The 113,174-nt window shown below is 57.5% G+C and carries 108 protein-coding genes, 1 tRNA gene, 1 pseudogene and 2 riboswitches (2 of these 112 running past the window's edge); of the genes and pseudogenes, 49 read left to right on the top strand and 61 right to left on the bottom strand.

Annotation, left to right across the window (positions count from 1 at the left end; all coding sequences use genetic code 11):
* The 3 genes in view from lysA to argH are tightly spaced (at most 21 nt apart) and all read right to left on the bottom strand, a layout consistent with a single transcriptional unit that may run on beyond the window.
* On the bottom strand, window positions 1–166 hold the start of the coding sequence (gene lysA, locus AAC599_RS00590; RefSeq protein ID WP_340148461.1) for a diaminopimelate decarboxylase. Its footprint begins 1,100 nt before the window's first position; 166 of the gene's 1,266 nt are visible here — the first part of the coding sequence; the start codon lies at window positions 164–166; its stop codon lies off the left edge, out of view.
* A gap of 21 nt (window positions 167–187) precedes the next feature.
* Window positions 188–313, bottom strand: a complete 126-nt coding sequence (locus AAC599_RS00595) for a lipoprotein (protein ID WP_340148462.1) — start codon at window positions 311–313, stop codon at window positions 188–190.
* Window positions 310–1,710, bottom strand: a complete 1,401-nt coding sequence (argH, locus tag AAC599_RS00600; protein ID WP_340148463.1) for an argininosuccinate lyase — start codon at window positions 1,708–1,710, stop codon at window positions 310–312. Before argH ends, AAC599_RS00595 begins: the two co-directional genes overlap by 4 nt.
* A 40-nt stretch (window positions 1,711–1,750) precedes the next feature.
* On the opposite strand from argH, the gene AAC599_RS00605 reads away from it, so the two are divergent.
* Window positions 1,751–2,323 carry a TlpA disulfide reductase family protein gene (locus AAC599_RS00605; RefSeq protein ID WP_340148464.1) on the top strand — a complete coding sequence of 191 codons (573 nt, stop codon included), beginning with the start codon at window positions 1,751–1,753 and terminating at the stop codon, window positions 2,321–2,323.
* Here AAC599_RS00605 and AAC599_RS00610 read toward each other — a convergent pair.
* The 4 genes from AAC599_RS00610 to AAC599_RS00625 are packed head-to-tail and all read right to left on the bottom strand — an operon-like array spanning window position 2,318 to window position 4,852.
* Window positions 2,318–2,632, bottom strand: a complete 315-nt coding sequence (locus tag AAC599_RS00610) for a hypothetical protein (RefSeq protein WP_340148465.1) — start codon at window positions 2,630–2,632, stop codon at window positions 2,318–2,320. The two genes, AAC599_RS00605 and AAC599_RS00610, sit on opposite strands and share 6 nt — an antisense overlap.
* Complete coding sequence (locus AAC599_RS00615; RefSeq protein WP_340148466.1) at window positions 2,629–3,213, bottom strand: TetR/AcrR family transcriptional regulator; 585 nt, start codon at window positions 3,211–3,213, stop codon at window positions 2,629–2,631. Before AAC599_RS00615 ends, AAC599_RS00610 begins: the two co-directional genes overlap by 4 nt.
* 45 nt (window positions 3,214–3,258) lie before the next feature.
* On the bottom strand, window positions 3,259–4,125 hold the full coding sequence (locus AAC599_RS00620; RefSeq protein WP_340148467.1) for an SDR family oxidoreductase: 867 nt from the start codon (window positions 4,123–4,125) through the stop codon (window positions 3,259–3,261).
* A gap of 1 nt (window position 4,126) precedes the next feature.
* Window positions 4,127–4,852 carry an SIMPL domain-containing protein gene (locus AAC599_RS00625; RefSeq protein WP_340148468.1) on the bottom strand — a complete coding sequence of 242 codons (726 nt, stop codon included), beginning with the start codon at window positions 4,850–4,852 and terminating at the stop codon, window positions 4,127–4,129.
* Window positions 4,853–5,002: 150 nt separating this feature from the next.
* On the opposite strand from AAC599_RS00625, the gene AAC599_RS00630 reads away from it, so the two are divergent.
* A complete protein-coding gene (locus tag AAC599_RS00630) occupies window positions 5,003–5,707 on the top strand; it encodes a hypothetical protein (RefSeq protein WP_340148469.1) in 705 nt (234 codons plus the stop codon).
* 6 nt (window positions 5,708–5,713) lie between these two features.
* On the opposite strand, the gene AAC599_RS00635 is transcribed toward AAC599_RS00630, so the two are convergent.
* The 4 genes from AAC599_RS00635 to AAC599_RS00650 all read right to left on the bottom strand — a co-directional run bounded on the left by AAC599_RS00635 (window position 5,714) and on the right by AAC599_RS00650 (window position 9,410).
* Entirely contained in the window at window positions 5,714–7,237 is a 1,524-nt protein-coding gene (locus AAC599_RS00635) for a YifB family Mg chelatase-like AAA ATPase (protein WP_340148470.1), read from the bottom strand.
* 88 nt (window positions 7,238–7,325) lie between these two features.
* A complete protein-coding gene (gshB, locus tag AAC599_RS00640; protein ID WP_340148471.1) occupies window positions 7,326–8,282 on the bottom strand; it encodes a glutathione synthase in 957 nt (318 codons plus the stop codon).
* Between the two features lie 75 nt (window positions 8,283–8,357).
* Window positions 8,358–8,951 (bottom strand): BON domain-containing protein, encoded by a 594-nt coding sequence (locus AAC599_RS00645; RefSeq protein ID WP_340148472.1) that lies wholly within the window; start codon window positions 8,949–8,951, stop codon window positions 8,358–8,360.
* 69 nt (window positions 8,952–9,020) lie between these two features.
* The gene (locus AAC599_RS00650; protein ID WP_340148473.1) at window positions 9,021–9,410 is read right to left on the bottom strand and encodes a YraN family protein; all 390 of its coding nucleotides are present in this window, start codon (window positions 9,408–9,410) and stop codon (window positions 9,021–9,023) included.
* 138 nt (window positions 9,411–9,548) lie between these two features.
* On the opposite strand from AAC599_RS00650, the gene AAC599_RS00655 reads away from it, so the two are divergent.
* Window positions 9,549–10,982: a penicillin-binding protein activator gene (locus AAC599_RS00655; protein ID WP_340148474.1), complete on the top strand. Its 1,434-nt coding sequence runs from the start codon at window positions 9,549–9,551 to the stop codon at window positions 10,980–10,982.
* Here AAC599_RS00655 and hemW read toward each other — a convergent pair.
* The 3 genes and pseudogenes from hemW to rph all read right to left on the bottom strand — a co-directional run bounded on the left by hemW (window position 10,974) and on the right by rph (window position 13,469).
* A complete protein-coding gene (gene hemW / locus AAC599_RS00660; protein WP_340148475.1) occupies window positions 10,974–12,155 on the bottom strand; it encodes a radical SAM family heme chaperone HemW in 1,182 nt (393 codons plus the stop codon). The genes AAC599_RS00655 and hemW overlap by 9 nt on opposite strands.
* Window positions 12,133–12,675 (bottom strand): annotated as a pseudogene (locus AAC599_RS00665) (non-canonical purine NTP pyrophosphatase); the annotation flags it as partial. The pseudogene AAC599_RS00665 and the gene hemW, both read right to left, overlap by 23 nt.
* A 77-nt stretch (window positions 12,676–12,752) precedes the next feature.
* The gene (rph, locus tag AAC599_RS00670; RefSeq protein ID WP_340148476.1) at window positions 12,753–13,469 is read right to left on the bottom strand and encodes a ribonuclease PH; all 717 of its coding nucleotides are present in this window, start codon (window positions 13,467–13,469) and stop codon (window positions 12,753–12,755) included.
* A 127-nt stretch (window positions 13,470–13,596) separates the two neighbouring features.
* Between rph and hrcA the strand changes: the two genes are divergently transcribed.
* Both hrcA and grpE read left to right on the top strand, forming a co-directional pair.
* The gene (gene hrcA, locus AAC599_RS00675) at window positions 13,597–14,628 is read left to right on the top strand and encodes a heat-inducible transcriptional repressor HrcA (RefSeq protein ID WP_340148477.1); all 1,032 of its coding nucleotides are present in this window, start codon (window positions 13,597–13,599) and stop codon (window positions 14,626–14,628) included.
* 12 nt (window positions 14,629–14,640) lie between these two features.
* Window positions 14,641–15,285, top strand: coding sequence for a nucleotide exchange factor GrpE (grpE, locus tag AAC599_RS00680; protein WP_340148478.1), 645 nt, complete (start codon window positions 14,641–14,643; stop codon window positions 15,283–15,285).
* Between the two features lie 15 nt (window positions 15,286–15,300).
* Here grpE and rarD read toward each other — a convergent pair whose 3' ends face one another.
* Window positions 15,301–16,260, bottom strand: a complete 960-nt coding sequence (gene rarD, locus AAC599_RS00685; RefSeq protein WP_340148479.1) for an EamA family transporter RarD — start codon at window positions 16,258–16,260, stop codon at window positions 15,301–15,303.
* Between the two features lie 278 nt (window positions 16,261–16,538).
* Here rarD and dnaK point away from each other — a divergent pair, with 278 nt between their 5' ends.
* From dnaK to dapB, 3 genes are all read left to right on the top strand, one after another.
* On the top strand, window positions 16,539–18,458 hold the full coding sequence (gene dnaK, locus AAC599_RS00690) for a molecular chaperone DnaK (protein WP_340148480.1): 1,920 nt from the start codon (window positions 16,539–16,541) through the stop codon (window positions 18,456–18,458).
* Window positions 18,459–18,561: 103 nt separating this feature from the next.
* Entirely contained in the window at window positions 18,562–19,692 is a 1,131-nt protein-coding gene (gene dnaJ / locus AAC599_RS00695) for a molecular chaperone DnaJ (protein ID WP_340148481.1), read from the top strand.
* Window positions 19,693–19,771: 79 nt separating this feature from the next.
* Window positions 19,772–20,584 (top strand): 4-hydroxy-tetrahydrodipicolinate reductase, encoded by an 813-nt coding sequence (gene dapB, locus AAC599_RS00700; RefSeq protein ID WP_340148482.1) that lies wholly within the window; start codon window positions 19,772–19,774, stop codon window positions 20,582–20,584.
* On the opposite strand, the gene AAC599_RS00705 is transcribed toward dapB, so the two are convergent.
* On the bottom strand, window positions 20,548–21,111 hold the full coding sequence (locus AAC599_RS00705; RefSeq protein WP_340148483.1) for a DUF2244 domain-containing protein: 564 nt from the start codon (window positions 21,109–21,111) through the stop codon (window positions 20,548–20,550). The genes dapB and AAC599_RS00705 overlap by 37 nt on opposite strands.
* 27 nt (window positions 21,112–21,138) lie before the next feature.
* Here AAC599_RS00705 and nth point away from each other — a divergent pair, with 27 nt between their 5' ends.
* Window positions 21,139–21,774, top strand: a complete 636-nt coding sequence (nth, locus tag AAC599_RS00710) for an endonuclease III (RefSeq protein WP_340148484.1) — start codon at window positions 21,139–21,141, stop codon at window positions 21,772–21,774.
* A 15-nt stretch (window positions 21,775–21,789) separates the two neighbouring features.
* Here the strand turns inward: nth and AAC599_RS00715 are convergent, their stop codons facing one another.
* From AAC599_RS00715 to AAC599_RS00725, 3 genes are all read right to left on the bottom strand, one after another.
* Window positions 21,790–22,284, bottom strand: a complete 495-nt coding sequence (locus AAC599_RS00715; protein ID WP_340148485.1) for a hypothetical protein — start codon at window positions 22,282–22,284, stop codon at window positions 21,790–21,792.
* The gene (locus tag AAC599_RS00720) at window positions 22,284–22,970 is read right to left on the bottom strand and encodes an EI24 domain-containing protein (protein WP_340148486.1); all 687 of its coding nucleotides are present in this window, start codon (window positions 22,968–22,970) and stop codon (window positions 22,284–22,286) included. Before AAC599_RS00720 ends, AAC599_RS00715 begins: the two co-directional genes overlap by 1 nt.
* A 78-nt stretch (window positions 22,971–23,048) precedes the next feature.
* A complete protein-coding gene (locus AAC599_RS00725; RefSeq protein ID WP_340148487.1) occupies window positions 23,049–24,470 on the bottom strand; it encodes an amidase family protein in 1,422 nt (473 codons plus the stop codon).
* A gap of 100 nt (window positions 24,471–24,570) precedes the next feature.
* On the opposite strand from AAC599_RS00725, the gene AAC599_RS00730 reads away from it, so the two are divergent.
* Window positions 24,571–25,569 carry an adenosine kinase gene (locus AAC599_RS00730; RefSeq protein ID WP_340148488.1) on the top strand — a complete coding sequence of 333 codons (999 nt, stop codon included), beginning with the start codon at window positions 24,571–24,573 and terminating at the stop codon, window positions 25,567–25,569.
* A gap of 25 nt (window positions 25,570–25,594) precedes the next feature.
* Window positions 25,595–27,307: an adenylate/guanylate cyclase domain-containing protein gene (locus AAC599_RS00735; RefSeq protein WP_340148489.1), complete on the top strand. Its 1,713-nt coding sequence runs from the start codon at window positions 25,595–25,597 to the stop codon at window positions 27,305–27,307.
* 15 nt (window positions 27,308–27,322) lie between these two features.
* Here AAC599_RS00735 and AAC599_RS00740 read toward each other — a convergent pair whose 3' ends face one another.
* The 8 genes from AAC599_RS00740 to AAC599_RS00775 form a co-directional block, all read right to left on the bottom strand.
* Window positions 27,323–27,691, bottom strand: coding sequence for a histidine triad nucleotide-binding protein (locus tag AAC599_RS00740; RefSeq protein ID WP_340148490.1), 369 nt, complete (start codon window positions 27,689–27,691; stop codon window positions 27,323–27,325).
* Window positions 27,691–28,035, bottom strand: coding sequence for a phosphoribosyl-ATP diphosphatase (locus tag AAC599_RS00745; RefSeq protein WP_340148491.1), 345 nt, complete (start codon window positions 28,033–28,035; stop codon window positions 27,691–27,693). The genes AAC599_RS00740 and AAC599_RS00745 overlap by 1 nt, the downstream gene beginning before the upstream one ends.
* The gene (gene hisF / locus AAC599_RS00750; RefSeq protein ID WP_340148492.1) at window positions 28,032–28,805 is read right to left on the bottom strand and encodes an imidazole glycerol phosphate synthase subunit HisF; all 774 of its coding nucleotides are present in this window, start codon (window positions 28,803–28,805) and stop codon (window positions 28,032–28,034) included. The genes AAC599_RS00745 and hisF overlap by 4 nt, the downstream gene beginning before the upstream one ends.
* Entirely contained in the window at window positions 28,798–29,532 is a 735-nt protein-coding gene (gene hisA / locus AAC599_RS00755) for a 1-(5-phosphoribosyl)-5-[(5-phosphoribosylamino)methylideneamino]imidazole-4-carboxamide isomerase (protein WP_340148493.1), read from the bottom strand. The genes hisF and hisA overlap by 8 nt, the downstream gene beginning before the upstream one ends.
* Window positions 29,532–30,083, bottom strand: coding sequence for a GNAT family N-acetyltransferase (locus AAC599_RS00760; RefSeq protein ID WP_340148494.1), 552 nt, complete (start codon window positions 30,081–30,083; stop codon window positions 29,532–29,534). The genes hisA and AAC599_RS00760 overlap by 1 nt, the downstream gene beginning before the upstream one ends.
* On the bottom strand, window positions 30,084–30,725 hold the full coding sequence (gene hisH, locus AAC599_RS00765) for an imidazole glycerol phosphate synthase subunit HisH (RefSeq protein ID WP_340148495.1): 642 nt from the start codon (window positions 30,723–30,725) through the stop codon (window positions 30,084–30,086).
* 42 nt (window positions 30,726–30,767) lie between these two features.
* Window positions 30,768–31,367 (bottom strand): imidazoleglycerol-phosphate dehydratase HisB, encoded by a 600-nt coding sequence (gene hisB / locus AAC599_RS00770; RefSeq protein ID WP_340148496.1) that lies wholly within the window; start codon window positions 31,365–31,367, stop codon window positions 30,768–30,770.
* Window positions 31,368–31,476: 109 nt separating this feature from the next.
* Complete coding sequence (locus AAC599_RS00775) at window positions 31,477–31,743, bottom strand: hypothetical protein (protein WP_340148497.1); 267 nt, start codon at window positions 31,741–31,743, stop codon at window positions 31,477–31,479.
* Between the two features lie 172 nt (window positions 31,744–31,915).
* On the opposite strand from AAC599_RS00775, the gene hslV reads away from it, so the two are divergent.
* The gene (hslV, locus tag AAC599_RS00780; RefSeq protein ID WP_340148498.1) at window positions 31,916–32,476 is read left to right on the top strand and encodes an ATP-dependent protease subunit HslV; all 561 of its coding nucleotides are present in this window, start codon (window positions 31,916–31,918) and stop codon (window positions 32,474–32,476) included.
* A complete protein-coding gene (gene hslU / locus AAC599_RS00785) occupies window positions 32,469–33,779 on the top strand; it encodes an ATP-dependent protease ATPase subunit HslU (RefSeq protein ID WP_340148499.1) in 1,311 nt (436 codons plus the stop codon). Before hslV ends, hslU begins: the two co-directional genes overlap by 8 nt.
* Before the next feature lie 9 nt (window positions 33,780–33,788).
* Here hslU and AAC599_RS00790 read toward each other — a convergent pair whose 3' ends face one another.
* On the bottom strand, window positions 33,789–34,544 hold the full coding sequence (locus tag AAC599_RS00790; protein ID WP_340148500.1) for an enoyl-CoA hydratase/isomerase family protein: 756 nt from the start codon (window positions 34,542–34,544) through the stop codon (window positions 33,789–33,791).
* Window positions 34,545–34,650: 106 nt separating this feature from the next.
* On the opposite strand from AAC599_RS00790, the gene AAC599_RS00795 reads away from it, so the two are divergent.
* Complete coding sequence (locus tag AAC599_RS00795) at window positions 34,651–35,502, top strand: class I SAM-dependent methyltransferase (protein WP_340148501.1); 852 nt, start codon at window positions 34,651–34,653, stop codon at window positions 35,500–35,502.
* 37 nt (window positions 35,503–35,539) lie between these two features.
* The gene (locus tag AAC599_RS00800) at window positions 35,540–36,898 is read left to right on the top strand and encodes an adenylate/guanylate cyclase domain-containing protein (protein ID WP_340148502.1); all 1,359 of its coding nucleotides are present in this window, start codon (window positions 35,540–35,542) and stop codon (window positions 36,896–36,898) included.
* A gap of 8 nt (window positions 36,899–36,906) precedes the next feature.
* On the opposite strand, the gene AAC599_RS00805 is transcribed toward AAC599_RS00800, so the two are convergent.
* The 10 genes from AAC599_RS00805 to AAC599_RS00850 all read right to left on the bottom strand — a co-directional run bounded on the left by AAC599_RS00805 (window position 36,907) and on the right by AAC599_RS00850 (window position 48,519).
* Window positions 36,907–38,091 (bottom strand): ABC transporter permease, encoded by a 1,185-nt coding sequence (locus AAC599_RS00805; protein WP_340148503.1) that lies wholly within the window; start codon window positions 38,089–38,091, stop codon window positions 36,907–36,909.
* Window positions 38,088–39,116, bottom strand: coding sequence for an ABC transporter permease (locus AAC599_RS00810; RefSeq protein WP_340148504.1), 1,029 nt, complete (start codon window positions 39,114–39,116; stop codon window positions 38,088–38,090). Before AAC599_RS00810 ends, AAC599_RS00805 begins: the two co-directional genes overlap by 4 nt.
* Before the next feature lie 158 nt (window positions 39,117–39,274).
* Complete coding sequence (locus tag AAC599_RS00815) at window positions 39,275–41,173, bottom strand: ABC transporter substrate-binding protein (RefSeq protein ID WP_340148505.1); 1,899 nt, start codon at window positions 41,171–41,173, stop codon at window positions 39,275–39,277.
* Window positions 41,170–43,062, bottom strand: coding sequence for an ABC transporter ATP-binding protein (locus tag AAC599_RS00820; protein ID WP_340148506.1), 1,893 nt, complete (start codon window positions 43,060–43,062; stop codon window positions 41,170–41,172). The genes AAC599_RS00815 and AAC599_RS00820 overlap by 4 nt, the downstream gene beginning before the upstream one ends.
* Window positions 43,059–43,580 (bottom strand): hypothetical protein, encoded by a 522-nt coding sequence (locus tag AAC599_RS00825; protein ID WP_340148507.1) that lies wholly within the window; start codon window positions 43,578–43,580, stop codon window positions 43,059–43,061. Before AAC599_RS00825 ends, AAC599_RS00820 begins: the two co-directional genes overlap by 4 nt.
* Window positions 43,577–44,383 carry a polysaccharide deacetylase family protein gene (locus tag AAC599_RS00830; RefSeq protein ID WP_340148508.1) on the bottom strand — a complete coding sequence of 269 codons (807 nt, stop codon included), beginning with the start codon at window positions 44,381–44,383 and terminating at the stop codon, window positions 43,577–43,579. The genes AAC599_RS00825 and AAC599_RS00830 overlap by 4 nt, the downstream gene beginning before the upstream one ends.
* Window positions 44,380–45,543, bottom strand: coding sequence for a glycosyltransferase (locus AAC599_RS00835; protein ID WP_340148509.1), 1,164 nt, complete (start codon window positions 45,541–45,543; stop codon window positions 44,380–44,382). The genes AAC599_RS00830 and AAC599_RS00835 overlap by 4 nt, the downstream gene beginning before the upstream one ends.
* Window positions 45,540–46,121, bottom strand: a complete 582-nt coding sequence (locus tag AAC599_RS00840; RefSeq protein ID WP_340148510.1) for a histidine phosphatase family protein — start codon at window positions 46,119–46,121, stop codon at window positions 45,540–45,542. The genes AAC599_RS00835 and AAC599_RS00840 overlap by 4 nt, the downstream gene beginning before the upstream one ends.
* Window positions 46,121–47,248 carry a glycosyltransferase family 4 protein gene (locus tag AAC599_RS00845; protein WP_340148511.1) on the bottom strand — a complete coding sequence of 376 codons (1,128 nt, stop codon included), beginning with the start codon at window positions 47,246–47,248 and terminating at the stop codon, window positions 46,121–46,123. The genes AAC599_RS00840 and AAC599_RS00845 overlap by 1 nt, the downstream gene beginning before the upstream one ends.
* Window positions 47,245–48,519: a glycosyltransferase family 4 protein gene (locus AAC599_RS00850; RefSeq protein ID WP_340148512.1), complete on the bottom strand. Its 1,275-nt coding sequence runs from the start codon at window positions 48,517–48,519 to the stop codon at window positions 47,245–47,247. Before AAC599_RS00850 ends, AAC599_RS00845 begins: the two co-directional genes overlap by 4 nt.
* Before the next feature lie 203 nt (window positions 48,520–48,722).
* Between AAC599_RS00850 and AAC599_RS00855 the strand changes: the two genes are divergently transcribed.
* The 4 genes from AAC599_RS00855 to AAC599_RS00870 all read left to right on the top strand — a co-directional run bounded on the left by AAC599_RS00855 (window position 48,723) and on the right by AAC599_RS00870 (window position 54,769).
* A complete protein-coding gene (locus AAC599_RS00855; protein WP_340148513.1) occupies window positions 48,723–51,377 on the top strand; it encodes an ABC transporter transmembrane domain-containing protein in 2,655 nt (884 codons plus the stop codon).
* Window positions 51,378–51,396: 19 nt separating this feature from the next.
* Window positions 51,397–51,858, top strand: a complete 462-nt coding sequence (locus AAC599_RS00860) for a cyclic nucleotide-binding domain-containing protein (RefSeq protein ID WP_340148514.1) — start codon at window positions 51,397–51,399, stop codon at window positions 51,856–51,858.
* 66 nt (window positions 51,859–51,924) lie between these two features.
* The gene (locus AAC599_RS00865; RefSeq protein WP_340148515.1) at window positions 51,925–53,238 is read left to right on the top strand and encodes an AmpG family muropeptide MFS transporter; all 1,314 of its coding nucleotides are present in this window, start codon (window positions 51,925–51,927) and stop codon (window positions 53,236–53,238) included.
* Window positions 53,239–53,242: 4 nt separating this feature from the next.
* The gene (locus AAC599_RS00870; protein ID WP_340148516.1) at window positions 53,243–54,769 is read left to right on the top strand and encodes a long-chain fatty acid--CoA ligase; all 1,527 of its coding nucleotides are present in this window, start codon (window positions 53,243–53,245) and stop codon (window positions 54,767–54,769) included.
* 3 nt (window positions 54,770–54,772) lie between these two features.
* On the opposite strand, the gene AAC599_RS00875 is transcribed toward AAC599_RS00870, so the two are convergent.
* Window positions 54,773–55,393 carry a hypothetical protein gene (locus AAC599_RS00875; RefSeq protein WP_340148517.1) on the bottom strand — a complete coding sequence of 207 codons (621 nt, stop codon included), beginning with the start codon at window positions 55,391–55,393 and terminating at the stop codon, window positions 54,773–54,775.
* Between the two features lie 70 nt (window positions 55,394–55,463).
* On the opposite strand from AAC599_RS00875, the gene AAC599_RS00880 reads away from it, so the two are divergent.
* Both AAC599_RS00880 and hmgA read left to right on the top strand, forming a co-directional pair.
* On the top strand, window positions 55,464–56,276 hold the full coding sequence (locus tag AAC599_RS00880; RefSeq protein ID WP_340148518.1) for a phytanoyl-CoA dioxygenase family protein: 813 nt from the start codon (window positions 55,464–55,466) through the stop codon (window positions 56,274–56,276).
* A gap of 106 nt (window positions 56,277–56,382) precedes the next feature.
* The gene (hmgA, locus tag AAC599_RS00885; protein ID WP_340148519.1) at window positions 56,383–57,690 is read left to right on the top strand and encodes a homogentisate 1,2-dioxygenase; all 1,308 of its coding nucleotides are present in this window, start codon (window positions 56,383–56,385) and stop codon (window positions 57,688–57,690) included.
* 7 nt (window positions 57,691–57,697) lie between these two features.
* Here the strand turns inward: hmgA and AAC599_RS00890 are convergent, their stop codons facing one another.
* Window positions 57,698–60,127, bottom strand: coding sequence for a CHASE2 domain-containing protein (locus AAC599_RS00890; protein ID WP_340148520.1), 2,430 nt, complete (start codon window positions 60,125–60,127; stop codon window positions 57,698–57,700).
* Window positions 60,128–60,374: 247 nt separating this feature from the next.
* On the opposite strand from AAC599_RS00890, the gene AAC599_RS00895 reads away from it, so the two are divergent.
* The 3 genes from AAC599_RS00895 (at window position 60,375) to AAC599_RS00905 (ending at window position 62,188) form a co-directional block, all read left to right on the top strand.
* A complete protein-coding gene (locus AAC599_RS00895; RefSeq protein ID WP_340148521.1) occupies window positions 60,375–61,157 on the top strand; it encodes a VOC family protein in 783 nt (260 codons plus the stop codon).
* Window positions 61,158–61,218: 61 nt separating this feature from the next.
* Window positions 61,219–61,701, top strand: coding sequence for a MaoC family dehydratase (locus AAC599_RS00900; RefSeq protein WP_340148522.1), 483 nt, complete (start codon window positions 61,219–61,221; stop codon window positions 61,699–61,701).
* Window positions 61,702–61,726: 25 nt separating this feature from the next.
* Window positions 61,727–62,188: a MaoC family dehydratase gene (locus AAC599_RS00905; RefSeq protein WP_340148523.1), complete on the top strand. Its 462-nt coding sequence runs from the start codon at window positions 61,727–61,729 to the stop codon at window positions 62,186–62,188.
* Between the two features lie 50 nt (window positions 62,189–62,238).
* Here AAC599_RS00905 and AAC599_RS00910 read toward each other — a convergent pair whose 3' ends face one another.
* The 3 genes from AAC599_RS00910 to AAC599_RS00920 all read right to left on the bottom strand — a co-directional run bounded on the left by AAC599_RS00910 (window position 62,239) and on the right by AAC599_RS00920 (window position 65,106).
* Window positions 62,239–62,781 carry an ankyrin repeat domain-containing protein gene (locus AAC599_RS00910; RefSeq protein WP_340148524.1) on the bottom strand — a complete coding sequence of 181 codons (543 nt, stop codon included), beginning with the start codon at window positions 62,779–62,781 and terminating at the stop codon, window positions 62,239–62,241.
* Between the two features lie 65 nt (window positions 62,782–62,846).
* A complete protein-coding gene (locus AAC599_RS00915) occupies window positions 62,847–63,803 on the bottom strand; it encodes a hypothetical protein (RefSeq protein ID WP_340148525.1) in 957 nt (318 codons plus the stop codon).
* 88 nt (window positions 63,804–63,891) lie between these two features.
* Window positions 63,892–65,106: an MFS transporter gene (locus AAC599_RS00920; RefSeq protein WP_340148526.1), complete on the bottom strand. Its 1,215-nt coding sequence runs from the start codon at window positions 65,104–65,106 to the stop codon at window positions 63,892–63,894.
* A 172-nt stretch (window positions 65,107–65,278) separates the two neighbouring features.
* A riboswitch (TPP riboswitch) is annotated at window positions 65,279–65,383 on the top strand.
* A gap of 47 nt (window positions 65,384–65,430) precedes the next feature.
* Between AAC599_RS00920 and AAC599_RS00925 the strand changes: the two genes are divergently transcribed.
* From AAC599_RS00925 to AAC599_RS00935, 3 genes are all read left to right on the top strand, one after another.
* Window positions 65,431–66,168 carry a hydroxyethylthiazole kinase gene (locus AAC599_RS00925; RefSeq protein ID WP_340148527.1) on the top strand — a complete coding sequence of 246 codons (738 nt, stop codon included), beginning with the start codon at window positions 65,431–65,433 and terminating at the stop codon, window positions 66,166–66,168.
* The gene (locus AAC599_RS00930) at window positions 66,165–67,253 is read left to right on the top strand and encodes a TRAP transporter substrate-binding protein (protein WP_340148528.1); all 1,089 of its coding nucleotides are present in this window, start codon (window positions 66,165–66,167) and stop codon (window positions 67,251–67,253) included. The genes AAC599_RS00925 and AAC599_RS00930 overlap by 4 nt, the downstream gene beginning before the upstream one ends.
* Before the next feature lie 184 nt (window positions 67,254–67,437).
* Complete coding sequence (locus AAC599_RS00935) at window positions 67,438–68,280, top strand: hypothetical protein (RefSeq protein ID WP_340148529.1); 843 nt, start codon at window positions 67,438–67,440, stop codon at window positions 68,278–68,280.
* Here the strand turns inward: AAC599_RS00935 and AAC599_RS00940 are convergent.
* The 7 genes from AAC599_RS00940 to AAC599_RS00970 form a co-directional block, all read right to left on the bottom strand.
* Window positions 68,270–74,455, bottom strand: coding sequence for an SDR family NAD(P)-dependent oxidoreductase (locus tag AAC599_RS00940; RefSeq protein ID WP_340148530.1), 6,186 nt, complete (start codon window positions 74,453–74,455; stop codon window positions 68,270–68,272). The genes AAC599_RS00935 and AAC599_RS00940 overlap by 11 nt on opposite strands.
* A 72-nt stretch (window positions 74,456–74,527) precedes the next feature.
* Window positions 74,528–79,036: a MupA/Atu3671 family FMN-dependent luciferase-like monooxygenase gene (locus AAC599_RS00945; protein ID WP_340148531.1), complete on the bottom strand. Its 4,509-nt coding sequence runs from the start codon at window positions 79,034–79,036 to the stop codon at window positions 74,528–74,530.
* A gap of 124 nt (window positions 79,037–79,160) precedes the next feature.
* A complete protein-coding gene (locus AAC599_RS00950) occupies window positions 79,161–79,796 on the bottom strand; it encodes a glutathione S-transferase N-terminal domain-containing protein (protein ID WP_340148532.1) in 636 nt (211 codons plus the stop codon).
* A gap of 24 nt (window positions 79,797–79,820) precedes the next feature.
* Complete coding sequence (locus AAC599_RS00955) at window positions 79,821–81,509, bottom strand: thiamine pyrophosphate-binding protein (RefSeq protein WP_340148533.1); 1,689 nt, start codon at window positions 81,507–81,509, stop codon at window positions 79,821–79,823.
* Between the two features lie 104 nt (window positions 81,510–81,613).
* A complete protein-coding gene (locus AAC599_RS00960) occupies window positions 81,614–82,411 on the bottom strand; it encodes an iron chelate uptake ABC transporter family permease subunit (protein WP_340148534.1) in 798 nt (265 codons plus the stop codon).
* Window positions 82,408–83,247 carry an ATP-binding cassette domain-containing protein gene (locus AAC599_RS00965; protein WP_340148535.1) on the bottom strand — a complete coding sequence of 280 codons (840 nt, stop codon included), beginning with the start codon at window positions 83,245–83,247 and terminating at the stop codon, window positions 82,408–82,410. Before AAC599_RS00965 ends, AAC599_RS00960 begins: the two co-directional genes overlap by 4 nt.
* The gene (locus AAC599_RS00970; RefSeq protein ID WP_293960341.1) at window positions 83,225–83,689 is read right to left on the bottom strand and encodes a Fur family transcriptional regulator; all 465 of its coding nucleotides are present in this window, start codon (window positions 83,687–83,689) and stop codon (window positions 83,225–83,227) included. The genes AAC599_RS00965 and AAC599_RS00970 overlap by 23 nt, the downstream gene beginning before the upstream one ends.
* A gap of 88 nt (window positions 83,690–83,777) precedes the next feature.
* On the opposite strand from AAC599_RS00970, the gene AAC599_RS00975 reads away from it, so the two are divergent.
* Window positions 83,778–84,719, top strand: a complete 942-nt coding sequence (locus tag AAC599_RS00975) for a zinc ABC transporter substrate-binding protein (RefSeq protein WP_340148536.1) — start codon at window positions 83,778–83,780, stop codon at window positions 84,717–84,719.
* A gap of 3 nt (window positions 84,720–84,722) precedes the next feature.
* Here the strand turns inward: AAC599_RS00975 and AAC599_RS00980 are convergent, their stop codons facing one another.
* Complete coding sequence (locus AAC599_RS00980; protein ID WP_340149057.1) at window positions 84,723–85,037, bottom strand: TraR/DksA C4-type zinc finger protein; 315 nt, start codon at window positions 85,035–85,037, stop codon at window positions 84,723–84,725.
* 198 nt (window positions 85,038–85,235) lie between these two features.
* On the opposite strand from AAC599_RS00980, the gene AAC599_RS00985 reads away from it, so the two are divergent.
* Window positions 85,236–86,147 carry a DMT family transporter gene (locus tag AAC599_RS00985; RefSeq protein WP_340148537.1) on the top strand — a complete coding sequence of 304 codons (912 nt, stop codon included), beginning with the start codon at window positions 85,236–85,238 and terminating at the stop codon, window positions 86,145–86,147.
* On the opposite strand, the gene AAC599_RS00990 is transcribed toward AAC599_RS00985, so the two are convergent.
* Entirely contained in the window at window positions 86,144–87,676 is a 1,533-nt protein-coding gene (locus tag AAC599_RS00990) for a carboxyl transferase domain-containing protein (protein WP_340148538.1), read from the bottom strand. The genes AAC599_RS00985 and AAC599_RS00990 overlap by 4 nt on opposite strands.
* A 183-nt stretch (window positions 87,677–87,859) precedes the next feature.
* On the opposite strand from AAC599_RS00990, the gene AAC599_RS00995 reads away from it, so the two are divergent.
* On the top strand, window positions 87,860–88,189 hold the full coding sequence (locus AAC599_RS00995) for a hypothetical protein (RefSeq protein WP_340148539.1): 330 nt from the start codon (window positions 87,860–87,862) through the stop codon (window positions 88,187–88,189).
* An 81-nt stretch (window positions 88,190–88,270) separates the two neighbouring features.
* Here the strand turns inward: AAC599_RS00995 and AAC599_RS01000 are convergent, their stop codons facing one another.
* Window positions 88,271–88,825 carry a TMEM165/GDT1 family protein gene (locus AAC599_RS01000; RefSeq protein ID WP_340148540.1) on the bottom strand — a complete coding sequence of 185 codons (555 nt, stop codon included), beginning with the start codon at window positions 88,823–88,825 and terminating at the stop codon, window positions 88,271–88,273.
* Between the two features lie 4 nt (window positions 88,826–88,829).
* Window positions 88,830–89,015: riboswitch (yybP-ykoY riboswitch) on the bottom strand.
* Window positions 89,016–89,078: 63 nt separating this feature from the next.
* Window positions 89,079–89,948: a TauD/TfdA family dioxygenase gene (locus AAC599_RS01005; protein ID WP_340148541.1), complete on the bottom strand. Its 870-nt coding sequence runs from the start codon at window positions 89,946–89,948 to the stop codon at window positions 89,079–89,081.
* Window positions 89,949–90,074: 126 nt separating this feature from the next.
* Between AAC599_RS01005 and AAC599_RS01010 the strand changes: the two genes are divergently transcribed.
* From AAC599_RS01010 to AAC599_RS01020, 3 genes are all read left to right on the top strand, one after another.
* Window positions 90,075–90,797, top strand: coding sequence for a helix-turn-helix domain-containing protein (locus AAC599_RS01010; RefSeq protein ID WP_340148542.1), 723 nt, complete (start codon window positions 90,075–90,077; stop codon window positions 90,795–90,797).
* 121 nt (window positions 90,798–90,918) lie between these two features.
* Entirely contained in the window at window positions 90,919–91,998 is a 1,080-nt protein-coding gene (locus AAC599_RS01015; RefSeq protein ID WP_340148543.1) for a nitronate monooxygenase, read from the top strand.
* 251 nt (window positions 91,999–92,249) lie between these two features.
* A complete protein-coding gene (locus AAC599_RS01020) occupies window positions 92,250–93,593 on the top strand; it encodes a DEAD/DEAH box helicase (RefSeq protein ID WP_340148544.1) in 1,344 nt (447 codons plus the stop codon).
* 64 nt (window positions 93,594–93,657) lie between these two features.
* Here AAC599_RS01020 and AAC599_RS01025 read toward each other — a convergent pair.
* Window positions 93,658–93,733 (bottom strand) — tRNA-Ala (locus AAC599_RS01025).
* 84 nt (window positions 93,734–93,817) lie between these two features.
* Window positions 93,818–94,168: a TIGR02300 family protein gene (locus tag AAC599_RS01030; protein ID WP_340148545.1), complete on the bottom strand. Its 351-nt coding sequence runs from the start codon at window positions 94,166–94,168 to the stop codon at window positions 93,818–93,820.
* A 211-nt stretch (window positions 94,169–94,379) separates the two neighbouring features.
* Here AAC599_RS01030 and aroA point away from each other — a divergent pair, with 211 nt between their 5' ends.
* From aroA to AAC599_RS01095, 13 genes are all read left to right on the top strand, one after another.
* Window positions 94,380–95,732 carry a 3-phosphoshikimate 1-carboxyvinyltransferase gene (gene aroA, locus AAC599_RS01035; RefSeq protein ID WP_340148546.1) on the top strand — a complete coding sequence of 451 codons (1,353 nt, stop codon included), beginning with the start codon at window positions 94,380–94,382 and terminating at the stop codon, window positions 95,730–95,732.
* Window positions 95,729–96,346 (top strand): (d)CMP kinase, encoded by a 618-nt coding sequence (gene cmk, locus AAC599_RS01040; RefSeq protein WP_340148547.1) that lies wholly within the window; start codon window positions 95,729–95,731, stop codon window positions 96,344–96,346. Before aroA ends, cmk begins: the two co-directional genes overlap by 4 nt.
* 147 nt (window positions 96,347–96,493) lie before the next feature.
* Complete coding sequence (gene rpsA, locus AAC599_RS01045; protein WP_340148548.1) at window positions 96,494–98,230, top strand: 30S ribosomal protein S1; 1,737 nt, start codon at window positions 96,494–96,496, stop codon at window positions 98,228–98,230.
* 56 nt (window positions 98,231–98,286) lie between these two features.
* A complete protein-coding gene (gene sppA, locus AAC599_RS01050; RefSeq protein WP_340148549.1) occupies window positions 98,287–99,195 on the top strand; it encodes a signal peptide peptidase SppA in 909 nt (302 codons plus the stop codon).
* A gap of 50 nt (window positions 99,196–99,245) precedes the next feature.
* On the top strand, window positions 99,246–99,530 hold the full coding sequence (gene ihfB, locus AAC599_RS01055) for an integration host factor subunit beta (protein ID WP_293960421.1): 285 nt from the start codon (window positions 99,246–99,248) through the stop codon (window positions 99,528–99,530).
* A gap of 69 nt (window positions 99,531–99,599) precedes the next feature.
* Entirely contained in the window at window positions 99,600–99,980 is a 381-nt protein-coding gene (locus AAC599_RS01060; protein ID WP_340148550.1) for a lipopolysaccharide assembly protein LapA domain-containing protein, read from the top strand.
* Between the two features lie 19 nt (window positions 99,981–99,999).
* Window positions 100,000–100,944, top strand: coding sequence for an ornithine cyclodeaminase family protein (locus AAC599_RS01065; RefSeq protein ID WP_340148551.1), 945 nt, complete (start codon window positions 100,000–100,002; stop codon window positions 100,942–100,944).
* Window positions 100,945–101,049: 105 nt separating this feature from the next.
* On the top strand, window positions 101,050–101,760 hold the full coding sequence (gene pyrF, locus AAC599_RS01070) for an orotidine-5'-phosphate decarboxylase (protein ID WP_340148552.1): 711 nt from the start codon (window positions 101,050–101,052) through the stop codon (window positions 101,758–101,760).
* On the top strand, window positions 101,761–102,432 hold the full coding sequence (locus tag AAC599_RS01075) for a phosphoribosylanthranilate isomerase (protein WP_340148553.1): 672 nt from the start codon (window positions 101,761–101,763) through the stop codon (window positions 102,430–102,432).
* Window positions 102,433–102,438: 6 nt separating this feature from the next.
* Window positions 102,439–103,650 carry a tryptophan synthase subunit beta gene (gene trpB / locus AAC599_RS01080; RefSeq protein ID WP_340148554.1) on the top strand — a complete coding sequence of 404 codons (1,212 nt, stop codon included), beginning with the start codon at window positions 102,439–102,441 and terminating at the stop codon, window positions 103,648–103,650.
* Window positions 103,647–104,465, top strand: a complete 819-nt coding sequence (gene trpA / locus AAC599_RS01085; RefSeq protein ID WP_340148555.1) for a tryptophan synthase subunit alpha — start codon at window positions 103,647–103,649, stop codon at window positions 104,463–104,465. The genes trpB and trpA overlap by 4 nt, the downstream gene beginning before the upstream one ends.
* Before the next feature lie 12 nt (window positions 104,466–104,477).
* Window positions 104,478–105,413: an acetyl-CoA carboxylase, carboxyltransferase subunit beta gene (gene accD, locus AAC599_RS01090; RefSeq protein ID WP_340148556.1), complete on the top strand. Its 936-nt coding sequence runs from the start codon at window positions 104,478–104,480 to the stop codon at window positions 105,411–105,413.
* Between the two features lie 12 nt (window positions 105,414–105,425).
* The gene (locus AAC599_RS01095) at window positions 105,426–106,727 is read left to right on the top strand and encodes a folylpolyglutamate synthase/dihydrofolate synthase family protein (RefSeq protein WP_340148557.1); all 1,302 of its coding nucleotides are present in this window, start codon (window positions 105,426–105,428) and stop codon (window positions 106,725–106,727) included.
* Window positions 106,728–106,733: 6 nt separating this feature from the next.
* Here the strand turns inward: AAC599_RS01095 and AAC599_RS01100 are convergent, their stop codons facing one another.
* A complete protein-coding gene (locus AAC599_RS01100) occupies window positions 106,734–107,423 on the bottom strand; it encodes a response regulator transcription factor (protein ID WP_293960440.1) in 690 nt (229 codons plus the stop codon).
* A 292-nt stretch (window positions 107,424–107,715) separates the two neighbouring features.
* Between AAC599_RS01100 and ribA the strand changes: the two genes are divergently transcribed.
* From ribA to AAC599_RS01115, 3 genes are all read left to right on the top strand, one after another.
* Window positions 107,716–108,837: a GTP cyclohydrolase II gene (gene ribA / locus AAC599_RS01105; RefSeq protein WP_340148558.1), complete on the top strand. Its 1,122-nt coding sequence runs from the start codon at window positions 107,716–107,718 to the stop codon at window positions 108,835–108,837.
* Between the two features lie 123 nt (window positions 108,838–108,960).
* Window positions 108,961–109,779 carry a hypothetical protein gene (locus AAC599_RS01110; RefSeq protein WP_340148559.1) on the top strand — a complete coding sequence of 273 codons (819 nt, stop codon included), beginning with the start codon at window positions 108,961–108,963 and terminating at the stop codon, window positions 109,777–109,779.
* A gap of 51 nt (window positions 109,780–109,830) precedes the next feature.
* The gene (locus AAC599_RS01115; RefSeq protein WP_340148560.1) at window positions 109,831–110,343 is read left to right on the top strand and encodes a L,D-transpeptidase family protein; all 513 of its coding nucleotides are present in this window, start codon (window positions 109,831–109,833) and stop codon (window positions 110,341–110,343) included.
* A 2-nt stretch (window positions 110,344–110,345) separates the two neighbouring features.
* On the opposite strand, the gene AAC599_RS01120 is transcribed toward AAC599_RS01115, so the two are convergent.
* From AAC599_RS01120 to AAC599_RS01135, 4 genes are all read right to left on the bottom strand, one after another.
* Entirely contained in the window at window positions 110,346–111,041 is a 696-nt protein-coding gene (locus tag AAC599_RS01120) for a YggS family pyridoxal phosphate-dependent enzyme (RefSeq protein ID WP_340148561.1), read from the bottom strand.
* 101 nt (window positions 111,042–111,142) lie between these two features.
* A complete protein-coding gene (locus tag AAC599_RS01125; protein WP_340148562.1) occupies window positions 111,143–111,982 on the bottom strand; it encodes a sulfotransferase domain-containing protein in 840 nt (279 codons plus the stop codon).
* 30 nt (window positions 111,983–112,012) lie between these two features.
* Window positions 112,013–112,849 (bottom strand): sulfotransferase domain-containing protein, encoded by an 837-nt coding sequence (locus AAC599_RS01130; protein WP_339865762.1) that lies wholly within the window; start codon window positions 112,847–112,849, stop codon window positions 112,013–112,015.
* 106 nt (window positions 112,850–112,955) lie between these two features.
* Window positions 112,956–113,174, bottom strand: the end of a protein-coding gene (locus AAC599_RS01135) for a porin (RefSeq protein WP_340148563.1). 870 nt of this gene lie beyond the right edge of the window; the window shows 219 of its 1,089 coding nt (coding positions 871–1,089); the start codon falls outside the window, past its right edge — the gene reads right to left on this strand; the stop codon is at window positions 112,956–112,958.

Genomic DNA, 113,174 nt, shown 5'->3' on the forward strand with positions numbered 1-113,174 from the left:
AGACGAGCGCATTCGCTCCGTCAAACGCGCCGGAGAATACTTTATAGTGCCGCTCCAATGTCGCGGTGGAATAGCAATAGAAGGGCGTGCCGACGGTCTCGGCAATGACGCGCAGAGGAACATCCTCAGCATGCAGTTCGCCATTCTTATAGGTAAAATGATCCATCTTCAGACAATCTGTAAAAAATCAGCTTTTCTTGAGCTCGGATTTCGGGGCATCCGGTGAATATTTGGGCGGACTCTTCACACCGCAGGCCGCAACGGAAAAAGCCGCCAGCAGGATGACAAGCATCGCCATAAATGAATGTTTCATTTCACATTCCTTTCCTCAGACCGGATTTTCCGCCAGCGGGCAGTCTGCTCCCGCACATTCGACGGTGCCGTGCCGCCATAACTTACCCGGCTGGCGACGGAATTCTGAACGCCAAGCACCATATATATATCATCCGTGATGCCGCTTTCCACCGATTGCATCTGCTCGATCGACAGGTCTTCAAGCCCGCATTTGTTATCTTCCGCCAGCTTTACAAGAGTGCCGGTAACATGATGCGCCTGCCGGAAGGGCATGTTCAGTTTCTGCACCAGCCAGTCCGCAAGGTCGGTTGCCGTGGTGAAACCGGCGCCGGAGGCCGCCGTCATGATCTCACCATTTACCTTGATGTCGCGGATCATCCCGCTCATCGCGGCAAGGCAGAGTTGCAGGTTATCGGCCGCATCGAAGACCGGCTCCTTATCTTCCTGCATATCCTTGCCATAGGTCATGGGCAACCCCTTCATCATCATGAGGAGCGACGTGAAGGCGCCCGCGCTCCGGCCCGCCTTGCCCCGGATCAACTCCGCCGCGTCCGGGTTTTTCTTCTGCGGCATGATGGAGGAGCCGGTCGAGAAGCTGTCGGAACATTCAACGAAGCGGAACTGCGCGCTCGACCAGATAACAATCTCCTCGGCGAGCCGGGAAAGATGCATGGAGCAGATAGAGGCAAAACTCAGGAACTCCAGCGCGAAATCCCGATCCGAGACACCGTCAAGGGAATTGGCTGTCGGCCGGTCGAACCCCAGCGCTTTTGCCGTCTGCTCCCGGTCAATGGGAAAAGAAGTGCCGGCGAGCGCCGCCGAACCCAGAGGGCTCTCGTTCAGGCGCGCCCGGGCATCTGCAAGCCGTCCGCGATCACGTACAAACATCTCGACATAGGCCAGCATGTGATGACCGAACGTCACCGGCTGCGCCGCTTGCAGATGGGTGAAGCCCGGCATGACCGTATCAGCTTGTGCTTCCGCCTGATCGAGAAGCGCATCCAGAAGGTCCGCAAGTTCTCCGTCCAGATGGTCCATTGTATCGCGCACCCAGAGCCGGAAATCGGTGGCCACCTGATCATTCCGGGATCGTGCGGTGTGAAGCCGCCCGGCGGCATCACCGATCAGTTCGCGAAGGCGCGCCTCGACATGCATATGGATGTCTTCAAGCGCCGGATCGGTCTTGAAATTGCCCGCCTCGATCTCACGAAGAATTGTCTGCAACCCTTCCTGAATTTTCTGGCCATCTTCCCTGGAAATGATATTGCAGTCCATCAACATACTGGAATGCGCCATCGAACCCATTATATCTTGGGCATAGAGCCGACGGTCAAAGTCAATGGAGGCATTGATCCGTTCCATAATTTCGGCGGGGCCTTTGGCAAATCTGCCGCCCCAAAGCTCGTTTGCGCTCATTTTCGGGCTCGCTTCGTAACAACTGGATGTATAAAAAATAATGATGACACGACCCATGAGTTTCACAGGCCTGCTGTTCTTGCTTACATTTACAGGGCTTGTGGCGGGAACATCAACAGCTTTCTCTGAAAATATAGACGCATTGCTCACCGGAGAGATGCAGAATTTCGCCCCTAACGATACATCCCAGCCGTTCAAGGATTTTACTTTTCTGAATGCCAATGGCGAACAGAAGAGTGTTTCCGACTATCAGGGCAAGGTCATATTGCTGAATTTCTGGGCGACATGGTGCGCCCCCTGCCGTAAGGAAATGCCAAGCCTCGATCGTTTGCAAGGCACACTTGGCGGCGATGATTTTGAAGTTCTTGCGATCGGACAAGACCTTCAGGGCATGGAGAAAGTAACGGATTTCTTCACCAAGCTTGGCATCCAGAATCTGGCCGCCCTGAATGACGAGACCGTCAAGTCGGGGCGAAGTTCCGGTGTTTTCGGCTTACCCGCCAGTATCCTTCTGAACAGGAACGGTGAAGAAGTCGGTCGGCTCGTCGGTCCGGCGGAATGGGATACACCGGAGGCGGTGGCTTTAATCAGGCATATTATTGCCGGATCATGAAGACGATGGCGGGCCATCTTTCCGGCGTTTGAAGAGAAAAAGCCGGAACACCCGCTCCACACCCCAGCTGATTGCCAGATAAAGCGCCGCATTTGCCAGCGTTACAATCATCAGATCGCCGCCCAGCCCGTAATCCTGCTTCTTAACGCCGATATAAAACTGAAAGGCCAATATGAGGAGGAGGCCAGCACCGGCAATCGATCCGACCAGCAGGCGTAATTTCCCGTCCGTCCAGGGCACGGCCATCAGGCACAGGAAAGTCGCCGCCTGAAACACCGCCGCCCAAAGATCAACACCGAGGTCCATCATTCGCTGTCAAGAACCGTCAATGCCACATCGACCATCGGACGAAGCAACGCTTCATTCGGATTAACCTTGCCGATAACGCGAATTCCCTGCATGACGCCCACGAAAAAGGCGGCAAGCGAGGCGGCATCCCGTTTTGACTTGAACTCGCCTTCGCTCTGTCCGCGCTCTATCAATTCCCTCAGGGCCGCTTCCATATCCTCGAAGAAAATACGAACCCTGTCGGCGCATTCATCATCCCGGGAACAAAGCTCAACCGCCGCATTCGTCATGAAACAGCCCCGGCGCTTGGGGTCCATGACCTGTTTTTGCGTGAAGACATACATAAACTGGGAGAGAATGCCGCGAGGGTTCCCCTCCTGCCGGAGAACATCCGTGCGAAGCAGCGCGCCGGTGCCATATTGATCCAGCGCCGCGAGATAGAGGCTGTGCTTATCACCAAAGGTATCATACAGGCTGCCGCGATTAATGCCCATGCAATCAACGAGGTCCTGAATAGATGTCGCCTCGTAGCCTTTCGCCCAGAAAGCCTGCATCGCCTTATTCAGCGCTTCTTCGCGATTAAAGCATTTCGTTCGTGCCATATACCGATCCGTCCGGCGGTCTGATGATTACAGTCTGAAGAATAATTATATACAGGTTTCCCCCGGAAGCAAAGCCGCCAACCCTTCCCTATATGTAGGAAATTTGAGGGAAACCCCAAGCTCCGACTTGATTTTGCTGTTTGAGACACGTTTGCTGTCCGAATAGAAGCTCCGTGCCATCGGGCTTAAATCGGCAGCGTCGAAATCAATCAGTGGCGGTGGCGCGACCCCCAGCAACTCTGCGGCATGGCTAACAACGTCCTGCGGCGGCGCGGGTTCATCATCCGCCACATTATAAATCGCCCCCGGATTGGGCTTTTTCATCGAGGCAACGAGAATTGCCGCGAGATCGGCCACATGAATACGCGAGAAGACCTGATCAGGCTTCACAATCCGCCGGGCTTTTCCGGCTTTCAGCGATACAATCTGGTTCCGGCCCGGCCCATAAATGCCCGGAAGCCGGAAAATATGCAACGGCAAGCCTCTGGTTTCATAGAGGCCGCGCCAGGCCTTTTCCGCCTGCATCCGCCGCTCCCCGCGCGTGCCAGTGGGGTTATAGGGGCTTTCCTCATCAACCCAGTCACCAGCAAGATCGCCATAAACTCCTGTCGTGGAGAGATAACCAACCCATTTCAGATTCGAAAGGCCCGCAATCTGCTCCCTCATTTCGTCATACACCGGATCGCCCAGGTCATCCGGCGGGATCGACAGAAGAACATGGCTGACGTCCTTTGCCAGGTTGGGGAAGTCAGCTATCGGCGATCCACGGCGGAACGGAAAAATCGGGAATTCACCCGTTTCTCCGTCCAAGGGAGGCGTTCGGCTTGTGCCCAGCACCTCCCATTCCGGATAGTCTGCCGCGATCTGCCGCGCCGTGAAGCCGAGGCCGAAACAAAAAAGCTGCTGTGTCATTTTAATCCTGCGTAGCGGACTGATCCGACCGGCCGAGCATAACACGTGCCGAGACCGATTGCTTGACGGAAACCAGAAGTTCCGCCCCGCCCTGCGGTGCCGGAGCAGATTCGGCCGCGGCAGATTTCATCATCATCGGACGAGCAACCGCATCCATGGTCTGCATCGGATAAATCTGCACAAAATCGACGTTTCGGACATGATAGTCTGATCCGGGCATCACCTTGTTCAGGCGCGCAACCTCATCAAGGGCCTGCTGATATATCTGCGACCTGAGATCAGCCCGCAGCGCCTCAAACTCCTCAAGGGACGGCGTGAAATCGACATCCGAAATCGTTACCTTGTAGCCGGGGCTGCTTGTCTCTTTCGCACGGTCCTGCAACCCGGCGAGTTTCGCCTCAGGGATGCGCGCCTCGGCGCTGACATACCAGCGGTTCAGGCCTGTCTGATCAAGCTGCTGACGCGATGACGTAATGCGCCAGTCCACATCTGACGCCAGTGTATTGAGCGATAAATCAATGCGGGACTTGAGCGCTGCCGCATTTTCTTCCTGCTGCACCAGCTCGATATAAACGGAAACCCGGGCCGTATCGGTTTTCACCCATCCTTCGGTCGTCAGGTTAAGCACGACCTTATCCTGTTGATTGTGATAATTGTGGGGCATTTCTGCCGCCGCGAGGGGAACAAAGCTTAAAAAAGCGATAGTAGCGATAACCAGTCTGTTCATGCTAGAACTCCCAATATAATCAATTTTATTTTTGGCACTTAGGGTCGAATCAAGACCAATTTAAGGCATTTAATGTTCAAACGCTTTTTATCCATAAATCTAGTTTTAGCGTGCTCCGCCGTACTTGTCCTGCTTGTTGGGCAGAATGCAGTGGCATCTGACGGCGTCCGCACCCAGGAAAGCGAGTATGAAACATGCCTTACCTTAACCCGACGGGAGCCCCAGAAAGCCTTTGAATCGGCCCTTGCCTGGCGCGATTCCGGCGGCGGCTTTCCTGCCCGTCACTGCGTCGCACTGGCACTTGTCGCCATGAAAAAATACGATCATGCCGCCATGACGCTGGAAAAGCTGGCCGAAGACATGCAGTCATCGGGTTCCGAACTGCTTGTCCCCGTCCTGACGCAGGCGGCCAATGTATGGCTGCTGGGTGAAAACTACGGGCGGGCGGAGGCGATGGCAACGGCCGGACTGACAATCGATCCGGAGAATATTGACCTGCTGATCGACCGGAGCCGTATTTATGCGAAAGTCGGTGAATATCAGAAAGCCTTCGATGACCTTGATGTCGCACTCAAGCTTGACCCGGCGCGCAGCGATGCATTGACGTTCCGCGCGGCGGCATGGCGCCATCTTGGCGATAATGCGAGGGCGTTGGAGGATGTGGAGCTTGCGCTGTCGCTGAACCCCGACCTGCCCGATGCCCTGATTGAACGCGGCATCCTCTATCAGGCCGCCGGCAAACCCGATCTTGCCCGCGACGACTGGCTTCGGGTGCTGGAACTGGCGACCAACACCGCCGCCGGGGATGAAGCCCGCCGCCACCTCGAAGCGCTGGATGTCAATAAGGATAAATAGAGACCGCTACCCGCCCATCGCCAACCGGCGCCGGTATTCCAGCGCTTCCGCGATATGCGAACGGAGAACGGGGTCGCTGGCCTCAAGATCAGCGAGAGTCCGCGCGACTTTCAGGACACGGTGGTAGCCACGGGCGGAAAGCTTCAGCTTGCCGATCGCATCCTGCAGCAGCGATTTCGCGGGAGCATCCAGCACGACGAACCGTTCCAACAGCTCCCCTTCCGCATCGGCATTTGTACGAACCGGCGTCGGATGGTTGATATCCTGATAGCGCTGGCGCTGTATCTCCCGCGCCTTGGCAACCCGGGCGGCAACCATTTCCGATGTTTCCGTGGGCGGCGGCAATGTCAAATCCGCCGCAGAAACCGCAGGAACATCAACATGGATATCAATGCGATCAAGCATCGGCCCGGAGATACGGGAGCGATATTCCATGGCGCATTTCGGCACACGCGCACAGGCCTGAGCCGGATCATCCAGATGACCGCAGCGGCACGGGTTCATCGCGGCGATAAGCTGCATCCGCGCCGGGTATGTCACATGCAGATTGGCGCGGGCAACCACGGCCTTGCCAACCTCGACCGGCTGACGAAGCGATTCCAGAACTTGACGGTTAAATTCCGGCAACTCGTCAAGGAAGAGAACACCGAGATGGGCAAGCGAGACTTCCCCCGGTTTCGCCCCCCGGCCGCCACCGACCATGGCCGCAACCGAGGCGGAATGATGCGGATCGCGAAAGGGACGGCGGCGCGAGAGCCGACCCTCTTTCATCTCTCCGGCAATGCTGGAAATCATGTTCACCTCCAGCGCCTCGGCGGCATCCAGCGGCGGCAGAAGCCCGGGCATTCGCGCCGCCAGCATCGACTTGCCGGAACCGGGCGGCCCCGTCATCAACAGGTTATGACCACCTGCTGCTGCAACCTCCAACGCCCGTTTTGCCGTCTCCTGACCCTTGATATCCTCCAGTTTCAAAAAAAGCTCTTCGTCGATAATCTCTCCATGTTCCGGTGGTGTCAGAACCTGGTTTCCCTTGAAGTGATTGATCAGGGTAAGCAGGCTTGACGGCGCCAGCACCTCCAGATCCCCTGCCCAAGCCGCCTCGGCGCCCGATGCCGCCGGGCAGATAATGTTTTTGTCTTCACCCACCGCAGCAACAGCAGCAGGCAGGACCCCGCTTACCGGATTGCAGCTGCCATCCAGCGACAATTCCCCCAGCACATAATATTCCGCAAGCTCATCCGCCGGCAGGATGTCCATGGCTGTCAGTATGCCAAGCGCAATCGGAAGGTCATAATGCGCGCCTTCCTTCGGCAGATCCGCAGGCGCGAGATTGATCGTAATGCGTTTGGGCGGCAAGCCGATGCCAAGGGAGGTGAGCGCCGCACGCACCCGCTCCTTACTCTCCGCGACGGATTTATCCGCAAGGCCGACGATGGTGAACGCCGGGAGCCCTGACGCCATCATCACCTGGACATCCACCTCCCGCACCTCAAGGCCCTGAAAGGCCACGGTTTTTATCTTTGCCTGCATGTCAGTTTTCGCACGTTAAAATTTCATGCGATAAAGGTTATCACGCGTTTAAAGAATATTCATGGTTAAAATTCAGGCAGAAAAACGATCAGCGACGGGCGCTGTTACTCACCTTTTCCTCAAGGCAGTCCCAGATCGCCGCCTCGAGTTTGACGTCGTCGAAACGGTTTATCTCCTGAAGACCGGTCGGGGATGTAACATTGATTTCGGTGAGATAATTCCCGATCACGTCAATCCCCACAAAAATGAGTCCCTGCTCCTTCAGGGCAGGTCCGATGGCGCGGCAGATTTCCTCTTCCCGCGTGGTGAGAGCGGATTTCACGGCCTGGCCGCCGACATGCATGTTGGAGCGAACCTCTCCCTTCTGCGGGACACGATTAATGGCGCCGACCGGTTCCCCGTCCACAAGGATGATCCGCTTGTCGCCTTCGCGCACCTCGGGAAGGTATTTCTGCACGATCATCGGCTCACGGTAAAACTCGGTAAACATCTCGCAGAGGGCCGTCAGGTTTTCATCCTCCGGCTTGATATGAAAGACGCCCGCGCCGCCATTGCCATAGAGGGGTTTGACAATTATGTCTTTGAATTCGGCCCGGAATTCCTTGATTTCTTGCAAGCTGGAAGAAATCAGCGTTGGCGGCATGATGCCGTCAAAATGCGTAACAAACAGCTTTTCCGGCGCATTGCGGACACTGACCGGATCATTGACGACCAGTGTTTGCGGATGAATATGCTCCAACAAGTGGGTGGCCGTAATATAGGACATGTCGAACGGCGGATCCTGCCGCATCAACACCACATCCATGGTCGCGAGATCAACCCGCTCAACAGAGCCCGCTGTAAAATGATTTCCCGGCTCACGGCGCAGGGTGATCGGGCGGACATTGGCCACGATCCGCCCTTGCGAGAAAGACATGTCCTGCGGTCCATAATGAAACAGGCCATGGCCGCGCGCCTGTGCCTCAAGCCCGAGAACGAAACTGCTGTCCCCTTTTATATCAATGCTTTCAATGGGGTCCATCTGTATGGCTACGGCAAGACTCATTTTCCCGACCTTCTTGTTAAATTAATGCGCCGCTTTTTAGTGATAGCAGGAAGGTATCCCGCCCGCGCCCATTCATCAAGCCGAGTTGAGTTCCGATTTCATTTTTACGTAGCTGACTATGTGACGAACGCCGGAGATTTCCTTGGCATGATTTTTGACACGCTGCAGCTCCGCCTCGTTCTGGGCAATTCCCATCAGATAGACCGTCCCGTTCACGGTTTCGACGGAATAGTTAATGTTGAGGATTTCCGCGTCACGCAAAAGCAGCAGCTTCAATTTGGTCGTAATCAAGCTGTCAGAAGCGAAATTCGAGAGTGACTCGCTGCCGGCAACCGTTACATCATTATGAACTTCCTTTACGCCTTTCACGCCCCACGCAAGTTTTGTGAGCATCAGCCGGTCTTCCGGCGTCGGCACCTCTCCGGTTATCAACACCGTCCCGTCAATGACGGTTGTCGAGGTCGAGGTAAAAATCGGTTCGCTTTTCTGGAAGATGGCATTGGAAATCTGTACCTTGATGGTGGCGTCATCAACCACGGTGCCGACGGAACGTTCCTCCGCGACCGCGACACCGCCAATGGCCGCCCCGCCCAGAATGACGGTCGGTGTACAGCCGCTCAGGAGAACGAGGGCAGAGAGAGTGAGAAGAGCAGAAGCAACAAATTTCATTCGGGTACGCCTTTAACTATGATTACACGACTACTATAAAACCAAATGCGTTTGGTTGAAAGGCCCAGTTCAGGCCAATTCCCATGCCCCCTCTATGTGACGGGGCCAGCGCCAGAAGGAAGTGACAAGCAACACATCGAAGCGGACAGAATAATCACGGAACTTGGGCTTTTCCATGACGAACGCTTCAAGGGCGCGGGCAATGCGCCGCTTCTGTCGGCTGCTGAGCGCTTCAGCGGCATCATTGATTCGCGGCCGTGATTTTACCTCGATTGCGACTAACAGCGTCCCGCGCCGCGCGATAATGTCAATTTCACCGACAGGTTTGCGATAGCCTGTCGCGACAATGTGATAGCCCTTGAGACGCAGCACGTTTGCCGCCAGGATTTCCGCTGCCCGCCCGCGGAAATAGGCATGTTGCCGTTTGCGTTGTAGTGCTGCCTTTGAGCTATGTGCCAAAATGTCGCCCCATGAACGGATTATGATGTCGCACTTAACAATTTACTTGCCCGCCTGCCAGGCGTTACCTAGTCTTTTAGCTCAGAAACTCCAGAATAGAACCAACGGAGCGGAAATTTGTTTTCCCGAAACACCACGATGGCGTCATCTCTCAAACTGAATTGGAAATCCCTGGCGCATGTCATTCTTGTAGGCCTGCTTGCCCTCATCGTAACCGCCTGCCAACCCGCAAGGACACTGGATACCGGGCAGGAGGATAGCACAAAGACCCCTCCGGCCCAAGAAGTAGAAGACCTGCTGCCGCCTGAACAGACACCCTCAACGGAGGATTTGGCGGGCACGCCAACAGTTGATCCGCTAACGCAGCTGATTGAACCGGCACCGCCGGTAACCGGCCTTCGGGCGCCGGAGCTGACGGGCACGGAGCCAATCAAGATTGCCATCTTGCTCCCCCTTTCCGGATCGACGGCCGCGATCGGCAATGATCTGTTACGCGCCGCCAATATTGCGCTCTTTGATCTCGCCAATACGGAATTGCAACTGCTGCCGTTCGATACCAAGGGAACGCCGCGCGGCGCGGAAAGTGCCGCGGCCGAAGCGCTGGTCGCAGGCGCGCAATTGATTCTGGGTCCGTTGTTCTCCTCTTCCGTTGGTCCTGTCCGCGCCCTTGCAGAGCAGCGCGGCGTCAATGTTATTACCTTTTCAACGGATACCACTGTTGCCGGGAACGGCGTTTATGTGATGGGCCTGACGGTCGGGCAGCAGATAAAACGGGCCATGGAGTTTGCCTATCGTCAGGGGCTTTTCAACTTCGCTGTGCTTGCGCCGGATTCCGCCTATGGGGATGCCGTCGTCAGGAATGTGGATGAAACCACTGCTGACCTTGGCCTCTCCCTCGACCGGACGGTCCGCTACCCGGTCAATGTCACCTCCGGCTCACAGGAACTGCATGAAATCGCAAAAATACTGGGCGACTACGAACTCCGGCAACGGCAGCTTGCAAAAGAGATCGCCCTATATCAGAACCGGGAAGACGAGGAGTCGAAAGCGCTTGTCAAACGATTGGAGAAACTGGATACATTCGGCGAAGTGTCCTTTGACGCCCTTATCATCCCGGAGGGTGGTGCACGGCTGAAAGAGCTGGCCTCTCTGGTATCCTACTACGATATCGACCCCGAGGTGGTGCAGTTCATCGGCACCGGCCTTTGGGAGGATCCATCCCTGTCCGCGGAACCCGCGCTTGTAGGCGGCTGGTTTTCTGCCCCCTCTCCTGCCAGTGCCGCCGCATTCCGGGAGAGATTCAGCAGCCTCTATGGCTATCAGCCGTCCCGGATAGCCAGCCTGGCATATGACGGAATGGCGCTGGCAGGCATCATGGCGACAGATCCGGAAGATATCCGTTTCACGCGGGAGGCAATCGAGAACCCGAGCGGCTACACAGGATATGACGGAATCTTCCGCTTTCCTGAGAATGGCGTCGCGGAAAGAGGCCTTGCCGTTCTCGAGGTCGGGCCGAAAGGTCAGCGCGTTCTGGAGCCCGCCCCGACCAGTTTTACTCCGGTCTTAAACTAGGATTTCCGGAAGCAGGCTGTTGAGAACGAGGCGACCCTTCGTCGTCGCCCGAAGCCGCTGTGCATCCTCCGTCATCAGCCCGGCTTCGATGAGCTGATCCAACCGGTCACGCCTGATGAAACGGGTCATCGGCGCTCCGATGACGGCTTCGAAATTCTCATGCCAAACCCCTTCTTCAAGACGCAGGCCCATCAAGAGCATCTCCTCCGCCCGCTCCTCTTGGGAGGGGAGTGGTGCAACGATATCTGTGCCGTGACTGTCCGTTTCAACCGCTGCAAGCCAGCTTTCCGGCCGTTTCTTCTGTTGATAGGCCGTGCGCACGCCCGCCTCGACAATGCGGCCATGGGCGCCCGGACCAATCCCCAGATATTCCCCATAGCGCCAATAGGTCAGGTTATGGCGGCATTCAAACCCCGGACGGGCGTGATTGGAAATTTCATAGGCGGGCCAGCCCGCTTCCACACAGACGGACTGGGTTATTTCGAAGAGGGTCTCCGCCTCATCTTCCGGTGGAACCTGAAATTCCCCGCGGCGCACCGCCCCGGCAAAGCCCGTGTTCGGCTCTATTGTCAGTTGGTACAGGGAGAAGTGATCCCCCGCCAGGGACAGCGCCTCAGCAAGGTCCGACCGCCAAGCTGCCGGTGTCTGCCCCGGCAGGGCATAGATAAGATCGAACGAAATATTCGAGAAATGAGTACGGGCAAGCTCAATGGCGTTCAAAGCCTCGCTCACTGAATGCTCCCGCCCGAGGAATTTAAGCGCCTCATCGCGCATCGACTGCACCCCGAGGGATAATCGCGTCACCCCCGCCTGCCGATAGGCCGCGAAGGAGGCCGCCTCTACCGAGGTGGGATTCGCTTCCAATGTTATCTCGATATCATCCGCAAACTCAAAATATCGCTTGGCACCGTCTATAAGCGCCGCCACGGTTTCCGGCTCCATCAGGGACGGCGTGCCGCCGCCGAAGAAAATGCTCGTCAGTCTTTTTGGCGAAACCCGCGCTGAAAACCAGCCGAGCTCTGTCAGTAATGCCGCCGTCCAGCGGCTCTGGTCCACGGCTTCGCGTACATGGCTGTTGAAATCGCAATAGGGGCATTTTTTGCGGCAGAACGGCCAGTGATAATAGAGACCAAAGCCGGGATCAGGCGCCCTATTCTTGTCGGAAACAGGCATCGATCAATTGCCGGAATGCATCCGCGCGATGGCTCATGGCATGTTTTGCCCCGGGTTCCATCTCCGCGAATGTGGTGTCATAGCCATCCGGAAGGAACATCGGATCATAGCCGAACCCTTTATCGCCGCGCGGCGGCCAAATCGCCGTCCCGGTCACCCGGCCTTCGAAGCTTTCCACATGCCCGTCCGGCCAGGCAAGGGTGAGAGCGCAGATGAACTCGGCCGCTCGCGCCTTTGGCGTTACGGCGTCCGCCTTTTGAAGCTCGTCCTCGACTTTGCGCATCGCAAGGGAAAAATCCTTCTCCGGCCCCGCCCAGCGCGCGGAATAAATACCAGGCGCACCACCTAACGCCTCCAGTGCAAAACCGGAGTCATCGCTCAACGCCACCATATTGGCGCCTCGCGCCGAGGCAAGCGCCTTTATCTCGGCATTAGCGATGAAACTGTCGCCATCTTCCACGGGTTCGGGAAGACCGAGACTGCCCGCCGAAACCGGTTCAACATCAAAAGGGGCAAGTAAATCGCCAATTTCCCGCAATTTACCAGGGTTATGGCTGGCAACAACGAGCTTGCCGCCCGCGAATTTCCGATGTTCGCTCAAAGGCCAAGTGCCTCACGCTGGAACGTGCAAAGCTCCTTCACCCCTTTCTTCGCCAAAGCGAAAAGGGCCGCAAACTCGGCTTCGCTGAAAGGGTTTTCCTCTGCTGTGCCCTGTATCTCGATAATCTGGCCCTCGGATGTGAGAACAAAATTCGCATCGGCCTGCGCATTGCTGTCTTCAGGGTAATCCAGATCAAGCACCGGAGCGCCCTTGTAAATACCGCAGGAAACCGCAGCCACCTGCCCTTTCATCGGCACTTCAAGGATCTTGCCCTGCTCAACCAATGTTTCGAATGCCTGATGAAGCGCGACATAGGCCCCGGTAATGGAGGCCGTGCGGGTGCCGCCGTCCGCCTGGATCACGTCGCAATCGACCGTAATCTGGCGCTCTCCAAACCCTTCCATATTCACCAGTGCCCGGAGCGACCGCCCGATAAGCCGCTGGATTTCAACGGTCCGTCCCTGCTGCTTGCCGCGCGCCGCTTCACGCCCCATCCGCGATCCGGTGGAGCGCGGCAGCATGCCATATTCCGCCGTCACCCAGCCTTTACCGCTATTGCGGAGGAACGGCGGCACTCTCTCCTCAATACTGGCGGTGCATAACACATGGGTATCCCCGCATTTAATGAAGCAGGACCCTTCTGCATTCTTCGCATAACCGGGTTCCATGATGATATTGCGGAGTTGGTCGTTGGCTCGGCCGGAGGGGCGCATAAATCTTCCTTTATGTGGGATACAAGTTTGGCGCCTGTTGTACCTGCTGCACCAGATTGACGCAAGCCTCCCGCGTCACTACATTCATGCAGGAAACTCGGATAATCTGGTTCGTGATGAAAGTAAAATGACAATTCAGGAACTTAACGAGCGAAGCCGTACCGTCTTCCGGCATATAGTGGAAACCTATATGCAGACCGGGGAGCCTGTCGGCTCGCGCACTCTGTCTCGAATACCGGATCTGGATCTCTCCGCCGCGTCCATCCGCAATGTAATGGCGGACCTTGTGGATGGCGGGCTTTTATACTCTCCCCATACGTCCGCCGGCAGGCTCCCGACGCAGCAAGGGCTGCGGCTTTTTGTCGACGGTATCCTTGAACTTGGTAATCTGACGGAAAGTGAACGCGCGGATATCAAGGCCAGATGCGCCGTGGACGGTCGTAATTTCGAGGAGGTGCTCACAGAAGCCTCTTCCATGCTCTCTGGTCTGTCGAATTGTGCATCGCTTGTGATTGCGCCTAAAAGCGACAGCTCCGTCAAACAGATCGAATTTGTCCGCCTCGGCGTGGATCGCGCATTGGTCATCATTGTCACGGCGGACGGAATGGTGGAAAACCGCGCAATCGAACTACCGCCGGGCCTGACCGACTCGGCCCTTCGAGAGGCGGCGAACTACCTGACCACGCGGTTGACCGGACGCACGCTACAGGCCACAAAAAGCGAAATCCAGAAAGAACTGGACAGTCATCAGGCGCAACTCGACGAATTGACCCAGGATTTGATCGCCCATGACATCGCGAGCTGGGGCGGGCGGGAAACATTGATTGTCCGGGGCCATGCCAACCTGCTTCAGAATGTGCAAGCCCTTGAAGATCTTGAGAAAATAAAGAACCTGTTCGATACACTTGAAGTCAAGAAAGAGCGCATCAAGTTGCTGGAACTGGCCGAAAGCGGGCGCGGCGTGAAAATATTTATTGGCTCCGAGAACAATCTTTTCTCGCTTTCAGGGACATCAATGATTATTTCTCCCTATCAGAACAGTCAGGATCAGGTGGTCGGCGCCATTGGTGTGATCGGTCCGACGAGATTAAACTACGCCCGTATTGTCCCGATGGTGGACTATACGGCAAAAGTGATTGGTAAATTGCTGGATTATTAGGATACAGACGGAATGAACGAGTCAAAGCAGCAGCCCCAGAATGAACAGGAGGGCGGCAACAAGATGTCAAATGAGGCGGAAACTGAAGTAAAGGCAACGGAAACCGGGCAACAGGCGGCGCCCGAAGCCGAAACTTCCGAGGAATCGGGACAGGACGATGTCGTTGCCGCGAAGGATGCCGAAATCGCGGAGCTCAAGGACAAGCTTCTCAGAGCAATGGCAGACGTTGAAAATATGCGCCGTCGGGCTGAACGGGAAAAACAGGATGCACACAGCTATGCGGTGACAAAATTTGCCCGTGACATTCTCGGCGTGGCCGACAATATGCGGCGCGCAATAGAGAGCATTCCGGAGACGTCGCGCGAAAATCAGGATGTCAAAAATATCCTGCCCGGCATTGAAATGACGGAATCCGAGCTGTTGAATACCTTGGAGAAGCACCAGATCCGCAAGATCGACCCGAAGGGCGAAAAATTCGACCCGAACCTTCACCAGGCAATGTTCGAAATCGAAGATCCGTCAGTGGAGCCCGGAACCATTCTGCAGGTAACACAGGCTGGCTTTGTCATCGCCGACCGGCTCTTGCGCCCGGCGATGGTGGGCGTTGCAAAAGGCGGACAAAAGCGCAGCGAAGCCCGAGTCGACGAGAAGGTCTAAACAATAGACCGAAGGCTAGAGTGCCGCGGGGCGCCGCCGCCCCCGATAGCCATCAATACTGAAGATAATCAGGCCCAGCCAGATCAATCCAAATGCGATGAGCCGCGGCTGATCAAACGGTTCATTATAAATATAGACGGCCATTAAGGCATGCAGTGTCGGCGAAATATATTGCATAACACCGATTGTTGTGAAGGTGAGATAGCGGGCAGCGATTGCGAAAAGGATCAGTGGTGTGGCCGTCACGATCCCGGTTCCGATGAGCAAAAGGAAACTTAAAAAATCATAATAGAAGCCGGTGCTTACGGGCGCCGCCGTTCCAGCCTCCGCCGTGAAGGTCAGATACAGCAGGAAAGCCAGGGCAACGGGAAACAGCAACGTAGTCTCAACGACAAGACCAACGGAGCTATCTACCGCGACTTTCTTCCGTAACAGGGCGTAAAAGCCAAAGGAGAAGGCGAGAACAAGGGAAACCCAGGGTAAATATCCCAACTGCAATGTCATGATCGCGACACCGGCAATCGCCAGCAGGATCGAGACGGTTTGCCATCTGTTCAGTCTCTCGCCCAGAAAAATCATGCCGAGCAGGATGTTGACCAGCGGATTGATATAGTATCCGAGACTTCCCTCCAGTATCCGGTCGTTGCTGATGGCCCAAATGAACGTCAACCAGTTGCATCCGATCAGCAGTGTCGTCGCCAGGAAAACGGCAAGTATCCGGCGGTTCCGGTATATCTCGAGCAGCAGACCGAATTTACGAGTCGCTACCACCAGCGCGAGAACAAAAAATGTCGACCAAATAATGCGATGAGAGATGATCTCAAGAGGAGAAACGTGAGAGAGCCACTTGAAATACATGGGGGACCAGCCCCAGATGACGAATGCTCCGAACGCGCTTAAGAGTCCGCGGGTTTCTTCCGGTGAAAACAGAGCGGGCGCGGGAATCTTGCCGCGAGTTGGGGGCACAGCAGTCACTCGGTTTTCCTGTATTCAATTATTATGTTTATTGCTTATTGTCGTATCAGAGGGGCTCTTTAAGGTAAAGTAGGTAAAATTCATGGCTGTTATATCAACAACACACAGTTATGCCTTGAACGAATATAGCTTTATGACAAAGAGCAACCATTCCAACCCTTGCACTGAATTTATTTCGAACATATATAAACGGCAACAAACGACACAGTTTTAAATCCTGGGGATCACTGTGGTGCATGACGTGGCTGCAATGATCTGCCAATATTAAAGAGGATATGATGGCTAAAGTAATTGGAATTGACTTAGGAACGACCAACTCCTGCATCGCCGTAATGGACGGCAAAAACGCAAAGGTTATTGAAAACTCGGAAGGTGCGCGGACGACGCCGTCGATGGTTGCCTTTACGGAAGACGGCGAAAAGCTTGTCGGCCAGTCAGCGAAACGTCAGGGCGTGACCAATCCGCAGAACACCTTTTTTGCAATCAAGCGTCTCATCGGACGTCGGTTCGACGATAAAACCACCCAAAAAGACCGGGAAATGGTTCCTTACGAGATCGTCAAAGCGGACAATGGGGATGCCTGGGTTGAATCACGTGGCGAAAAATATTCTCCGAGCCAAATCTCGGCTTTCATCCTTCAGAAAATGAAGGAAACCGCAGAGAGCTACCTCGGCGAAACCGTCACCCAGGCCGTGATCACGGTCCCCGCCTACTTTAACGACGCCCAGCGTCAGGCAACGAAGGACGCCGGTAAAATCGCGGGGCTTGAAGTCCTGCGTATCATCAACGAGCCGACGGCGGCCGCCCTTGCCTACGGCATGGACAAGGCGAACCAGACCGTTGCCGTTTATGACCTGGGTGGTGGTACTTTCGACGTCTCCATCCTTGAGATTGGCGATGGCGTCTTTGAAGTGCGCTCAACAAACGGCGATACCTTCCTCGGTGGTGAAGACTTCGACCTGAAGCTGGTCGATTACCTCGCCGATGAGTTCAAGAAGGAACAGGGCATTGACCTGCGCACTGACAAGATGGCGCTGCAACGCCTGAAAGAAGCTGCGGAAAAAGCGAAGATCGAGCTTTCTTCTTCCCAGTCCACGGAAATCAACCTGCCCTTTATTACCGCAGACGCCTCCGGGCCGAAGCACATGCAGTTGAAGCTGACAAGATCACAATTCGAGCATCTGGTGGAAGACCTGATCAAGCGCACTCTCGCACCCTGTGAGAAGGCTCTGAAGGATGCAGGTCTGCAAAAGGGTGAAATTGACGAAGTCATTCTCGTCGGTGGTATGAGCCGGATGCCCAAGGTTATCGACGCGGTTAAAACCTTCTTTGGGCGTGAGCCTCATAAAGGTGTGAACCCGGACGAGGTTGTCGCTATCGGCGCCGCCATTCAGGCCGGTGTGCTGCAAGGTGACGTGAAAGACGTTCTGCTGCTCGACGTGACCCCGTTGTCGCTCGGTATTGAAACTCTGGGCGGTGTCTTTACCCGTTTGATCGACCGTAACACGACGATCCCGACGAAGAAGAGCCAGACCTTCTCAACCGCCGAAGACAATCAGCAGGCCGTGACCATCCGGGTGTTCCAGGGTGAACGCGAAATGGCCGCAGACAACAAGCTGCTCGGTAACTTTGACCTGACCGAAATCCCGGGCGCGCCGCGCGGTGTCCCGCAGATTGAAGTTACGTTCGATATCGACGCAAACGGCATTGTGAATGTCTCCGCAAAAGACAAGGGCACAGGCCGGGAACAGAAAATCCAGATTCAGGCCTCCAGCGGCCTCAGCGAGGCTGATATCGACAAGATGGTCAAGGACGCGGAAGAGCATGCCGCCGAAGACAAGGCCCGTAAGGAGAAGGTTGAAGTTGTCAACCAGGCCGATAGCCTCGTCCACGCAACCGAGAAAACGCTTGAAGAAGCGGGCGATAAAGTTGGTGACGACGTAAAAGCTCCGATCGAAAGCGCCCTTACGGAGCTGAAGGAAGCCAAGGATGGCGACGATGTAGACGCGATCAAGGCAAAAATGGAAGCTCTTCAGGCCGCCTCCATGAAACTCGGTGAAGCATTATACGCTCAATCGCAAGGCGAGGCCGAGGGTGGATCGGAAGAGGGCTCAGGCCAGCAGGAGAGCCGCTCCTCGGATGAGGATGTCGTTGACGCCGATTTCGAGGAAGTTGACGACGACAAGAAAGATAAATAAGGGTTTTGTTAGGGGAAACCCGCTAGAATCCTATCTTCTAACATACCGCTCCGATCCTGGGGAAACCCCGGTCGGGGCGGCATTCGTTGAGTGATAGAACTAAATGGCCAAGATTGATTACTACGAAATTCTTGAGGTGGAGCGTGACATTGATGCCGCGGCCCTCAAGTCTGCCTACCGCAAGAAAGCAATGCAGTATCACCCGGATCGTAATCCCGGTGATGCGGATGCGGAAGCCGCCTTCAAACAAGTCAACGAAGCCTATGAGATACTGAAGGATCCGCAAAAGCGCAGCGCCTATGACCAGTATGGCCATGCTGCCTTTGAAAACGGTGGCGGCCCCGGCGCCCGCGGCTTCGGTGGCATGGGCGGCGGATTCAGCGATATTTTCGAAGACCTTTTCGGGGATTTTATGGGCGGGCAGCAAGGTGGCCGCGCACGCGCACCGCGCGGCAGCGACCTTCGCTATAATCTCGAAATATCTCTTGAAGATGCCTACCACGGCAAAAAAATGGAACTCAAGATACCAACGACCATCCCTTGCGAGAGCTGCGACGGGAGCGGCGCGGAAGCCGGATCAGACCCGGCCACCTGCGACAGCTGTCAGGGAATGGGAAAGATTCGCGCACAGCAAGGCTTTTTCACCATCGAGCGCACCTGCCCGACATGTCAGGGGCAAGGCCGCGTCATCAAGAATCCCTGTAAGGTTTGCCGCGGCGAAGGCCGTGTCGGTCAGGAAAAAACCCTGTCCGTCAATATTCCCGCCGGTGTCGATGATGGAAACCGTATCCGTCTTTCCGGTGAAGGGGAAGCCGGCATGCGGGGCGGCGCTCCGGGAGATCTCTATATTTTCCTGACCGTTCAGAGCCATCGGATATTTCAGCGCGACGGCCAGAACATCCATTGCCGTGTCCCGATCCCGCTGACGACCGCGGCGCTTGGTGGAGATATCGAAGTGCCCACCCTCGACGGAGCCCGGGCAAAGGTCAACATCACCGCCGGAACCCAGTCGGGCAGAAAATTCCGCCTGCGCGGCAAGGGAATGCCGGTCATGAACTCCCACAGCCATGGCGATATGTATATTCACACGATCGTCGAGACGCCTGTCAATCTCAGCAAGCGGCAAAAAGAACTGCTGAAAGAGTTCGAGGCGGAGGGCAAAGGAGCCCACAGTCCGGAATCAGAAGGCTTCTTCGCACGCGTGAAGGATTTTCTTGCCGATCTGAAAGACTGAACGCCCGGTCCTATTACCATCTCGCAACATTCCTCTGACTATGCTACATCCCATGGCGGAATAGATAGGATGTTATCCCATGAGCGCTTTGAAAATTGGAATTGTCGGTGCTGCCGGCCGGATGGGCCGGATGCTGGTAAAGCAGGTCAGCGAAACGGCCGGATGCATGATTTACGGCGGGACTGAACCGGAAGGCTCCGATAATATTGGCAAAGACATAAATGCCTTGGCCGGGCTTGAACCATCCGGCATTCTGATTGGCGACGATACGACAAAACTGTTTGACGAGGCTGATGCGGTTATCGACTTCACAGCACCCGCCGCCTCCGTTGCTCATGCAAAGCTCGCCGCCAAGGCTGGCAAAATACTCGTGATAGGGACAACAGGCCTCACCAATGAGCAGCAGGCCGACATCACTGCCTGCGGGGACAAGGCCGTCATCGTCCAGGGCGCGAACATGAGCCTAGGTGTCAATCTTCTGGCCCAGCTCACCCGCAAGGTTGCCGCCATCCTTGATGACGAATTCGATATCGAAATCCTGGAAATGCATCATCACCACAAGGTGGATGCCCCCTCAGGCACCGCCCTGTTGCTCGGCAAATCTGCGGCAGCCGGTCGCGATGTCGATCATGACAGCGTCGCCGATCGCGGTCGCGACGGCATTACTGGCGCCCGAAAGCGCGGCGACATCGGCTATGCCGTCCTGCGCGGTGGCAATGTCGTCGGCGATCATACGGTTATTTTTGCGGCCGAGAACGAGCGGATTGAGCTGACCCACAAGGCGGGAGACCGCTCAATCTTTGCCCGCGGGGCCGTCCGGGCTGCGCTCTGGGCAAAAGACAAACCTGCCGGAAATTATGATATGATGGATGTGCTCGGCCTCGGGGAGTGAAGAACGCCGCCCTCGCGGTAGGTATCGAGTGCCGCAGCAATCATTTCCCGCACTTCCAGCTTTTCATCCTCGCCGAGGAAATTTCCAACCTCATAGGCACGTCCGCGATTTGTGATCAAGAGCTGCCCGCCGGTGATCATGGCCCGGGCCCAATAGGCTTCGAACTCATCAACGGCCGAGCGGCCATCCGGTGCCGTCCGTGTGATGGTCAGATAATCCTCCGCGATACGGATTGTCTCATAACGCCGCGCGGCCCGGAAATTCATCCGGAAGGCGATATATATCAGCAGTACATCCAGACCGAAAAAGCCGAACACGGGCCAAGCGCCAAGGCTCCAGAAAAAGATTCCAGACAAGAAGCTAACGGCGGCAATCAGGCTCATCATAATAACAAAGCCGCTCCTTGATAAACTCTGGTTCGGATGCAACGTGAGCTGAAACGATCCTCTGTTATACTGCTCTGCGTCTTTTTCTCCCGGCAATCTCCACCCTTTCGATAGTGATAACTCAATATGACCGTTGCACAAAAACCCCGGCTATGGCTATAAGATAGGATGAAAAAAGCCGATATTAGCGAATTTTTTCGCCGTCTTGAAGAAAACAACCCGGAACCGGAAGGAGAGTTGAACTATGTCAACCCCTTCACCCTTCTGGTTGCTGTTGTCCTCTCTGCACAGGCGACGGATGTCGGCGTTAACAAGGCGACAGGACCGCTGTTCGCGATTGCCGACACGCCGGAGAAAATCCTCGATCTCGGAGAAGAGGAACTGCGCGACTATATCAAGACGATCGGGCTTTATAAAACCAAGGCGAAAAACGTCATCAAGCTTTGCGAAGCCCTGATACGCGACCATGACGGCGAAGTGCCGCAAACCCGTGAGGAGCTGGAAAAACTTGCAGGGGTGGGCCGGAAAACCGCCAATGTGGTTCTGAATATTGCCTTCGGACAACCGACAATCGCTGTGGATACCCATCTGTTCCGTGTCGGCAACCGGACCGGCCTGGCGCCCGGCAAAACGCCGCTGGAAGTGGAGAAAAAGCTCGAGAAGAGGATCCCGAAGGAGTTTCTGCGCCACGCCCATCACTGGCTGATCCTGCATGGGCGCTATATCTGCAAGGCCCGCAAGCCGGAATGCTACCGTTGTATCGTCGCCGACCTCTGCGCTTTCAAGGAGAAAACGCTTATCTAGGGGCCAAGATACCAGCTACGACTTACCCGACGCGGCAAAGGCATTTTCGGCTTTGACCGACTGCAGATAATCGTTAAAGCATTGCTTTCGGTCAAGGTCGGAGAAATTATCACTGCTCCGGCCATTAATGGCAATATGGCGGACAACCAGCGCGTCCCCGGAAGCGCCCGGATAGAAGAAAAGATGCAGCGCACAGGCGGGCGTCAGATATTGCCAGACTTCCGCCGGGCTGTCCTGCCGTCGGAGATTGGGATCACCGAACGCGGTTTTGATCTCGGTATCCGTCCTGCCAACCACAACCGTTGGCTCCAGCGCGACCGGAGGCTTTGCGGCTACAGCGGGCGGTGTCGGTATTTTTGGAGAGGGCACCGAAGCCGGAACCGATCCGGATGTCGCAGTCACCGGCGCCGGTTTTTGCGCGTCTTTTGGAAGGGTGGTGATTTCCGGGCCCTTTGCACAACTCGCCAAAGTGACCAACAAACCGGCAAAAACAGCGACGGACTTCAGCATTATGTTGTCGGGCTCCTGCCTTTCGCGGTGCTGCCAACCCGCTTCTTGTAGAGATGAACCATCGCCGCCGTTGCAATAATCGGGGCAACAAGGTTGAGGATCGGGATTGTCAGGGCGAAGGCAATCACGACACCCATAAGATACAGCTCAGAGGCGTTGGTTTTACGAAGACGGGTAACTTCGTCCATATCATGATGGCGTATCGCCACCATCTGGAAATATTCCCGCGAGATCAGATAGCCGTTCAGCAGATAATAGACGAACAGATTGATCACCGGAATGAAATAGAGCGGCAGCACGATGATGTTACAGGCAATGACAAGCGCCAGAAACTTGACCGCATCCCATATACTGGAGAGGAGCGGGACATCATGGCCCGGCTTGTCATCGGGATAATGCTCTTTTTCCACAGCGTCGGAAATATCGTCCAGAAACAGCCCGATAAGGGCACTGATCACCAAAGGGAACAGGAAAAATCCGCCGAGAAGAAAACCGAGACCCGCGAGGAAGCTGATAACCGTATTCACCCAGCCATATTCAAACTCGGGCACGAGGGAAAATGCCTCCGCCGCGCCAAAACCGACCAGAATGAAGATGCCAGCAGTCAACGCGAGAGCTTTTATCAGAACCGAACGAAATGCCGGGTCGCCAAGCTGCCCGACGGCCTTGCTGATTGCAGAAAACAAGATACGCCCTCAGTTTATTCGATCAAATACCCGTTTCATGTAGGTCTTTCCGCGCGCCGGTGCAAGAAGTTTACAGGGTTATGCCGGTGTTATCGGATCGATGGGCACCTTTGAGGCAAAATCATGATCACGTTCAAACGCATAGGCGGCCTGCAACACGCGATCTTCGCGGGCGTTCGGCCCCATAATCTGTAAGCCCACAGGCAGCCCGCTTTTTGTAAAGCCGCATGGTACTGAAATAACCGGGCAATTTGTCACCGTCAGCATGGCCGGTAGCGCCAGCCAGGACATATAGTTATCGAAACTGACGCCGTTCACCTCCTCAACGTACCGGAACTTATGGGGATAAGCCGGGACAATCGCCGCCGGAGCCAGCAAGAAGTCATACTCGGAGAAGAAGGCGACAATCCGCTGATAAAGCGCACCTTGCGCGCGCTGTGCGGCGCCAATGTCATCGGCCGTCAGCTTTGCACCTTTCTCGATATTCCAGATCACCTCGGGCTTGAGCTTGTCACGATGCCGGGCCAGCAGCGGAGCATGGTTGGCGATGAAAAGCTGGGCTCTCAGCGTCTGGAAAATATCTTCCGCATCATGCAGGTCCGGACAGGTTTCATCGACGCCCGCGCAGTAACGCGCAAAATCCTCCGCCGCCTTGGCACAGATGTCGGCCACCTCGGGATCAACCGGGCAGTGGCCGAGATCCGGGCTATAGGCGACGCGGCCGAATTTCGGGATGTTTTTCAGGCTATCCACATAGCTCGTTTCCGGCGCCGGTAGGCTGCTGGGATCGAGAATATGCGCGCCCGACATCATATCGAGGAACAGGGCCGTGTCCGGCACATTCCGGGCCATGGGTCCTTCCACCGGATAGGTCGAGAAAGGCAAGCCAAGCGGCCCGTGCGCGACCCGTTTCGGAGACGGGCGAAGACCGACAATGCCGGTGAAGCTGGCCGGGGTGCGCAGGCTGCCGCCAAGATCGCTCCCTTGCGCGAGCCAGACCTGACCGGCCGCGAGGGCAGAGGCGGCACCGCCGGAAGACCCCGCCGGTGTGAGGTCGGTGTTCCATGGGTTCGTCGTCGTCCCGAGGACTTCATTAAAGGTCTGCCCCCCGGCACCGAACTCCGGCGTGTTCGATTTGCCGACGACAATCCCGCCCCGCTCTTCCAGCCGTTCAACCATGACGTCCGAAAACTCGGCGATCCGGTCCGCGAAAATCGGCGAGCCCGAGGTGAAACGGACGCCCTTGACCGGCGTCAGATCCTTGATGGCAATGGGAAGACCGTGAAGATGCATTTCGGGGCGGTCGGCGGGCTTTTCTTTCTCCAGCCGGGCCGCATGGGCGCGGGCGCGATCAAAACACAGCGTCGGGATCGCATTCACCGCCTCATTTGTCTCCGCAATCCGCTTTTCCGAGGCATCGAGAAGCTCACTTGGTGTCACTTCGCCGGACTTCAGCAACCCGACAACTTCCGTTGCCGTCATTCTTATCAAATCGGTCATTTATGTCTCCCCAAAATAACCTGCGCCTTATGAAAGCGTTCTTGCCCCGCTGGCCGCAGCGACTATACTCGCGCAAGCCAAAGTTACGAGTAGGAATATTATGACAGAGCGGATGTTTGACACAACCTGTATCGGCAATGCCATTGTCGATGTCATCAGCAAGGCGGATGACGCCTTTCTGAAAGCGGAAAACCTGACGAAAAGCGCCATGACGCTGATCGATATGGAGCGCGCCGAGGATCTATATGCAAAGATGGCGGCAGGGATCGAGATGTCAGGAGGCTCGGCCGGGAACACGGCTGCAGGCGTCGCCTCGCTCGGTGGAAAAAGCGCCTATATCGGCAAGGTCCGCGACGATCAGCTTGGCGGTATTTTCAGCCATGACATTCGGGCCAGCGGCGTAACGTTCGAGACCGAAAAATCTACAAACGGCGCGGCGACGGCGCGGTGCCTTATTCTGGTCACACCAGATGCCCACCGGACCATGAACACTTATCTTGGCGCCTGCATAGAGCTTGGGCCGGACGATATCGATCCGGAAATGATCGCGACATCCAAAGTCACCTATATGGAAGGATATCTGTGGGATCCGGAAAACGGCAAACAGGCCTTTCGCAAGGCCGCCGAAATTTCCCATGACGCGGGACAGCGTGTCTCCCTGACGCTGTCCGACAGCTTTTGTGTCGACCGGTACCGCGCGGAGTTCAGAGAGTTTATCTCCGGCGGAGTGGATATCCTGTTCGCCAACGAGGACGAGATTAAATCGCTCTTTGAAACCGATGATTTCGATGCCGCCCTTGATGCCATTCGCGGTCAGGTCGAAATTGCCTGCCTGACCCGCAGTGAAAAGGGGTCGATCATTGTCACCCAATCGGAAACGCACCCGATACCGGCTGATACGAATGTTGAACTGGTTGATACGACCGGCGCCGGCGACCTGTATGCCGCGGGATTCCTCTACGGTTTTACCAATGGCCATGACCTCGCGACAAGCGGGCGTATTGGCGCCATGGCCGCCGCGGAAGTCATCAGCCATTACGGGGCCCGGCCTGCGGTAAATCTGAAGGAACTCTTGGCGCAAAAACTCGCTGTCGCATGACATGTAATCAGGAGCCTGAATACATTTGGCAAAAGGCATAGAACAGAAACAGCATTGGCTCCGGTCTTCGCTCCGGTCGGACCGGATACGGCTGGCGAGCGGCGTCGTGCTGATGGTGTTTCTGGCCGGGCATCTTATCAATCACGCCCTTGGCCTGATCTCGCTCAATGCGATGGAGGCGGGTCGCGACATTTTCCTCGCCATCTGGCGGAGTATGCCGGGCACAACCCTGCTTCTCGGCGCGATCATCCTTCATATCCTGCTGGTGTTCCACAAGCTGCTGCGCCACCGTGCTTATCGGCGTCTCGCCGGGCGGGACATTCTTCAGATTATATTGGGCCTCGCCATCCCGCCGTTTATTGTCCTGCATATTATCGGCACCCGGGTTGCGCATGAAATATACGGCATTGAGGACAGCTATGCATATGTGCTGTTCAGCCTTTGGGTCGCGACTCCGATCCAGGCATTGCTGCAAAGCCTGGCGCTGGTCATTGCCTGGATTCACGGCTGCTTGGGGCTGCATTTCTGGCTCCGGCTGAAACCCTGGTATGAAAAGGCATTTCCGCTTCTTTACAGCCTCGCCCTGGTCCTGCCGGTTGTCTCGCTCAGCGGTTTTATAAACGGCGCCAATGAGGTCGAGGTCTTGTTTGCCAATGCCGACTGGCGGGATGCGTTTTTCGCCCGCCTTAACCTGCCGCCTGATCTGGTGAGTTGGGCCTACGCGACGCGGGATGCAGGCTATATAGTGATGTACGCAGCTCTCGGCCTGCTCATTCTCAGCCGGATTTACTGGACAATCGTCTACCGTCGTCGCCATGTGAATGTCATTTCCTATCCGGATGAGAAAACCGTGCTGGCCACGCCCGGTCTGACGATCCTGGAGGCAAGCCAGCATGGCAATATTCCGCATGCCGCCGTTTGTGGCGGCCGGGGGCGTTGTTCCACCTGCCGGGTGCGCATTGTCGAAGGATCGGACCGCCTGAACCCGCCAAGCGATAAAGAAGTTGCTGTCCTCCGGCGGGTCGGGGCGCCGGTCGGCACCCGCCTCGCCTGTCAGAGCATTCCAACGGGGGATGTTTCGGTTATCCCGCTTCTTCCGGCGACGGCAACCGTGCGGCAGGCCTTTAATCAGCCCGGATATCTACAGGGACAGGAACGGGAGGTCGCCATTCTGTTTGCCGACCTGCGGGCCTTCACCAAATTCTCCGAGCAAAAGCTGCCCTATGACGTCGTGTTCGTGATCAACCAGTATTTCCGGCATATGGGCGAGGCGATCGAGGCCAACGGCGGACATCTGGACAAGTTCATCGGGGATGGCGTCATGGCGCTCTTCGGTCTGGAGGAGGATAGCAAGGACGCCAGCCGCAAGGCGCTGAATGCGGCCCGGGCGATGGCGGAAGAGCTTGAAATCATGAACAGAAATCTTGCCTCGGACTTGCCAAGTCCGCTCAAGATCGGCATCGGCATTCATCTCGGGCAGGTGATCGTCGGCCAGATGGGATATGGCAGCGCCACCTCCGTCACCGCAATCGGCGATCCGGTCAATACCGCAAGCCGGCTGGAAGCGATGACAAAAGACTATTCAAGCCAGCTTATCTTCTCACAAAGGGTGGCGGAGCGCGCCGACGGAGATTTTACCACCCTCCGACAGGAGAGCATCGAGATCAGAGGCCGGGTTGAGCCCCTTGGCATCTATATCGTCGAGGATGCCAGAACCCTGACCCAACTGGAAACCTGACCGGCCTTCTTCCGGTTACATGGCGGCGGTCATGCCGTCTTCGGAGAGGGGGCGTCCGCCCATGATATGGATATGGAAATGCGGTACGAGCTGACCGGAGTTCTTGCCGTTATTGGCAACCAGCCGATAGCCATCCTCCTGCAAGCCGACGAGGCGCGCAATCTCACCCACCTTGGCAAAGAAATTGCCAATCTCTTCCGTCGATCCGTTCGCTGCAAAATCATCCATGTCGATATAGGGGCGCTTCGGAATGACCAGCACATGAACAGGTGTCCGCGGGGAGATGTCATTGAACGCGAGCACGCTTTCATCCTCATAAACGGTCGTGTTGGGAAGCTCGCCTCTCAGTATCTTCGCAAATACATTGTCATTATCATACGACATTATTCTACCTCTCCGTTCGCATTGCGGGCTGCTTTCTCTTCCAGGCCCGACTGTCCTTCGCGCTTCGATAACCTGTCATAAACATCGGCAGGGTCAATACCCGCATTCGCCCAAAGCACCGACAGATGATACAGAAGGTCGGCGCTCTCTGAAATAACTTCCTCACGATCCTCAAGGGCGGCGGCAATGGCAAGCTCAACGGCTTCCTCCCCGACTTTCTGGGCTATTTTCGCGCTGCCCTTGCTGTAAAGGGACGCCGTGTAGGAACTTTTCGGGTCCGCGCCCTTGCGGGCCGCAACCGTCGCATAGAGTTTGTCCAGCCCGTTCAGTTTTGCATCCGTCATGCTGCCTCCGTTTCCCGGCGAACCGCTATACCGGCTTCAAACATTGCCTCTTTTGCCTCTTTGATCGTGAATTCCCCGAAATGGAAAATGGACGCCGCAAGGACCGCCGTGGCGTGCCCGTCGCGGATTCCCTCCGCCAGATGATCAAGCGTACCAACGCCGCCCGAGGCGATCACCGGCACAGGAATGGCATCCGCGATGGACCGCGTAAGGGGGATGTTGAAGCCGGACCGCGTTCCGTCCCGGTCCATGGAGGTCAGCAGGATTTCCCCGGCGCCATATTCCGTCATCCGTTTCGCCCATTCGACGGCATCAATGCCCGTTGGTTCACGGCCACCATGGGTAAAAATCTCGAAGTTATCTGGCCCCGTCTGCTTGGCATCTATGGCAACCACGATACATTGGCTGCCAAACTGCTCCGCTGCCTCACGAACGAATTCCGGTCGCTTGACCGCCGCGCTATTGATCGAAACCTTGTCCGCACCCGCAAGCAGCAGTTTTCGCACATCCTCAACCTGCCGCACGCCGCCGCCGACAGTCAGCGGCATAAAGCATTGCTCCGCCGTGCGGCGCACCACATCATATATTGTCTCGCGGTTGTCCGATGTTGCCGTGATATCGAGAAAGCACAGCTCGTCCGCGCCCTGCTCATCATAAATGCGCGCCTGCTCTACGGGATCGCCAGCATCGATCAGATCGACGAAATTGACGCCCTTGACGACGCGGCCGTCCTTCACATCGAGACAGGGAATAATACGGGCTTTAAGCATTTTCCCTCCGAACAAGGTCAATCGCCTCAGCCGGATCAATACGTCCGTCATAGAGGGCCCGGCCAATAATGACGCCTTCGATCCCGCTCGATTGCACGGCCAGCAGCTTCTCGATATCCAGGATGGAGGCAACCCCGCCCGAGGCGATGACAGGAATGCTGATGGCGGCCGCAAGATCGCGCGTAGCCTCGACATTGACACCCTGAAGCGCGCCGTCCCGGTCAATATCCGTATAGATAATCGCTTCGACACCGGCATCTTCGAACTTGCGGGCAAGATCAAGGGCGGAGGTTTCGCTCGTTTCCGCCCAGCCTTCCACGGCGACCATCCCATCGCGGGCATCGATGCCGACTGCAATATGGCCCGGGAACATCCTGCAGGCTTCCTTTACCAGCGATGGATCACGAAGTGCAATGGTCCCGAGGATGACGCGGCTCAGGCCTTTTTCCAGCCACATGTCAATGGTCGCGAGATCGCGGATACCGCCGCCAAGCTGAACCGGCACATCCGTCGCGCCAAGAATGCCCTCGACTGCGGCCGCATTGACCGGCTTCCCGGCAAACGCGCCGTTGAGGTCAACAAGATGCAGGCGGTTAAACCCGGCGTTCCTGAAGCTGCGCGCCTGATCGGCGGGATCGTTGTTGAAGACCGTCGCCGCATCCATCTCGCCGCGCAGCAGGCGAACACAGTTCCCGTCCTTCAAATCAATCGCAGGATAGAGATTCATCACTTCCCGAGCTCCGCAAGTTCTTTTTTATAATAGTAGCCATCCACATACCGCTCGCCATTCCAGGCGTAATTCTTTTTTACCGCCCATTTTTCATAGCCGCTGGTCTCAAGCAGGGAGATGGCCGCAAGCTGAGTTTCGCGCACGTCGACTTCAAGGATTTTGAAGCCCTGCTCCTTTGCGCTGTTCTCAAGCACTGCCAGCAGGCCGATCGCCAGCCCGTACCCGCGGGCATAGGGGGCAATAAAAAAGGTGGCGACCTGCGCGATATGACCACCGGCCTCATTGTTCGAAAACGGCTTTACAAGCTGTCCTGAGCCGACAATCCGTCCTTCGAAACGGGCGCAGTAAAGCTCCCGCACCGGCACCATCAGAACGCCTTTCCAGAAGTTCTCCTGCACGGATCGGGGCGGAGGTGACAACCAACCAAAGCCGTTGCCATCAAGAATTGCCTCTTCCGCAGCCTCGCAGAGATCTTCGAGGTCCGCCGCATCAAACTCGGTAACCGCCTCAATCACCGGTTGCTGAATATGTCTGCCATTGTCCGCCATTCAGGGCTTCCATTTCAAAAAATTTTCAATCAGCCGGAGGCCTGTCACCTGACTTTTCTCCGGGTGAAACTGAGTACCGACCATATTGTCGCGGCCGATAACCGCGGTTATGGGACCGCCATAGTCAACTGTCGCCAGAACATGCGCCGGGTCCGCCGCCGCCAATTGATAGCTATGGACGAAATAGGCATGCTGCCCCGTCGTAATGCCGTCAAAAAGCGGGTGGGGTTGCTTCACGTCCAGATCATTCCATCCCATATGCGGGATTTTCAGTTCCGGATCATCCGGCGTCAGTTTTACAACATCACCGGCAATCCAGCCAAGCCCTTCAGCCGTGCCATGCTCCAGGCCTCGGCTCGCCATCAGCTGCATGCCAACGCATATGCCGAGAAAGGGGCGGCCTTTTTCAATAACCGCTTCCGTCAGCGCATCCACCATGCCATCAACGGCCATCAATCCGTTCTTGCAGGCCCGAAACGCCCCAACACCAGGAAGGACAACATGATCCGCCGTAGCGACCTCATCAGGGCGATTGGTGACATTGATCGACATCGCAAGTCCGGCTTCCCGGCAGCACCGCTCAAATGCTTTCGCGGCCGACCGAAGGTTGCCCGAGCCATAATCAATGATAACAGTTTCCATAATTGCAATAATTACTCCGCCTGCGGAAAAGGCACGCCGAACTTACAGACTTCCACCCAGCACTCCCTTGGTGGATGGCACCGCATCGGCACGGCGTGGGTCAATTTCGATTGCGTCCCGCAATGACCGCGCCAGAGCCTTGAAGCAGCTTTCCACGATATGATGGTTGTTCGTTCCATAGATATTTTCTACATGAAGCGTGATGCCTGCCGCCTGGGCGAAGGCCTGAAACCACTCCTTGAACAGCTCGGTGTCCATCTCACCGAGCTTGTCACGGCTGAATTCCACTTTCCAGATGAGATAGGGACGATTGGAAATATCCAGCGCGACCCGGGTCAAGGTTTCATCCATCGGGATATGGGCAGACGCATATCGCCGGATACCCTTGAGATCGCCAAGCGCCTTGGCAAAGGCCTCGCCTATGGCAATGCCGGTGTCTTCGGTGGTGTGGTGAAAATCGATATGCAGATCGCCCTTGGCACGCACTTTCAGGTCCATCAGGCTATGACGGGACAGCTGCTCCATCATGTGATCCAGAAAACCGATACCTGTCTCGACATCATATGTGCCGGAACCGTCGAGATTGATCTCAACCTCGATATCGGTCTCTTTCGTCTTCCGTTTAACCGCTCCTACACGCATGAAATATCCTTCCGGCCTGGCACTTTACCGCTTTTGATCCAGGCGAGGATATAGCAGGAACAACGCAGAAAACCAAGCCTTAGAGCATGGAGGGCAACAAAATATGCTGTCACTGGGCTCCATCTGCCGCCGGGCCGGGGACGACCGGGGCTGGCGCCGTCTGTTCCTCAGGCTGTCCCGGTTTTGAGGCAGCAGGGCTATCGTTGCTTTTGATCATCCTTTCGGCCAGGTTAAGCGCAAAATCAATGCGGTCCGCCAATTCGGTATAGTTGTCCCGCTGTGCGTCCACATGGATATAGCTCAATATCTCGAATATGGCCCGAAGATTTGAGGCCTTTTCATCACCTGTTGTCTGAGTTTCACCCGCATCCGACATTTATCGCTCCTGTCTTGACAATCTCTTTGCGCTAATGACGGGTCGCTTGATAAATTGTGAACGGATAGAGCCGCAAAAATACAAGGATCATCAGGGATAAGGCCCATTGCACCTTGACCCGTGCGCCAAAATGGTTACATCGTCAGGGCAAGTCCAACAACAAAGAGCCAAAATGTCCGAAAAAATCGAAAGCTGGCACGGTACAACCATCCTGTCCGTGCGCAAAAACGGTGTCGTCGTCGTTGCGGGTGACGGTCAGGTGTCCCTCGGCCAGACGGTTATCAAGTCCAATGCCCGCAAGGTCCGCCGTATCGGCACAGACAATGACGTGATTGTCGGTTTTGCCGGCGCAACCGCAGACGCCTTTACCCTGTTTGAACGGCTGGAAGGAAAGCTTGAAAAGCATCCGGGCAATCTCACCCGCGCCTGTGTGGAACTAGCAAAAGACTGGCGCACGGACAAATATCTTCGCCGGCTGGAGGCGATGATGGCCGTCGCCAATGAGGAAGTTTCCCTTATCCTCACGGGTACCGGCGACGTGCTGGAGCCGGAAGACGGCATTATCGCAATCGGCTCCGGCGGGAACTATGCCCTGTCCGCTGCCCGCGCGCTCATCGACCGCGATGATATGGAGGCCGAGGATATCGCCCGGAAGGCAATGGCCATTGCCGCGCAGATTTGCGTCTACACCAACGAAAGCGTTACCATCGAAAGTATCGGTAAGAATGACTAATTTATCACCTCGTGAAATTGTCTATGAGCTAGACCGTCACATTATCGGTCAGGCAGACGCCAAGAAATCTGTTGCCATTGCGCTCCGGAACCGCTGGCGTCGCCAGCAGCTTTCTGAAGAGCTGCGCGAAGAAGTTCTGCCCAAGAATATCCTGATGATCGGCCCGACCGGTATCGGCAAGACGGAAATTTCCCGCAGGCTGGCAAAACTCGCTCATGCACCGTTTCTGAAAGTAGAGGCGACAAAATTCACGGAAGTTGGCTATGTCGGCCGCGATGTGGAGCAGATTGTCCGTGACCTGATGGAAATCGCGCTCTCAATGGTCCGCGAAGACCAGCGCCAGCAGGTGATCGCCAAGGCCGAATTGGCCGCAGAAGAGCGGGTTCTGGACGCTTTGGTCGGAGCGAAGGCCTCTCCCGATACACGGCAGAAATTCCGCAAGATGCTGCGCGAGGGCGAGCTTGACGAGAAAGAAGTCGAGCTGGAGCTTATCGATACCGGCAATGCGGGCATGCCGACCTTTGATATTCCGGGCATGCCCGGGGCGCAGATGGGTATGCTCAATCTCAATGACATGCTCGGCAAGCTTGGCGGCACCCGCACAAAGCCCCGCAAAATGAAGGTCAAGGACAGCTATAAAGTGCTGATCAACGAGGAAAGCGACAAGCTCCTCGATGAAGACGCCGTGGTTCGCGAGGCCATCAAGCTGGTGGAAAACAATGGCATTGTCTTTCTTGATGAGATCGACAAGATCTGCGCGCGGAGCGATCGCCAGGGCGCGGATGTGAGCCGGGAAGGCGTGCAGCGCGATCTGCTGCCGCTGATTGAAGGGACAATGGTCAGCACAAAATACGGCACCGTGCGGACCGACCATATCCTGTTCATCGCCTCCGGTGCCTTCCATATTGCAAAACCCTCCGACCTGCTGCCGGAGCTTCAGGGCCGATTGCCGATCCGGGTTGAGCTCAAAGCACTTACCAAGGATGATTTCAAGCGCATCCTGACCGAGCCGGAAGCCAGCCTGATCAAGCAGTATATTGCGCTATTGAACACGGAAGACGTGCAACTCAATTTCAGCGACGATGCCATCGAGACCATTGCCTCCATCTCCGCCGATGTGAATGCCACGGTGGAGAATATCGGAGCGCGGCGGCTACATACGGTGCTGGAACGCGTACTTGAGGATATCAGCTTTCAGGCCTCCGACAAGGGTGGCTCCGTGATCAATATCGACGCGGACTATGTGAAGGAGCACCTTGGCGAGCTGGCGACAAACGCGGATCTTTCCAAGTTCATCCTTTAACGCAAGCGCCTACGCCCCTTTGAAATTCGCGGGACGCTTTTCCGCCAGAGCCTGTTTGCCCTCGGTGAAATCTCCCGATTGCAGGCAGGCACGTTGGAACCGGCGCGCCTTGGCGATATCCAACTCCCCGCGGGCAATGTCATTGAGGGTTTCTTTCATGCCACGAAGGCTGAGGGGCGCCAGGGCGCCAATATCCTGAACCAGTGCTTCGGTTCGCGCTGCCAGCTCTTCCGGCTCCACCAGATAATCCAGGAACCCGATCGATTTCAGTTCCTCCGCCGACATTCTCTCGCAGGCGAGGAAAAACCGCTTCGCCGGGCCGAGCCCGAGACGGGCAACAGCCCGCGCAAGCCCCACAGGCGGATAGTGAATACCGATCCGGGCCGGTGGAATAAAGGAACTCATCGTCGTAATCCCGATCCGGAAATCGCAGGAAAGCGCGAGGTCCGCCCCGCCGCCATAAACCCCGCCATTCAGCGCACAGATCGTCGGAAAGGGAAGCCGCTCGACGACATCCGTGAGCTGCTCCAGCGGGTTTTCATCGAAATTATAGCGCCCAAGCTCACCAAGATCTGCGCCTGCGCAGAAGCTCTTGCCGGTCCCCGTCAGGACCATGACCCGGAGGGACTTGTCTTCTGCTTTCTCTGTCAATCCTTCGCGCAGGGCTTTCATTGTCGCGGGCGACAGCTTGTTATGCTGGGCCGGGTTATCTAGGCGCACGCTAAGAGTGGTATTTTCAACAGTGATATGAAAAGATGCGCCCATAATCGATATTCCTTTTTTGCTTTTCTGAATTGACCCGACCATAAACGGATAGCGCCAGACACGCCATGTTAAATAAACCCGCTCTTGTTTTTTGGATCATATTTTCATGAACTTCCGCCGACTTCATATGGGACTGAAAACCCTTCTGGGGCTCCGAAAGGAGGGGTTTTTTATCCCCTATCGTTATGCGGCCAGCCTGCCTGACGCGACGAAACGCGGCTCATACCCGGCCATTGAAGCCCATATGCGCGCCTTAGAAGGGGAATTCGGTGACCTCCTCAAGGGTCTCGCGTCCTATGAAGCGGAATTCGCGGCTTTTGGCAAAGAACCGCCGCCCGAGCCTCGCTGGGAACAGGACTGGTTTCCACGGCTGGATGCCGCCATCGCCTATGCCATGGTGCGCGAGAAAAAGCCTGCGCGGATCGTCGAGGTTGGTTCCGGGCATTCCACCCGCTTCATGGCCCGCGCGATAAAGGATGGACAGCTTGAAACGGCCTTCACCGCGATTGATCCGGCCCCGCGGGCCGCAATCGAGACCCTCCCGATCGAGGTTATCCATAAAACCCTGCATAATGCGGGGAAGGGGCCGTTTGAAGCGCTTGCCGCCGGAGATTTCCTCTTTATAGACAGCAGCCATATCGCCATGCCGGGAAGCGATGTCGACCGATTGTTCCTTGAAATCCTGCCATCCCTCCCCGCGGGCGTCTATGTGCATATCCACGATATATTTCTGCCCGACGACTATCCCGTATCGTGGGACTGGCGGGGCTATAATGAACAGCAGGCGGCGGCGCCATTATTTTTAGGGGGTGGCTACGGGATTGTTTTCTCATCCAGCTATGTTTCCACCCGCCTGAAAGACGCCCTGGCGCAGTCTGTCATCGCCAAATTGCCACTGCCTGAAGGGGCGTTTGAAACCAGCCTCTGGCTTCAAAAGCGCGGTTTTACGGGAAAATGAAGTTTTGTGCTTTTATTTCGGCGGAAATTAGGGGCATATGATCGGGATGTGGACGGGAATAAAGAGAACCATCCTTGGTGACAAGATAGACGGCAAGCTGCCCGCCCGGGTCCAGGCGGCCATCGCGCGGCAGCAAATCCAGTCGGAAATCCTGATCGCCTGGGTACAGGTCTTCATCGTCATTACCTTTTCAACCCTCTACGCACTGTCGCCGAAAACCTTCTCCGCCGACGCCATGTTCGCGCCGGTTCCCTATGCCTTGCTGGTTTATGGGCTCTTCACGCTTGTCCGGCTTTCGCTCGCCTACTGGGGAAAGGTCCCGGCCTGGTTTATCGCCCTTTCGGTGGTGGCCGACATGGCGCTTCTCATGTTCCTCATCTGGAGCTTTCATATTCAGTATCAGCAACCGCCGTCCTTCTATCTGAAGGCGCCGACACTGCTTTATGTCTTTATTTTTATTGCCCTTCGCGCGCTCCGGTTCGAGGCGACCTATGTCCTGCTGGCGGGGGCGTCCGCGGCGATCGGCTGGCTGATCCTGCTTGGCTATGCGGTCCATCTGGAGGACGGCATGGCGCAGATTACCCGGAATTATGTGGAATTCACCATGTCTCACAAAATCCTGCTCGGCGCGGAATTCGACAAGGTGATCAGCATTGTGGTCGTTACCCTTATCCTCGCACTGGTCATTGTCCGGGCGCGGCGGCTTCTGATCAACTCCGTCGCCCAGGCAACCGCCGCGGAAGACCTCTCCCGTTTCTTCTCGCCGGAAATTGCGGCGCAGATAACCCATTCGGAAAGCTGGATCGAACCCGGTACTGGCGAGGGGCGACAGGCGGCAATCCTCCATTGCGACCTGCAGGGCTTCACAAAGCTTTCCATGGAAAAGCCCGCGAATGAGGTCATCTCGCTCCTCGCCGAATATCAGTCCCGCATGGTGCCGGTGATCCAGAAACATGGCGGCACCATCGACAAGTTTCTGGGCGACGGCATTCTCGCCACCTTCGGTGCGGCGGTGACGACAGAGCATTATGCCGCCGACTGCCTGCGCGCCATGGAAGACCTCGATAAAGAGGCGGCGGCATGGTCAGAAGAGCGCACAGCAGAGGGGAAAGACCCGATGACGGTCCGTTTTGTATCCGCCGCCGGGCCCATCGTCTTCGGCGCGGTCGGCGACAGCAGTCGGCTGGAGTATACGGTGATCGGAGAGCCGGTCAATCTCGCCGCCAAACTCGACAAGCATGCAAAGGACGAAAAGGCGACGAGTGTCACCACCCGCGAGATGCTGGAACTTGCCAGGGAACAGGGTTACGCGCCGCAAACCCGGCTGGAACTTCGCGAAGGCCGTCATGTTGACGGCGTCTCGGGAACCGTCGACCTCGCTATCTTCCGTGCCTGATCCTCAACTTACTTATAGGGATCCGCGGCATCGCGCAGGCCATCACCCAGGAAGTTAAACGCCAGAACGACAATAATCACGGGAAGGACCGGATAGATCAGCCAGGGCGTCGTCGCCACCGCATTGATATTGGTCGTCTCGTTCAGCAGCACGCCCCATGACGTGATCGGCGGTCGCAAGCCGAGGCCAAGGAAAGAAAGCGCCGTCTCCCCCAGAATCATACTGGGAATCGCGAGGCTGGCGCTGGCGATCAGATGGCTGGCGAAGGAAGGCAGCAGGTGCCGTCCGATAATCCGCTTCGGCTTGGCGCCCATCAGCTGCGCGGCGGTACAGAAATCCTCCTCCCGAAGGGAGAGGAACTTCGATCTCACCGCACGGGCAAGCCCCGGCCAATCAAGCAGCCCGAGAATGACGGTCAGCCCAAAGAAGACAAGGATCGGCGACCAGGTCACCGGCAGCGCCGCCGATAGCGCCAGCCAAAGGGGGAGCTGCGGCAGGGATTTCAAAAGCTCGATCGTCCGCTGAATGACGTTATCGATCCAGCCGCCGTAATAGCCCGAAATCCCGCCCAGAATAATGCCGAGCGTGAAGCTGATGGCAATGCCGATCAGGCCGATCGAGAGCGAAATCCGCGCGCCATAGATAATGCGCGAGAGGATATCCCGACCGAGCCTGTCCGTCCCCAACCAGAAAAAACTCGCCAGCTTCTTGTCATCGGGACAGACCAGATGCAGGTTCGCTTTGAACATTCCCCAGAATTCATATTCGTCGCCAGCGCAGAAAAACCGCAAGGGATAGGGCTTGTTGATGTTCACCTCATACTCACGTTTGAGCGTTTCCCGGTTAAGGCGCTGTTTATAGCCATAGACAAACGGCCCGACAAACTCCCCTTCATGGAACAGATGGATCGATTGCGGCGGCGCGAAAATATATTTCGTATGCCGCGTCTGCAGGTCGTAGGGCGCCAGAAACTCGGAGATGAGGATCGAGAGATAGAACAGCAGCAGAATGACACCGCTGATCACCGCAATTTTGTGGCGGCGGAACTTCCACCACATCATCTGCCATTGCGATGCCATGTAGAAACGTTCCTGCTCCGGTGTGAATTTCTCGACGGAATAGGGATCAAAAGGCTCGCGCGAATACCAATGCTCGAGGGGCGGTTCCTTGTTGGGTCCGGACGTGTCGGTCATTTCGTTGCCCCCCCGGTCAACCGAATGCGCGGATCCAGCACGGCCAGCAGCACATCGGAGATAAACATGCCGACAACCGTCAGAAGCGCGAGAAACATCAGGAGCGAGCCCGCCATATACTGATCCTGGTTCTGCAGCGCCTCAAGCAGCAGCGGGCCAACCGTCGGCAGGCTTAGCACCATACTGACGATCACCGAGCCGGAGATCACATCGGGCAGAAGATTGCCGATATCGGCGATAAAGGGATTAAGCGACATCCGGATCGGATATTTGACGAGCGTTTTCAGGCGCGGCACGCCCTTCGCTCTTGCCGTCGTCACATACTGCTTTTGCAGCTCATCCAGCAAATTCGCCCTGAGCCGCCGGATCATGGCGGCCGTTCCACTGGTGCCGATAACAATCACCGGCACCAGCATATGATTGAACACAGAGACGGCCTTGTCCCAGCTCCAGGGTTGATTGATATACTGATCGTCCATCAGACCGCCGATTGAAATGCCGAAATAGACGTTGGCATAGTAAAGCAGCACCATTGCGAGCAGGAAATTGGGCGTCGCCAGCCCGAGATAGCCGATCAAGGTAAACCCGTAATCTCCGATGGAATACTGACGGGTGGCGGAATAAACCCCGATCGGAAAAGCCACGATATAAATAAACAGGATGGTCGAGAAATTGATCAGGAAGGTGAGGCCGAGCCGGTCCCCCACAACCTCCTTCACCGGAAGGTCATAGGCGAAAGACTGCCCCCAGTTCCCCTGCAGCAGGCCTGAAAATCCATCCGGTCCCGGCCAGAACCCCATCCAGCGCGCATATTGTTCCAGCGGCGATTTATCAAGGGCATACTGCTCCCGATAAAAGGCGATTTTCGCCATTGCCGAGGCAGATTCACCCTGCGATTTCAGCTCTTCCAGATGGTTGGAAAGATAGTCTCCCGGCGGCAGCTGAATGATTATGAATGTCAGAATACTGATTACCAGCAACGTGGGAATCATGATCAGTACTCTGTGTACAAAATAAGTTAGCATTCAACTCTGCCCCGCGCGGTCCCGAATGTCATCAACCCCGCCTTATACGTTTTTCGTATTGTTCGCCGAAAAGCCGGGCGCCGTCAACAGGGCCGCGAAAACATGCCGGAGAGATAACGGGGACGCTTCTTTGCAGGGCTATCATCTTCACGGATATCCTAATTCTCGAACCAGAACAGATCCGGATGATACATGCCGAACTGCGCCCCGGGGTCCCAGTTATAAAACCCTTCCTTGGGCACATTCCGGAGTGTTTTCGCAACGACAATAGGCTGGAGAATGGCGCCTATGACGCCAATCGTAAACTGCTGTTCTGCGTGAATATCAAGAATTTCCCGCCAGATTTGCGCTTTTTCATCATCATCGATAGAGGCAAGCCACTGCTCATACAGATCAAAAAGGCGTTGCGCCTCCGGCATGTCGACCGGTTCGCCCGATTTGCCCTTCGTCTCGAAATACTGTCCCCATTTCGGCCATTGATAGCTTGTCTGGGTGGTCGGCGCCCGCTCTGCCGGGCTTGACTGCGCATTGGGAACGCCATTCTCGTAACCGGACCAGACCGACATCACCGTTTCACCGGAGAAAATGCGATTGCGGAAGACCGCCCGCTGGGACGGTTTGGTGAAGACTTCCACGCCCACCTTTTCCCAGGATTCATGTATCAGTTCCAGAATATCCGATTGCTCGGTCTCTTCACCGGCGGTTTCGACGATGATCACGAGCGGCTCCCCGTTCGGCATCAGCCGGATACCGTCTTTATTGCGTTCCGTCAGACCCATTTCATCCAGAAGCGCGTTGGATTTATCAAAATCGAGTGTCGCCCATTTCGTACGCAGGTCTTCTGTGTAAAAGGGGCTGATCTTCTGCACGGCGTTATTTCCTTCAACGGCGAGCCCGAAGAAAAGAATGTCGTTGATTTCCTCGCGATCTATGGCAAGCGAGAGCGCGCGGCGAAACCGGACATCCCGCATGAGTTTGCGCCAGACCGGATCTTCACTGTTGAGGTTCGGATAGAGCACAAAGTGCGATCCGCGCACCGTTTCCCACAGCCGGACTTCATAGTGAGATCTTTCCTCATTCTCCTTCAGGAAGGTGGCATCCTGCAACCGAAGGCCGCGGGCCTGCAGATCGACATCCCCTGAGGCCGCCTTCGCCGGAATCAGCCGGTTTTCCGACACGGTGAAAATTAGCCGATCAATATACGGTAGCTGGCGGCCCTCCGGATCGACCCGATGGAAATACGGATTGCGCTCGCCCACAAATCGGGTAGCGGGCGAGGCCGTCGTATTCCGCCATGGCTGTAATGTCGGTAAGTCGGGGTTGTCGAATTTATACAGATTATCAAGACGGTTATGCTGTGCTGCCCAGCTTTTAAGCATGATCTTTTGCTTCGGTGTCAGCTTCGATCTGTCGATGTGATCTTCATGATGGTTTTTCAGATAATGGGCCGGCCTGTAGATCAGCAACGGGGCCGCCCCGGCAAGGTCCGAGAGGAAATTGGGGTTTGGCTTCGACCAGGAATAAATCACCGTCCGCTCATCCGGAAATTCAACTTTCGGCAATTCACCATCGATCAACAGGGAGGCAGGTGGCCCGGCGGGAGACAGCTTCGGATTCTGGGCGATATCCTCCCACCAATAACGAAAATCCTCGGACGTAAAGGGCGTGCCGTCGGACCATTTATGCCCTTCGCGCAAAGTCATGGTGAAAACGCGCCCTTCCTCAACCTCCATTGCCTCAAGGATGTCCGGTTCGATTTCCAGCTCCGGCGTAAACCCGACAAGGCGGGCATACCCATTGACAAACATAAGCTTTACATCAGACGGGCCGCCGACCAACGTGCGAAGGTCTCCCCCATATTCACCAATCGTCTGCTCTTCCATCGGCGTCACGACAAGCGGTGTTTTCGGCAGCCGCTCTTCCATCGGCGGCATGGTGCCGGCGCTGACAGACGCCTTGAAAAACGGAACCTCCGCCTTGGCGATATTCGCCATCATCAGCGACGCGCCGGCGATCCACAGGCCGTTTAAACAGATTTGACGCCACGCTATCCTCATAGTCGTAACTCCTTCACGTCCGTATTCTCATGCACCCGGACATAATGGCCATCGCCGATATTCATCATAATCGGGCTGGTATGAATATCCGCCGTAAACGGCGCGGGCCATAATTCCGGATTGGAGGCTTTCTCCTCCACCAGGCCCGCAAAATTAAGCCGGTGATTGGGGTCCGGTTCCGGGACGGCCGCCAGCAAGCGCTTCGTGTATGGATGCACCGGGTTCTTGAAGAGTGCCTCCTTCGGGGCCGTTTCCACCAGACGCCCTTTGCACATAACGGCAATGCGGTCCGCAATATAATCCACCACCGCAAGGTTATGCGAAATGAAGAGATATGTCAGCCCGAGTTCCGCCTGCAGATCCTTCAGCAGATTGAGGATCTGCGCCTGAATGGACACATCGAGGGCGGACACAGGCTCGTCGCAGATCAGCAGGTCCGGCTTGAGAGCAAGCGCCCGTGCAATGCCAATTCTCTGGCGCTGACCCCCGGAGAAGGAATGCGGATACCGCCGCAAAAAGCGGATATCAAGACCGACCAGCGTCATCAGCTCCCGAACCGTCTCCATCCGCTCTTCCGGTGTGCCGATATTATGAATAATCAGCGGTTCGGAAATGATATCATAAACCGTCATTCTGGGGTTCAGTGACGAGAACGGATCCTGAAAGATAAACTGGACCTTGTTGCGGTAGTCGAACAGGGCCTCGCCCGAAAGCCCGAGGACATCAATATCGCGCCCCCGGTCATTATAGGTCACCTCACCATCCGTCGCCGTCAGGGCCCGCAGGATCAGTTTTGAGAGGGTTGTCTTGCCGCAACCGCTCTCTCCCACCAAGCCGAGGCATTCCCCCGGCTTGATGAAGAAGCTGACATTATCGACCGCCAGAACCTCCCCGGCCGGTTTCGCCCCGAACAAAGAGGATTTGCGGGTCGTGAATCTTTTTGTCAGGTTGCGCACGTCCAGGATCGGCTTTTCATCTCCGGTTGCGACTGGCCGCGGGTTCGCCTGCTCTAGAAACTTGCTGTTGGAATCGCGTTTGATCTCGCGGATCGGCGTCAACCTCTCGCCCCGCTCCATGTTAAAGCGCGGGATCGCCCGCATCAGTGCCTTGAGGTACGGATGCTTCGGGTCTTCGAAAATATCGTCAATGGTTCCCTGTTCCATCACCTTTCCATGATACATCACAACGATCTCGTCCGCCATGCTGGCGACAACGCCGAGATCGTGGGTGATCAGCAAAATAGCCATGCCGAGCTGCTTCTGAAGCCGCTGCATCAAGTCGAGGATTTGGGCCTGTATAGTGACATCGAGGGCCGTCGTGGGTTCATCGGCAATCAGCAGGGCCGGTTTGCAGATCATGGCCATGGCAATCATCGCCCGCTGGCGCAATCCCCCGGAAAGTTCAAACGGATAGGTATGAAAGGCGGCATCGGGATCGGGAAAGCCGACCAGACGCAACATGTCCACCGTGGCCTGAATGCCTTCCTGCTTGGTTTTCTTGTGATGCAGGTGCAATGCCTCGGATATCTGGTCACCAATGGTATGAAGCGGCGACAGCGAGGTCATCGGCTCCTGAAAGATAATGGAAATCCGTCCGCCCCGGATATTCCGTATTTCCTTGCTGTCGGGTTTCAGTTTCGCAATATCATAGAAAACGCCCGGCTTTTCGGGATCGAAAAAGAGAATTTCACCGCTGGTGATATGGGCGGGCTTGGGCAGGATCGACATGATCGCCTGACTGATAACCGACTTACCGGACCCGGATTCGCCTACCAGCGCTACCGTTTTTCCGTCGGGAACGCGAAAACTGACCCCCTCTACCGCCTTGATCGTACCTTCCGAAACTCTGAACTCGACTTTCAGGTCCCTGACAAGCAAAACATTCGTCATCGGCCCGCCGTTCCATACGCAAATGAACCGTCACCTTGAGGGTCGGCAATGCCAAGCGCCCGCAAATTCATTCCGGTACTGGCATCCAGCATAATTCCGTTCCGGACAGCGGCGCGGAAGGCATGCCTTACCAGCTCCTCAAATCCGTCAATCGTTGAATCGATGCTCAATCTAACGCCTCCCCCCTTCAGCTTCAGATTCATCCATCCCGCTTCCCGGTCTCTGCGGGTCGAGTAATAATTCAGGCTGAACCCTTCCAATTCCCGCCACTCAATCCGCCGGTTGACGGGGCCATGCATGGTCAGACCCGTCCCGCCAACCTCGAAGCGAGTAAATTGCCGGAGAACTGTGCGCAGGCCATAAACCACAAAGGCGCAAAGCAAAAATACCAGCACATAAACAATGACAGATATCGGGTTTAACAACAAGAGCGGAACCAACGTCAGGACAATGCCGAAAAAGCTGCGCTGATAACTGCCGAGCAGGCTCTTGAAGGGGTATGTGAAGACGGCCGTCATTCCAGCTCCTGCACAGCCTCCTTATGGAACGCCGCATCCGGCAGCCCCTCAATCAGAGCCAGCGCCCCCTCAATAGTGACGAACCGTACCGCCGGATGATCCGTCAGCACCGACAACAGCTTATAAAGCGCCGCCCAGATTTCCTCATCATGCACAAGATGGTGGGTGAGCAGACCGGTCGGCTCCATTGGATCGACCGTTCCCTGACGTCGTGACGCCAGATGTCCGGTGACCATTTCCAGAACGTCCGCCTCCGGCAGTATGCTCCGGTCACCCTGCCAGTTTATGGGGTCGATATGCGTATTGATCTCGGCCAGCATCGGGCGGACCAGTTCCCTTTTACGCGGCTTGTAGCGGGAGATTCCGACAAAGCCGAGGTTGGTCAGCACACCAAGATGGTTGTCCGCGATCCGGTTCCATGGTGGCACCATTATGGGCACAAACTGATCGGTGAATATCCGCGCAAGCGTGTCTTTTCCCTGCGTGAGGGCCGTTTTCCCCTCCTCAGCGGAGCGGCTTTCCGGGAATTCCGATTTCTTTTCCCCCGTGGCGGAAAAATTCTCATGGGCAAACCCGTGCTGGAGGATCGTGCAATGTTCGAGAATATTGACAAGCTCCGCATCCACATCCGCCGGAATGACGGCAAGAGAGAGGGGAAGATCGAAATGCTCCTTCAGATGCAGGAGCCGGTCGAGCGCAGGCGTAAGCCGGGCGGCGTCATCATCGCGCCACCAGAAGGTCGCAACCCGCCCTTCCGCTTGCCAGAGGTCGAGTTCCCTTTTCAGGCTGTCCCAATCGCTCATCTGTCCTTATCTGTCCATTTTTTCAGCAATTCTATCGTTTTCGCCGCGCCATTCACATCAATTTCAGCGCGCGCCGGCGGACCATTCAGGGCCATATCCGCCTTTGCAGCCAGAGTTTCAGGCGTAAGTCCGTCCTCATCGGCAATCTGGAGCACGCCTTTTTCGGCCAGCAACCGGGCCCGCAGGGTCTGTTCCGTCTCCAGCCCGCCCGCATACGGCACAATGACCGCGCGGCATTTGGCATGGAGGGTCTCCATCACCGTGTTGTAGCCTCCCTGACTTATAGATAGCGCAGAGTTCATCAAAAGCGTGGTGAAATCGGGCCGCGCCCGCTCGACAATCACGCCGTCCGGCGCCATGGCGGTGAGTTCATCGAAGATTTCCGCTTCAACCGTCACGCCGACCATTACCCGCCATGTGAGGTCGCTGGCGGTGGTCATTGCCCGCGCCTCCATCGCCGTTTTCAGAAGATTTGTGCCGACCGCACCGCCGCCGCTGGAGACAATCACTTCGCCTGCGCCCGGCGCCTCCGGGCCGCCCTTGACGCCCGTATGATCAACCACATAGCCGGTATAGAAGATCTTGTCCCTGATCCGCGCCGTATGGGGGAACGTCTTATCGAGGGAGATGAGTTCTGGGTCGCCATGGACCATCACATAATCAAAATAGGTCTCCACCAGACCCAGCATCTCGTCATTCCGGCCCGGCTTCTTCTGTGCCACAAGGATATCCCGGACGGAGGAGATGATGAGCGGGCGCGGGCTGTCCGTGCTCGCCGCCTCCAGCATGGGGAGGAGTTCAAACCGCATCTGCCGCCGACCAAAAGGAAACAGCTCGGTGATCAGCATATCGGGTTTATGCTCATGATAGATATCGAGCAGCCTGTCCGCCCGCTTCTGCCGCCATGCATCATCAATCTGCTGGCCCTCTTCATCGACCAGCACCTTGAAGTAAAGATCCGTCGCGCGCGTCGCCGGAAGCTGGATCAGCCTCGCACCGCCCAGATCGACATCAATTTCATGGCCGCCGGAAACGACTGTCACATCAAAGCCCGCCTGCATCATGTTGCGGGCCAGCGTCGCCGTCCGCTTCAGATGTCCGATGCCAAGCAGATGCTGGACATAGAACAGGATTTTCAGCGGATTTGATTGCTCTGTCATGCGTCTTCCATACTGATATTAATGCGGAGCGGGCGGATATCTCCGCTCTCGCTCACTTCAAAAAGATGGCCCGTCGCCCAGTCGAAACTGACAGGGGCCTTGTCGGTCATGTCCCAGTTATAGGCGAGGGATTTGAGCGCCCGGATCACGCCCTTGTGGGTCACGGCGACCGTATCCGCCTTGAGGCTTTTAAGCCACGGACGAAGACGTTCAACAACATCCGCCGGGCTTTCCCCGCCGGGCGGCGTCATTTGCAGGCCCCGAGCCTCGTTATATCGGAACTCGTCGCCATATTTTTCGCGAAGGCCCACAAGTGTCTGCCCTTCCCAGTCCCCCCAGCTCATCTCGACGAGCGCGGGTTCCAATTTCAAGTCTGTCGCCCCCAGCAGTTCGGCCGTTTCCCGTGTTCTTTTAAGCGGGCTTGAAACCCAGCCGAACCCGGAAAATTCCCCGGGCACACGCCGCCCAACGAGCTCTTCCCGCCCGAGCGGACTCAAGGCAATGTCTGTCCGGCCCTGAATTTTCTTGTTCAGGTTCCAGTCCGTCTTGCCATGCCGGATCACCATCAGCTTGACCATTACATCGCCCCTTCAATCGCCTTTTTGAGAATATCCGCCGCAGCAGACAACGTCCTCTCCGTCTCGACAAATGTCCGCGCCCGTCTCCCCATGGAAAGCCGCAATGCGTCATTTTGGAGTAATTCATCCACCGCACGGGCGAACGCGGGCGCGTCGCCTTCCGCCGTCAGTATCCCGGTTTCCCCGTTGCGGACGACATCCGGCACCCCCCGTATGTTACCGGCAACGACAGGAAGGCCAAAGCCTTCCGCCTCAAGAAACGCCATGCCATAGGCCTCGCCATGAGCGGGCCAAGTGTAGATATCCGCAAACTCATACCAAGCCGGCAATTCTTCCGGCGTCATGACGCCAAGGTATATGACCCGGTCGCCGATCGGAGCGAGTGCCGCCTCTACTTCGCGCCGCCTTTCCCCGTCACCAATAACAAGGAGTTGCCATCCGGTCTCCGTCACCAAAGACAGCGCCTGCCCAAGCTGTTGATAGGACATCATCTTATCGCCGCCGCGCATCATCGCCACGGCGAGAAGGGTTTTGGCATCCTGCCGCCCGCCCGCCGTCACCAGCGCATCAACAATATTGACGGAAATCGCCTTTTCCCGAAAACGCTCGATATCCAGAAAGGGCGGCAGCAGAACAAGCCTGTTTTCAGGAGAAACCAACGGTTTCAGGCAGGCGCCGTCGAGGGCTGTCATATGAAAAACGACACGCGCAGAGCTTATTGCCTCGGCTGCGGCCTCATACCCCATCTGCCAGTTACCGCTTGCACGTTTCGGCGCATGGCTCGCCTCTGCCACGAAATAGGGAATCTGTAGCGCGCGGCAGACCGCCGGGCCGATCCAGTCCGGGGCCTTGTGGTAGAGATGATAGGTGAACCAGCCATCCGGCGCCTCTTCCGGCCGGGATCGCCATTTTTCGATCAGCCTGGCGGCTTCCTCGGCCCCCTCCGCCTTTTTCAGTCGCTGGAACTCAGCATCCCCCTTGCCATCAAAACTGCGCAGGTCCGAGGCGAGTTCCATCGCAAATCCCGTCTGTTCCAGCGCCGTCCAGAGCAGCCGTCCCATCCGCCGATCACCGGAGGGAACCGGATGATCCGGCGATTTCATGGGCGCATAGAAGGCGAGCTTCATGTCTTGCGCCCGCTTCCGGTCGCAACGGACGGAACCTGCAATTTCTCAGACAGTTTCCCGATCCATCCGTTTGAATCGAACAGCTCCCGTAATCTTTTGTTGCCGTTTTCCGCGAACTGTTCGCGCAAGGCCGGATCGGCACAAAGCCGCGCCAAAGCCGCCGTCATTGCCGCCGGGTCCCGCTCCGGCACAAGCAACCCGGTCTCCCCGTCAATGACCAGCTCCGGTATCGCGGAGACATTTGTCGCGACGACAGGCAGCTTCTGACTTTGCGCCTCCATCAGGACGTTGGGGAGGCCATCCCGGTCGCCATTGTCGGCGATACGGCTGGCCAGCACGAAAATATCCGCCGATTGCAACGCGGCGAGTACGTCACGCTGCGGCAAGGCCCCCCGCCAGTCCATCCGGCCCGCAATCCCGAGCTTGTCTGCGAGGGCCTTCAAATCGTCAAGGAGCGGGCCACCACCAATATGGATAAAGCGCCAGTTCATCTCCCGGGGAAGGTCCGCCAGCGCCTTTAGAAGATCATCATAGCCTTTCTTGGCCACAGCACGACCAACCGAGAGAATCTCCACCGGCTCGCCCGCATTTTTCCCATTTCGGTCATACGACCGATTGGCATATTCGGGAAACCGGACGAGGTCCAGCCCGTGATACATTAACTCCACCTTGGCGCTATCTGCCGATAACTCCTTGAGATACGACGTATTAACGGACGTACAGGTCACGAGCCAGTCGAGATCAGCCAGCTTTTCGCGGAGTTCCCATTCGGGTGTTGTCCAGATATCCTTCGCATGGGCGGAGCAACTCCAGCCCAGCTCCGCGATCATGCTGGCATAGCGCGCGACGGACGCCGGAGTATGCAGGAAATGGGCATAAATCGTCGTTGCGCCTTCCGGCATTTCCACCGCGAGCACAAGCGCCTGACCGAAACGTCGGACGCGGTTCGGCGTAAGGTCCCGGCGCAGATCCTTGAGCCAGACGTCCCGCGCCGCCCGATACCCCGGACGATACCGCACCTTCCACCAGGCTTTCAGAACGCGCCATGGCTCCTGATATAGATATTCCGGCAGATAATTGACGGCGGCGGAAATTTCCTGATGCACCGGATGGGTTGACTTATCCGTAGGATGGCGGAGCGATACCAGCGACAAATTCAACCCGCGCCGCTCAAGGGCGAGCAATTCCTGCGCAATAAAGGTTTCCGACAGGCGGGGATAGCCTTTCAGCACCACAACTACTTGAGGGGACTCTTTCGGCGAAATGGACATGGCGCTCCGGCTCGGAATTGGCTCAAAGTCCTTGTTAAGGGCAGAAACGGCAAATATCAACCGTCAATGGCAGGTCCATGAACATTCGATGCGCTGCTCCGGAAATTTCCTCCTTGCGGCGGAGGATGAAACTGTGAAAAACTAGCCCGGCGCTGGACCCCGGCTTGATGCGGGGTCGTTGGGAACTGGGCAGGTCGCGTTCAATGGAACATAATATTTATAAGTATATTCTGCGGTACAGCAAAAAGCAGCAGATTATACTGACCCTGTTGTCGATCCTTTCCTTCCCCTTTCTGTATTATTATCTCGAACTGCCAAAGCTGATCATTAACGAAGCCATTCAGGCGAATGATATTGCATTCCCGGTTGAGTATTTCGGGTTCGAATTTGACCAGATCGCCTATCTTTATCTGATGGTCGGTATTTTCCTGCTGATGGTCATCGTCAACCAGACCTTCAAATACATCATCAATGTGTATCAGGGAATTTCGGGCGAACAAATGCTCCGGCGCCTGCGGTATGAGCTTTACTGCCGCGTGCTGCGCTTTCCCATGCCGACCTTCAGGAAGAAGAGCCCCGGTGAGATTATCCCGATGATCACCTCCGAAGTGGAGCCGCTCGGCGGTTTTATCGGCGAGGCCTTTGCCCTGCCGATTTTTCAGGGCGGTTATCTCCTGGTTATCGTCAGCTTCCTGGTGGTCCAGAACTGGATGATGGCGGTGGCGGCCATTGCGCTTTATCCGCTGCAGGCCTATTTCATTCCGAAGCTGCAAAAGAAGGTCAATTTGCTCGGCAAGCAACGGGTGCGGCTGGTGCGTGTGCTGTCGGATCAGCTTGGTGAGGCCGTCAGCGGCGTGCAGGAAGTACATGCCAATGACGGCTCCGGTTTCATGCGGGCCATATTCTCCAATCAGCTCGACAAGATATACACCGTCCGCTATCGCATCTATCTGCTGAAGTTCATTATCAAGTTCCTGAACAATTTTATCCAGCAGCTCGGCCCGTTCTTCTTCTATGCAATCGGCGGCACCATGGTCATCAACGGCTCGCTGGAGGTTGGTACGCTTGTCGCGGCAATCGGGGCACACAAGGAAATGGCCGCCCCCTGGAAAGAGCTGCTAGCCTATTACCAGCGCCGCGAAGATGCCCGCATCAAATATGAACAGGTTGTCGAGCAATTCGAGCCCGCCGGGATGCGCGATGCGGAAAACCAGCTGGTTGAGCCCGATGAAATCCCCAACCTCACCGGTGAGCTGGTCGCCAGCAATCTTGAGTTGTCCGATGATACCGGCACCAGAATCATCGAGGGGCTGAGCACCCGCTTCAAGCTTAATGAGCGGCTGGCGATTATCGGCCCGCCCGGTTCCGGCCGTGAAGCCCTCACCCATATTCTCGCCCGGCTGCTCGATCCGGATCGCGGACGGCTGATGGCGGGAGAGGTCAATCTGATTACCGCTCCAGAAGCCATTGTCGGGCGCAGGATTTCCTATGTCGGGCAGCATGGATATGTTTTTAACTCGACCCTCGGTGAGAATCTTTTCTATGGGCTCAAGCACCGTCCTCTGCATGAAAAAACCTATTCCGGAGAAGCGGAAGCTATGCGCAAAGCATATATTACCAATGCGGGCTTGACCGGAAATTCAAGCGATGACATCGAGGCGGACTGGCATGACTACAGCCTTGCCGGGGTCGATGGCAGAGACGGATTGAACGCCCGCGCCCTGGAAGTGCTTGAAATGGTGGATTTGAGCGAAGACGTTTATCGGCTTGGTCTCAGAAGTACGATTGATCCCGAAGCGGCGCCGGAAACGGCCGATCTGGTATTGACCGCGCGCCACCGATTTTTCGAGAAAATAGAGGCCGACACCAGCCTGAAGAACATGATTGAAGCTTTCGAGCAGGATAAGTTCAATACCAACGCCTCTGTGGCGGAGAACCTGCTGTTCGGAACACCGGTCGGTGACAATTTTGACCTCAATCGCATGGCCGAGAATTCCTACGTGCTTAAAATCATCGAAGAAGCGGACCTGACAGAGACCTTCCTCAAGATGGGGTATCAGGTTGCCACGCTGATGATCGAGCTGTTTGCGGACCTGCCGCCGGATCACGAGTTTTTCCAGCTCTATGGCTTTATCTCTTCCGAGGACCTGCCGGAGTATCAGTCCATGATCAGCCGCATCAGCTCTGATCAGCTGAATAATCTTCGTGAGGAAGACCGCCTGCGCTTCATGTCGCTGCCCTTCAAGGTTATTTCCGCCCGTCATCGTCTGGGGGTTCTGACCGACGATATCCAGGCCAAGATAGTTGAGGCCCGGCACCGCTTCGCCGAGGAATTGCCCGAATCCTTAAAAGACAGCGTGGCCTTCTTCGATGCCGACGCCTACAATCCGGCGACGAATTTGCAAGATAACATCCTGTTTGGCAAAATTGCCTTCGGATTCGCGCAGGCCGCAGAGAAAATCGGCGCGTCCCTGGCGGAGGTCGTTGAGGAATTGTCCCTCAGAAGCACGATTATCGCGGTCGGCCTCAATTTCACCGTCGGAACCGCAGGGGCCCGGCTGAATGCAACACAGCGCCAGAAACTCTGCATTGCCCGTGCGATCATCAAGAAACCCGATGTCCTTATCCTTAATCAGGCAACATCCGGCTTCGACCTCGCGACACAAACGCGGCTGATGAAAAATATCCTTGATGAATTCGAGGGACGCGGCCTGATCTGGTCACTTGATCACGCGGATAAAACGGGCGAATTCGATCATGTACTTATAATGCGGGGAGGTAGGGTTGCGGATCAGGGTACGCCGGAAAAGCTGAAGCGGGACAGCTCCCTGTATAAAGAACTGCTGTCGGCATCCTAGAAACAGAAGGAGAGAATCGGTGAGTTTGAAAGAAGAAGTTGAGATCCTCCGGCAGATACCTCTGTTCGCGAAAATCGAGCCATCCAAGATCAAACTGCTGGCCTTCACTTCCGAACGGTTGACGTTTCAGCCGGATGACATCGTCTGCAAACAGGGAGACAACGGAGATGCCGCCTACTTCATCATGGCCGGGGAGGCCGATGTGATTGTCGAGACTCATTCCGGCCCCCTGACCGTTGCCAGTCTTGGAAAAAACGATGTGGTTGGTGAAATCGCCATCCTGATCGACGTGCCGAGAACGGCGACAATCAAGGCGAACACCGAGCTGGTGACCTTGAAAATTACCAAGGATGTCTTCTTCCGCATGGTGACCGAGTTCCCGGAAATGGCGGTGGAAATGATGCGCGTTCTGGCGGAACGTCTGGTCCGGACAACGGATGACCTTCAGAAGGCCAAGGAAACCATCCGAAATGGTGAGTAACAGGTGATGGATTCTGCCTGAAAGTGTAACAAGCTTCTGTTTTAGTAAACTATTGGAAAGCGTATTATGACCGGCTGGATTTCCGCTCTGTCCGTTTATCGCGACAAACGCATCCTGAGCATAACCCTGCTCGGGTTTTCCTCCGGTGTTCCCCTGCTGCTGACGGCGAGTATTCTTCAGGCCTGGCTCACGCAGGAACAGGTTGACCTGACCTCCATCGGATTGTTCACGCTTGTCGGGCTTCCCTATACGCTGAAATTCCTCTGGGCCCCGCTGATCGATAATATCCGGCTTCCCGTTCTCACCCCTTTATTCGGCCGGCGGCGCAGCTGGCTTTTGCTGCTGCAGGCGTTCCTGATCACGGCAACGCTTGTCCTTGCCTTCAGCGATCCGAAGGGTAATCTGCTGCATGTCGCCATTGCCGCGCTGATCGTGGCTTTTGCGTCCGCATCCTACGACATCATCGTCGATGCCTTCCGCATCGAGATTTGCGATGAAAAAAACATGGCCGCCGGGGCCGCAACCTATGTTTACGGCTATCGCGTCGCCATGTGGCTGACCGGATTTTCCAGCTTCGTCATCGCCGATTTCTTCGGCTGGACGATCAGCTATATGGTGATGGCGGCCTATATCCTGATCGGAACCATAACGGTCCTGCTGACCCGGGAGCCCGACGTCGATGAAACACAGCTGGAGCCGGAGGAAGGCGACGCGCCGGACAACGCCTATCTCGACTGGCTGAAAACATCGGTCATCGATCCCTTTCTCAATTTCATGCAGAAGCCGGATTGGCTGATCATCCTGCTGTTCACGGTCCTGTATAAATTCGGGGACAGTCTTGCGGGCGCCATGTCGAACCCATTCTACCTGCAAACCGGCTTTTCGCTGATCGATATCGCCGAAATCGTCAAAACCCTCGGGACTGTTGCGATATTCGGCGGGTTGTTTCTGGGGGGCTGGCTGCTGGCGGCAACGACAATGTATCGTGCGCTCTGGATCAGCGGACTTCTGCAAATGGCCTCTAACCTGATGTTTGCGGCTCTGGCCGTTATCGGGCCTGACCTCGGCTTCCTCGCCCTTACCATTGGCCTTGAGAATGTCGCGAGCGGCATGGGCACCGCCGTCTTCGTCGCCTATCTTTCCAGCCTCTGCAATGTTGCCTATACGGCAACGCAATATGCCCTCCTCACCTCCCTGATGGCGGTGGCGCGCACTGTGCTGGTCTCGCCGGCCGGGTGGCTGGTGGAGCAGGTCGGCTGGGTCGAGTTTTTCCTGATCACCACGGCGGCGGCCCTTCCCGGACTAGGCCTGCTCTGGTATCTCTCCTGTCGTCAACCAATAGAACAACAAGAAGGGGCGCGTTCGACCCCCGCGGAGTGACAAGATGAATATCGCAAGGCTGCTCGCCAGAACGGCGGAAACCTATCCGGATTTGCCGGCCCTCGCCTATGGCAAGGACATTGTCGCCACCTACCGTGACTATGCGGAGCAGGCGGCCGGGCTCGCCGGGGCGCTTCGCGGGAAACTCGGCCTTGACGCCGGGGATCGTGTGGCGCTGATCATGAAGAACCATCCGGAATACTGGATTGCCCTCTTTGCCGTCTGGCAGGCCGGGCTTGTCGCGGTGCCGGTCAACGCCAAGCTGCATATCAATGAGTTCCGCTATATTCTGGAAAACTCCGAGAGCCGCCTCGCCTTCGCAACGGCGGAGCTTACCGATCAGCTACAGCCGATCACAGAAGAACTTCCCATGCTGGATGCCGTAATCTCCGTCCATGAGGAGGCATATCAGGCGCTAAAAAAAGAAGCCCCGTTTCCATTGCAGGAGGCGGCACCCGACGATCTGGCATGGCTCTTCTATACCTCCGGCACGACGGGCAAGCCGAAGGGCGCCATGCTGAGCCATCGTAACCTGCTGGTCTCCGTCCTCAGCTATTTTGCCGATGTGACGGCGCTGACGCCGGGAGACGCGGTTATCCATGCGGCCCCGCAGACCCACGGATCGGGGATTTATGGCCTGCCGCTGATCGCCAAGGGCGGCATTCAGGTAACGCCGGAAAGCGGCGGGTTCGATCCGGCCGAAACGCTTGAGTTAATTGCCCATTATCCGAATTCCTGCTTTTTCTTTGCCCCGACCATGGTTCACCGGTTGATTGCCAGCCCGGCGCTCAAAGATGCGGACATCAGCAATCTCAAGGTTATCGTCTATGGTGGCGGCCCGATGTATGAAGCGGATATCCGCCGCGCCATTGACGCGATTGGTCCGCGATTTGTCCAGATCTACGGGCAGGGGGAATCCCCGATGACCATTACCGGTCTTTCCATGGACATGATCCGGGACGAAGCCCACCCGAGGCGGAGCGAGATTCTTGCCTCTGTCGGTACCGAGCGCACGGATGTCGAGGTAAAGGTTGTCGATTCCGGGGACACCCCGCTTCCCGTCGGTGAAATCGGCGAGGTGGTGGTACGCGGAGATGTTGTCATGCGCGGCTACTGGAAAAACCCGGAGGCAACGGCGGAGACGCTCCGGGGCGGCTGGCTGCATACGGGCGATATGGGCTGTTTCGATGAAGAGGGCTACCTGACCCTTAAAGACCGGTCCAAAGACATGATCATCTCCGGTGGCACCAATATTTATCCCCGCGAGATCGAGGAGGCCCTGCTCACCCATCCCGAGGTTGATGAAATCTCCATCGTCGGCCGGCCGCATCCGGACTGGGGGGAAGAGGTCGTTGCCTTCGTCGTTGTTCGCGAAGGTGGCGCCGTGACGCCGGAAGAACTGGACCGTCATTGCATTGAGCATATCGCCCGCTTCAAACGGCCAAAGGAATATTTCTTCGTCGAAGAGCTGCCCAAGAATAATTACGGCAAGGTTCTGAAAACGGAACTGCGGGAACGGCTGGGTTCATAAACGCTATTTCGCCGACGAGGCCGTGAGCTTTTTAAGCGCGTCGGCCGCGGTCGAGATATTTTCCGCGCCCCAGATCCCGTCGTTATACATCACAAAAGGCGATGAGCCGGACCAGGCGGAGATAGTCCCCGTCCGTCCGCTCACCCATTTTTCCTTGTCTTCCTGATAGGGATTGGGGGCTTTCGCCTTGCTGAGACGGAGGCGGATATCCCCCCGGTTTCCGGCCCGCCTCTTGACGTGAAAATCCGTGATGTCATCCGGGAAAAACACGGTTTCATGAACGCGGAACAGGCCCTTGCGCAGGATGACAACCCGCTGATCCGTGACGAAATAGGCCGTATGATAGGCCCGCCAGCCATAGCGGAAAGGACTCAACAGGAGCCATAAAGTGCCCAGCACCAGCAGAATTTCCGGCAGTCTTACATCCCCTGTCTCGCTGGAGGCAAGCCATAGCATCACGAGGAAAACCGCCAGAAAAGCGCCGATAATACAGAACCAGAAATTGAAGAAGAGAGAACGAAAGATATCCGGCCGGCCCGTCCATAGAATGGTTTCCTCCGGCCACAGAACCGTCCTCTGGAACCAGGTTTCTGCGGGAGAGCGAAGCGGCTCGGCTGGCGTCATTTCATTTCCTCATGATTTGCTGTATATATTAAAGGCAACGGGCGCGCATAAACAACTCCGAGGCGGAAAAATGAACAATAAACCGATACGTCAGGTAACCGACGAGGAAATCAGGACTTTTCAGGAAGATGGCGTTGTCTGCCTTCGCGGCTTTTTCGATGCCGACTGGGTGGAACGGCTGCGCGATCTGATTGACGAGGATATCGCGGCACCATCGGGCATGGTCAAGAGCATCGATGCCAAGGGCGCGAGCGGCTTTTTCTTTGGCGACACCTTTGTCTGCCATCATCTTGACGGCTTCAAGGACGCCGTGTTCAATTCCCCGGCGGCGGAAATTGCCGCCTCCGTCCTCAAGGCGAAAAAGGTCAATTTGCTGTTTGACCAGATTCTGGTGAAAGAGCCGGATACATCGACCCCGACGCCGTGGCACCAGGATTATACCTACTGGCCCGTTGCGGGAGATCAGGTCGCGACCCTCTGGCTGGCGCTCGATCCGGTCACTTTCGATAGCGGCGCGGTCGAATATTTGCGCGGCTCCCATCGCTGGGGGAAGAAATTCCTCGCCATTAGCTTTGATCCGGATCAGAAGTACGAGGAAGAACTGCCCGAGGTCCCCGATGTCGAAGGCAATCGCGATGATTACGATATCGTCTCCTTTGAACTGGAGCCCGGTGACTGCACCCTGCATCATGCCCTGACCCTGCACGGGGCGCAGCCAAATCGCCTCGCCAATGTGCGCCGCCGTGCCTATATCCAGCGCTGGACCGGTCATGATGTGACCTACAATCCGCGGCCGAACCTTCAGAAAATGCTGCGCGACCCGATGATTCCGCCCGGCGCACCGCTTGACAGCGACCTGTTCCCTGTCGTCTGGCAACGCTGACGCCTTTACGGCGCCCTGACTGGTCAAAATTCTTTCTTGATATGCCGAGGCCAGATAGTTACATTTGTAACTATCTGGCCTGATCTCATCGACAAGGATTGCCGTTATGACCCTGACCTATATGACCGGCTTCGGGAATGAATTTGCAACGGAAGCCTTGCCGGGCGCCTTGCCGGAAGGGCGTAACAGCCCGCAAAACTGCGCTTATGGCCTCTACGCGGAGCAGTTTTCCGGCACCGCCTTCACCGCGCCAAACGCCCTCAATGCCCGGAGCTGGCTCTACCGGATACGCCCGTCGGTCAAGCATATGCAGCGGTTTGACACCGTCTCCTTCCCTCTCTGGAAATCGGCTCCGTCTGATTATTCCAATGCCCCACTCGGTCAGTTTCGCTGGGATGCGATACCGCTGCCGGACAGCAAAACCACCTTTGTTGAGGGCATCAGGACCATAACGACGGCCGGAAGTGTCCTCGATCATGCCGGGATGGCAGCTCATATATATATGCTCAACGAAAGCATGGAGGATTCCTGTTTCTTCAATGCGGACGGGGAGATGCTGCTGGTGCCGGAGCTTGGCCGGCTTCGCCTCGTAACAGAGCTTGGCGTTATTGAGATAGAACCGCTCGAGATATGCGTTTTGCCGCGGGGCATGATATTCCGCGTCATTTGCCTTGATAAAGCGGCGCGCGGATATATCTGCGAAAATTACGGACAGCGCTTTACCCTGCCGGAACGGGGCCCCATCGGCGCAAATGGCCTTGCCAATCCGCGCGATTTCAAAACCCCTGTCGCAGCCTTCGAAGACAAGGAAACGCCCTCTCGTATCATAGCGAAATGGGGCGGACGGTTCTATGAAACAGGCATCGGCCATTCGCCGCTGGATGTCGTCGCCTGGCATGGAAACTATGCGCCGGTGAAATATGACCTGCGGCAGTTCAACACCATCGGCTCCATCTCCTTCGACCATCCGGACCCGTCAATCTTCACGGTGCTGACCGCCCCGTCCGGCGAGCCCGGCACCGCAAACATTGATTTCGCCATCTTCCCGCCCCGATGGATGGTTGCCGAGGATACGTTCCGCCCGCCCTGGTATCACCGCAACATCATGAGCGAGTTCATGGGTCTGATTCAGGGGCAATATGACGCCAAGGAGAAAGGCTTTGTCCCGGGCGGGATAAGCCTGCATAACATGATGCTGCCCCACGGGCCGGACGCCTTCGGCTTCGACAAGGCGAGCAAGGCCGATCTGACGCCGCAAAAGCTGGAGGAGACGATGGCTTTCATGTTCGAAAGCCGTCTGCCTCAGATCGTGACGGAATTTGCGGCCAACCATGACAGCCTGCAAAAGGATTACATCGCCTGCTGGGGCGGGGTCGAGAAAAAGTTCGATGGCTCGATTGAGGGGAAGACGTAACCCGAGACTACGAGGTCTGATGCTCCGCCCGCCAGAGGCCGACCTGCTCCGCCGAGCCCGGAATATCCTGAAGCGGCTGTTCCTTGAACCCTTCTTTCAATTCGCCCTCTGCCTCGCTCTCGCCGACTTTCGACATCAGCTTGGCTGACGCAATGACGCCAGCCCCCTTTGACGCGGCGGCTTTCTCAAGTCGGCTTGCCAGGCCGATGGTATAGCCCGAGACACTCACTTCCTGCTCGGCACTTTCGCCTTTCGCATGGATGCGGACCGGGCCGTAATCCGCGCAAATGCAGAAATCCACGGCCTTTTCGGCGGAGAACCCTTCTTTCACGCCCCATTCCGAAAGCGCCGCCGACAGTTCCCGCGCCGTGCGAAGGCAATTCTCCGCATCCTTCGGGCTTCCCTCCGGCAGGCCATACAGCGCCATGACGTTTTCCTCCCCGAATTGCTCAAGGAAGCCGCCATGTTTGGCGACCGTTTTACCGATTAGCTGATAGACCGCATGGATAAACTCGGAGGCCCGCATCGGGCTGAGGCTGCGCGCCATTTTGCGAAAACCGCCCATATTGATATAGAGCACGGCGACATCGAACTGGCCATTGGCCCGTCCGCGGCCAATCAGGTCTTGCGGCGATCCGGCGAAGGGGGCTTTCTCGCGACGGGTAGAAGATTCCATCACCGGAATGAGAGACGCCGGTTTTTTGCTTTTTTGTGTCGGCGCCGGTGGTGCTTCTACAATCTTCTCCTCCGGCTCCGGTGCTTTTTCGGCTCTGGGCGGTGGAACGGGAAGCGGGCTAGGGCCCGAGATTGCATGTTTGAAGGCGGGCTTCACCTTCTCCGGGGTTACCCGATCAGGTGCCTTGGCGCTTTGCGGCGCGGCCGGGCTCACCAGCACGGGTTCTTGCGGTTCGGTATCCTCCGTCTCCTCCTCCGATGTCAAAGAGGGGGTCTCTTCCGGAATTTCAAACCGCGGCATGGCCACTGATTTGTCATCAACTTCTGGCTCGGTCACGCGTTCGTCTTCTGGGGCCGGTTCATCCGGGCTTTCCGCATCCCGGCTGTATTCCTTGTCCTCAGTCTTGTTGCCGGTCTTGGCGACCCGGTCAAATGTCCAGGGGGCATCAAACTGCGTTTCTTCCGCAAGGAGCGCCGCTTCCAGCGCCACCCGGCGCCGTGCGGAAAGGCGCTTTGTCATCACCAGGACAACGGTGCACAAAACCATTGCCAGCAGCGGGAAGGTAAGCCCCATCCAGAGGTTAAACAACAGGAACGCCTGCATATTGCCGGCGAGGACAACTGCGGTTGCCAGCGCCCCCAATACCCACACGGCCCAGTTCTTCTTCGCCGCCGCCGCCAGGGCAAAATACAGACCGATCAGCGCCAACAGCAGAATATCGAGAACAATAATCTGCTGCGACCGGATCAGCGGGTTCATACGGATGATGTTGTCGATGACATTCGCCAGAAATTCAACTTCCGACATTGCGGGATCATAGGGCGTAACGAAAGCACCGCCCGCCGCAGACGGCGCCAGCCCGACCAGCACCAGTTTATCGTTGAATGTGTCCGTCGGTAGGGTGCCCCCGATCAGCTCGGCAAAGCTCGTCTGCTTGTAGGTTCCGCCGGGACCGTGGTAATTGACGGCGAGACGCATACGATTGTCCGTTGGCAGATAAAGGCTGCCGATACTCAGTCCTTCGCCGAAATTAACCTCGATATCCGCTGTATTCATACCGACTGACTTTCGGAATGCCTCGATCGCGAGGGACGGGAAATAGGAACCGCCATAGCCAATCACCGGATAGGCGAACTGCCTGCTCTTTGCATATTGATGTGTGTAGGTGATATGACCGGGCAATCCGGCCGCCAGCACCCCGGCCGCCGGAGCAATATAGCCGCCCGCTTCCGGCGGACGCTTGACGGAGGTCGTATCCCGCGTGCGGAAAACACTGTAGGCCGTCCGTTGAACGGGGACGGGAAGCGCCGTGCGCCCGCCCGCAGAGGGTGTCATGCTGAAAACATAGGGAACAACGACATTCCCGGCCGCTGTCATCGCCTGCGCCAGCTCATTTCCCGCTGCCGTCTCCTCGCCCGTGGCATTGGGCGCCGTCATCTTCAAAAGGCGGGGGTCGACAACAATTGTCCTGGCATTCTGTGCCGCAAGCGCCTTGATTCCCGTAATCAGGTCGTCCGGCGAGATCGCCGAGCCTTCATCCGAAGACGCCTGACTGCCCTCGATAAGCACCAGCTCGATATTCGCATCCGCCGCAATCGGACCGCGCAGCACAAACCGCCAGTCCAGGAACTGGCCCTCGATAAGCTGAATGATCGGCTTGTCCCGCAAATTCACAAACGCCACTATCAGCGCCGCGCAGATGCCAAGAACGATCATCGCCTGGCTCATTCGGGTTATGGGGGAAGGAAGGCTTTTCGTCATTCTGTATTATACGAGCCCGCTGTCGGTCTTGTTCATTCTCTTCAGAAAATATCCGGCTATTTGAAGGGCGTAGCCTACCAGTATCGGACAAATTTGCTACTGCTTTTTTACCCCGGCGATCGGAAACAACGCACCATCGGCAAGAATAAGCGCTCTTTACCTCAATCAATAAATTTGAAATACTTATGCGGCGGCAAAGAACAAGGAACAATAACCGGCCAGTCCCCATCGGGAGAAAGAGGGAATCATGCCAGCCTCAAACTATGTGCGACTCAGGCAGATATGCCTGGCGGCATCGGATATCAGCCATACGGAACGTGTTTTTTCGGATGTTCTCGGCCTTGACGTCTGTCACCGGTCAAGATTGCCGCAGTTCGGTCTGGAAAATATCATGTATGCCATAAATGGCTGTTTTCTGGAAATTGTCGCCGCGATCCAGCCGGAAACCGCCGTCGACCGGTTTCTTGCCCGCAATAACGGGCGCGGCGGCTATATGGCGATTTTTGACTGTGCCGATGTTGACCGTCACAAATCCCTCGCCGCGGCGGCGGGCGTCGCCCCCATTTTCGAAAGACGCAACGAAAAGGCTGATCTTCTGCAGCTCAACCCCAAGCAAACGGGTGCCACCATGATGGAGTTTGACCACCATGATGGCGGCGATGACATAATGGGGAATTATCACTGGGCTGGCGATGGCTGGCAGGATTATGTCAGCAAGGATGTCACGGGCGATATCCTCGGGATCGAGATTTGCAGCCCCGGCGCAGAATCCCGCGCGAAACTGTGGGGGCAGATCTGCGACCGGCCTGTCAAGGTCGCGCCGGGAGGTTTTGAAATCGAGCTGGATTACGGCCTCCTCCATTTCAAAGAGACCCCGGACCGGGCGGAGGAACTGTTCACGGCGATCGACATGACCGCGAAGGATCCTAAGAAAATGCAGGAAAAGGCGAAGGCTGCGGGCTGCGCCGTTACAGATGACGGGTTTGATTTTTGCGGCGTACATTTTCGGCTCTCGCCCGCCGCTGCCTGAGACAGAAAGAATAATAAAAGGCGCAATGGCGCCACATCTAGTAACCTTGGGAGGGGTTAAAATGACCGTACTGGACCTTGATAATTTCGAGACCGATTTCTGGAAGGATGTCGACAAGCGAAAAACCTGGGATGAGATTATTCCGGGCGAATTGCGCGACACCCGGCCCGTGACCCTCAGCAAGGAGGTGATCGCCCGCTACGCCCGCGGTGTCGGCGAGGACAACCCGATCTATTTCGATGAGGACTATGCGAAAACGACGCCCTACGGCGGCATTATCGCGCCCCCGTCCATCCATATCCTGCTGATGTTCGCCTGCACGACGACAGAAGACTGGATGCGTTCCCCCGGGACCATCAACGCCGGACAGAACTGGTCCTATCATGTCCCGATCCGCCCCGGCGATACCATCACCATGCGGGGAACCGCGCTTGATCGCTTCATCCGCAAGGACCGCCTGTTTGCCGTCCATGAGAACACATTCACCAACCAGCACGGCCAGGTCGTCTGCACCGGTCGCGGCCAGACCATACGTCCCGCTTGAACCGGACGGGGAAAGGAACAGCATCATGACCGCAAAAGTACAGTTCGATAAAGTAAACGAAGGGGACGTCATCACCGGCCGGGAATTCACCGTTACCCGAGACACCATCCAGGCCTTCGCCGACGCATCCCTCGACTACAACCCGCTGCATTTCGACGATAACTATATGAAGAACAAGTTCGGAAAAACGCAGTTTGACGGCGTAATCATGCATGGAATGCAGAATTTCGCGCTTATTTCACGTACATTGACGGATTGGCTGCTGCCGCGCGGCGGTTTCCACCGGCGGCTGGAAACCCGTTGGCTGAAGCCGGTACAGCTCGGCCATACCATCACACCGGTCGCCCGAATTTCGCGAAAGCGCGAGACGGAGAAGGGATACTGGCTGCTTTTCGATATCGAGGTCACCAATCAGGATGGCGATCTGGTGGCCGCCGGAAATGCCATGGCCGAATTTCCGGATATTATACCGGGCGCGGCGGCATGACGGCCTTCAACCTGTGTTTCCTCAGCCCGCGCCCATGTGGGTAAGGATGTTCACGAGCCACTGTCCGGTTCGCTGACACCCTGTTCTTTCATGACGGCGACGGCCGTCTCAAATCCCCATGCCTCAGCATCTTCAAGGGGTGAATTTCCGTCGTCAATCCGCGTCGGCCTGTGGGGGTCGGCACCACGCCGGAGGAGAAGCGTGACCGCCTCGATATCCCGCTGGGCCACGGCATAATGAAGCGGTGTCCAGTCATTGAATCCCCGCTGATGAATATCGGCGCCATGATCGAGGATCAGCGTTATCAGCTCATATTTATCGTCACGATCCGATGCGAGAAGGGTAAACAGCGGCGGAAAGCCGTCATCATCGCTATAATCGACATCCGCCCCGAGGCGCAGGAGCTCATGGATGAGGCTTTGCGGGCTCCAGCAGAAGGCATATTCCAGCGGAGTTCCGCCACAGCCAAGCTCGAATGGCTGCTCACAGTTGGGAAATCCGGACGGATGCCCGAGCAGTCGGCGCACGCCCTCAAGGTCCCCCTCCCGATAGGCCCGGTCCAGCGCCAGGGCTTTTTGATGAATATCAGACATTTTCGCCGCCTAAGGTGAAACCGTCTCGGGAAGGACCGGCGCTCCGTCCCCTGATTGCCGCGATACTACTCCTGCTCTGCCGTCGGTGGAGTATAGGTACTGGTAATCACTTCCTTCCACGCCATATCCGTCTCGAAATCCGCGGGCTTTGAAACCTTTATCCCGCGCGCCAGCAGATCTTCACAGAAAATCTCCTTGATCAGCTCCGTCGTCAGGTCATGGCTGTGATCGTCATAGGCCTCCGCTTCCGCCTCATCCTTGAAGCAATATCCCTTCCAGAGGACAGATAGACGAACAGTCCCATAATCGACAAGCGCGACTTCCTCGCCCTCATCGATGACCCGCCAGTGATTGTCAGCGGTCAGTTCAAGTTTCGCATCATGACCGAGATTGTCGTAACGGTGCTGTTCCGCTCTCGGCCCGACACTGCCGACGCGGTGGAACATATATTCGTTATCGGCCAGAACGCAGCAATTGTTATAGGGTGGCCGCTCGGTCCGGGAGGGCGCGCCCAGTCCGTCGGGCCAGTATTCAAACTCCCCGCCCTCGCCGTCATAGAACCAGGTAATTGCCGAGGCGACGGGAATCGCCCAGTCATGAAACAGGCCGGAATACCCCATCGGCGCCAACATCCAGCTCGGCACCTCCCGGTTCTGCGCGCCCCGGAAAAACGGCAGGTCCTGGTGATAGGGAAGGCCTTCCGCCGGCAGGTTCAGATTTGTCATCATCGCGACCGGGCGGATAATCTCCGCCTTGAAGGACTTCTTCGCCGCATCGATAAACCGCTGGTTATAAAAATACGGTTCTGCCCCGTCGAAGATCACGTTGCCGCCGAGAGCCCAGAAATTGCGGAACCAGCCGCCGGACGTCTCTCCCTTGGCGCGATGAACTGCGGAGAGGGTCTTATAAGGGCTTCCCTTTTTGATCAGATCGACGACGCCGTCCGGATCATCGAATGCCGGTTCAAGGCGGACAGGAGGGGCCAGAAGATGCTTGGGGCGAACAGCAAGCGAAACGGTCATGGGCTTTTCCTTTTTTACGGGTAGTATGCCATAAAGACGCCTCTCCGGTAAAGAACTGCGTCATGCCGATTTAATTATGGATAAGTGTCTATTCCGCCGGGGAAATTGTCGGTACGGCGACCTCCCGGCGGACCCGCCCCGGCAGCAGAAGGGCGGCCAGCGAGATCAAGGCGGCAACAATCGCGACAACGGCAATCACGCCGGAAAATCCTGCGCCGGATTCCAGAATATACCGCGCCGCCAGAAGGGAAAGTGCGCCGATCACCAGATTGAGCATGAGCTTCACCGCCATGACCTTCGACCGCCAAGCATCGGGCACATAGCGCGATATAACCGTATCGGTAATCGGGATCTGGCCGAAAACAAAGGCCATCGCGAGAAGGGTCGCGAAGAACAACGCATAATTCATCTGCGTCGCCATGATCCCGATCAGGATCGGCTGCGCGAGCGCAATAACAAAGAGCACCGGCTTGATACGGTAGTTGTCAATCAAACGACCGACTGCGAGCTGCGCGAAGGCCGCAATCGCATATACCAGCGCCGCCAGCAGGCCCGTCGTCGCCACATTCATCGTCACGTCCGGCATGCTGACTTCGAACATCCGCGGAATGACGAACGTCATGGTGCCAAACACAAATCCGCCCGCCGATGTCACCAGCGATATGGCGAACAGTGCCCGCTTCCAGCCCGGCATGAAGCCGACGATTTCCTTTTCCCCCGCCGCATGCACCGGCGGTTTCCCGCCGCCACGCCGGACGAAAATCATGAATCCGATGCCGATGGCAATGGCGATGGTGCCGGGAATGATGAAGGCCGCCCGCCAGTCATAATCGGCGAGAATGAACCCGGTGATCAGCGGTGCCGCCGCAACTCCCATATTCCCCCAGACACCGTTGAGACCAAGGCGCCAGCCTATTTTCCCGCCCCCTTGAACAACCATGGCAATGCCGACAGGATGATAGATGGACGCGAACAGCCCGATCGCCGCAAGGCCCACGGCAATCTGCAGCGGATCTTGCGCCAGCCCGGTGGCGATCGCCGACAGCCCGATGCCGACAAAAAAGACCACAATCATACTGTTGCGGTTCCATTTATCAGCGATATAAGCGGCAAGCGGCGCGCCCGCGCCGAACAGAACAAGCGAGGGAATGCCATAGGGAATCATCTCCGCATAGGCGCCATCTTCTGCGAGACCAAAGGAAATGCCCGCGCTAAAGGCCGCCTTGGCAAAAATCAGCATGAACAGATGGTCAACGAAATGACCGACGTTCAGGTAAGTGAAGCGTAGCTGCTGACTGGTCACTGGATTGTTCCTGTTATAGCGTCGGCCTGAGGCGGCCTTTTCCGCGCTTTATTATCATTTCAGGTTATCATAAAGGTTTTGAGGCTGTCACAGTACATTTTATGTCCTGTCACATTAGATTTTCTAACGAAATTTTTCGCATTGCATTGAGGCCGTAATTCCATAGTATGGGGGCTGCTCATCGGGGTGCCTTTCAAGGCTGAGAGACATGAGAAATGTCGACCCGTCGAACCTGATCCGGCTAGAACCGGCGGAGGGAATTGAGGCCGATTCAATCCCACAGAGTTTTCGTGCCCCTTCCCTCCGATGTGAAACGGAGGAAAAATGCGTGATAATGTGTCAGACGAACTGCTAGCGGAGATTGCCCGTCGCAGTCCTGCCGTTCACTGCCTGACCAATACGGTCGTCCAGGCACTGACGGCGAATATGCTGCTGGCCGTCGGGGCCATTCCCTCCATGTCCTCCGATATTTCCGAAGTCGCCGATTTTGTCTCGGGCGCGAATGCCCTCCTGATCAATCTCGGAACACTCGACGGGAACCGTAAATCGGCAATTGAGGCCGCGATAACCGCAGCCCAAAAGAAGGAGATTCCCTGGATTCTTGACCCGGTCCTGATCGACAGGGCGCCAGGGCGCCTCGCTTACGCAAAAGAGCTGATGACCCGTCAACCGGCACTTATTCGTGGGAATAACGGTGAAATCAGCGCCTTGAACGCGGCCCCGCATGCCCTCGCCCGGGAAACCGGCGCGATCGTCGCCGTGACCGGCGTTGAAGATCTGATCACCGATGGCGGACGCGAAAAAACCGTCACCGGCGGCCATATGCTCATGAGCCGGGTCACCGGCATCGGCTGCGCCGGCACCGCGCTTTTGGGGGCGTGCCTTGCGGCCGCAGACCCGTCGGCACGGCTTGAGGCTGTTGCCATCGGCCTGCGCCTTCTTGGTGATGCGGGAGAGAGAGCCGCAAACACATCGGGCGGCCCCGGCAGCTTCGCCGCAAATATCCTCGATGAAGTCTACAAATCAAGCCAATCCAGCCTTCAGGAAAGGAAGGAATCATGACTGAAAAATCCCTGTCCCGACGCAAATTCATAGCGGCCTCCGGCCTCGGTGTCGCGGGGGCCGGCCTGTTCAGCACCCCGGCCATCTCAAGCGGCGCCCGGCAATGGAAGATGGTGACATCATGGCCGAAAGGGGCCCCCGGCGTCGGCGTGACCGCGCAGCGCCTTGCCAACCGGATCACGACCATGAGCGGCGGCAAACTCACCGTCAAACTCTATGCCGCCGGTGAGCTCGTGCCCGCGCTCGAGGTTTTCGGCGCGGTGGGCGGCGGTACCGCCGAGCTTGGCCATACCGCCTCTTTCTTCTGGCAGGGCAAGGCAAAAGCCAGCGTCTTCTTTACGACGGTACCCTTCGGCCTGACCGCCCTCGAGCATATGGCGTGGATCAATCAGGGCGGCGGGCAGGAGCTTTGGGACAAGCTCTACCAACCCTTTGATATAAAACCATTTATGGCCGGAAATACCGGAATACAGATGGGTGGATGGTTCAAGAAAGAGCTGAACTCTCTCGATGACATGAGGGGGGTGAAAATCCGGAGTGCCGGTCTCGGCGGAGAACTGTTCGAGGCCCTCGGCGCCACATCCGTGCTGCTCCCGCCGGGGGATATCTATCCCGGCCTGCAAAACGGCCTGATCGACGCCGCGGAGTTCCTCGGCCCCTGGAGCGACCGGGCTTTCGGATTTTACAAGGCGGCCCCCTATTATTACTGGCCCTCCTTCAACAAGCCGAACGGCAGCGCCGAATGTCTGGTCAACCGCACCGCCTTTGAAGAATTGAGCGATGACCTCAAGGCAGTGGTGGCCAATGCCTGTCAGTCGGAGAATGCCTTTGGCCTGTCCGAATCCGATTGGGAAAACGCCCGCGCGCTGGACGATCTTATCGAAAACAAGAATGTAAAGGTTCGCCAGTTTCCGCCCGACCTTCTCGCACGTGCCCGGGAACTGACACCAGGGCTGATCGACAACTTTGTCTCCGGCGATGCCATGGCGGAGGAAATTCTGGCATCCTACCGGACAGCGCTCTCCCTGTCGAAGAGCTGGTCCCGGGTCAGCCGCCAGCCGTTTTTCGCCGCAAGGGACGCCTAGACACAAGCCCACCATTATGGTTAATGAACAGTTAACACTGCAACCATAGTGGTGGAATTCACCGATTTATGGGCGTGGACGTCTACCATTATGGTGCCTGAAGGGCCTGTTTCAGCCTTGACCGGACAATCCGCGCCCTTCATATTGCCCGCGATAAAATTCCGAGATCAAGCTGGAGTTCCTCATGTCTCTTCAGAACGGCCTGATTATCCTGGGTATCCTGATCGCTTTGGCCGCCGTCGCGGGATATGTGGGGCTGACCTCTTTTTACGGCTCCATTTACCGTTTCGATCAGTCCGCGGACGGCCCGGAAAAATTCGGACATGATGCTGTCAAGGAAGTCGCCTTTACCGCTGAAGACGGATCAACCATTTCCGCCTGGATCAAGCCGCCGGAGGGCGATGCGCCGGTTATCCTCTATTTCATGGGCAATTTCACATCGATCGGCCCCTCGGTATCTCGCCTGAAGCCCTTTCTGGACAAGGGGTTCGGCCTTGCTGCACTGGTTTATCGAGGGTCGAGCGGCAAGGACGGCGTCCCGTCCGAAGAGAATTTCGCCGCGGACGCCCGTGCCCTGTATGACCAGCTGGACAGCCTGCTGGGACAGGAAATCCCGCCACAACAACGACTTGCCCATGGATACAGCCTGGGAACCGGGATTGCGGTTCGTCTCGCAACGGAACGGAAAATTGCCGCCCTCACACTGGAGGCCTCATATGCGCGGTTTTGCGATTATTTCACGAACCGATACTACGGCCTGCCGTTTTGCATGATCATGACGACAGAAAGATATGATTCCATCGACCGGATAGCGGATATAAATGCCCCCCTCCTGATGCTGCACGGGGAAAAGGACGCGGCCATCCCCGTTAGTTCCGGCAAAAAGCTGTTCGCCGCCGCGCAGGAGCCGAAGGAGTTCAAGGCATACCCGGACGGAGACCATGTGAATCTCAACAAACTCGGCTATGCTGAAGACAGCCTGACATTCTATCAGACCCATATCCCCGGAAACTGGGTTAACGAGTAAGCAGCAGCTCGTTCAGGATTTTCCCGATTTCCCCGATTGTCGGATCGATCATCATGTTGAAATGGTCGCAATCGAAGGCCATAACCTCGATATTCCCGGAGACGAACTTGTCCCATCCGAGCTGTGGTCCGGCCCGCAGGAACTCCACACTGGCCTGACTGCCCTTGAACAGCAGGACATCGGCGGGGTAATCCGGCGGATGATACTGATGTTCGGCCGCCAGATAGGCCTGCGTCATGCGCTGGCCGACCAGTTCATCGGGAATATGCTCACCTTTTGCCAGATGCGCCTCAATCTGCTGCGTTTCGCGGCCCGCCGACAGGCTCCGCCATTTTCGAAGCGGCCATTTCAGGGCAAACGCCAGGCTCCAGTGACGGGCCATCCATATTTTCCCGAGTATCCCGAGGGGCTTGCCGTCAATTTCCGGCGCCAGGGTATCAAACAGGACGAGATAGCCAACCTCATGTCCGGCATTGCGAAGCTGATGCGCCATCTCGAAGGCGATCACGCCGCCGCCTGAGTATCCTGCCAGATGATAGGGCCCTTCGGGCTGTTGTTTGAGAATGGCTGCGACATAGCAGGCGGCCATTTCCTCAATTGTTTCATGTATTTCCGTCCCGCCGTCCGAGCCGAGCGCCCGCAAAGCGTAAAACGGCAGTTTCGAATCGAGATATCCGGAAAGCGAGCGGAAGTTAAGCACATTGCCGCCCGCTCCATGAACAAGATACAGCGGTTTAACGGCCTGATCGCCGGGTTTGATGCGCACAAGCGGCGACCATTCCCCGTCCGCAGCCGCAGTATCGGCGGGCGCGGTATCGACCGCGGACGTCACCACCAGATTACCCTTGGTGATAACGACATCCGACAAGAGGCGCAGGGTCGGCGCCTGGAACAGGGTGGCAAGCGGCAGGTCCGTTCCATACTCTTTTCGGATTTTGGCGAACAAGCGCACCGCCGCCAGAGAATGACCGCCAAGATCGAAGAAATCCGCGTCCGGCTCCGGCTGGCCGACGCCCAGAAGGTCTGACCAGAACCCCGCCATCTTCTCTTCGATACTGTTTGCGTAATCGCCACCGGGTGCGCCGCCATCCTTGTCCGGACGTTCCGTCTTTTTCTTGCGCTGAACCCCGATACGGGCCATTTCCCGGCTGATATCGGACATGGAAGTCGGCGAAATCACCATCGAACGCGCATCGGACTCCAGCATGCGGCTGAAAACAGCTGGGGCGTCCTGTGCCCCGATGCCTTGCGCAATCATGATATCGACCAGCTGTTCAGGCGCCGATTCAAGATCGAACGTCGTTCCCTCAACCCGGCTGAGCGCAAACCCTTCCATTACCATCAGGGGATTGTTCTTTTCATCCAGGAACAGCACGTCAAAGCTGGCAAACCGGCCCGGCGTTTCGGCAACCATCCGGGCGCGGGTGATGAAACGCTGCGGCAACGGCGCGAAAATACGAATGCGGTCCACGGACATCGGCGCATAAAACGCGCCTTCCTTGCCGACATCCGACAAAAGGTTCAGCCCGATCGTCGCCGCCGTATCCGTAAGCCCCGGATGCGCCGCATAAGTCTCCAGATCCGGGATAAATGTATCCGCAAGGGCGAAATTACCCTCAACTTCGCCGTCGCCAAGGCGGATTTCACCGACATTGTCCCAGCGCGGACCGAAATCAATCAGTTCCGCCTGCGAATCATGGCCGCTGCTATCCGAAACGGACATAGCCGACAGCGTTTGCAGGGCGCGCGGGATCTTGCGGTCATTCAATCGCTTGAAAACAAGCCGGGCGCGGCAATGCTCGGTCATCGGCCCCTCGGGCGTGAGGGCGCTTTGTACCTGGAACTCATAGCCCTGCTCAATTGGCGTCAGCGTAATGGTAACGCGGGCGCGCACTCCTTCCGGAAACACCATCGGGCTCAGAAGCGACAGGGACTGCAACTCCCATTTCCGGTTCGATGCCGCGGCCAGCATGGCCGCGCGGGCAATCTCGATATAGGCCGTTCCCGGCAACACCGGAATGCCGCCGACCACATGCTCGCTCAGCACCCAGAGCTCAGCGGGATCATAATAGGAGGTAAAGGAAATGACGCCGCCGTCATCCTTTTCAAGCGGCCCGAGAAGCGGATGAACGCCTTCCGCGCTCTCTTCCTTTGTGCGATAGGCGCGCGCCGCCATGCCGATATCCCGCCAGACACCCCATGAAATTGCCAGACCATCGGCGCGGGAGGCGGCCAGAGACTCAAGATAACTGTTCGCCGCCACATAATCGACCTGTCCCGGCGGTGCCGTCACCACGGAGGTGGATGAGAAGACGGCAAAAAAGTCGAGGCTTCCCTCGGGCAGCAGGGCCGCAAGGTTTCCGCCGCCGGTTACCTTCGCCGACAGCACGCGATGCGTATCGTCGAGGCTTTTGCCGAGCATCGGGGCATCATCCATGATCCCGGCGCCATGGAACACACCGTCAATGCCGCCAAACTGCGCCTTGACCTCATCAAGTGCGGCGGCGAGTGCGGATTTATCGGTGACGTCAGCGCTGAGCACGAGGACTTTTCCACCTGCTTCCTCAATCTCCCGGATCGCGTTAACAGCCCCCCCAACGGGTGATGCGGGCGTTGTTTTCAGGATAGTGTCCCATTCACCGCGCGCCGGAAAAGCGGAGCGGCCAATCAGGGCGAGCTGTGCCTTTGCCGTCCCGCCGAGATAGCGGGCAAGGGCAAGTCCTATGCCGCCGATACCGCCCGTAATCACATAACGTCCGCCGTCCTTGATCCGTTTCGGAAGCGCCGTCGGCGCGGCCACGGAAAGCGGCGCCAGTTTCTGGGCATAGCGTTTTCGACCCCGGAGGGCGATGCAGTCATCCGATGTGTCCCCGTCATGCTCATCAAGGATTGCCTTGCCCGACCATGCCGGATCTTCCTTCGCCTCAAGATCGATATATTGCGCCATCAATCCGGAAATTTCCCGCGGCGCAACCCGCACCGGGCCGAGCAATGTGCCGAGCGCCGGATAGGAGACCGGCTCTCCCGCAACGGAAAAACCACCGCTTCCGACAAAGGTCAGGCGAACATCCTCCGTCGGATCGGCGGACTGAATTGCCCGCGCGAGACAGAAGGCGCTGTCAAACAACCCCTTTTGCCCGTCCGCGGCGGAGGCCATGGGCCAGCAATGAAGGATATTGGCCGGGACTTCCTTGAATTCGGCAAGAAGGGCGTCGTAATCCTCGGCAACATCGGGGGCGAGACGGTAGTCATCTCCCTCGCGGACAAAGCCATCGCCGGGCCGGACGAGCGTGACCTTCTCGCGCCGCGCCTCAAGCGCGGTCACCAGCGCATCGGAAACGGGATCGCCGCCATGGAACAGAAGCCAGCTGCCGCCATGTTTCGGCTCTGCAGGTGGAACCGGCGCAAGGTCCCAGCGTTTCGCGACGTACCAGTCATCGGGATTTTCCTTCCGGGTGAGCTGGATGGCGGTTTCTTCCGGCGTATCCCCAGTCTCCGACTGACGGCCGGTGCCCGGCTCGATCCAGTGGCGATCCTTGGCAAAGGCGTAGGTCGGCAGGGACACGCGGCGCCCGCCCGCCCCCGGCAGTTTATCCCAATCCAGCTCTCCGCCGACGGCCCAGATATTTCCCGCGGCGACAAGCGCCAGCGCCATATCATCATCGACCTCTTTCGGTGGACGACCGGAGGAAATCACGGCGAGCGGTTCATTCTCGCCCGGGTTCATTTCGGCAAGCGGACCGAGCGTATGGCCGGGACCGACTTCCAGAAGAATCTGGCCCGGCTTTTTCAGGACGGTTTCCACCGTATCGGCGAAGCGGACAGTATGGCGCAAGTGGCGCACCCAGTAATCGATGGTGGAAAAGTCCCCGTCCTGTCCCCAGTCACCGCGCAGGCTGGATACGAAGGGAATCTCCGGTGATTTCAGGCTGATGCCGTCAATTCCGCCCCGGAAATTTTCCAGCTGATCATCGAGAATGCGGCTATGGGCAGCAACATTGATGCGCACCCGCGTCGCCTCGAATTCCGTGTCTTTCAGCTGCGTTTCCAGCGCGTCAATTTTCGCAACCTCACCCGAGACAACGCAGAGATCCGGTGCGTTCAGGGCTGCAATATCAAGGGCCTCCCCGACCAGCTCTTTTACCTTTGTATGCGGCGCAGGGATAATTGTCATTGCTCCGGCCGCCGCCGCATCCATGACCTTTCCGCGCCAGACAACGACTTTCAGGGCATCGGCGACTGACATCACCCGAGCGATCACCGCGCCCGCATATTCCCCGGCACTATGGCCAAGAACAGCGGCAGGCTCGACACCCCAGCTCATGAACATCATGGCATAGGCATATTCCAGAATGAAAAGCGCCGGGATGGCATAGCCGGACATTTCCATGCTGGCACGGGCTTTTTCATCATCCAAAGAGCGTTCAAACATGACCGAGCGCAAGTCGGAGGGCGCATCGGCGGGCATCTGCGCGAAGCATTCATCCACTGCCGAGCGAAACGCCTCTGACGTTTCCAGCAATCCGGCACCCGCGCCCGGATATTGTGCCCCGCCGCCCGGAAACATGAAGACGACCTCCGCCTTGCCGGTTCCGGTCTTGCCACTTGCAACCCGGCTCGGCGCTTCGTTCCAGAGAGCCTTCGACAGATCATCCTTTTCCCTGCCGACGATCACGCGGCGCTCGGCGAACTCGCGGCGTCCATGACGCAGGGTGAAGGCCGCATCCGCCAAGGGCGGCATGTCGTCGGAGGACACAAATTCCCGCCATTTTTCCTGTATGCCATCGAGCGCCGCCGTGGTGCGGGCCGAGAAGGGAAACAGCCGCCAGCAGCTTTCAGAAATCGTCTCGGGACGAAGCGGCGCTTCCTCGACAATGGCATGGGCATTCGTGCCGCCCACCCCGAGGGAATTGATCCCGGCGCGGCGCGGAACATTCCCGCGCGGCCAGGGCCTGCTTTCGTTCACCACATAGAACGGGCTGTTCGCGATATCGAAACGGCTGTTCGGTGTTTTATAGTTGAGGGAGGCCGGAATGACGTCATGACGCAAGGCCTCCACGACCTTGATCAGGCTGGTCGCCCCGGCGGCCGTATCGAGATGGCCGACATTGCTCTTGACCGACCCGATCCCGCAAAAGCCCGTGCCGCCCGCGCCATAGACCTGCGACAGGCCCGCAAGCTCAATCGGATCACCGACCGGCGTGCCGGTGCCATGGGCCTCGAGATAGCTGACGGTCTCCGCCGGGATATTGGCAATGGCGAGGGCTTCCGCCGCCGCTTCGGCCTGACCATCGACACTTGGCGCGAGATAGCCCGCCTTTTGCGCCCCGTCATTATTGATGGCAGACCCGATCAGCACTGCCTTGATATCATCGCCATCGGCAAGCGCGTCTTCCAGACGCCGGAGGACAACAAGAGCCGCACCGGAGCCGAAAACCGTTCCCTCGCTGTCATTGTCGAAGGGCCGGCAGATGCCGTCCGGTGACTGGATTTCGCCTTCCGCAAACTTATAGCCATGGCGGTGCGGCAGCTCGACGGTGACACCGCCGGCGATAGCCATGTCGCATTCCATGGAAAGCAGACTGGCGGCCGCCTGATGGACGGCGACAAGCGAGGTGGAGCAGGCCGTCTGGACCGCCACGGACGGGCCCTGCAAATTCAGGATGTAGGAGAGGCGCGTTGTCAGAAAGTCCTTGTCATTGCCGGTATGGCGCAGCAGGAACAGGCCGATTTCCTCGACAAGGTCCGGATTGGTCAGCAGGTTATACGGCAAATAGGCCTGCATGCCGGAGCCCGCGAAAACACCGATGCGCCCATCGAAATTCTCCGGCATATGACCGGCGTCCTCGAAGGCTTCCCAGGCGCATTCAAGAAAATGGCGGTGCTGCGGGTCAAGGATGGATGCTTCACGCGGGGAAAAACCGAAGAACCCGGCGTCGAAACATTCCATGTCCGAGAGATAGTTGGCGGCCCTTACATAGTTGGGATCGGCCAGTTCTCTGGCGCTAACCCCGTTTTCCAGCATTTCCTCGGCGCTGAACCAACGCGTGCCCATCCGTTCGTTCGCCAGCAGATTCCAGAACTGTGCAACGTTACGCGCCGACGGAAACCGTCCGGCCATACCAACAATGGCAATCTTTTCAGATGCCTGAATTCCCTCAACATTGTCTGTCATATTCTAGTTCATCCCCGTCGGACCTGACGGTTTCAATAAGGTGACAGAATGCCATCCTGCCAAAAATCTTTCCTACTGTACAGATGTCCCTGTTCTTTGGGTCATCCGCGCCCGGCGCGCGGCCGCTCTCTGGGCGCCGCGCATGGCCGCCGTGTTCTCGCCGTCGCCCGCTCCGGCGCCATCAAGATGACGCGCCAACGCCTGAATGGTCGAGAATCGGAACATGTCGGTAATTGCCACTTCCTTGTCGAACAGCTCCTTCAGGCGTCGCTGAACCTGAACCACCAACAGGGAATGGCCGCCAAGATCGAAGAAGTTATCGGTCACCCCGACCTCGCCGAGCCCGAGCGCCTCGCACCAGATTTTGGCAATGGCAGCTTCGGTGTCGCTCTGCGCGGCCTCCGTCGAACTGCTGGCCTGCGCCTGTGGTTTGGGCAGGGCCTTGCGGTCGATCTTGCCGTTCGGCGTCTGTGGCATCACATCCAGCACGATCACCTGCGACGGTGTCATGAATTCCGGCAGCATGGTGCCAAGCTTCTTACGGACTTCCTGCGGATCAATCCGTTTTCCGGGGGCGGCCGTGGCAAATGCGACCAGCCGTTTGTCGCTGTCGCCGGTTTCGAACACGGTTACCGCCGCATCCTTCACCTCATCGAGTGATCCGAGCTTGGCTTCAATCTCGCCGAGCTCGATCCGGTGACCGCGCACCTTGACCTGATTATCCATCCGGCCATGGAATTCGAGGCGGCCATCGGGCATATGCCGCACCAGATCGCCTGTCCGGTAGAACCGGCCTTCACTCGTATCCAGGAAGCGCTGCGCCGTCAGTTCCTCGCGATTCCAGTAGCCTTTCGCGACGCCGTCGCCGCCAATCCAGAGTTCCCCCGCAACGCCGCTTGGCAGCGCCTGCCCGTACTCGTTGCGAACCGAATAGACCGTGTTGGCCATTGCCTCCCCAAGCGGGATGGTCTCGCCAATCGTTTGAAGATTGGCAACAGAGGACCAGACGGCCGTTTCCGTCGTGCCATACATATTGAGCAACGTTCCCTTGAGATGGGAGCGCAGGTTCCGGGCGAGATCCGGAGGGAATCCCTCGCCGCCGACCATCATGACATCCAGCTTGCCAAGCGCCGTCCGACCGGCCTGTTCCGCCACCAGGAAAGACGCCATGGAAGGCGTGCACTGGAAATGGGTGATGTCATGCTCGGCGATCTGCTCGGCAACGGAAGCCTGACGCGCAACGCCGCCTTCCGCCAGCAGATTGTTTTTGAGCTCATTGATATAGGTGAGATGCTTCAGCACCAGATCCGTATCGACACCGAAGTCGATCAGGCAGCCAATTTCATCAACCCCCATGCGGGCAATCTCCCGCACCAGTTCCTGACAGCTGTCCGGGGTGCCGAACAGGCCGCTTGTCTGGTAGTAGCGCTCGAACGCATGATCGAGCAGGGCATTCGTCTCTTCTTCGGTAAGTTCCTGTTTTTCAAATACTTCCTGCGGCGTCAGACCGGTCGCATCAGCCTTTTGCTTGAAGGTCGGCGAACTCCAGGACGCGCGGCGCAACAGATCGACCGAGCTTTTGAGATAGCCTTTCATCGGCTCACGCACCGCTTCACGCACCTGCTCCTCATCCTCGCCGACGAAGGTATGCAGCATCAGCGTGACCTTGCCCGCGCCGGGATGCCCGGCCTCGCGCCAGGCCATGCGGTAGGCACGGATTTTCTCAGCCACATCCTCGAACTTCTGACCCAGCAGATGCGTGAGCACATAGCAGCCCTTTTCCGCCGCCGCCGCGAAGGTTTCCGGGTTCCCGGCCGCCGTCAGCCAGAGCGGGATATCCCCGCGCACCGGTCGCGGCAGGGTCGATACCTCAATCTCCTCGCCCTTGTGATTGGGGAAAGAGACACTCTCGCCACGCCACAGTTTTCGCAGCATGTCGATGCCATCCAGCATGACATCCTTGCGGTTGTCGAAATTATCCGGCTGCAGCACGAAGTCATTCGGCTGCCAGCCGCTGGCAATTGCGATACCGGCGCGCCCGCCTGAGATATTATCGACAAGCGCCCAGTCCTCCGCCACGCGAATGGGATGATGCAGCGGCAGAACGCAGGAACCCGCCCGAATATCGATATTCCTGGTCATGGAGGCAACCGCCGCGGAACTCACCGCCGGATTGGGGTAAAGGCCACCAAAGGCATGGAAATGCCGCTCCGGTGTCCAGACCGCCTCAAAACCGTTCTCATCGGCGAATTTCGATCCCTGCAGCAGCAGACGATAGGCTTCGGGGCCGCTGCCCGCCACTTCGGAGGCGAAATAGAACAGGCTGAACCCCGGAACCGGGGTTGAGGAAACGCCATCCGTCTGCAGAACCACCGTATAGCCGCGCGCCAGCGTCCAGAAGATTTCCAGGACCGAGATGTCGAAGGACACCGACGTAATCGCCAGCAGGCGCACCTCGCCATCCTGCGGAACCGTCAGATCAGTCCCGGTGAAGAAGTTGACGATATTCTGATGGGTGAGCATGACCCCCTTCGGAATACCGGTCGAGCCGGAGGTATACATCAGATAGGCAAGATCGGAAGGATCACCGTCCGGAAGAGCTGTTTCGCCGCCGGTTGCATCCGGATACACAATCTTTTTCGGGTCCAGGCGGAATTTGAACTCCGTCTTCTGGCTGGCGACGATAAGCGGGGTCGTGCTGTCTTCGATCATGAAGGCAACCCGCTCCGCCGGATAGGAGGGATCAAGCGGAAGATAGGCGGCGCCCGTCTTCAGGATCGCCAGCAGCGACACCACCAGATCGGTCGAACGTTCCAGGCAGAGCCCGACAACGCTTCCCCGTCCGGCGCCCCGCTCAATGAGGGCCGCAGCGAGAGCATCCGTGCGCCGGTCAAGATCAGCATATGTCAGTACATGGCCATCGGCCTTGAGGGCGGTTGCCTCCGGTGTCTTTCGGGCCTGTTCGCGGATGACCTCATGAATGCGTTTATCGCGCGGATAGGCGACACCCATATGATCCATGCCGATCTGCTCTTCGCCCGGATCGGTAAGCGGCAGCGTCTTGAGCGCCGCATCCCTGTTTGCCGTGAAGGCATTGATGAAAAAGGCGATATCGCGCCCCATCGCCGTCAGCATATCCCGCGCATACAGCCCGGTACGCGCAATCAGGCGCGGCGACGAACCGACGGCCAGCACCAGATTACGGTCCTGCAAAAGCTCCTGATCGCTGCCATCCTTCGCCGTGACCGCCGTCGAAAGAGCGCGCAAGGCCAAATCCCGCACCGCCAGATCCGGTATCCGGGCGATAAGATCGACAGTTCGCGGCCCCGCTTTCTCGCCGTCGGCCTTGATGTTCCGGTAGGCGTCAATCGTCGCGCGCACGCTGTCATCGCCGTTCACGGGCAGGGTGACAAGCTGGGTATCGGCGATCAGCGGATGCGCTTGCCCCGTAATATCCGTCCCGCAAGAGACCGTCTTCGCCCCCATGAGGAGGGAATGCCAGACCAGAAATGCCGCCGTCGCGTCGTCCGCGTCGATGGTTCCGCTGACGGGTACCGGCGCCGTGACGGCACCCGACGCCATATCCCGGTTCGACGGATAGGGTGATTGCGGCGGCATGGCGCCCGCGAGCGTCTCCTGCCAGTAAAGCTCGGCCCCCGCCGCGGCATTCAGAAGATCATCGGAAATATCGGCAAGCGCCGGGATAGTCGTTCCGGCTTGAAGGCCAAGTGCATTGGGGTGCCGTGGCTCGCCTGCGAGACAGCGAAACGCCCCGAGGATGACATCATGATCCTCTGCGGCAATCCGGACAGTGTCGTTATCAACGGAAACAACCTGCCCCGGCGAGGCGCTGGCGGGCCCATCCGCAATTTTTAGGGTTCCGACAAGGGATATCCCGCGGCCCGTCCACAGCTTCGCGGCGCCGAGCGGGTTGGCATAGGCCCCGAAATCCAGCGCGCGGACCAGCCGGTCCAGCTCAGCCGCCGGTTTCGTGAAATCGAGCGCGCCGAGATTTTCAGGGCGCATGGTCGCATCATAGCGGTTCCGCTCAGCTCCCTGTTCCTGCGGCTGGACAGTGTTATTCTTAAGCTCCTGCACCAGTTCGGTGAAGGAAGCGAGCCCGGCCTCATAACATTTTGCGTTCAGGCTCATGGAGGTTTCGTCTGCGGCCACGGGCACGGTGCGGGATTTCAGGATCCGGCCGGCATCCGGCGTGTCCTTCATTTCATGCCAGGTAACAGCATGCTCGGTCTCCCCGTTCATCAGCGCCCAGGAGGTGACGTTGATCCCGCAATATTTCGGCAACGGTCCGTCGAAGAAGTTGATGGCGAATTTTGCAGGCTGAACCGGCAGGTGCTGCGGGAAGATGGTCAGGTTGACGATGCTGAAAAGATAATCGAAGGCAAGACCGTTCAGCTTTTCGTCATCCGGCGCATCGAAAAGCGGTAGTTTTTCTGCTTCTGCCCAGGCACGAACCCGCGGTTCATGGCTCAAAATACCGGTAATCTCACCGCCTGCGCGCCGGAAATCCTCGGCGCATTGAACTAGGAGGGTTCCCTCACCAACGAATAGCCCGTTCATCACAAACACATAGGTCCTTCAGCCGTTTTTGTTTTTTCTTAAAATAATCTGTTTTTACGCACCATAAAAATAACCTGTTTAATAACCCTTAATGAGGGGCAAAAAATTCTTCTGCAAAAAGATGTTAGTTGCTGCGCGGAATATCCGAGACATATTTCGGAATGTGATAGCCCTTCTGTACCGCGGGACGGTCCGCAATGCGATGATACCAACTCTTTACGTTCGGATATTGTTCCAAATCAATTGTCTGCCACTCAAACCGGGAAATCCAGGGCCAGATCGCGATATCGGCAATGCTGTAGTCGCCGGCGACGAACGAGCGATCCGAAAGGGCGGTATCCAGCACGCCGTAAAGCCGTTTCGCCTCGGTAAGGTATCTCTCCTCGGCATAGGGCGCCTTGCCCTGATTGAAGCGCAGGAAATGATGGACCTGGCCGCACATGGGGCCGAGACCGCCCATCTGCCACATCAGCCATTCCATCATCTGCCAGTAGGCTTTCTCTTCCGTCGGGACCAGCTTGCCGCCTGCCTTTTTCGACAGATACAGCATGATCGCACCGGATTCCATCATCCGGATGCCTGTATCGGTATCGACAATTGCCGGAATCCGGCCATTTGGCGAAATCTCGACAAAATCCGCAGATTTCTGGTCTCCCGCCGTAATATCGATGGGATGGACACGATAGTCCAGACCCAGCTCTTCCAGCAGGATCGAGACCTTCCGGCCGTTGGGTGTTCCCCAAGTATAGAATTCAATCATTGTCCCCCTCCCTCTTGACGACAATCAGGCTTTCGCCTTCTCGCCCTGGGCCCGCATATCGGATAAACTCTGCTCCGGCGTCAGCGCCTCTGCATCCACGACCAGTTCGATCACCGCCGCCGTCCCGCAGGCCTGGGCCGCGGCAAAAACCTCCGCAAACTCTTCCGTACTCTCCACACGCTCACCAAAGGCCCCGTAGGCCCGGGCAAGCGCCGCGAAATCCGGATTTGAAAGCCCTGTCGCATGCACCCGCGACGGATATTCCCTCTCCTGATGCATACGGATAGTACCGAGCATGCCGTTATTCACAATGATGAAGATCACATTTGCATTAAACTGAATGGCCGTCGCCAGTTCCTGACCCAGCATCATGAAGCAGCCATCGCCGTTAAAGCTGACGACCGCGCGGTTCGGCTCCGTCAGCTTGGCGCTGATCGCCGCCGGAACGCTGTAGCCCATGGCGCCGCTGGTGGGCGCGAGCTGGGTGCGGTATTTCTTGTGCTGGAAGAAGCGGTGCGCCCAGACGGCATAGTTGCCCGCCCCGGCGGTGATAATCGCATCCTCGGGCAGCGTCTCGTTCAGGTAAGCGACGATCTTTCCAAGGTTGACTGGACCCGGCACATCCGTCGGTTTGATTCGCGCGAGATAGTCGGCGCGGGCGTTCATAACCCAGCCTTCGCGCGCCTTTACGCCGCCTGGCGCCATGGCGCGGGCCGCGGCGGCAAACTCCGGCATGCGCGCATTGATCGCGATATCCGGAAGATAAACGCGGCCAAGCTCGGAAACACCCGGATGGACATGCACCAGCGTCATGGACGGGTTCGGAACATCCACCAATGTGTAGCCCTGCGTCGTCATTTCGCCAAGGCGCGGCCCGACGACCATCAGCAAATCGCTCTCCTTTATCCGGGCGGCCAGCTTGGGGTTAATGGCAATCCCCACATCCCCGGCATAGTTGGGATGGCGGTTGTCGAAGCAGTCCTGCGAGCGGAGCGAGGCGCCGACGGGAATGCCGTGGCTTTCGGCAAAGGCCTGTATGTCATTTACCGCAGCCTGGCTCCAGGTGGAACCACCGACGATCATGAACGGGCGTTCCGCGATGGCGAGCCGCGCCTCCAGCGCCATCATGTCCGCCGCAGCGGGGGCAATGCTGGGCGCGATTGCCGGATGGGCGATATCGGCAATGTCCGCCATATCGGTCAGCATATCCTCGGGCAGCGCCAGAACGACCGGGCCCGGACGGCCGGAAAGCGCGGTATAAAAAGCGCGGCTGACATATTCGGGAATCCGGCGCACATCATCTATCTCGGCCACCCATTTGGCCATTTCACCGAACATCCGGCGATAGTCGATCTCCTGAAAGGCTTCGCGGTCCAGCGCATCCCGCCCGACCTGACCGACGAACAGGATCATCGGCGTGCTGTCCTGAAACGCGGTATGCAGGCCGATGGACGCATTCGTCGCGCCGGGTCCCCGCGTCACCATGCAGATGCCGGGCCGCCCGGTCAGCTTGCCATAGGCCTCCGCCATGTTGGAGGCCCCGCCTTCATGCCGTGTGTTGATCATGCGGATGCTGTTTGCATAGCTGTAAAGCCCGTCGATGACCGCAAGATAGCTCTCGCCGGGCACGCAAAAAACCGTGTCCACCCCCTGCAATGCCAGTTGATCCGCCAGTATTTGTCCGCCTGCCCTGGTTCGAAGCGTTTCCGCCATTTTCTTCCCTTCGGATTATTGTCGTTGGATCATTATATGATCCCAATAAATCGCACAGGCAAGTTAATCGCAAGATATTACGATTGTTTTATGTCAGCAGGATTTCAGCTCTGCCGTTTCAACGCCGCCAATAGCGACAACAGCGCGAACATGATGGCGGCGGCGGTCACGATGCTGGGACCGGAGGGTGTATCGAACTCGACAGAACCCGATATCCCGCCCACAACAGCGATCAGGCCGAGGACCGCGGCCCAGATCGCCATGCTCTCGGGCGAAGTAACAAGCTGCCGCGCCGTCGCCGCCGGGATAATCAGCATTGAGGTGATCAGAAGGATACCGACAATGCGGATCGAGACCGCCACCACGATCGTCATCAACAGCATCAGAAGAATGTTGGCCCAGACCGTATTCACCCCCTCCGCCCGCGCGAGGTCTTCATGCAATGTCATCAGGGTGAGGGACGACCAGTTGAGCGCCAGAAGGCCAATCACCAGCAGCCCGCCGCCATAAATCCAGTAAAGGTCGATCATCCGGACGGTCAGGATATCCCCGAACAGATAGCTGTAGAGATCGAAGCTGACATTGTTCAGGAAACTGAGCGCCACCATGCCAATGGACAGCGCCGCATGGGCAAGGATGCCGAGCAATGTATCCGTCGCCAGCACCCGCCGCTGCTGCAACCAGACAAGCAGCAGCGCAAAAACCGCACAGATAATGACCGTCGAAAGATTTATATTGAGACCGTATAGCAGGCCAAGCGCAATGCCAAGAAGTGCGCTATGGGCCAGCGAATCGCCGAAATAGGCCATCCGCCGCCAGACCACGAAACAGCCGAGCGGCCCGGCAATCAGCGCAACGCCGATCCCGGCGGCCAGCGCCCGCAGGATGAAATCATCCATCATCGCGCCGCCTCGTCTTCCTGAGAATGGTCATGATGATGACCAGATGTCCCTCCGTGGTGCTGTGCATGATCATGAGTGTGATCATGGTCGTGGTCGTGGTCGTGGTCATGATCGTGACTATGGTTATAAACCGCCATCAGCCGCGCCATGTCATTGCCGAACAGGCTGATAAACTCCGGGTCCCGTGTCACCATATGCGGCTCGCCGGAGCAGCAGATATGATGGAAGAGGCAGACAACCTCCCGCGTGCTTGACATTACAAGATGAAGATCGTGGGACACCATCAGGATACTGACATCCCTCTCGGCATAGATCTTCTCGATCAGCTTGTAAAAGGCGAGCTGCCCCGTCACATCGAGATTCTGCGCCGGCTCGTCCAGCACCAGAAGGTCCGGATCATCCAGCAGCGCCCGCGCCAACAAAACCCGCTGCAACTCCCCGCCCGAGAGGACATGAAGCGGCTTGTCGAGAATATCCTCGATTGCTGTTTCCTCGGCGACGGTTGCCAGTTTTGCCTTGCCCGCTTTCTTGCGCAGGGTGAGGAACCGCCGCACCCGGATCGGCACCGTATGATCCGCCACCAAACGCTGCGGCACATAGCCGATTTTGAGGCCATCCCGGCGGAACACCTCTCCTTCTGAGGGGGCATAAAACCCCATCATGCATTTCAGCAGCATGGACTTGCCCGCGCCGTTCGGGCCGATGATGGTGATGAAATCCTTCTCGCCAATGCTGAGAGAGACATTCTCCAGGATGGAATTTCCGTCACGATGGACGCTGACCCCGCGCGCCGAGAGCAACTCTCCCATCGGCTTAATGCGTCCTGCGGCAATCACCGCATTCGCCGGTGATCTCAAGCGTGACGTGATCGGCGACGAACTCGTTCCGCTGGCTGGTTTTTGAAATGATGTCCGTAATATCGGGGTTGCAGCATTCCTTCGCCTCCCCGCAATCGGAGCAGATCAGGAAGTAACATTCGCGATGCTTGAGCGGATGACTGCAGCCGACAAAGGCGTTGAGGCTGCTGATCTTGTGGACAAGGCCGTTCTCCGTCAGAAATTCCAGCGCACGATAGACCGTCGGCGGCTTGATCGCGGCAATCCGCTGATCCAGCCTGTCGAGAATATCATAGGCCTTGATCGGCCCATGGCTCTGCCAGACCAGCTCCAGCACCTTGCGTCGCACGTCCGTGAAGCGTAAATCCCGCTCGGCGCAGATTTCCTCCGCCCGTTCCAGGGCATCGGCAATGCAGTCATTATGGGTCGTGCAATTATGCATAAAAAAAATTCCAAAAGGACAATTGACATGGTTATGTTATAATATAACATTGCGCCTCTTCGCAACCGGAAAGTCGAAAATATAGCTCATGACCAGAATTTTTATAAGCCTGATGTTCGCCCTCCTGATCGCCGGGACTGCTTCCACGGCAACCGCGCGGGATGTCGTAGTGACGATCAAACCCCTGCATTCACTGGTTCAGGGGGTAATGGGAGACACGGGAGAGGCAACCTTGCTGATCGAGGGGGCGCAGTCCCTTCACGGCTTTTCCCTCAAACCCTCCCAGGTGAAGTATCTGCAGAAGGCCAGGATCGTCTTCTATGTCAATGAGACGATGGAGAGCTTCCTGAAAACCGCGCTCGACTCCCTGCCCGAGGGGGTGCACAAGGTGCCGCTTGCCCATCTTCCGGATATCGAACTTTTGGAGCGACGCGAGGGTGGCGCATGGGATGAGCATGATCACGATCATGGCCATAGCCACACTCATGAGCATGAAGGAGAGCACGGGCTGGAGGAAGACAATCTTCATATCTGGCTGGATCCGGACATCGCGAAAAGTATCGTCCGTGCCGTTGCGGAGGAACTTGCCGGGCTCTATCCCGAGAATCGGGGCATCTACATGGCCAATGCCGACGCATTGACAGCCCGGCTCATAGAGCTGGATACGGAGCTTGCAGAAAAACTCGCGCCGGTGCAGGGACAGCCCTATGTCGTGCTTCACGACGCCTATCCCTATTTCGAGCGGCGCTATAACCTGATGGCGGTCGGTTCCCTGACGCTGGACCCCGAGACGCCTGCGTCTGCGAAAAAGCTTAGAGATATCCGCGAGAAACTTAAGGAAACGAGCGCCCGCTGTATCTTTCGCGAACCGCAGTTCGATGACCGGCTGGTCCGCACGGCCGCCGAGGGAATGGATATAAAGTTCGGCACCCTCGATCCGCTCGGGGCGGATATCGACCCCGGAGCGGAGCTGTATTTCAGCTTGCTGACCGGTTTGGCGGACAATGTCGCCGACTGCCTCGGCAAGTGACCGTCACCCCTTTTCCGCGCAGTTTATGCAGATGGTCGTATAGGGCAGGGCTTTCAGGCGGGCTTCGTTGATCTCTTCGCCGCAGGAAGAGCAGGTCTGATATTCCCCGCCGGAAATGCGCTCAAGGGCGAAGCGAATCAGGGCGATTTCTCGGGTCACGCTTTCTTCGAGCCTTTCATCGACCTCGTCGCCTTCGCGCTCGACCGCCTGCTCACTGAAGGAGGCGCTATGGCTCCCGCGGAGGCGTTGCTCAATGTCCTTTAACCGCTGTTCCCCCTCGGTCAGCATATCCCGCAGTTGTTTTTCGGCAGCTTTCATATCCACGGATCACTCTCCTGCAAAAACTATTGTCTCCCAAAATATATGTATCGGCCATGATAGCATTGATATGGATCAAGACAAAATCACGCACAGGAGAAAGCATATTCCGAATATCATGTCAGAATTCGGATAGTTTCCCGCGAACCCGAATGACAATATGCTCCTATTACAAAAGACGGGTAGTGAGGGCTAGGGATGTCGCTGCGAATCTGGGGAATGTTAATCGCCCTGTCGTTTCTTTGGGGCGGCACCTTTTTCTTTATCGAGCTGGCGCTTGTTGACTTTACGCCCTTCACGATTGTTTTTCTGAGGGTCTCCGTCGCCGCGCTGGCGCTGCTGGCCTATCTGCTGGTGACGGGAGAGGCGATTCCCCGCGACGGGGCGATCTGGACGGCCTTTCTGGTCATGGGCTTGCTCAACAATATCATCCCCTTCAGCCTGATCACCTGGGGACAGACCCATATTACGGGGAGCGTCGCCTCGATCCTGAACGCCACGACGCCCTTGTTCGGCGCCATCCTTGCCCATTTCTTCACCCGCGACGAGAAGCTGCGGCGGCATAAACTCTTTGGCATCCTGCTCGGCTATTGCGGTGTCTTCATCATGATGCAGCCAACGCTGGTGGATGGCATCAGCCTTCAGAGCCTCGGCCAGATCGCCATTCTCGGGGCCGCTCTTTCCTATGGCTTTGCCGGTATCTGGGGCAAGCGGCTGGGCCGCAGCTCGGCGCTGGTCAACGCCTTCGGCATGCTCGCCTGCTCCAGCATCGTCATGCTCCCCGTCGTGCTGGTGCTGGAGACACCGTTCAGCGCAACGCCCTCCCTGATCAGCATCGGGGCGATGCTGTGCCTCGCGCTCGCCGGAACGGCGCTCGCCTATATTCTTTATTTCCGGGTTCTGGTGCTGGCAGGGGCAGTCAATCTGCTACTGGTAACGTTCCTCATCCCGGTGACCGCTCTGATCCTCGGCGTCGGCGTCCTGGGGGAGACGGTCCATCCCTTCGCCCTGATCGGCACCGCCGTTATCTTTGCCGGGCTCGCCCTCATTGACGGTCGCATCCTCGGGCTGCTTCGGAAAAGGCCGGCGCCGGGCGGGGAAACCTCCTAGAACGATACCGGCGGCCAGTTCGCCAGCCGATGCTCGCCCACCCCGTTGGTCAGCGACCGACTATGGATGGCCAGCCGTGATATCAGGTAGGACCGCGTTTCCCGCGGATCGATGATGGCGTGTCCGAGATAGGGCGCCGCAAGACTGTAGGGGGTGGTGTCCGATGACAGTTCCGCCGTCAGTTCCTCAAGCGATTTGCCGCTGCCGTCCTCCTTCCCCGTAAAGACAACGCTCGCGGCGATTTTCGGATCCATGAAGCTGATCTCGGAGGAAAACCAGGCCGCCGTTTCATCCGCCTTGCCGCCGCCCATGTTGATATAGGCCTGGCCGAAACTCTTGCGAAGGACAAGGGCGATCTTGGGCACGGTCGCCTCCTCCACGGCCGCGAGGAAATTCATGATCCGGCCCGCCATGCCGCGCCGCTCCGCCTCCGTCCCGATCAGGAATCCCGGCGTATCCGCCATAAAGACAAGCGGCACGTTAAAGCTGTCGCACAGAACGATGAAATTCGTGATCTTGGAGCAGGAATCGGCATCCAGGGCTCCTCCCTTGTGACGCGGGTTCGTTGCCACGATGCCAATTGTCTGGCCGCCCAGCCGGGCAAGACCGGTCACCGCCGGACGGGCAAAGCGCTCCTTCAACTCAAAAAAGCTGTCGGGATCGACAATGGCCTCGATCGCGCGGCGAATATCATATGTCTTCCGCCGCTCAATCGGCACCACGTCCGGCAGCTCCGTCCCCCGGTCATCCGCCCCGGCGGGAACGGGAACAACCGGCGGCGCCATGCGGTTGTGATCCGGCAGATAGGAAAGGAATTTCCGGATCGCGAGCAGGGCTTCCTCATCACTGTCCACGATCTTGTCGATCAGACCGGTAATCTTCCCATGCACATTCGTCCCGCCAAGCTCCTCCAGCGATCCCGCCTCGCCGATAGAGCCGGACGTGACGTTCGGGCTGGAAACCGCCAGAATGGCGCCACGGCGCATGACCGTAAAATCGGACAGCACACAGGAGAACGCACCGCGGCCATAGGTCAGACCCAGCACCCCAGCCGCCGTCGGAACGACGCGGCGGCTGAAATAGCGGCCCGACTCGCCCCCGGCCCCGATCCCGGCGGCCCCCATGACATCGGGCAGCCGGCCACCGCCGCATTCCATCAGATTGATGAGCGGATGGCCGTTCTTTACGCAGAGATCCCGGATGTGATTGTATTTTTTAAGCTGGACCCGGCCGGAAGAGGCGGCAACGGTCGAGAAATCCGCCGAATTGATCCCCATCATCCGTCCATCGACCGAGCCGAAACCGCACACGGCGGAATCAGCGGGCGTCCGGTCCCGCATGTCCGGGTTTATGCTGGTTGCGAAAAGCCCGAACTCCTCGAAGCTGCCGTCTTCGACCAGCGCCGATATCCGCTCCCGGGCATTCAGGATACCATCAGCTTTGCGTGCCGCGAGATGACGCGGAGAGCCCATGGCCTCGGCCTTGCTCTTGCGCTTTTCAAATTCGGACAGTTTTTCCTCGAAGCTCATGCGTTCCCTCTCTTTTTATCGTTCTTGTCAGACATCGCACTTAACAGGGATGGGCCAATTCAAACCCGATTGCAAACAATAAATAAACGATATCCGCGCCTTGGCGCATCTAGTCAAAACTAACGGTTGCACCAAGAGACGTGGTTGATCTATTTATGGAAGAACACTTATTGAGGGAACAGGATGAGATATTTTTCGATTATCTGGGTATTCTTACTTGCAAGCTGCGCCGGGAAAAGCGAACCGGTGGATATTTCCGACGTAGACCTTAACAACGCCTATGTCATTGGCTGGTATGTCACGTACAGTGACCTCTGCCGGACCTACAATGGAAGCGGCGCGGACATTAAAGTCATCCACGCGATCAAGGAGCGTTTCAAATGGTCTGACAGCTTCAAGAGAGGGTATGATTATAATCGGAACTATTTCGCTTACGATGTCGTTACCGGTCTTGAACATTGTGACAAGGCGAAAGCGGTTTTGAATGCGGTGAACAACGGGGAAACAAGTTAAGGGGCGGCTTTGACAGCAAAGGCAACGAGATTGATTTCAGGATCACGCGGGATCGGCCCGGAACCTCGACATAAATTCTGACTAGGCCAGAAGCGCGACCAGCCCGGTCAGAACAAACGCCGCCGCCGCGACAAGGCGGGCGATTTTAAGCGGAATGCGTTTCATCAGCGCGGCGCCGAGCAGGACGACCGGGATATTCGCGAGCAGCATCCCGAGTGTCGTGCCGAGGGTAACGGGCAGGATCGCCGTGAAATGCGCGCCCAGAAGAACCGTCGCGATCTGCGTTTTATCGCCGATTTCCGCGAGGAAAAACAGCAATGTCGATACCACGAAGGCGCCATGGCCGTCATAGCGTGACGTCGGTTCCCCCTCCTTGTCCGGGATCAACAGCCAGAGCCCGACCACGATAAAGCTGCCGGCGATAAGCCATTGCCCCATCTCGCTTTCAAGAAACTGGCCGAGCCAGACCCCGGCCCCCGCAGAGAGCGCATGATTGGCAAGGGTGGCGACAAGAATACCGGCGATGATGCTCCAGGGTTTGTTGAACCTCGCAATCAGGAACAGCGACAAAAGCTGGGTTTTATCCCCGATTTCGGCAAGGGCGACGGTGAAGGTAGAGGTGAGAAACGCTTCCATAATGACTTTCCAGCGGGACGAAAACCAAGAACAAACACCGGCCTCCCGCAGACGGGACCGTTGTTTGCCTTGGGTCTTGTCGGCGATGCGGTCAAACGCACCGCGACCCTGCCACAGGCCGTGAGGGCCCGAGTATGTTGACAGAGTCACTCATTGGAAGTTGAGCAGACTACTCCCCCATGACAGGGCGCACACTACAGAACAGAATGCGCCTTGTCCATGCGAATACGCACTCGATGACGCGCCGTTGTCCTCAGAAAGGACGGTCGCCCGCCACCGTTACCCGCTCCAGCAGGCGATGCTCCGGGAAGAAATCCCCGACGGCGTAATGCTGGGTGCTGCGATTGTCCCAAAAGGCGATGGAGCCGGGTTCCCAGCGGAAGCGTACCTGATAATCCGGTGTCGAGGCCGTCCGGTAGAGCTTTGTCAGAAGCTCCATGCTTTCCTGACGGGTCTTGCCGGTGATGTTGGTGGTGAACGGGTTGTTCACATAGATCGCCTTGCGCCCCGAAACCGGATGGGTGCGAACGATGGGATGCTCCGACGGCGGATATTTCGCTTTCAGTTCCTTGACCAGCTCCTCGGTGCCCGGCTGGGCATACATTGCCTGACGGAACGGTTTCCAGTCATGCATGGCGGTCAGGCCCTCGATCTCTTCCTTTGTCTCGTCATCCAGCCCTTCATAGGCGGCTTCCATATCCGCCCACAAGGTATCGCCGCCGACCTTGGGGGAAACAATACATCTCAGGATCGAGCCGAGCGACGGATCCTTCCGCCAGGTCACATCGCTGTGCCATTCATCGGCGGTTATCTGCGATTTTGCCGTGCTTTCCACGACCATGATTTCGGGATCGATATTCTGTGTCTTGAACCCCTCCTTATGCTGGGTGAGGGGATGAATCTCCAGCTCGCCGAACCGCCGACCGAAGGCAAGATGCTGTTCGCGCGTGAGATTCTGGCCGCGAAAGAAGAGGACCTTGTATTTGACAAGCGCATCGGAGAGCTGGTCGATCACTGCCTGATCCAGGGTTTCCCGCAGGTCCACGCCCGAAACAAGCGCGCCCAGCCGCACCGTCATCGGCTCAAAATGCAGTTTGTCCGCGACAATATTCAACATCACCATTTCCCTCTCCTTTTCTTTTTATGCATTAATCACTTTCAATTAATTGATATTGATTAATTGCTTGTGATTAATTTGTCAAGGCGATAATATGGGACCGATACAATTGTATTTCGGGAAACAGCCTTTATGACAAACAGCAATAGCCTCCAACAGCTGACCATTGAGCCTCCGGCCGTCCCGGACGTTCAGTCACTTGAGGGAACGAAGCTCAGGATCGTGACCGCGGCGGAGCGGCTGTTTGCGATCCATGGCATCGACGGGGTGACGCTACAGCAAATCCTGAAAGGCGCGGGCCAGCGTAACTCCTCCGCCATGCATTATCATTTTGGCTCCCGCGAGGCCCTGATCGAGGCAATCCTCATGTGGCGGGTCAGCAAGATCGATGCCCATCGCAACCGGATGATCGATGAATTGCTGGCGGAGGGGCGCGGCGATGACATCCGCAGCATTCTGGCAACCGCCGTCATTCCCTTCATTCGCCCGATCGAGGAATCATCGCAGCCGAGCTTCTACAACCGCTTCCTGCTGGAGGTGCATCGCAGCCCGACCGTCAGCTTTGATGACATCATCGCCGGCAAGGCCGACCGGGGGATCAAGCGGATGAACGAGCTCTTGCTCCGGCAGCTTGACCATATTCCCGCCGAATTGCGGATGACCAGGATTGCGACCATCCGGTCGATGATCATCTTCGCCGTTGCGGATATCGAGGCCGTACGCTCACGCAAGCTTAAGGAAACCGGCGCGTTCAACTTTGACCGCGCGGTCGAGAACCTGATCGACATGGCCAGCGCCGCCTTCATCGCCCCCGTCTCCCCACAAACCCGCAGCCGCCTGACCGGCGGGGAGTAGTATTTTGCCCAACATACTCGTTGCGGCCGGCGCGAAGGGCTAAGGGTCAGCGACTTTCTTGCAAATCGTTAAAATTTAGGACAGGTTAATCGAGGGTATTCTCTAGTCGGGAGGGCTTGTCATGTGGCCTAACGAAAAGCTGCTAGATCTGTTTCAAATCGAATTGCCGATCATCCAGGCGCCCATGGCGGGGGCCAATGGTTCCGCCATGGCAATTGCGGTAAGCGAGGCGGGCGGGCTCGGCTCCCTTCCCTGTGCCATGCTGAGTGAAGATCAGATACGCGCCGAAGCAGGCGTTATTCGGCAACAAACGGCAAAACCGTTCAACATGAATTTTTTCTGCCATACCGCCGTAACTCCGACGCCGGAACAGGAGGCGACCTGGACCACCCGTCTCGCGCCATTCTATAAAGAGTTCGGACTTGACCCTTCCGATGTCGCTCCTGCGCCTGCCCGCCGCGCCTTTGATGAGGGCATGTGCGCACTGGTTGAGGAAATCAAGCCGAATGTGGTCAGCTTTCATTTCGGCCTGCCCGACCCCTCCCTGCTTTCGCGGGTCAAGGCCGCAGGCGTACGCGTTATTTCCAGCGCGACAACGGTGAGGGAGGCGCGCTGGCTGGAAGAAAACGGCTGCGATGCGATTATTGCGCAAGGCTATGAAGCGGGCGGCCACCGCGGCATGTTCCTGACCAAGGATATTACGGCCCAGGCAGGCACCATGGCGCTTCTGCCGCAGGTGGTCGATGCCGTGAAAGTGCCGGTTATTGCGGCAGGCGGCATTGCCGATGGCCGGGCAATTGCCGCCGCCTTTGCCCTGGGCGCGACCGGTGTTCAGATTGGCACCGCCTATCTGTTTACGCCGCAAGCGCTGATTACAGATATTCATCGGGACGCCCTTCATCAGGCAAAGGATGACCAGACTGTCTTGACGAATGTGTTCTCCGGCAAGCCCGCGCGCGGGCTGATCAACCGGGTAATCCAGGAGGTCGGGCCAATCTCGGACAAGACCCCGCCCTTCCCGACAGCCGGTGCGGCGCTTGCGCCACTGAAAGCCAGGGCGGAAGCCGCCGGATCGGGCGATTTCACCTCCCTCTGGTCGGGACAGGCCGCGGCATTGGCACGCGATCTGGACGCCGGGGAGCTTACCCGCACCCTCGCGTCGGACGCCCAAAAGCGCCTGAAGTCGCTGGCGGGCAAATAGAGAAAGTTTGACATTCCGGTAATTTAGCGTATAAGTCGCACCATTGCCGAAGCGATACCAGTAGAGTGTCGCGTTGCAGCTTTTCGCATGGCGCTAATTTCGATCTCTATTCATTAGGCCGTCGAAACCACCCCCGAAACAGCAAAACATCCGCATCGATCGAGAAACTCGACCGGTCGTTTGTGGTTGTTTGGATCGGGAAGCGTCTGCGCTGCAACAGGCCTTATAAAAACTGGAAAGTAACGAGAGTAATGACAAAATTTACAGACCTCGGTCTGAACCAATCCGTCCTTCGCGCTGTCGAAGAGGGCGGCTATGAAACCATGACGCCAATCCAGCAGCAGGCGATTCCCGCCGTTCTGAACGGCAAAGACCTGATCGCAATTGCACAGACCGGCACCGGTAAAACCGCCGCCTTCTCGCTGCCCCTGATCCAGAAACTTCTGACCGGAGAGGGAAAGCGTACGGCAAGGGGCGCCCGCGCCCTGATCCTTGCGCCGACGCGGGAGTTGGCAATGCAGATTTCCGAAAATATCCGCGCCTATGGACAATATCTGCATCTGAAAACAGCCCTGATCTTTGGCGGGGCATCGGCCAAACCGCAGATTAAGGCAATGACGGCCGGTGTCGATATCCTGATCGCGACACCGGGCCGCCTGCTCGATCTCATGAACCAGCGCCATGTCAATCTCGGCAATGTCGAGTATCTGGTGCTTGATGAAGCGGACCGGATGCTCGATATGGGCTTTATCCGCGATATTCAGAAAATCATCGCGCAACTGCCGACAAAACGGCAGACCCTGCTTTTTTCCGCGACCATGCCGACGTCGGTCGAAAAGCTTGCCAACAGTATTCTCACCCATCCGATCCGGATAGAGGTTGCCCCGGCAGCCACAACCGCGGAAAAAGTGGCGCAGCATGTCCTGATGGTGCCAAAGGGGCGCAAGCGTGAACTGCTGGCACATGTGCTGAAAGACGAAAGCCTGAGCCGGGTCCTGATCTTCACCCGCACCAAGCATGGCGCCAACCGAGTCTCGCGTCAGCTTGAACAGCTGGGCATTTCATCCGCCGCCATTCACGGCAATAAATCGCAGAATGCCCGGCAGAAGGCGCTCAATGAGTTCCGCGCCGGCGAGACCCGTGCCCTGGTGGCGACGGATGTGGCAGCACGCGGGATTGATGTCGATGGTGTCACCCATGTGATCAACTTCGAGATCCCGAACGAGCCCGAAAGCTATGTCCACCGGATCGGCCGTACGGCACGCGCCGGCGCGACGGGATCATCCCTCTCCTTCTGTGATCATGAGGAGCGCGCATACCTCAAGGATATCGAAAAGAGCATCCGCCAGCCCGTACCGGTGCTGGAAGATCATCCCTTTCATGCGGAAGGCATCGCCAATGCCCCGGTCGGTGAGGACAGCAAGCCTGCAAATGGCGGACGCAGGCGCCGTGGTGGTGGAAATGGCCGCTCAGGCGCCGCTTCCGGCAACCGGCAGAATAACGGGGGCGGCCGCTCAGGCGCGCCGAAATCCCAGAACGCCGGGTCGGGCAGACCCCGCCAGCGTAACCGCCGCCCGCAACGCGCCGCGGCGTAAATAATCACTGCATCGCGTGAAAACAAAAAAGGCCCCGCCGCACAGGCAGGGCCTTTTTAAATAATGGTGGAGCCAAACGGGATCGAACCGTCGACCTCTTGAATGCCATTCAAGCGCTCTCCCAACTGAGCTATGGCCCCATAGTGGCGGGTACGCCCGCCGCGGGTTCGGAAACTATGCCGAAGCCCTTTCAGATTCAAGTCAAAAGTGACTCCGGGATGAAATCAGCTTTCGTCGTCGGATTTCGGCTTAATCACGACACCGGAAAGATCATCATCATCCTCTTCATCATCAGGAAGATCGACTGTGTCCGGATCAATGAGATCGTCATCAACGTCCGTATCCTCATCATCATCATCCGCCAGATCGTCCGCTTTCTTCTTCGCTGCTGCCGCTGCGGCCGCTTTTTTTGCCGCTTCCGTTGGACCGGAGGAAGGCCGGCGCGGTTTCAACAACCGTTCTGGTGTATTTTCTTCGCCGCAGGCCGGACAGATAATCGGCGTTTTCTTCATATCGTAAAAAGGCTTTCCGCAAGCACTGCAACGATGCTTTTCGCCCCATTCCGGTTTTGCCATTGTCACCTCATCCTGATGTGGATGCCAAATCGGCTAAAATGGCACCCCAAAGCATTTTAAGAGAGGGTGAATTGCCAGAATAACCGGGCGCTGTCAAAAGTTTCTTTCATTTGGGCTCAGCTTTATGTGACATCGGTAAAAAACCTTGCTAAAACCCCGGTGCAGGAGTTTCCCTATTTTCAAGCCCGAAGGCATATCCGGCCGAAGATCCATGACCTCTCATTCCTCATCCCCGCTTCCGATGTCGGCGCACGCCTCCGGGCCATTGACCGGCATCATTACCGTGCCCGGCGACAAGTCGATTTCCCACCGGGCCCTTATTTTCGGGGCCCTCGCCGCCGGGACGACTTCGATCACCGGCCTGCTGGAGGGGGAGGATGTGCTGTGTACCGCCGCCGCCATGCGCCAGCTCGGCGCAACCGTCAGCAAGAATGAGGACGGCAGCTGGCAGGTCACTGGTAATGGTATCGGCGCCCTCGCCGAGCCGGAGCGGGTTCTTGACATGGGAAATTCCGGAACAGCGGCGCGGCTGCTGATGGGGCTGGTCGCGGCCTGCCCGTTCACCACCTTCTTCGCCGGCGACGCCAGCCTGCATAAACGCCCCATGGGTCGGGTCCGGCTGCCGCTGGAGGAGATGGGCGCCCTGATTACGAGCCGTTCGGGTGGGCGATTCCCCCTGGCCGTGACCGGGCGGGAGCTAATGCCGATCGACTATGAACTCCCCGTTGCCTCCGCCCAGGTGAAATCCGCGATCCTGCTGGCTGCGCTCGATACCCCCGGCCTCACCCGCGTGACCGAGCCCAAGCCGACCCGCGACCATACGGAGAATATGCTGCGCCATTTCGGCGCGACGGTGACCGTGACCGACCTCGATACCGGCGGCCGCGTCATTGAGTATGAGGGACAGCAGGAACTCTCCGCCGCCGATATTACCGTGCCGGGCGATCCATCGTCGGCGGCATTCATGGTGGTTGCGGCGGCCATCCTGCCGGGCTCTGATGTGACCATTACAAATGTCGGGCTCAATCCGCTGCGCGACGGGCTGTTCATAACGCTGAAGGAAATGGGCGCGGATATCGAGATTCTGAACAAGCGCGATCAGGCCGGGGAGCCTGTCGGCGATCTTCATGTCCGCGGCAGTGCGCTTAAGGGGATAACGGTTCCGCCGGAGCGCGCGCCGACCATGATCGACGAGTTTCCCGTGCTGTTCGTCGCCGCCACCTTCGCGATCGGCAAGACCGTCATGCGCGGCCTTGAGGAACTCCGGGTGAAGGAATCGGACCGGATCGCCAGCATGGTTGCCGGGCTGATCGCCTGCGGCGCAACCCTGGAGGAGTTCGAGGATGGCCTGATCATCGACGGCAACGGCACCCCGCCGGCGGGTGGCGGGCGCATTGAAACCCATCTCGATCATCGCATCGCCATGTCTTTTCTGGTCATGGGGCTGGGCGCGAAAAATCCCGTCACCGTGGATGATGGCCGGGTGATGGAGACGAGCTTTCCCGGATTTGCCAATCTGCTGCGTCGTCTGGGCGGAGATATCCGCGAGGAAGAGGCTTCATGATTATCGCGGTCGACGGTCCGGTCGCCGCCGGAAAAGGAACGCTGGCGCGGCGAATCGCTGATATATATAAGCTCGATTATCTTGATACCGGTGCGCTTTACCGCGCGGTTGGCCTCAAGCTGCTGCGCAATGGGCAAGATCCGGCCGATACCACCGCCGCCGTGACTGCCGCGCGCCATGTCGGGGAAATTGCCCTCGACGATCCTGCTCTTCGTGACGAGAAAACCGGCGAGGCGGCCTCCGTCGTTGCCGCGAATGAAGGCGTGCGCGACGAGCTCCTTCAATATCAGCGAAACTTCGCAAAACGGGAGAAAGGTGCGGTATTGGACGGCAGGGACATCGGCACCATCGTCTGTCCCGATGCCGATGTGAAGCTGTTCGTGACCGCCAGCGCCGAGATTCGCGCCCGCCGCCGGTACGACGAACTGGCCGCCAAAGGCGTGGACACAAGTTTCGAGGCTGTGCTGGAGGATTTGCAGGCGCGGGATGCCCGCGATACCGGCCGGGACGCGGCGCCGCTTAAAAAAGCCGACGATGCCCACTTGCTTGACACGTCAAAATTGGATATAGAGGCGGCTGTTAACGCGGCTTGCAAGATTATTGACGCCGCCTAGACTGCAAGGATGAACCGTTCCGACCACGCCGGAACCATGAAAATTACGCTTCTCTCGCGTGCGTATCTTTTAACTGGAGAAGCTTGTGGCCATCAATCCGCCGGAGAACCGGTTTGGCCTGATATCAGGATTGCTAGGAAATCAAATATGACAGATACATCTATTGCCGAAGAAGGCATGCCCGCAATTGAAGATTTTGCGGCGCTTCTTGACGAGTCCTATGGTGCCAGTGACAGCCTGGAAGGCACCGTTATCAAGGGAACCGTGATCAATATCGAAAATGATCTTGCGATCATTGATGTCGGACTGAAGTCCGAAGGCCGCATTCCGCTCAAGGAATTTGCCGCTCCCGGACAGGACGCCGAACTCAGCGTTGGCGATACCGTCGAGGTTTTTCTGGAACGCATCGAAAACTCCGCCGGTGAAGCCGTCCTTTCCCGGGACAAGGCACGCCGCGAGGAAGCCTGGGAAAAACTCGAAGTGGCGTTCGACAAGAGCGAGCGCGTCGATGGCATTATCTTCGGCCGCGTGAAAGGCGGCTTCACGGTTGACCTTTCCGGCGCCGTTGCCTTCCTGCCCGGCAGCCAGGTCGACGTTCGTCCGGTTCGCGACATCGGCCCGCTGCGCGGTATTCCGCAGCCTTTCCAGATCCTGAAAATGGATCGCCGCCGCGGTAACATCGTTGTTTCCCGCCGCGCCGTTCTGGAAGAAAGCCGCGCCGAAGCCCGCTCCGAGCTGATCGGCACGCTGGAAGAAGGCCAGACACTGGAAGGTGTGGTCAAGAACATCACCGATTACGGCGCCTTCGTCGATCTGGGTGGTGTCGATGGTCTGCTCCATGTCACCGATATCGCGTGGCGCCGGGTCAACCATCCGTCGGAAGCCCTGACCATTGGCGAAACCGTCAAGGTCCAGGTGATCCGCCTGAACAAGGATACCCAGCGCATCAGCCTCGGCATGAAGCAGCTTGAGGAAGATCCTTGGGAAGCCCTGGAAGCCAAATATCCGGTCGGCGCGAAATTCACGGGCCGTGTCACCAACATCACCGACTACGGTGCCTTTGTTGAGCTGGAAGCCGGTGTCGAAGGTCTTGTCCATGTCTCCGAAATGAGCTGGACCAAGAAGAACGTGCATCCGGGCAAGATCGTCTCCACCTCCCAGGAAGTGGAAGTCATGGTGCTTGAGGTCGATCAGGCCCGCCGCCGGATCAGCCTTGGCCTGAAGCAGTGCATGGACAATCCATGGGACAGCTTCGCCCAGACAACCCCCGTTGGCACCGAGATTGAGGGCGTCGTCAAGAACATCACCGAATTCGGTCTGTTCGTCGGCCTTGAAAACGATGTCGACGGCATGGTCCATATGTCGGATATCGACTGGACCCAGCCGGGCGAGCAAGCCATTCAGGAATACAAGAAGGGCGATACGGTCAAAGCCAAGGTTCTTGACATCGACGTCGAGAAGGAACGCGTCTCCCTCGGGATCAAGCAACTCGCGGAAGATCCGTTTGCCGGTGCGGCAGAAATGAAGAAGGGCGCGGTTGTAACCTGCACGGTGTCCAAGATTCAGGACGCCGGACTGGATGTCGAGATCAGCGAAGGCGTTGTCGGCTTCATCCGCAAGGGTGAGCTGAGCCGCGATCGCGCCGAGCAGCGTCCGGACCGGTTCGCCGTCGGTGACAAGATCGACGCCAAGATCACGGCCATCGACAACAAGACCCGCAAGGTCACGCTGTCGATCAAGGCCCGTGAAGTGGCGGAAGAGAAGCAGGCTGTTGCACAGTATGGTTCTTCCGATGCCGGCGCGTCGCTTGGTGACATCCTCGGGGCCGCCATGCGCAAGGCCTCCGAAGAGGATGGCGGATCCGACGACAAGGCAGACGGGTAATCCCTTCATGTCTACTGTCGCTATCGGTCATATCTGTTTTCGTCGGGTGACTGAACATGTCGGCCGATAGCGAAGATTACAAAGTCAGGCGCCGTTTGAAGCGGCGCCTGACGCTTTGGCGCCTCCTCGCGATTGTTTTGCTGATCGTTGTCGGCGTCTGGATTTTCAATGCGATGACAGAGGACGATGTCACGGATCATGTGGCCCGCCTCGATATCACCGAAATCATTGTCGAGAACGACCGTCGGCAGGAAGCCATCGACCGGGTTATCCGGGATGCCTCCGCCAAGGCGCTGATTGTCTATATCAACAGCCCCGGTGGCTCGACCTATGGCAGCGAACGGCTTTACAAGGCGCTTCGCCGGGTCGCCGAAACCAAGCCGGTTGTCACCGTGATCGGCACCGTCGGTGCCTCGGGCGGCTATATGACGGCCCTTGCCGGGGACCGTATTTTCGCGGGCGAATCCTCCATCGTCGGCTCCATCGGCGTCATTGTGCAGCTGACCGAAATCTCCGAGCTCATGAAAAAGGTCGGCGTCAGCGCGACGGCGATCACCTCCGGCGCGCTCAAGGGCGAGCCCTCCCCCTTCAAGCCGATCTCGGAAGCCGGGCGGGAGAACCTGCAGGAGATGGTCACCGCTACCTATGACTGGTTCGTCGGCCTCGTAACCGACCGACGGCCACTGGATGAAAATGAAGTCCGCAGCCTTGCCGACGGGCGGGTCGTCATCGGCCTGGTGGCGGTCAATAATGGCCTGATTGATGAAATCGGCGGCATCACGGAAGCGCAAACCTGGCTGGAATCAGTCCGGCAGATTCCGTCCAGCCTGCCCCTTCGGACCATCGATTATAGTGAGCCAAAACCTCTGATTGCGCGGCTTTTAGGGGAAATGATGGGGAAAAGCGTTTTATCAGAACGACTTACACTTGACGGACTGCTCTCCCTTTGGCAACCTGATGGATAGTTGGGAAAATGTCAGATTAACGAGAAAATTTCAGGGGCGGGGAGTGTCGAATGATAAAATCTGAACTAATAACAATCATCGCGGAAAATAATCCCCATTTATACCAACGCGATGTGGAACGTATTGTTACCACGATTTTTGACGAAATATCCGATGCTCTCGCACGTGGCGACCGGGTCGAACTGCGCGGATTCGGAGCCTTTTCCACCAAGGAGCGGGCGGCGCGTGTTGGCCGCAATCCCCGCACCGGGGAAGCCGTGCAGGTGGAAAAGAAATATGTGCCTTATTTCAAATGCGGAAAAGACCTGCGCGACCGACTCAACGCCGAGGGTTGATAAGGTTCGCCATTTTTCCGGAAAACCGTTAGTCTGGCAGAAACCCATGTCTGAACCAGAAGGCCATTCATGCTGAAGTTTATTTCCTGGATTTTGTTCCTTGTCATCGCCCTTGCGGTTGCTGCCCTCAGTATCGCCAATCGGGAGGCCGTAGTGTTTTCGCTCAATCCGCTTCCCTTCGCCTTTGACCTGCCGCTCTATGCCCTGTTGCTGGCCGCTGCCTTCATCGGTCTGATCGTCGGGTCCGTCGTCACCTGGCTGCGCGGTCATCAGGCCCGCCACGAAAACCGGGTGCACAAACGGGAAGTGGAGGAGCTCAAAGGAAAAAACATGGCGCTGACCCGCGATCTTGAAGAAGCAAGAGCCCGCAACAGCAGCGGCCCGGCGCCCGACGCCCTTACGCCGCCCATCGCCGAAAAGCACCAGATCGAACACCAGGCCGGCCATTAGGCCCGAAAAAGGTTTCCAGATGCGGATTATTGAAAACGCCGAAATATCGGCCGCCCTCGCTTACCCTGCGCTGATCGACGCTTTGCGCAGGATGTTCACTTCGGGCTGCACTCAGCCGCTCCGTCACCATCATTCCCTGGACCCGGAGAATGAGAAAAAGGGCACCCTGCTGATCATGCCCGCCTGGCAGTCGGGAAAATATCTCGGTCTAAAAACCGTGACGGTCATGCCGGAAAACGGCAGCCGCGGCCTGCCATCGGTTCAGGGCACCTATCTCTTGTTCGATGCGGTGGACGGACAGGCCCTCGCCTTCATGAATGCGGGCGAGCTGACCACCCGCCGCACGGCCTCCGCCTCGGCACTTGCCGCCTCCTTCCTTGCGCGGAAAGACGCAAGCCGGTTGCTGATGGTCGGGGCTGGCGCCATGGCGCCCTGCCTTGTGCGCGCCCATGCCGCTGTCCGCCCGATAAAAGAGGTAGCCGTCTGGAACCATCGCGCCGAGAAGGCGGAACGGCTCGCCGATGAACTGACGCATGAGGGGTTTGAGGCGTTCGCGGTACCCGATCTGGAGGCAGCCGCCGGAACGGCGGACATCATCTCCTGCGCCACCCTTTCCACCGAACCCCTGATCCAGGGGGACTGGCTGAAACCCGGTGTCCATGTCGATCTTGTCGGCGCCTTCACCCCAACCATGCGCGAAACCGACGATGCCGCCATCCGGATTGCGCACGTCTTCGTCGATACCCGCGAAGGCGGCCTGAACGAGGCTGGCGATATCGTCCTTGCCATGAAGGCCGGCGCCTTTGCGGAGCAGGACCTCAAGGCGGATCTGTATGACCTCTGCCGGGACCAGCACCCGGGCCGCACGAGCGACGAGGAAATCACGCTTTTCAAGTCGACGGGCGCCGCGCTTGAGGATCTTGCTGCCGCAATCCTCGCCTATGAAGCAAACGAACAGAAATAAACGCAAAATCATGTCATTTTGCGCGTCTATCGCTTTTCATTTTGTCGAAAGCCTCTATTATCGCGGCAGTTTCCACCTATATCTCAGAAAACAGGATGTATGGACATGAGACAGACGCCCCAAAATGCCGTTTTTACTGCCATTGACACAACTGATCTGGAGGCGGCGATTGCCCTTGGCCGCGCCATCGCCCCGATTTCGGGTGGGCTCAAGCTGGGGAAGGAGTTTTTCACCTCCCACGGTCCGCAAGGCGTCATGGCCGTTGCGGGGGAAACGACCCCGCTCTTTCTCGATCTCAAGTTCCACGATATCCCCAACACGGTTGCCGGGGGCGTCCGCGCCGCGGCGAAATTTATCAAGCCGACCATGCTGACCATTCATGCGAGCGGCGGCCCGGCCATGATCCGGGCGGCCGCCGATGCCTCCGCCGAGTTTGGCGACGAGCGGCCCCTGATCCTCGGTGTCACGGTACTGACCAGCATGGATGATGCGGATTTGAAAGCGGTTGGTGTGGAAAGCGCCGCCGAGGAACAGGTCCTGCGCCTTGCCGAGCTTGCGCAAAAGAACGGCGCCGACGGCGTGATCTGTTCCCCGCGCGAAATTCAGGCCCTCCGGAATATCTGCGGCCCGGATTTCAAGCTGGTCGTCCCCGGTATTCGTCCGCTCGGCAGTGATCATGGCGATCAGAAGCGGGTCAAAACCCCGATCGAGGCAATGACCGACGGCGCAAGCTATCTGGTGATCGGCCGTCCCATCACCGGCGCCCCCGATCCCGCCGCCGCCGTCAGCACGATTGTCGGGGAATTGGCCGCCTAGATGACTGTTGCCGCGAAAATATGCGGACTGACAGACGCCGCCGCCGTTGCCGCCGCCGTTGAGAATGGCGCAGCCTATGTCGGCTTTGTCTTCTACGGCCCGAGTCCGCGCAATATCTCGCCGGAAAAGGCCGCGGCGTTAACGGCGAGTGTCCCGAACTCCGTTCAGAAAGTCGGGCTTTTCGTGGATCCCTCAGACGACTTGATCCGGCAGGTTCTCGCCGCACTCCCGCTCGATCTCATACAGCTTCACGGATCCGAGCCGCCGGAACGGGTGCGGGACATCAAGAAGACATTCGGTCTTCCCGTCATGAAGGCCATCAAGATCGACAGCGCCGCATCGATTGCGGACGCCTCTCCCTACGAGGGAGTTGCCGATATGTTGCTGTTTGATGCAAAAGAACCTAAAACCATGAAAAACGCGCTTCCGGGGGGCAACGGCCTGACGTTCGACTGGACATTGCTGGCGGACGCAAAGATCAAAAGCCGCTGGATGCTGGCGGGCGGTCTGAATGCTGAGAATATCGCCGAGGCAGTGCGGATTTCCGGCGCGCATATTGTCGATACATCCTCGGGCGTAGAGATTGAACCGGGACGCAAGGACCCGGCGGCAATAAAGACATTCCTGATGGCGACACAGGCCATCGAAACACAGAAACAGGTTGAGACATAGAAAATCATGGCGAAACTGAACAGCTATCGCACCGGACCGGACGAAACCGGTCATTTCGGCATTTTCGGCGGACAATTCGTCGCCGAGACGCTGATGCCGCTTATCCTGGAACTGGACGAGGCCTATGAGGCATCGAAAGAAGACCCGGAATTCGCCGAGGAACTCTCAGGTCTTTTGAAGAATTTCGTCGGGCGCGAATCCCCGCTCTATTTCGCAGAACGGCTGACCGAGCATTACGGCGGCGCGAAAATCTACCTCAAGCGGGAGGATCTGAACCACACCGGCGCGCATAAGATCAACAACTGCATGGGGCAGATCCTGCTCGCCCGCCGCATGGGCAAGAAACGCATCATCGCGGAGACCGGCGCGGGCCAGCATGGCGTCGCCACCGCCACCGTCGCCGCGCGCTTCGGCCTCAAATGCGCGATCTATATGGGCGAGACGGATATCGAGCGGCAGAAACCCAATGTTTTCCGCATGAAACTGCTGGGCGCGGACGTCGTCCCCGTCAAGTCCGGCGCGCGCACCCTGAAAGACGCGATGAACGAGGCGCTCCGTGACTGGGTTACGAATGTCGAAGATACCTTCTACATCATTGGCACGGTGGCCGGGCCGCACCCCTACCCCGAACTAGTCCGCGATTTTCAATGCGTGATCGGCGAGGAAACGCGCCGCCAGATCATGGCCGAGGAAGGACGCCTTCCCGACACCCTGCTTGCCTGCATCGGCGGCGGATCGAACGCCATGGGCCTGTTCCATCCCTTTCTCGATGAGGAGAAAGTCGAGATTATCGGCGTTGAAGCCGCCGGTCACGGGATCGACACGAACAAACATGCCGCGTCCTTAAAAGGCGGCCGGCCGGGCGTTCTCCATGGCAACCGCACCTATCTGTTGCAGGATGACGACGGCCAGATACTGGAGGCGCATTCCATTTCCGCCGGTCTTGACTATCCCGGTATCGGGCCGGAGCATTCCTGGCTCAATGACGTGGGGCGGGTCAAATATGTCAACGCCACCGACGCCGAGGCACTGGAAGCCTTCCAGCTTTGCTGCAAGCTGGAGGGGATTATCCCGGCGCTGGAAAGCGCCCATGCGCTTGCCTATCTTGAAAAACTCGCGCCCGGCCTGCCGAAGGATCATCTCATCGTCGTCAACCTCTCCGGTCGCGGCGACAAGGACATTTTCACCGTTGCCGACGCGCTGGGAGTTGAGTTGTGAGCGAAACCCGTATAGACCGCCGTTTCCGGGCCCTGAAGGCCGAAGGGCGCGCCGCCTTTGTCACCTATGTCATGGCCGGTGATCCGAATTACGAGACCGCGCTGGAAATCGTGAAAGGACTGCCCGCCGCCGGCGCCGATGTGATCGAGGTGGGGCTGCCCTTCACCGATCCCATGGCCGACGGTCCGGCGATCCAGAAGGCGGGGTTGCGCGCGCTTGCCTCCGGCACGACGTTGAAGAAGACGCTCAAACTCATTTCAGAATTCCGCACAGGTGATGACGACACGCCGATCGTGCTGATGGGGTATTATAACCCGATCTATAATTATGGCGTTGATCAGTTCCTGACCGATGCGAAGGCCGCCGGGGTTGATGGCCTGATCGTTGTCGATCTTCCGTCCGAGGAGGACAAGGAGCTGTGCCTTCCGGCCCGGGATGCGGGTCTTAACTTCATCCGCCTAGCGACGCCGACCACGGATGACAAGCGCCTGCCGAAGGTGCTCGCCAATTCTTCCGGCTTCCTTTATTATGTTTCGATTGCCGGGACGACAGGCGCCGCGGCGCCAAGCCCCCGGGATGTGGCCAATGCCCTTACCCGCATCCGCAAGACGACGGATCTGCCGATTGCGGTGGGCTTCGGTCTCAGAACTGGGAAGCAGGCCGCGGAGATTGCGAAAATCGCCGAAGGGGCAGTGGTGGGCACCGCCCTTGTCGAGCAGGTCGCCCTTGGCAGTAACGATAAAGATGCGGTAGAACGGGTACTCGGTCTCGCCCGCGAGATTTCGGCGGGCATTCGTAGCGTAAAAAAGACGTAACAGGACAGGATTATGAACTGGTTGACGAACAAGGTCCTGCCGAAATTCCGGCAGCTGACCACAAAACAGGACACACCCGACAATCTCTGGGTAAAATGCCCCGATTGCGGCCAGATGCTGTTTCATAACGACCTGCAAGCCAACCAGAATGTCTGCACCCATTGCGACTATCATATGCGCGTCTCTCCCCGGGAACGGTTCGATGCTCTCTTCGATGACGCCAAATATGACCTGATCGAGCTGCCGGAAGTCCCGGTGGATCCGCTTAAATTCCGCGATTCCAAACGTTATACGGAGCGCCTGAAGGATGCCCGGAACAAATCCGGCGATATCGATGCGATGAAAGTCGCCCATGGCAGGATGGGGGGCAATCCCGCCGTCATCGCCGTGCAGAATTTCGATTTCATGGGCGGCTCCCTCGGCCTCGCGGTGGGAGAGGCCATCGTTTCCGCCTCCAAGCTCGCGATTTTACAGAAGGCTCCGCTGATCCTGTTTTCCGCCGCCGGGGGCGCGCGCATGCAGGAAGGTATTCTCTCCCTCATGCAGATGCCACGCACTACGGTCGCGATCCAGCGCCTGAAAGAGCATCGCCTGCCCTTTATCGTCGTTCTCACCGATCCGACAACGGGCGGCGTGACCGCGTCCTACGCGATGCTCGGTGATATCCAGATTGCCGAGCCCGGCGCGCTCATCTGCTTTGCCGGACCGCGGGTGATTGAAGAGACAATTCGCGAAACCCTGCCCGACGGGTTCCAGCGCGCGGAATTCCTGCTGGAGCATGGCATGCTCGACATGGTGGTTCACCGTCGCGACCTTCGTGAAACCCTGACCCGCGTTGTCGAACTTCTCGCCAGCAAGCTGAAACTGCCGCCCGCCATCAAGGACGACAGTAAAAAGCCCGCGAAGAAGGCGGAGACGGACAAAAACGCTGCCGTCAACGACAAATAGCCTGACCCCGCCATGACCGGGAACAACAGCGACCGGATTCTCGCCCGGATGATGGCCCTGCATCCGAAGGTCATTGACCTCACCCTCGACCGGATGCTGCCGCTGCTCGCAAAGCTCGATCATCCGGAGCGGCGCCTGCCCCCCGTCCTCCATGTGGCGGGCACCAACGGCAAGGGCTCCCTCCTTGCCTATCTTCGGGCCATGCTGGAGGCGGCGGGGTACCGCGCGCATGTCTACACTTCCCCACATCTGGTCCGGTTTGCCGAACGCATCCGCCTTGCCGGGAAGATTATCGAGGAAGACGCTTTGAGCGACCTTCTCCTCGACTGTGAAACGGCAAATGGCGACACGCCCATCACCTATTTCGAAATTACGACCATCGCCGCTTTCAAGGCCTTTGCCGAGACGCCGGGCGATATTCTCCTGCTGGAAACAGGCCTGGGCGGGCGCTTTGACGCCACCAATGTGGTGGCACGCCCCGCGCTCACCGCGATTACCCCGATTTCCCATGATCATGCGGATTTTCTCGGCACCGACCTTGCCGGAATTGCCGGAGAAAAGGCCGGGATTATCAAGCCGGACGTGCCGGTGGTTATCGGCCCGCAAGATCCCGTTGCCCTTGACGTCCTCGGAAAAACCGCAGAAAAGCTGAGATCTCAGCCTTATATATATGACAGGGAATGGTCTTGCCGCCGGGGTGACGACGGCTGGGAGTATCGGAACGAGAGCGGCGCGCGTCTCTTCCCGGCGCCCGCACTTCACGGACTGCATCAGGTTGAAAATGCCGCAACGGCGGTGGCCTGCCTCGATAAGCTTGGTGGATTTACCGTTTCCGATGCCGACATTGCGGAAGGGCTGCAAACCGTCGAATGGCCCGCCCGGATGCAACGGCTAACGAATGGGCCGATTGCCGATGCGCTGCCAGATCATACGGAAATCTGGCTCGACGGCGGCCATAACCCGGCGGCGGCGGAACAGATCACCGCGAGCTTCGCCCGCTGGAACGAGCGGGACCCGAAACCGACATTCCTGATTGCCGGGATGCTCAATACCAAGGACCAGAAATCCTATTTCTCCCGGCTCAGTCCCATTATTGAAAAAGGGCATTGCATCACCATTCCGGGGGAAGCGGCGAGTACCTCGGCCGCCGAGCTCGCCGCGCTTGCCCGGGCGGGCGGCGTAAAAGCAATGGAAATGCCGTCCCTTATGGCAGCGGTGGAGGCGCTTCTGCCCGACCTTGCGGAAAAGCCCGGCCGGTTGCTGATCACCGGCAGTCTTTATCTCGCGGGGCAAATTCTCCGGGAGAACGGCTAAAAGCCATTACGGAACAAGGCGATAGCCGCCCGGCTCAGTAATCAGGATTTTCGCGTCCGAGGGTTCCGTCTCGATCTTCTGACGCAGCCGGTAGATATGGGTTTCCAGCGTGTGGGTCGTCACCCCAGCGTTATATCCCCAGACCTCATTGAGCAGGATATCGCGGGTCACCACCTTGTTGCCAGCCCGGTAGAGATATTTGAGGATGGAGGTTTCCTTCTCGGTCAGGCGGACTTTCTGGCCCGTCTCTTTGTGCAGCATCAGCTTGCCCGCCGGACGAAAGCTGTAGGGGCCGATGGTGAAAACCGCATCTTCACTCTGTTCATGCTGGCGAAGCTGGGCGCGGATACGGGCCAGCAGCACGCCGATGCGGAACGGTTTCGCGACATAATCATTGGCCCCGGATTCAAGGCCGAGAATCTGGTCGCTGTCGCTGTCCTGGGCCGTCAGCATGATGATCGGTGCCTTGTTGCCGGATTTCCGGATCAACTTACAGGCTTCGCGCCCGTCCATGTCCGGCAGCCCGACATCCAAGAGGACCAGATCAAAGTGACTGCTCTTGACCGCTTTCAACGCCTCGCTCGCGGTTTCCACCTGATGCGTCAGAAATTCCTCATGCAAATCAAGCTGTTCCGCCAATGTTTCCCGAAGGCTGCTATCATCATCGACCAGAAGAATCTTTTTACCGCTCGTCATCCTGTCCCATCCCGGTTACTGTTTTCGGCCGCATGCTGACCTTACCCTGCCCTTTAAAAAATTGGTAGCATAAGGGGGTATTCAAGGGCAAGAACAGGCCGAAGCACCCCCTTTTCACGCGAATGTGAAGCGGCTTGATCGCGCCGCCCGCAAAAGAAGCGCAGATTTCAGGCGCCGAAGAGAAAAACGCCCGTCAGAGGACGGCTGTGATAATATTACATTTGCGGCCATCCACCCATGCCTGCTAATAATCTTGCATCATCGCTTTTAGTCCGCACCGGAAATCAGGCATATGAGCACTAACAAGAAGAATGAAACCGATCTCAAGCGGCTGCGGGCCGTTGACCGCGCCATTGCGGATTTGCGCCGGGGGTTGAGCTTCATTGTCCGGGGGCCGGAGGAGGCGTCTCTCGTTCTCGCGACGGAAATGGCGTTTGATGCGGAGCTTGAAACCCTTGCCGAACGAAGCGGTGCAACACCGGTTCTGGCGCTGACCGCGCATCGCGCCAATGTCCTGCATATCCAGCCGACCGGTGATGACGCCGTGCGCGTGGTGATCGAGGACTGGATGGATGCCCCGCTGATGCGGGCGCTGGCGGATGCCGTCCATGACCTGGATCAGCCGTTTCGGGGTCCCTTCACGCGCATCAAGGAAGGCCTGCCCGCCACGGTTCCGGCCGCCATCAAGCTCGCCAAGCTCGGCCGGTTGCTCCCCTCCGTGCTGGCGGCGCCGCTCGCCATAGAGAAAATTGACGAGACGCAGACGCGGTATGACCTCTCCGTCGTCAGCCTCGAGGATATTCTGGCGTTTGAAGAAGTCGCCGCGCTTCAGCTCAAGCGTGTCGCCTCTGCCCGGGTGCCGCTGCAGGCCGCGGAAAACTGCACCTTTCATGCCTTCCGCCCGGAGGATGGCGGAATCGAGCATCTGGCGATTGTCGTCGGCAGCCCAAGCCCGCGTGAGCCGGTACTGGCGCGGCTGCATTCGGAATGTTTTACCGGCGATCTTGTCGGGTCGCTCAAGTGCGATTGCGGGGAACAGCTCCGCGGTGCGCTCAAGGCCATCGGCGAACAGGGCGGCGGCGTCCTGCTTTATCTCGCGCAGGAAGGTCGTGGCATCGGCCTGATCAACAAGCTTCGCGCCTACAAGCTGCAGGAGCAGGGCTTCGATACCATTGACGCCAACGAGCGGCTCGGCTTCGATGCGGATGAGCGGGTGTTTCAGCCCGCCGCCGAAATGCTCAAGCTTCTTGGCTTTCGGAAAATCCGCCTGATGACCAATAACCCGGAGAAGGTCGACGGCCTAGAGCGCCACGGGATTACGGTGTCGGAGCGGGTATCGCACAAGTTCCCCTCCAACACCCATAACGAGCTGTATCTCGCCACCAAGAAAAAGCGAAGTGGGCATTATTTGTAAGGCCAATTGCCCGCAGGCGGCAGTATTTGCCGGGCTTTCCATATCCGGAACAGTGATTGCCCCCGAAATGACGGCGTAAAACTGGCATGCTCCTTGCTGAATATTACGGGCAAGGAGAACTGAATGCTGACAAATGCTGTAACGAATAACCCTTACGCCTATCTCGACCGGGATCTGCCGAACAGCCCGGTTGCCCGATATGTCCCGGCGGAAAAGCTGGACGAGGCGGGCAACAAGGTCGCCGATGAGGGCGGCTTTGGCGAAGATGGCTTCGGCTTTGATGATTTTCTCGACATCATCAATCCGCTTCAGCATATTCCCGGCATCTCCTCGCTCTATCGGGAAATTACCGGCGATGAGCTCAGCCCGGGTGCCCGCATGATCGGCGGCACCATCTTCGGCGGCGGCATCGGTCTTGCGGCCTCCTTTATCAACTCCGCCATTGAGGATGCCACCGGCCATGATATCGGCGCGCATATGCTGGCGCTTTTCTCCGATGAAGAGGAAGCGGCCCCCGCCGAGATGATTGCGGTCGCCCCAGAAGAAGAAGAAGCGGGCACGGTTCCGGCGAAAGCGACAGAGGCAGCCCCTGGCGTCATGGCGCCAATGGCGGTCCTGCCGGTTATGCAGACACCTCTGCCCGAGCCCGAAGCGGTGAATGAGGTTCCACAAACGATGACGACCCCGATCGGTCTGGAATGGAAGGGCGAGAAACCCGACCTTCTGCAGAATGTGGAAAAGGCCAAGGCCATGCAGACCCAGGAGCTGACGGAAGAACAGCTTCATGCGGTCTTTCAGAGTTTCCGCCTCGCCACGCCCCCGGAAAAGGCCGTAGCCGCGCCGGAGGCGAGCAATGCCTATCAGAAAACCTCCGCCGCCATGGAAAACAGCCGCGCCATTGCCGCGGGGTATCGGGACATAAACAACAACCCCTCTCCCTGATCTCGTAATCAAGGACATGACAGGCCCGTCCGGCTGAACTAGACTTGCCCGATGGATATCTATGTAACGCAGAAGGAGGGATCGCGCGGCCTCCTGACCTATAACGATCTGGCCTTTGATTGTGCCCTTGGCAAAAGCGGGGTTACGCCTGCCAAGCGCGAAGGCGATCATGCAAGCCCGGAGGGACGTTTCGCCCTTCGAAAACTTCTATATCGCGCCGACAGGGTCGCAAAACCCGAAACCATCCTGCCCGCGCAAGCGATCGACCGCAATGACGGCTGGTGCGATGACCCGGATCATGAGGCCTATAACCGCCCCGTCCGCCTGCCCTTCGCGGCGCGCCATGAAACCCTCTGGCGGGAGGATGAGCTCTATGATCTTGTTGTCGTCCTTGGTCATAACGATGATCCGGTCGTCAAAGGCGCCGGAAGCTGCATTTTCATGCATGTCGCGCGCAAGGATTACGGCCCGACGGAAGGCTGTGTTGCACTTGAAAAAGCCGACCTGCTGAAACTGCTCGCGGCGATTGAGGGCGACACGGCAATCCGCATCGCGGCGTCCTAGGGTTAAGTGTCGCTGCGGCTTCCGAAAAGGGCGGTTCCCACCCGGACGGAGGTCGCCCCGAACTGCACCGCCGTTTCAAAATCCGCGCTCATCCCCATGCTGAGACGGCTCAGCCCGTTTCGCGCCGCAATTTTCGCAAGCAGGGCAAAATGCGGGGCCGGTTGCTCCTCCAGCGGCGGAATGCACATCAACCCGACAACGTCGAGGCCAAGCCTCTCCCGGCATTCCGCGATGAACGCGTCGGCATCTTCGGGGAAAACGCCGGCTTTCTGGGATTCCTTGCCCGTATTGACCTGAATATACACCGGCAGCGACCGATCCGCCGATGCCATCTCTTTGGCGAGAATCCGCGCGAGTTTAGGTCGATCGACCGTCTCAATAATATCAAAAAGCGCCACGGCGTCCTTTGCCTTGTTGGTCTGCAACGGGCCGATCAGGCGTAATTCCACATTCGGGTACTGCGCGCGGAAGTCCGGCCATTTCTCCTGCGCTTCCTGTACGCGATTTTCACCGAACTGCCGGTGGCCGAGACGCAAGGCGGCCTCTACGGCGGCATCCGGCTGCCGCTTGCTGACGGCGATAAGGTCGATATCGCCCGGATTACGTTCCCATTTCTTTGCCGCCTTATCGATCCGGGCGCGGATTTCCTCAAAATTTGCGGTAATATCGCGGTCTATGTCCGAAGCGTCGCTGGTCATTGGCGGATTTTCCCTTAAACTCTAAAATCAGGCATTTTGTAATATATAAGAGCCTGGTTTCTGCATTTGAGCCGATTTTATAGTTAATTTTTTGTAAAAACTTACTTGTATCCGGGTGGCAGATATTTGAATTCCTTCATCACATCCCGGTGGGCGGTGACGATTTTCTCGATCTGATCCGGGGTCAGGGTCGTCTTCCATTGTCCTGCCTTGCCGACGCGGAAGAATTTCTCCGCCTTGTCCGAACGCTCGTTAAAGCCTTTCTCGTCCTCCTGCTTGCGGGACGCATCGAAAGAGGAAAACTTGATCGCGCGCCGCAACCGTTCCTTCGGGGGTTTCAGGCCGAGGAATTTCGCAAGCGCGCCGAAGGTCTGTTCCGGTTTGTAGAGCATATCCTCATAGCGCATAATATGCCGCCGCGATTTTTCCATTGCCTGCCAGGAGGTGACATGATTGGACCAGGAACTGAGATAATCGGGAAGCTTGCGGTCCGTCTCGGCGCTATAGGCCTCGACATCCGTCATCATCTCCACGCCCCGGTCAATCGGCATGCCATAATGATCGGAGAGGGAAATCACCACATCGAGCGGGTTGCGCACGATGTAAACGGCGCCCGCCGTAAAGTCCGGCGTGATCAGGGGCACGCCATGCGCCGTGCCGAGCCAGTTGTGGGTTTTAACGAAGACCGAATCCGGACGCGTGCGCGCATAGGCCTGATGCACCCGCGGGATCAGGGCGGCGATCTCTTCCGGGGTGAAACTGTCGAAGGGCTGGCCGGTCACCTGCTCATACCAGGCCTTGTTGCCGTCGCCGATCGTGAATTTGGTCAGCTCATTCAGATCCGCCGGCCGGTCGGCATTGAGTAACAGGTTATGAAGAAACGTCCGCACCCAGGTATTTCCCGATTTCGGATAAGACGCCAGCCAGATAATCCCGCCCATAAAATTCTATCCCAACATTGTTCGTGGCGTTCAATCAGGAAGATACCCGAAATACTTCATCGTCACCTGATGCGTATTGATAATCTGATCGATCTGCGCATCCGACAGAGTATCCCTCCATTGCCCGACCTTGCCAACCCGGAAGAACTTATTATTTTTTGCCGATTGCTCCTTGAAGCCTTTTTCATCTTCCTGTTTGCGCGCGACATCAAAGGAGGAGAATTCAATCGCCTTGGCAATCCTCTCTTCCGGGAGGTCCAGCCCGAGGAATTTCACCATATTGGAAAAGGTTTCCTCCGGCTTGTCCTGCATATCCTCATACCGCATGACATGCATTTTTTCCCGGTCGAAATGGGTCCAGGAGTTTGCATGGCCGGACCAGGATCCAAAATGCTGACGGATACTGCCGAGTGTCGGCACTTCATCCAGAAACGCATTCGGATCACTCATGAGCTGAATAGCGCCCTCGATTGCAAGGCCGAAATGAGATGCAACCGAAACAACGACGTCCAGCGGATTTCGGATAACATAAATGGCTCCGGCGGTACAATCCATGGTAATCAAGGGCACACCATGCAGCTGGCCATAAAGGGAATGGGTTTTTACGAAAACCTTGTCTTCCTGCAAACCGGCAATCAGGTGATGCACCTTGGGCCGCAAGCTGACCACCTGACCCATGGAAAGATGATGATAGGGTGTGCCCGCCGCTTTTTCATACCAGGATTTCCGCGCATCTCCGGGCGTAAGATCGGACAAAATGTTGATATCGACCGGCTCGTCAGGATCAAGCAACAGGTTATTTATGAAGGTTCGCGTCCAGGTATTTCCTGACTTGGGGTAGGAGGCCAACCAGATTATCTTGCCCATGGTTTTCCTGTGGCGAATATGGTTATCGGAAACCGCGTTATTCAAAATACCAATAAAAAAGAAGGGCAGGAAAACCTGCCCTCCTCTATCTCTAGCGACCTTCAGATTAGAAGGAGAGAGCTGTACCAACGAAGAACGTATTCGTCTCGCCAGCCATACGAGTTGACGAGCTTGCAGTCAGGTTGTTGTCGTCCATCTGCACACCACCGAAGGCCGTGATTCCGGGGCCGAGTGTGTACTGACCACCGATGATCCAGGTATCCTGATCATCAAGAGTGCCCGTACCAACAGTCTGAAGCTGATCGAAAGTCGTCTTGGCGTACTG

The sequence above is a fragment of the uncultured Sneathiella sp. genome (genome assembly GCF_963976355.1).
Taxonomy (GTDB): domain Bacteria; phylum Pseudomonadota; class Alphaproteobacteria; order Sneathiellales; family Sneathiellaceae; genus Sneathiella.

Bases quoted from the DNA above. Each gene is read 5' to 3' on its own strand.
- AAC599_RS00595 (WP_340148462.1), bottom strand. From the start codon at position 313: ATGAAACATTCATTTATGGCGATGCTTGTCATCCTGCTGGCGGCTTTT.
- argH (WP_340148463.1), bottom strand. From the start codon at position 1,710: ATGAGCGCAAACGAGCTTTGGGGCGGCAGATTTGCCAAAGGCCCCGCC.
- AAC599_RS00605 (WP_340148464.1), top strand. From the start codon at position 1,751: ATGATGACACGACCCATGAGTTTCACAGGCCTGCTGTTCTTGCTTACA.
- AAC599_RS00610 (WP_340148465.1), bottom strand. From the start codon at position 2,632: ATGATGGACCTCGGTGTTGATCTTTGGGCGGCGGTGTTTCAGGCGGCG.
- AAC599_RS00615 (WP_340148466.1), bottom strand. From the start codon at position 3,213: ATGGCACGAACGAAATGCTTTAATCGCGAAGAAGCGCTGAATAAGGCG.
- AAC599_RS00620 (WP_340148467.1), bottom strand. From the start codon at position 4,125: ATGACACAGCAGCTTTTTTGTTTCGGCCTCGGCTTCACGGCGCGGCAG.
- AAC599_RS00625 (WP_340148468.1), bottom strand. From the start codon at position 4,852: ATGAACAGACTGGTTATCGCTACTATCGCTTTTTTAAGCTTTGTTCCC.
- AAC599_RS00635 (WP_340148470.1), bottom strand. From the start codon at position 7,237: ATGCAGGCAAAGATAAAAACCGTGGCCTTTCAGGGCCTTGAGGTGCGG.
- gshB (WP_340148471.1), bottom strand. From the start codon at position 8,282: ATGAGTCTTGCCGTAGCCATACAGATGGACCCCATTGAAAGCATTGAT.
- AAC599_RS00645 (WP_340148472.1), bottom strand. From the start codon at position 8,951: ATGAAATTTGTTGCTTCTGCTCTTCTCACTCTCTCTGCCCTCGTTCTC.
- AAC599_RS00655 (WP_340148474.1), top strand. From the start codon at position 9,549: ATGGCGTCATCTCTCAAACTGAATTGGAAATCCCTGGCGCATGTCATT.
- hemW (WP_340148475.1), bottom strand. From the start codon at position 12,155: ATGCCTGTTTCCGACAAGAATAGGGCGCCTGATCCCGGCTTTGGTCTC.
- rph (WP_340148476.1), bottom strand. From the start codon at position 13,469: ATGCGCCCCTCCGGCCGAGCCAACGACCAACTCCGCAATATCATCATG.
- hrcA (WP_340148477.1), top strand. From the start codon at position 13,597: ATGACAATTCAGGAACTTAACGAGCGAAGCCGTACCGTCTTCCGGCAT.
- grpE (WP_340148478.1), top strand. From the start codon at position 14,641: ATGAACGAGTCAAAGCAGCAGCCCCAGAATGAACAGGAGGGCGGCAAC.
- dnaK (WP_340148480.1), top strand. From the start codon at position 16,539: ATGGCTAAAGTAATTGGAATTGACTTAGGAACGACCAACTCCTGCATC.
- dnaJ (WP_340148481.1), top strand. From the start codon at position 18,562: ATGGCCAAGATTGATTACTACGAAATTCTTGAGGTGGAGCGTGACATT.
- dapB (WP_340148482.1), top strand. From the start codon at position 19,772: ATGAGCGCTTTGAAAATTGGAATTGTCGGTGCTGCCGGCCGGATGGGC.
- nth (WP_340148484.1), top strand. From the start codon at position 21,139: ATGAAAAAAGCCGATATTAGCGAATTTTTTCGCCGTCTTGAAGAAAAC.
- AAC599_RS00715 (WP_340148485.1), bottom strand. From the start codon at position 22,284: ATGCTGAAGTCCGTCGCTGTTTTTGCCGGTTTGTTGGTCACTTTGGCG.
- AAC599_RS00725 (WP_340148487.1), bottom strand. From the start codon at position 24,470: ATGACCGATTTGATAAGAATGACGGCAACGGAAGTTGTCGGGTTGCTG.
- AAC599_RS00730 (WP_340148488.1), top strand. From the start codon at position 24,571: ATGACAGAGCGGATGTTTGACACAACCTGTATCGGCAATGCCATTGTC.
- AAC599_RS00740 (WP_340148490.1), bottom strand. From the start codon at position 27,691: ATGTCGTATGATAATGACAATGTATTTGCGAAGATACTGAGAGGCGAG.
- AAC599_RS00745 (WP_340148491.1), bottom strand. From the start codon at position 28,035: ATGACGGATGCAAAACTGAACGGGCTGGACAAACTCTATGCGACGGTT.
- hisF (WP_340148492.1), bottom strand. From the start codon at position 28,805: ATGCTTAAAGCCCGTATTATTCCCTGTCTCGATGTGAAGGACGGCCGC.
- hisA (WP_340148493.1), bottom strand. From the start codon at position 29,532: ATGAATCTCTATCCTGCGATTGATTTGAAGGACGGGAACTGTGTTCGC.
- AAC599_RS00760 (WP_340148494.1), bottom strand. From the start codon at position 30,083: ATGGCGGACAATGGCAGACATATTCAGCAACCGGTGATTGAGGCGGTT.
- hisH (WP_340148495.1), bottom strand. From the start codon at position 30,725: ATGGAAACTGTTATCATTGATTATGGCTCGGGCAACCTTCGGTCGGCC.
- hisB (WP_340148496.1), bottom strand. From the start codon at position 31,367: ATGCGTGTAGGAGCGGTTAAACGGAAGACGAAAGAGACCGATATCGAG.
- AAC599_RS00775 (WP_340148497.1), bottom strand. From the start codon at position 31,743: ATGTCGGATGCGGGTGAAACTCAGACAACAGGTGATGAAAAGGCCTCA.
- hslV (WP_340148498.1), top strand. From the start codon at position 31,916: ATGTCCGAAAAAATCGAAAGCTGGCACGGTACAACCATCCTGTCCGTG.
- hslU (WP_340148499.1), top strand. From the start codon at position 32,469: ATGACTAATTTATCACCTCGTGAAATTGTCTATGAGCTAGACCGTCAC.
- AAC599_RS00790 (WP_340148500.1), bottom strand. From the start codon at position 34,544: ATGGGCGCATCTTTTCATATCACTGTTGAAAATACCACTCTTAGCGTG.
- AAC599_RS00795 (WP_340148501.1), top strand. From the start codon at position 34,651: ATGAACTTCCGCCGACTTCATATGGGACTGAAAACCCTTCTGGGGCTC.
- AAC599_RS00800 (WP_340148502.1), top strand. From the start codon at position 35,540: ATGATCGGGATGTGGACGGGAATAAAGAGAACCATCCTTGGTGACAAG.
- AAC599_RS00805 (WP_340148503.1), bottom strand. From the start codon at position 38,091: ATGACCGACACGTCCGGACCCAACAAGGAACCGCCCCTCGAGCATTGG.
- AAC599_RS00810 (WP_340148504.1), bottom strand. From the start codon at position 39,116: ATGCTAACTTATTTTGTACACAGAGTACTGATCATGATTCCCACGTTG.
- AAC599_RS00815 (WP_340148505.1), bottom strand. From the start codon at position 41,173: ATGAGGATAGCGTGGCGTCAAATCTGTTTAAACGGCCTGTGGATCGCC.
- AAC599_RS00820 (WP_340148506.1), bottom strand. From the start codon at position 43,062: ATGACGAATGTTTTGCTTGTCAGGGACCTGAAAGTCGAGTTCAGAGTT.
- AAC599_RS00825 (WP_340148507.1), bottom strand. From the start codon at position 43,580: ATGACGGCCGTCTTCACATACCCCTTCAAGAGCCTGCTCGGCAGTTAT.
- AAC599_RS00830 (WP_340148508.1), bottom strand. From the start codon at position 44,383: ATGAGCGATTGGGACAGCCTGAAAAGGGAACTCGACCTCTGGCAAGCG.
- AAC599_RS00835 (WP_340148509.1), bottom strand. From the start codon at position 45,543: ATGACAGAGCAATCAAATCCGCTGAAAATCCTGTTCTATGTCCAGCAT.
- AAC599_RS00840 (WP_340148510.1), bottom strand. From the start codon at position 46,121: ATGGTCAAGCTGATGGTGATCCGGCATGGCAAGACGGACTGGAACCTG.
- AAC599_RS00845 (WP_340148511.1), bottom strand. From the start codon at position 47,248: ATGAAGCTCGCCTTCTATGCGCCCATGAAATCGCCGGATCATCCGGTT.
- AAC599_RS00850 (WP_340148512.1), bottom strand. From the start codon at position 48,519: ATGTCCATTTCGCCGAAAGAGTCCCCTCAAGTAGTTGTGGTGCTGAAA.
- AAC599_RS00855 (WP_340148513.1), top strand. From the start codon at position 48,723: ATGGAACATAATATTTATAAGTATATTCTGCGGTACAGCAAAAAGCAG.
- AAC599_RS00865 (WP_340148515.1), top strand. From the start codon at position 51,925: ATGACCGGCTGGATTTCCGCTCTGTCCGTTTATCGCGACAAACGCATC.
- AAC599_RS00870 (WP_340148516.1), top strand. From the start codon at position 53,243: ATGAATATCGCAAGGCTGCTCGCCAGAACGGCGGAAACCTATCCGGAT.
- AAC599_RS00875 (WP_340148517.1), bottom strand. From the start codon at position 55,393: ATGACGCCAGCCGAGCCGCTTCGCTCTCCCGCAGAAACCTGGTTCCAG.
- AAC599_RS00880 (WP_340148518.1), top strand. From the start codon at position 55,464: ATGAACAATAAACCGATACGTCAGGTAACCGACGAGGAAATCAGGACT.
- hmgA (WP_340148519.1), top strand. From the start codon at position 56,383: ATGACCCTGACCTATATGACCGGCTTCGGGAATGAATTTGCAACGGAA.
- AAC599_RS00890 (WP_340148520.1), bottom strand. From the start codon at position 60,127: ATGACGAAAAGCCTTCCTTCCCCCATAACCCGAATGAGCCAGGCGATG.
- AAC599_RS00895 (WP_340148521.1), top strand. From the start codon at position 60,375: ATGCCAGCCTCAAACTATGTGCGACTCAGGCAGATATGCCTGGCGGCA.
- AAC599_RS00900 (WP_340148522.1), top strand. From the start codon at position 61,219: ATGACCGTACTGGACCTTGATAATTTCGAGACCGATTTCTGGAAGGAT.
- AAC599_RS00905 (WP_340148523.1), top strand. From the start codon at position 61,727: ATGACCGCAAAAGTACAGTTCGATAAAGTAAACGAAGGGGACGTCATC.
- AAC599_RS00910 (WP_340148524.1), bottom strand. From the start codon at position 62,781: ATGTCTGATATTCATCAAAAAGCCCTGGCGCTGGACCGGGCCTATCGG.
- AAC599_RS00915 (WP_340148525.1), bottom strand. From the start codon at position 63,803: ATGACCGTTTCGCTTGCTGTTCGCCCCAAGCATCTTCTGGCCCCTCCT.
- AAC599_RS00925 (WP_340148527.1), top strand. From the start codon at position 65,431: ATGCGTGATAATGTGTCAGACGAACTGCTAGCGGAGATTGCCCGTCGC.
- AAC599_RS00930 (WP_340148528.1), top strand. From the start codon at position 66,165: ATGACTGAAAAATCCCTGTCCCGACGCAAATTCATAGCGGCCTCCGGC.
- AAC599_RS00935 (WP_340148529.1), top strand. From the start codon at position 67,438: ATGTCTCTTCAGAACGGCCTGATTATCCTGGGTATCCTGATCGCTTTG.
- AAC599_RS00940 (WP_340148530.1), bottom strand. From the start codon at position 74,455: ATGACAGACAATGTTGAGGGAATTCAGGCATCTGAAAAGATTGCCATT.
- AAC599_RS00945 (WP_340148531.1), bottom strand. From the start codon at position 79,036: ATGAACGGGCTATTCGTTGGTGAGGGAACCCTCCTAGTTCAATGCGCC.
- AAC599_RS00950 (WP_340148532.1), bottom strand. From the start codon at position 79,796: ATGATTGAATTCTATACTTGGGGAACACCCAACGGCCGGAAGGTCTCG.
- AAC599_RS00955 (WP_340148533.1), bottom strand. From the start codon at position 81,509: ATGGCGGAAACGCTTCGAACCAGGGCAGGCGGACAAATACTGGCGGAT.
- AAC599_RS00960 (WP_340148534.1), bottom strand. From the start codon at position 82,411: ATGATGGATGATTTCATCCTGCGGGCGCTGGCCGCCGGGATCGGCGTT.
- AAC599_RS00970 (WP_293960341.1), bottom strand. From the start codon at position 83,689: ATGCATAATTGCACGACCCATAATGACTGCATTGCCGATGCCCTGGAA.
- AAC599_RS00975 (WP_340148536.1), top strand. From the start codon at position 83,778: ATGACCAGAATTTTTATAAGCCTGATGTTCGCCCTCCTGATCGCCGGG.
- AAC599_RS00980 (WP_340149057.1), bottom strand. From the start codon at position 85,037: ATGAAAGCTGCCGAAAAACAACTGCGGGATATGCTGACCGAGGGGGAA.
- AAC599_RS00985 (WP_340148537.1), top strand. From the start codon at position 85,236: ATGTCGCTGCGAATCTGGGGAATGTTAATCGCCCTGTCGTTTCTTTGG.
- AAC599_RS00990 (WP_340148538.1), bottom strand. From the start codon at position 87,676: ATGAGCTTCGAGGAAAAACTGTCCGAATTTGAAAAGCGCAAGAGCAAG.
- AAC599_RS00995 (WP_340148539.1), top strand. From the start codon at position 87,860: ATGAGATATTTTTCGATTATCTGGGTATTCTTACTTGCAAGCTGCGCC.
- AAC599_RS01000 (WP_340148540.1), bottom strand. From the start codon at position 88,825: ATGGAAGCGTTTCTCACCTCTACCTTCACCGTCGCCCTTGCCGAAATC.
- AAC599_RS01005 (WP_340148541.1), bottom strand. From the start codon at position 89,948: ATGGTGATGTTGAATATTGTCGCGGACAAACTGCATTTTGAGCCGATG.
- AAC599_RS01010 (WP_340148542.1), top strand. From the start codon at position 90,075: ATGACAAACAGCAATAGCCTCCAACAGCTGACCATTGAGCCTCCGGCC.
- AAC599_RS01015 (WP_340148543.1), top strand. From the start codon at position 90,919: ATGTGGCCTAACGAAAAGCTGCTAGATCTGTTTCAAATCGAATTGCCG.
- AAC599_RS01020 (WP_340148544.1), top strand. From the start codon at position 92,250: ATGACAAAATTTACAGACCTCGGTCTGAACCAATCCGTCCTTCGCGCT.
- AAC599_RS01030 (WP_340148545.1), bottom strand. From the start codon at position 94,168: ATGGCAAAACCGGAATGGGGCGAAAAGCATCGTTGCAGTGCTTGCGGA.
- aroA (WP_340148546.1), top strand. From the start codon at position 94,380: ATGACCTCTCATTCCTCATCCCCGCTTCCGATGTCGGCGCACGCCTCC.
- cmk (WP_340148547.1), top strand. From the start codon at position 95,729: ATGATTATCGCGGTCGACGGTCCGGTCGCCGCCGGAAAAGGAACGCTG.
- rpsA (WP_340148548.1), top strand. From the start codon at position 96,494: ATGACAGATACATCTATTGCCGAAGAAGGCATGCCCGCAATTGAAGAT.
- sppA (WP_340148549.1), top strand. From the start codon at position 98,287: ATGTCGGCCGATAGCGAAGATTACAAAGTCAGGCGCCGTTTGAAGCGG.
- ihfB (WP_293960421.1), top strand. From the start codon at position 99,246: ATGATAAAATCTGAACTAATAACAATCATCGCGGAAAATAATCCCCAT.
- AAC599_RS01060 (WP_340148550.1), top strand. From the start codon at position 99,600: ATGCTGAAGTTTATTTCCTGGATTTTGTTCCTTGTCATCGCCCTTGCG.
- AAC599_RS01065 (WP_340148551.1), top strand. From the start codon at position 100,000: ATGCGGATTATTGAAAACGCCGAAATATCGGCCGCCCTCGCTTACCCT.
- pyrF (WP_340148552.1), top strand. From the start codon at position 101,050: ATGAGACAGACGCCCCAAAATGCCGTTTTTACTGCCATTGACACAACT.
- AAC599_RS01075 (WP_340148553.1), top strand. From the start codon at position 101,761: ATGACTGTTGCCGCGAAAATATGCGGACTGACAGACGCCGCCGCCGTT.
- trpB (WP_340148554.1), top strand. From the start codon at position 102,439: ATGGCGAAACTGAACAGCTATCGCACCGGACCGGACGAAACCGGTCAT.
- accD (WP_340148556.1), top strand. From the start codon at position 104,478: ATGAACTGGTTGACGAACAAGGTCCTGCCGAAATTCCGGCAGCTGACC.
- AAC599_RS01095 (WP_340148557.1), top strand. From the start codon at position 105,426: ATGACCGGGAACAACAGCGACCGGATTCTCGCCCGGATGATGGCCCTG.
- AAC599_RS01100 (WP_293960440.1), bottom strand. From the start codon at position 107,423: ATGACGAGCGGTAAAAAGATTCTTCTGGTCGATGATGATAGCAGCCTT.
- ribA (WP_340148558.1), top strand. From the start codon at position 107,716: ATGAGCACTAACAAGAAGAATGAAACCGATCTCAAGCGGCTGCGGGCC.
- AAC599_RS01110 (WP_340148559.1), top strand. From the start codon at position 108,961: ATGCTGACAAATGCTGTAACGAATAACCCTTACGCCTATCTCGACCGG.
- AAC599_RS01115 (WP_340148560.1), top strand. From the start codon at position 109,831: ATGGATATCTATGTAACGCAGAAGGAGGGATCGCGCGGCCTCCTGACC.
- AAC599_RS01120 (WP_340148561.1), bottom strand. From the start codon at position 111,041: ATGACCAGCGACGCTTCGGACATAGACCGCGATATTACCGCAAATTTT.
- AAC599_RS01125 (WP_340148562.1), bottom strand. From the start codon at position 111,982: ATGGGCGGGATTATCTGGCTGGCGTCTTATCCGAAATCGGGAAATACC.
- AAC599_RS01130 (WP_339865762.1), bottom strand. From the start codon at position 112,849: ATGGGCAAGATAATCTGGTTGGCCTCCTACCCCAAGTCAGGAAATACC.